Raw genomic sequence first — 112,665 nt, 5'->3', positions numbered from 1 at the left:
TGCTGCTGCAACTGGTCAGCACGCAGAACGCTGCGCTGCTGCAAAGCCTCGGCCATTTCATCCTGGTCGTGACCGGCAGCACGCTTCTGCACGGCATTGTCGTGCTGCCGCTGATACTCTGGCTGGTCACCGGCAAGTCGCCGCTGTTCTTTTTCAAGGGCGCCCGCGAAGCCCTGATCACGGCCTTTGCCACCAGCTCCAGCTCGGCGACGCTGCCGGTCACGCTGCGCTGTACCGAGCAGCATCTGCACGTCAAAAAGGACATCGCCAATTTCGTCGTGCCGCTCGGCGCCACCGTGAACATGGACGGCACCGCCCTCTACGAAGCGGCGGCGGCGCTGTTCGTCGCCCGTCTGGCCGGCATCGAACTGGATATCGCCAGCCAGCTGATCATCTTCTTCGTCGCCATGCTCGGCGCCATCGGCGCGCCGGGGATACCTAGCGTCGGCATGCTGAGCATGGTGCTGGTCCTGCAATCAGTCGGTTTGCCGACCGAGGCCATCGCCATCCTGCTGCCCATCGACCGTATCCTCGATACCGTGCGCACGGCGGTCAATGTCGAAGGCGACATGATCGGCAGCCTGATCGTGCAAAAACTCAGCAGTAAGCGGGCGTAGAATCGATTTCCGGCAACGCCAAACAATCAACGTCCAGATTGCCAAAAGGAGACAACATGCCCCTCTTTCGTCTCGGTGAAAAATACCCCCGGCTGGGCGACAACGCCTGGGTCGCGCCCAATGCCACGCTGATCGGCGACGTCCGGCTCGGCGCCAATGCCTCGATCTGGTGGAATGCGACGCTGCGCGGCGACAACGACCCGATCCACATCGGCGAGAACACCAATATCCAGGATGGCTCGGTGCTGCACACCGACGCAGGCGTTCCGATGCACATCGGCAACAACGTCACTGTCGGCCATTTGGTCATGCTGCACGGCTGCACCGTCGGCGACGGCAGCCTGATCGGCATCGGCTCGGTCATTCTGAATCGGGCGGTGATCGGCAAGGGCTGCATTGTCGGGGCCAACACGCTGATTCCCGAAGGCAAGGTTTTTCCCGACCGCGTGCTGATCGTCGGCTCGCCGGGCAAGGTGGTGCGGGAACTGAGCGATGAAGACGCGGCCAATTTGCTGAAATCGGCGGCCCATTACGTCGACAACGCCGAGCGTTATCGCGACACGCTGTCGCCGCTGTAAACGACAAAGCGGGGCCGCAGCCCCGCATTCGTGACATTCGGAAGCGTTTAGACCGCGCTCGACAGGTTCGACAGGGTGATGTTCGTCTGCATGTTTTCCATCACTTTTTGCAGACCGACCCGCGCTTTGACGTTGATCACCAGCGGGGCGCGCAGATTCGGACTGATCGCCGCCTTGCCTTCGCCTTCGCTCTTGAACAGCACCTGCATCACGGCGACGTCTTCGGGGGCCGGCGATTGCAGCAGCGCATTTTCGGCATCGCTGAGCAGCAGATCGTAGTTGAAGCCGAGCGTCGTCGGATCGACGATCTGGAAAGCCAGGAACGGATCATCCAGCGACTGCAGCGTGAAACTCGACGGTTGTGTCTTGCCTTCTTCATGAACCAACGTAAAGCGCTTGTTTTTCTCGAAGGCGACCAGGCCATTCGGGAAGGTGATAACTTTTTCCGGGTCAATTTCGACGCCACCAAACAGATAAGTTTCAACTTTCATGGGATTCTCCTCTTCGTTGGATTAGTTGCCAGAACATGCTACACCACATGAACGCAGTTGTATTTTTCCAATGAATTAAGCATCATTCACCCCCCCTTGTTGCACTGCCGCATCCATGCTCGCTCCCATCGAACACCGTATCGCCCTTGAACTCGGCGTCCGCCCGGCTCAGGTCATCGCCGCCATCACCCTGCTCGACGAAGGCGCCACCGTGCCCTTCATCGCCCGTTACCGCAAGGAGGTGACCGGCGAACTGGACGACACCCAGCTGCGCAATCTGGAAGAACGCCTGACCTACCTGCGCGACCTCGAAGAACGGCGCAGCGCGGTGCTCGCCAGCATCGAGGAACAAGGCAAGCTGACGCCGGAACTGAAGGCCGAGATCGACGATGCCGAAACGAAGCAGCGTTTAGAGGATCTCTACCTGCCGTACAAGCAGAAGCGCCGGACCAAGGCGCAGATCGCCCGCGAAGCCGGCATCGAGCCGCTCGCCCTGAGCCTGCTCGAAGACCCGAACTTGACGCCGGATGACGAGGCGGAAAAATTCCTCAATGCCGAAGCCGGCTTTGCCGATGCCAAAGCGGTACTCGACGGCGCCCGCCAGATTCTGATGGAAAAGTTCGCCGAAGACGCCGAACTGCTGCGCCAGCTGCGCGAATACCTGAATGAACACGGCCACGTCCGGTCTACCGTCGTCGAAGGCAAGGAAACCGAAGGCGCCAAGTTCCGCGACTGGTTCGACTTTGCCGAAGCCATCGCCACCATGCCTTCACACCGTGCGCTCGCCCTGCTGCGCGGCCGCAACGAAGGGATGCTGAACGTCTCGCTGGTCCTCGATTCCGAACTCGACGAAGAGAACATCAAACCCGGCCCCGGCCCTTGCGAGCAGCGCATCGCCGTCCGCTTCGGCATCAAGGACCAGAAACGTCCGGCCGACAAGTGGCTGGCCGACACCGTGCGGTGGACCTGGAAGGTCAAGGTCTATACCCACCTCGAACTCGAACTGATGAACGAGCTGCGCGAACGCGCCGAGGAAGAGGCGATCCGCGTCTTCGGCCGCAACCTGAAGGACCTGCTGCTCGCCGCCCCGGCCGGCCAGCACGTCACGATGGGCATCGACCCGGGCATTCGCACCGGTTGCAAGCTGGCCATCGTCGACGCCACCGGCAAGTTTCTCGATAGCGCCACCATCTACCCGCACGAACCGCGTTGCGACTGGGATGGCTCGCTGGCCACCATCGCCCGCCTGGCTGCGAAGTACCAAGTGACGCTGGTCGCCATCGGCAACGGCACGGCCAGCCGGGAAACCGACAAGCTGGTGCAGGACGTGATGAAGCGTTACCCGGAAGCCCGGCTGACCAAGATCGTCGTCTCGGAAGCCGGCGCCTCGGTCTATTCCGCTTCCGAATTCGCCGCCAAGGAATTCCCCGACCTCGACGTCTCAATCCGTGGCGCCGTCTCGATTGCCCGCCGGCTGCAGGACCCGCTGGCCGAACTGGTGAAGATCGATCCCAAGTCGATCGGCGTCGGCCAGTACCAGCACGACGTCTCGCAAACCAAGCTGGCGCGCAACCTCGATGCGGTGGTCGAAGACTGCGTCAATGCCGTCGGGGTCGATGTCAATACTGCCTCGATTCCGCTGCTCACCCGCATTTCCGGCCTCAACGCCGGGCTGGCCACGAATATCGTCAGCTACCGCGATGCCAATGGCGCTTTCCGCTCACGTGATGCCCTCAAGAAAGTTCCGCGCCTCGGCGACAAGACGTTCGAGCAGGCCGCCGGTTTCCTGCGCGTACCGAACGGCGACAACCCGCTCGACAGCTCCTCGGTACACCCCGAGGCCTATCCGGTGATCGAGAAGATCATTGTCGACCTGAACAAGCCGATCAAGGAAATCCTCGGCGACAGCCGCGCGCTGAAGGGCTTGAACCCGAGCAAATACACCGACGAGCGCTTCGGCCTGCCGACCGTCCAGGACATTTTCAAGGAACTGGAAAAACCCGGCCGCGACCCGCGCCCCGAGTTCAAGACGGCGACCTTCGCCGATGGCGTCGAAAAGGTCGGCGACCTGCGCCCGGGCATGATCCTCGAAGGCGTCGTCACCAACGTCGCCGCCTTTGGCGCCTTTGTCGATATCGGCGTCCATCAGGACGGTCTGGTGCACGTCTCGGCTCTGTCCAACACCTTCGTCAAGGACCCGCATACCATCGTCAAGGCCGGCCAGATCGTCAAGGTCAAGGTCCTGGAAGTCGATCTGCAACGCCAGCGCATTGCGCTGACCATGCGCATGGGCGACGAACCGGGCAAAGGCAGCAGCCGCCACGACAGCCCACCGGCGGCGCGCGGCAACCACAACCCGGGCCGCGCCGCGCCGCGCAGCAGCGGCGCACCGGCGCCAGCCGGCAACGCAATGGCCTCGGCCTTCGCCAAGCTGAAACGCTGACCCCCAGATAACCGCCTGCCCGTCAGGCGGTTATCGTTTGCCGATACGCTAAAACCACCGGCGGCGAACCGGCGACGTGGCCGGCGAACGGGGCAAGATGCCGGGACAGACTTCCCCCTGAGTTGATCCTCCGGCCCGGTCCGCCGAAGCCCCGGGCGCTGTTATCATTCATTTTTCCCAATAAGCACCCGCGGCAATGATCAAAATATTTGGCATCAAGAATTGCGACACCATGAAGAAAGCCTTCGCCTGGCTGGAAGCGAACGACGTCGCCTACGAATTCATCGATTACAAGAAGGCCGGCATTGCCGAAGCCAGGCTACCCGACTGGAATCAGCGGGCCGGCTGGCAGAAACTGCTGAACACTCGCGGCCTGATGTGGAAGAAACTCAGCGAGGCCGAGCGCGCCGACGTCAACGAAGCCAAGGCGCTGCAGTTGATGGCGCAATACCCGAGCCTGATCAAGCGCCCGGTGCTCGATACCGGCAAGACGCTGCTGGTTGGCTTCAGCCCGGAAACCTACACGGAACAATTGAAATGAGCGACAGCTTCGTCCGCCGCTTCCTGTTCGACGGCCTGGACATCCGCGGCGCGATCGTGCACCTCGGCGATGCCTGGCAACAAATGCAATTCGACCGCAACTATCAGCCGACCGTCGCCCAATTGCTCGGCGAGACGGCCGCCATCACCGCCTTGATCGCCGGCCAGCTCAAGCAGCCCGGGCGCCTGACGCTGCAGTTGCGCGGCAACGGGCCGATTCAGCTGCTGGTGATGGATTGCAACGAACAACTGCAAATGCGCGGCATGGCACGCAGCAACCCGGTGGTGCTACCGGCGCCGGTGCCGACACTGCTTGGCGCCGATCAGGGTGGGCAGTTGATGATGAGCCTCGACATGCCCGATGCCCGCCAGCCCTATCAGAGCTTTGTCCCGATGGTCGGCGACAGCATTGCCGCCATTTTCGAGCACTACCTCGAGCAGTCGGAGCAGCAGCCGTCGCGCCTGTTTGCCACGGCCGGCCGACAAGCCGCGGCCTGCCTGTTCCTGCAGAAAATGCCGCAAGCCGACCAGCACGACGCCGACGGCTGGGCGCGCATCAGCCAGCTGGCGAGCACGGTCAAACCGGCCGAACTGCTCGAACTCGATGTCGAAACCCTGCTCACCCGGCTGTTCCATGAGGACATGGCGACGCACGGCCTGCGCCTCTACGACGCCCTGCCGGTCACTTACCACTGCCCGGAAGACCGGGAGAAGGTGGGCGACATGATTCGCGCCATTGGCCGGCAGGATGCCGAAACGATTCTCGCCGAGCACGGCGAAATCCTGATTCGCGACGACATCTGCAACCGCGATTACCACTTTTCGGCCGCCGATGTCGCCGCGTTGTTCGAGGCCACGGCGAGCAAGGCGCTGCATTGAGCGCAACGACCGATCCGTCGATCCTCGGCCGCCAGGTCGAGCTGCTTTACCGCAACCTGCGCCCCGGGCAGGTCGTCGCGCTGCTCAATGCCAGCCTGCTGAGCTGGGTGGCCGCCTCGCAGCTGCCCCGGATGGTGCTCGGCACCTGGTGGCTGCTGGCCATGCTGGCGGCGGCCTGGCGGATCAGCCTGGCCATCCGCTTTTCCCGGCGGACGACCGATCAACAACACGCGCAGTCCACCTTCTGGCGTCGCCAAGCCCTGGTCGGCGCGGCAGCGAGCGGCCTGGTCTGGGCAGCAGGGGCGATCCTGCTGATGCGATTTGGCGATACCACGCTGCAGCTATTCACCGCGTTGGTGATGGCCGGCATGGTGGCTGGCGCGGTGCCGATACTCGCCGCCGACCAGCGGATCTTCCGCGCCTATGCCTGGCCGGTCGGCCTCGCCGTGCTGATCGGCACCATCGATTCCGATCCGTTGCACATCGCTTTCAGCTCCATGGCGGTGATCTACATGGTGATGCTGACGCGCAGCGCCGACTATTTCCACGACACGCTCCAGGACAGCCTGCGCCTTGAACATGAAAAGGACGGCCTGGTCGCCAATCTCGAACATGCGCGGGAAATTGCCGAGCAATCGAACCGCGCCAAGACCGAGTTCCTGGCCAATATCAGTCACGAACTGCGCACCCCGCTGAACGGCGTGGTCGGCCTCGGCGAATTGCTCAGTCATGAAAACCTGACTCCCGAGCAACACGAATTGCTCGTCCCGCTGCGCCATTCGGCCGATGACCTGATGCGCATAATCAGCCACCTGATCGAACTGTCGGCGCTCGAGGCGGGCCATGCCAGACCGATGCCGTCGCCTTTTCCAGCCGGTCAAACGCTGATTGATACGCTGCTGGTCAGCCATCGCGCCGCGGCAGAAGCCCGGGGGCTGGCCCTGATTAAAGAAATCGATCCGGCCCTACCCGGTGTTTTGGTCGGCGACGTCGAACGGCTGCGCCAGATTTTCACCCACCTGATCGGCAACGCCATCAAGTTTACCGAGCGCGGCCGGGTCAGCGTTTCGGCCCGCATTCATGAGCATGCGGCGACAGCCATCAAGGTGGAATTCTGCATCGACGATACCGGCCCCGGCATCACGCCGGAAAAGCTCAAACTGCTCAGCGGCCTGCTGGTCCAGGCCGACGGCTCAAGCGTCCGGCGCCATGGCGGCATTGGTGTCGGCCTGCCGATCGCCCGCAAGCTGATCGAACTGCTCGGCGGCGAACTGCAAATCACCAGTACGGTCGGCGTCGGCAGCCGCTTCAGCTTCACCCTGCCCTTCGCGCTGGTCGCAGTCGAGCAGCACTGAGCGGTTAATCCTGATAGATCAGCTCGACCCGGCGCATGCTGTCGCGACACGCGGCATCGCTACACCCCGGGATGCTCATTTCCCGCCCGACCGGATAGCGACGCAGTTGCCGTCCCGGCACGCCCATCCCGCGCAATAGTTTGAACACCGCCTCCAGCCGCTGCTCGGCCACCGCCAGCTGGTAGGAGCGGCTGCCCTGGTCGTCGGTATAACCGACCAGCATCAGTTCCAGCTTCGGATCGGCCTTCAGGCGTTGCGCATGGCGTTGCAGTTTCCGCCGGCCATCCGCATCGACCTGTACCGCGCTGGCTGGGAAAAATATATTGTTTTCCGCCTCGAGCGGCGTTTCTGGCTTCGGCACGGCACGCCGCGTCGCCGTGGCTTTGGCGCGCGGCGGCGCCAAGGACGGCGATGGCTGCAGCTCGAGCGGTGCCTCGCTGGCGCAACCGGCCAGCAAAGCGGCGAGAAATATCATACGTAGCAAACCGGCCATCAGCTGTTCTCTCCATCGACGCTGCCGACCTGGTCGGCGAGCGGCGTCCCGGCATAAGACGCATCCTTGCCGGGTAGTTGTTGTATCAAGGCATCAAGATTGATATGCAATGTTTTCAGGGCCACCTCCGGCAGCTCGGCAAGCGCCTGCGGCAGGATGCCTTCGGCCGGCCCCGGCAAGGCGGCCAGTGCCGTCAGGCCGTTCGGCGCCAGACAAAGCCCGACCCGGCGCTGATCGGCACTGTGCCGTTTCTTGGTCAGACAGCCCTGGGCCACCAGTTTGTCCACCAACAGGCTGCAGGTCGATTGATGCACGCCGATCCGCACCGCCAGATCGCCGATGCCGATCTCCGGCCGGCGCCGAACCTCCTGCAAGACCCACATCTGCGAGCCGGGCAGACCGCAACGTTCCTCGACCAGACGGAAATACTGGCGCAGCGAACCGTAGATCAGCCGGAACTGTTGCAACACCTCCATCGCTAACAGCGACGACGAATCGGGATGAGCTGGCATGACGGGGCCTGGCAATTGGCTTGCGTGGACGAAAGGCATCAATTATATTTGCCAGCAATGTAGTTGTACGGTTTTTTTTGGCGTACTTTCTTTTTTGACGGGGATTTCCGGGGGCTGCGCCCCCTTTTTTATGATCAACTCGATCCAGCTTTTCGGTCTCGTTCTACTGGGCGGCTTGGCGGCTGGCGAGGCATCGAGACGCCTGTTTTCGCTCCCCCGGACCACCGGCTTTGTCGTGTTCGGTCTGCTCGCCGGCTCAAGCGGCCTGAACTGGATCACCGCTTTTCATATCGAATCGATCCAGCTGATTATCGACCTCGCCCTCGGCCTGATTCTTTTCGAGCTGGGCTATCTGGTCCCGCGCAGCACCGCCGGCGCCGGCCGGCAGCGTCTGTTGGCCGGCCTGGGCATTGCGTTGACCTGCGGCCTGCTGACCTTCGCGCTGTTCGCTTACTGGGGTTTTTCGACTGGTAGCGCGCTGTTTGCCGCCGCCCTTTGTCTCGCCACCTCGCCGGCCATCACCATTGCCACCTGTAGCGACGTCGGCGCCCGGGGCGAGCGTACCGACCTGCTGTACACGATGGTTGCAATCAACGGCTGCGTCGCCTTTTCCGGCGTCGCACTGCTCACGCCCTTCCTCAACGACAGCGAAGCGGCCGGCACGCTGGCGCGCCTGGGCGAAGGACTGGGCAGCATCATCGGCTCGCTGATATTGGGCGGCGCTTGTGCCGGACTGGTCCTGCTCGGCGCCGAAAAGCTGGAAAAGCAAACCGAGCACCAGCACTTGCTGATCCTCGGCTGCATCGTTCTCGGTGTCGGGACGGCTATCCATCTTGAAGTCTCGGTCTTTCTGCCGATGCTGATTTTCGGTTTTCTGGTGCGCAGCATCGACCGCGAACGCAAGGTCATCGCCCTGCGTATCGCCAGCGACGCCCGCGTTTTTCTCGTCATCACCTTTGTCCTTGCCGGCGCGGCGCTCGATATCGCCTACCTCGGCGACTATTGGCCGGAAGTGCTGCTGATCGCCCTCACCCGCCTGGCCGGCCAGTTGCTGGCCAGCGCCCTGGCCGGCAAACGCCTCGGTCTTTCGCTCAGGGAAAGGGGGCTGCTGACCGTCGGTCTGCAACCCATGTCGAGCGTTGCGCTGGTTCTGCTCGCCAACACACAAATGCTCTATTCAGGTCTCGACCCGAAGCTTGTTGGCATGCTGCTGGCGACTATACTGCTGATGCAGTTATGCGGCCCGCTGGCGACGCAGACCGCGATCAAGGGGTTTGGCGAAGCCAGCAAACTCATCCTCGGACGACCGCCGGCCAAAGTGCCCGAGGCGGCCAAATCGCACGGAGGAACAGCACCATGAGCAGACGTCCCTTACGCATCGGCCTTTCCGCCCGGATTTACCATCCCCTGCCCGGGGCCAGCGGGCTGCAGTCGAAGTCGCTGCAGTATCTCGAACAATCGGTGGCCCATTGGGTCATGTCGCGCGAGGTGATGGTCTTCATGATCCCCTCGGTAAGCGGCGACGCTATCGTCCATCGGCGCAGCATCCGGCTTTCCGACTACCCGCAATATCTCGATGGCCTGGTCCTGCAGGGCGGCGCCGACATCTGTCCGCAAAGCTATGGCGAGGAACCGCAACAGCCCGAGTGGGCCGGCGACCGCCTGCGCGACGCCTATGAAATGGAGCTGCTGCACGAGTTCATGGAGGCCGGCAAGCCGGTGCTCGGCATCTGCCGGGGCGCCCAGCTGATCAACGTGGCGCTCGGCGGCACGCTGTACCAGGACATCGCCACGCAATACGACAAGCCGGCCATCCACCTGCACGACGACTACGACAAACATGCCCACGAAATCGAATGGGATGCCGACTCCAGCCTGAGCAAGCTCTACCCCGAGACCACCCACGGCGCCGTGGTATCCATCCACCACCAGGCGATCAAGAGCCTCGGCAAGGGCCTGCACGTCGAGGCGCGAAGCGTCGGCGACGGCCTGATCGAGGCGGTCAGACTGGAAGGCCGGCCCTACGTCCTCGGTCTGCAATGGCATCCGGAGTTTCACCCGCCGGGTAGCCCGCAGCTGCTCGATTGCACCCCGATTCTCGACGGCTTCCTGAACGCCGCGCGCGGCCGACGCTGGTGATCTCGCCCGGCACCGACGATCGGACACCGCATGCTCGATAGCCTCCTCGCGCTGCCGCGTTCGCTTTGGGAAAGCCTGCTCGAACGGCTGTTCTTCCTGCCGCCGTTTCCGGAAAGCATCGATTCGCTGGCCCTGTTCAGCCTGCTGCTGGTCATCGGACTGCTGATCGGCGAATGGCTGCACGCCCGGGTCGGCTGGCCGAAAGTCATCGGCTACGTACTGGCCGGAACCGTTTTCGGCCCCTCGCTGCTCGGCTGGATCAGCATCGAGGCACTGGCCCAGGCGCGGCCGATTGCCGATGCAGCCCTCGGCCTGCTGATGATGGAGGTCGGCCGCCGGCTGGATATTTCCTGGCTTGGCCGCAACCCCGAACTGTTGCGCAGTACGCTGGGCGACATCGTTCTGTCGTTCGCCCTGATCTTCCTCTTCGCTCTCTGGGTGGTCGGCCTGACGCCCGCCTGGGCAGCCGCCACCGCGGCGGTCACCATGGCCTCGGCGCCGGCGGTCGTACTGCTCACCATCGACGAATACAAGGCCCAGGGCCAGGTCACCGAACGCGTAATCCTGCATACGGCGATCAGTTCGGCCGCCTCCTTCGTCGCTTTCGCCATTGTCCTCGGCATCGTGCATGCCGAACAAAACGAGGGCTGGCTGAACGCGCTAGCCCATCCGCTCTGGGTGGCGGCGGGAGCCCTGCTGATTGCCGGCCTGACCAGCCGAATGGCCCTGGCCATCGCCCGACTGCTCCCCAAACGGTCGCTCGCCCAGGTTTTTGTGCTGATCGCCTGCGCCCTGCTCGCCGTCGGCATCGGCCGGATGCTGGCGGTACCGGTCTTCCTCACGCTGTTCCTGATGGGCGTGCTACTGGCCACCCACGACCCGCAGCAAACGCTGCGCTACACGCAGTTGCCGGAGGGCCACTGGCTGCTCGCCATCGTCCTCTTCGTGGTGGTCGGTGCCTCCCTGCCCTGGCAGAACTTCACCTGGCTGACCGGTCTTCAGGCGCTCGGCCTGCTCGCCGTCCGCGCCATCGCCAAAACGGCCGCCCTCGCGCTGGCCGGCGGCAGCCTGCCGATGCCCAAGCGTTTGCTGGTCGGCATGGGCATTCAGCCACTGTCGGCCACCGCCGTCTTCATGGCTTACGAGATTGCCAGCCTTTACCCGGAAATCGGCAGCTCGACCCTGGCCTTGCCGCTGTTCGCCGCCGCCATCATGGAACTGGCCGGCCCTGCCCTGTGCCGCCAGGCCTTGAAGAAATCGGGCGAATGCGAAAGCGGGACGCCTGAGACGGGAGGTATCGCATGAGCAGCACGCCACTCGGCGAATTCACCGACAGCGCCGCCTTGACCCTCGGGGTCGAGCTTGAACTGCAGTTGGTATCGCGGCGCGATTTCGACCTGACGCGCGGCGCCACCGACCTGATCGGCAGCCTCGACTACGACGGCCGCTACGGCGAGATCAAGCTGGAAATAACCGAGAGCATGATCGAGATCAGCACCCAGCCGCAGGCCACCGTCGACGGCATCGCCGCCGACCTCGGCGGCCTGCGCGAGACGCTGCGCCATCACAGCCAACGCAACAATATCGGCATCTGCGGCGGCGGCACCCATCCCTTCCACCGCTGGCCGGAGCGCCGCATCTGCCCGGGCGAGCGCTTCGACGACCTTTACCAGCGCTACGGTTACCTGGCCAAGCAATTCACGGTATTCGGCCAGCACATCCACGTCGGCTGCACCTCGGCCGATGACGCCATCTGGCTGACCCAGGCGCTCGGTGTTTACGTGCCGGCCTTCATCGCGCTGTCCGCCTCGTCGCCCTTCGTCGATGGCGTCGACAGTTTCTTCCAGTCGGCGCGGCTCAATGCCGTTTCGGCCTTTCCGCTGAGCGGCCAGTGCCCGCCCCTGGCCGGCTGGGCCGACTTCGTCGAGCACTTCAGTTTCCTGCAGGCCTGTGGCATTGCCCAGAGCATCAAGGATCTGTATTGGGATGTCCGGCCAAAACCGGAATTCGGCACCGTCGAGATCCGCGTCTGCGACACCCCGCTGACCATCGAACAGGCCGTCGCCCTGGCCGCCCTGGCCCAATCGCTGGCCCGCTGGCTGCTCCGCACCCGCCCCGAACTGCAGACCGCCAAACAACTTCATGTTGCCCGCTACAACAAGTTCCAGGCCTGCCGCTATGGCATGGCGGCGATGATTTCCGACCCGATCGCGCTCGCTCAGCAACCGATGCAGGAAATTCTCAAAGCCTTGTTCGAAACCCTGGCCGATGATGCCCGGGAACTCGGCTGCGAACACTGGCTCAAGGCCCTCCGCCACGGCATCGCCGACGAGGCCGGCGATGCCGCCTGGCTGCGCGCAAAACAGCAAGAGCATGGCAACCTGAACGATGTCGTGCGCGAGGCCACCGAGCGCCTGATGCCGCCCCCCAGCAAACCCTCCGCGGAGAATTCCTGATGAAGCGCCGGCTGTCGATCTTTTCGCTCCTCATTGCGGCCAGCACGCCGACGATTGCCGCGCCCCCGGCTTGCCAGTTCGAAAGCGTGGCGAGCGGGCCGCAGAAAATCGGCCGCTGGATCGACAAGAACAACTGGCTGACCACCGAAAACCTGCGCCGTACGCTGCCGGCTGCCAACATCTTCATGCCGGCCCTGCGCCTCGAGCCCGACCAAGCCGGCGAAGTGCTGCGTCCGGCCTCGCGCCAGCTCGATCTCGCGGCTGCCAAGGCGACCGACCCGATCGACGGGCGCGAACGCGACCTCGAGTTCCTGCTCGACAGCCGCCTGGCCGCCGACGGCATCCTGATCCTGCAAAACGGACGCATTCTGGCCGAAAGCTATCGCCACGGCCTGCGCCCCGAAGATCCTCGCCTGCTGCTCCAGGCCACCCGCCCGTTGCTCAACCTGCTCGGGGCGATCAGCATCGGGGCGGGCAAGCTGGCCGCCGACCGCCCGGTCAATCGTTATCTTCCGACCCTGGGCAAACAGCCCGGCATCCGCAAACTATCGGTGCAACGCCTGCTCGAGAACGAGGAAAGTCGCAGTTGGAACGACCAGGATCTTGCCGGCTGGCGACAGGCCGGCGGCTGGACGGCCGAAGAAACCGGCCAAGGCATGCGCCCCTGGCTCAGCCTGGCGGGACGCTGGGAAAAGCCGCCGACCGAGCTAAGCGCCCCGGCCGTCGCCGGCAATCCGGATGACGACCTGCTCGCCTGGCTGCTCGCCGAGAGCAACGCCATGCCGCTCTCCCGCCTGTTCTGCGAACAACTGCAGACTCGCCTGCGCCCGGAACATCCGGTGCTCTGGCTGACCGACAGCCAGGGTACCGAACTGGCCGACGGGCTGGCCCTGTCGCTGCGCGATTTCGCCCGGCTCGGCAACCTGCTGCTCGAAACCCGCAGCAACCGCAATCGCAGCCGCATCCCGAGCTGGTTCATCGAAACCCTGACCGCCTCGGCCGGCCTGCGCACCCCGGAAATCCGCGGCCTGACGAAAGGCAGCGAGGCGCGCTATGGCTTCGTGCACCTCGGCGGCGACAGCAACCGGGCCGCCCTGATCGGCCCGCACGGCAACAGCCTGTACATCGACTTCGACCGCCGCCTGGTCGTCGCCCTCTACGCCAGCTACCCGGCTGTCACTTCCCCGGCACTGCTGGCAACCCTCGACCAGTTCTGGAAAACCATAGGGACCTCGGGCTTGGCCCTGCGCAAGCCGTGATAAGCCATGCGACCCGGCGACTGCGGTCTGCGGCAATTTGCCGCATACCCGCCAGTCGCCGAACTGGTTAGCATGGCCGCTCCAGCCTGACCATCGCGCTGCGCGGTGCGCTGATGGGGGCAGCCAACCGTTTTTGACCTGGGCACCACTCATTCCAAAGGCAGACTTCGAGTCTGCCTTTTCAGCATCTGTCAGCATATGAAAAAATACGCCCTGATCGGGATTGCCGTTGGCCTGGCGCTGCTGCTCGGCGCGGCGTGGTTGCTCCGTAGCGAAGCGAACGCATCGGACAAAAAGTTGCCGGCCGGCACCGATTTCGTTTTGCAGTCGGCGGACGGCCCGGTCGACTCGAAAGCCTTGCGCGGCAAGGTTCTGTTGGTTTATTTCGGGTACACCAATTGCCCCGACGTCTGCCCGGCCTCGCTGGCCGCCGGTGGTCAGGTACTGAAGGCGCTGGCGCCGGAAGAACGCAGCCGCGTCAAGATGCTGATGATTTCGGTCGACCCGGAGCGCGACACCTTGCAGCACCTGAAGGAATACACCGCCTTCTTCCACCCCGCGATGACCGGCATCACCGGCTCGCCGGCCGAGATCGCGACAGTCGCCAAGGCTTTCGGGGCCGGCTACGGCAAACAGCCGGCCAAGGCCGACGGCAGCTACGCGGTCGATCATACGGTAGCGACCTATGTCGTCGATCCGGCCGGCCACCTGGCCGCCGTACTCGATCTCGGCACGCCAACCGACAAGGTCATCGCAACGGTTAAAAAGCTGCTTTGATGGGACGCCCATCGAATCTGGCTTTTCTGTTACTGGCAATTCTCGGCGCGGCCGCCGGCGGGATTTTCGTCCACTCCGGGCAAGCCGCCACAAGCCACAAGCCACGCCTGCAAGCGACCCGGGATCTGGTCGCCCGCCTTGGCCTGACCGATCTCGCGCTGTTCACCGAGGCCCGCTACACTCGCCACCCCTCGCAGGCCGATCTGCACTCCGCCCTGCAGGACCATCCGGGCGCTTTCGAGCATTTTCCGACCGGCTCGCTGCTGCCGCCCCCCGCTCACCTGACTGAATCCCATGCGACTCTGGCTGGAAAAACAAAGACACCTGATTGATTTCACGCTGGCTTCGCTGGCCCGCCGCAAAACCAAGAATATCGGCCTGCTGCTCGCCTACACGCTGCTGGTTTTCGTGCTGGCTTCGCTGGCGCTGTTCACCAACGCGCTGCGCACCGAGGCGGCTTTTGTGCTGGCCGGCTCGCCGGAAGTCATCGTGCAACGCATGGTGGCCGGCCGGCATGACCTGATTCCGCCCGGCTATCTGGACAAGATCGGCCGCATCCGGGGCGTCCAGAAGAAGGAGGGGCGGCTCTGGGGTTATTACTACGACCCGGTACTCAAGGCCAACTACACCTTCATGGCCCGCCCCGCCGCCGAAGTCGCCGACGGTTACATCATGGTCGGTGCGGCGCTGGCGCGCGAGCGCGGCCTGGAGGCGCACAACACCATTTCCTTTCGTTCCTACTCGGGCAAGCTGTTTGCCTTCGAGGTCGCCAGCGTGCTGTCACCCGACTCCGAACTGCTGTCGGCCGATCTGATCCTGCTGTCGGAAAACGACTTCCGTTCCTTCTTCGAGTATCCGGCCGGGCATTACACCGATATCGCGCTGTCGGTCGCCAATCCGCAGGAAGTCCGCAACATCGCCGGCAAACTCTCGGAAGCCTTGCCGGATTCACGGCCGATTTTGCGCGAAGAGGTATTGCGCACCTACCAGAGCATTTTCGGCTGGCGCGAAGGCATCGTCCTCACCGTACTGTCCGGTGCCATCCTGGCTTTCGTCATCCTCGCCTGGGAAAAGGCATCCGGCCTTTCCGCCGAGGAAAAACGCGAAATCGGTATCCTCAAAGCCATCGGCTGGGAGACCGGCGACGTCATCCGGATGAAGCTGTGGGAAGGCCTGCTCATTTCGCTGACCGCCTTCCTGCTCGGTTTCATCGGTGCCTACGTGCATGTCTTCCACTTCGGCGCGCCGATCTTCGAGCCGGTGCTCAAGGGCTGGTCGGTGCTCTACCCGCGCTTTACGCTGCTGCCGGCGGTTGACGGCCTGCAGATCGCCACGCTGTTTTTCTTCACGGTCTTTCCCTACACGGCAGCAGTACTGGTGCCGATCTGGCGGGCGGCAATTACCGACCCCGACGCGGTGATGCGATGATCGAACTGTCCGACATCAAGAAGGCCTTCAACCAGGGCCGGCCCAACGAATACTGGGCCCTCAACGGCATCGACCTGACGGTGGAAGCCGGCAAGGTGACCGCCTTTCGCGGCCCCAGCGGTTCCGGCAAGACAACGCTGCTGACGCTGGTCGGCTGCCTGGCACGGCCGACCAGCGGCCGGGTGCGTTTCAAGGGCGAGGATATTTCCGGGCTGCCCGAGCGCTTCCTGACCGACATCCGGCGCCGGAGCTTCGGTTTCATCTTCCAGCAATTCAACCTGATCAAGGGCCTGTCGGCGCTGGAAAACGTCATCCTGCCCGGCTTTCCGACCGGCCGCCGGCGCGCCGAACTGGTCGCTGCCGCCACCGCCTTGTTCGAGCAATTGAAACTCGGCCACCGCCTGCATGCCAAGGTCGAATGGCTGTCCGGCGGCGAACAGCAGCGCGTGGCGATCGCCCGGGCGCTGATCAACGATCCGGAAGTGATCATCGCCGACGAGCCGACGGCCAATCTCGACACCACGCTTTCCCGCGAATTCATGGCCATCCTCGAAGGCTTCACGGCCGCCGGCAAAACCGTGCTGCTGACCAGCCACGATCCGCTGGTCGTCGAATCGTCGGCGGTGCATCGCGTCGTCGGCATGCGCGACGGCATGCTGGTCGACCACTAGCCCGGCATGCTTTTCCAGCCCGCCATCATTGCCCTGCTCATGGCCGCCGGCGTTGCGGTAGTCATGCTGGCGGCCGCCGCGCCGTTTGCCGTCCGGGTGATCCGTCACTGGGACATCCGCAGCGGCGCCGAGCGGCAACTCGGGCTGGAGCGCCAGACCTACCTGTTCTCGACCCTGCTCAGTTTTGTCTTTGTTGCCCAGCTCGGCGCCCTGCTGCTCTTTGTCTTCAACGCCGACCGGCTATCGGCGATGTTCGTCGGCGCCATGTGCGCGGTCGGCACGCTGAACGTCAATGGCTATGGCTTTCCCTCGCTGATCACCCAGATGCTGGTTTTTTTCTTCGCCGCCATGTGGCTGGCGATCAACCACGTCGACACCCGCGCTCCTGATTACCCGCTGGTGCGGATCAAATATGCCCTGCTGCTGGTCCTGCTCCCGCTGCTGATCGTCAGTTTCTGGCTGGAGTTGAAGTACTTTCTCGGCCTCAAGGCCAACGTCATCACCTCCTGCTGCGGCAGCCTGTTTTCCGAAAAAGCGACGACGATTGCCAGCGAAGCCTCGGCGATGGCTGCGCAACCAGCGCTCTTCCTCTTTTACGGCACGATGACGCTGACCATTGCCAATGCGCTGTGGCACTGGCGGCGCCCCAGCTGGACCGGCGGCTACCTGCTGGCGGCGAGCAGCGCGATGGGCTTCATCGTTGCCATCATCGGGGTGCTGTCCTTCGTTTCGCTTTACATCTACGAGCACCCGCACCACCACTGCCCGTTCTGCATTCTCAAGCCTGAATACAGCTACCAGGGCTACTGGCTGTACGTGCCGCTCTTTACCGGCACGGCGGCCGGCCTGGGCGCCGGCGCGCTGCAGGCCTTTGCCCGGGTGCGCAGCCTGCAGGCCATCGTTCCGGCCGTATCCGGCCGTCTCGCCGGATTGGCTGCCGCCGGCTATATCCTCTTCACGGCACTGGTGACCTGGTTTGTGCTGGCTTCCAATCTGATCCTGATCGAACACTGAAATGCGCCTTCTTGCCTTGCTGGCCGGGTTGTTCGTGCTGACCGCCTGCGGTAGCGACCACCCGGACATGAAACTGAATAACGGCGATCCGGCCCCCCAATTTTCCACCGTCGCCGTCGACGGCACTTCGGTCGCCTACCCCGCCACCTATGCCGGCAAGCCGCTGGTCATTCGTTTCTGGGCCGACTGGTGCAAATACTGCGCCGGCGAAATGCAGGCCATCGAGCAGGTTTATCGACGCCACCAGGATAAAGGCCTGGCAGTCGTGGCGATCAATACCGGCCAGGACCGGGCGACCATCGCCGCCTTCGCCCATAAGGTCGGCTTCAGCTACCCCACTCTGCTCGATGAAACCTCGGCCATTACCAAACGCTACGGCGTGGTCGGCCTGCCGACGACCTATTTTGTCGACGCGCAGGGCATCGTCCGCGGCAAGATCGTCGGCGAGGCCGACGAGGTCACCTTCGAACGCCAGGCCTTCGCCCTGTTCAAATGAAAGAGCCGGCCCCATTTGTTGCACAGATATTCCACAGCGACGACTGGAGCCACTCGCGGCGCCTGCAGAAAAACTGAGCCGGCTCAGCCCGCCGCTTCAGCTTTCTTTCGCCGCTGCCGCTCCAGATCGTTGCCGTAACGCTTAAGCAGACTGTTGGCCGTTTCTTCCAGCGATGCGCTGATCGCCGTGGCAAAGCTGCCGATTTCGCCGCCGTAAGTCAGTTTGGCCTGCAGCGCTGCATCGCGGCTGGCAAACGGAACCTTGCTGACCGGCGTCATCACGCCGCGCAGATCGCTGCCGATCAGGTAAGTAGCCGATGCAGCTTCGACCAGCGGCCGGGGATTGGCGGTCACGCCGTTGTCCGGGGCATAAATCGCCGTGAAGCCGCGCCGCCGCTCGCGCAGCATGCATTCGGCGACGCAATGCACCGAGCAGGTGCCTTGCACGAAGCCGTCGCCATAAACCAACAGATGCCGGGCGTAATGGAAACGGCGACGATCCATGTTGCAGATCACGCAGCGCGGGTATTTTTCCAGTTCGTTGTCGAGCGGCGCAGCATCGACGCGCACCTCATCGGCATCCTTCTTTTCCTGCGCCGCACCACAGCCGGCCATCGCCAGCAGCAGGGCACCGCCGAGCAGTGTTCTTCTTTTCATCGAAATCTCCTGTCACCGCCCGGCAGGCATGACTCCCGGGCGAAATTGTCGGACCATCAGTAACTGGCGCGAAGGGTCAGCATCACATTGCGCGGATCACCGTAGGTGTTGTAGGTATTCGTTCCCCCAAGCCGGGTGTAGTACTTGGTGTCGAAGAGATTGTTGATATCCAGGGTCACGGCGTAGTTCTTGTCGATCGCGTAACCGACTTGCGCCTTGACCACCGAATAGCCGTTTTGCAGGCGCGGCGCAACCGTCGGATTGGCGGCACCACTGGCCGACTGGGTCGCGCCATTGACCCCCAGGCCGACACTGAAGCCGCTCAACAAGCCTTCGCCAAAACGATACTTGCTCCACAACTTGAATATTTCCTTGGGGTACCAGAAACTGACCGGCTGACCCGTACTCGAGCCGTTATTCAACCACTTGGTGGTCAAGTTCGTGTAGCCGGCCGAAATATCCCAGCGGGCCAGCGGACGACCGACCATTTCCAGCTCCCAGCCCTTGCTTTCGAGCTCGCCGGCCGAGACGTAATAGCCTGGATTGTCCGCGTCGGCCAGCGCCCGGTTGGTATCGCGAATATTGAAAAGAGCCGCCGTAACGGCCAGCTTTCCCGCAAAAAAGTCGACCTTGCTGCCGATTTCGACCTGTTTTCCGACGCGCGGATCGAGGACGCTGTTATCGACCCGCTGCTGGGTTTGCGGCACGAAAATATCGGCGTAACTGCCATATAACGTGACGTCCCGAGTGACGTCCCAGACCACGCCGGCATACGGGGTGAATTCGCCTTTCGCGTTGCCACCCCGCGTCCAGTCGGTCGGCGTCGGGTGCGGCGAGATGTTGCGCGACTGATAGTCGTAGTTCGAGAAGCGCCCACCCAGAATCACTTTCAGCGGGTCGGCCAGACTCAGGGTTAGCTTGCTGTAAATCCCCGATTGCTTGGTGACGCTTTGACTGCCGGCCCTGTAGATGACATTCGGTTCCGGCACGGCGGGAGGGTCCGAGAGCCTGATGTTGGCTACATTGAGGTAGGCACTGCCCGACGAGTTCGGATTGGCACCCCGTCCGGTACTTTCATAGCGGCTGTAATTGGCGCCGAGTAGCAACTCATGCTTGCGACCGAGCAATTTGAACGGACCGCTGGCGAACAGGTCGATCCCATCGTGCTGATAGTCGTACTTGAACTCCCGGCGCGCGTAATTGGCAATCATCATGGTCGCCGGATTGACCCCCGTCGTCGGGTAGCCATCCTTGAAGAAGAAGCCCTGATCGCGGCGCTGGAGCTTCAGTGAAGCGACCCAGTCGCTATCGAAGCTGTGGTTCAATTCCCCGCCGACGTCGAGCGTGTCCCACTCCGACCGATTCCAGTCCGGGTAAGGGTTGAATGATCGGGGCACGGACAGGAAAGCGCCGTTGGTATAGGCGGGCAGCCCAGAGAAGCCGGTCGAATCGTTGTTCTGGTAAGCGAAGAAAACGTTGCCCGTGGTCGTCGGCGTGAAATCCAGATCCAGCGTTCCATAGGCCAGCCACTTTCGATCATGGACCCGGTTATAGACATAGTCGCGGTCGATGTAGGAGAAGACCGCCCTGCCGCGCAGGCTGGCGCTTTCGTTGAGCGGCCCGGTCACGTCAGCTTCCATCCGGTAGTTTTCCCACGTCCCGGCGGAACCGGCAAAGGTGGCAGCAAAGGCATCCTTGGGGCGTTTCCTGACAAAATTGACGGTTCCCGAGAAGGAACCGGACCCTTGCAGCACGCCGGATGGACCGCGCAGCACTTCGACACGTTCGTAGATCGGCAGATCAAATTGTTGGTACCCGGAAAGCGGCATCGAGGACGGGATACCGTCATGCTGGACTTCCAGCGCGGCACCGCGCGAATGGTATTGGCCTTGGGTAATGTCGTTCGACACCGCCTGGACTCCAGTGACCTGGGATAGCGCATCCCAGGTGGTCATCATGTTCTGGTCGTCCATCTGCTCGCGAGTCAGGACCGACACCGAATTGGGGATTTCGCGCAGCGTCTGGGGGGTCTTGCCGGCGACCGTAATTTTCTCGGCCTTGTAGCCGTGCTCGGCGCTCGCCCGGACCAGGACCTCAGGCATCACGGTCGAATCGGGAGGCGAACGCTTGACGACATAGGTGCCCTTGCCGGTGTTGCCGAAGACCAGGCCGCTGCCAGCGAGCAGCTTGCGCAGCGCTTCATCCGGAGCGAGCTGACCATGCAGCGAAGCGGACTGAGCGCCCTTGACTTCGTCGGCGGAGAACAATATCTGGATGCCACTCTGGGTAGCCAGCGCCGTGAGCGCGCTGCCCAGGTTCTGGGCGGCGATGTCAATCGGCTTGATCTGGGCGATGGCGCCACCGGAATGAATGGCGGCGACCAGCAGCGCGAGGCGCAGTGGTTGGTGCATGAAGTTTCCCCCTGTTACATGTTTTTGTGACGGGACAAATACGTCCGACATTGCTTAAGACGTAAAAAGGGGCGCTACCCTGACATCGATTCCGAAATATTTTTGCTGCGCTTAGCGCTGGCGTAGCCGGGTACCGTCCGGCGTCTCTTGGACCCTGACCGGCAGGATCGCGGCGAGCGCCTTGAGCAGACCGGCGCGGTCCGTCCGGTCGAAAACGCCGCTGACCCGATAGCGGTCGAGCGCACTGTCGGCAAGGCTGACTGGACGCTCATGCTGGCGGTTGATCTGGCGTACCACTTCGCCGAGCGATGCCTCGGCAAACAGCCAGCGATTGTCCAGCCAGGCGCAGGCGGCCTGCGGCGTGATGGCCTGACTGGCGGAAATCCGGCCGGCCTGGTAGCTGGCCTGCTGACCGCCGTTCAGCAGGCGTTTGGTCGGTTGCGCGTCGAGGCTGATCTCGACGGCGCCCTCGGTAACCGAGACGGTCACCTTGCCTCGGTCTTCCAGGACATTGAAGGTCGTGCCGATATCGCGCAAGCTCCCCTCGCCGGCCCGCACCTCGAAGGGACGCAGACCAGGTGCCACCTTGAACAGGGCCTGCCCGCGCTCGAGCGTGATCCGCCGTCGCCACAGCGAATACTCGACGTGCAGCACGCTATCCGCATCGATTGCGATGTGCGAGCCATCGGCCAACTGCAGTTCGGCGGTTTCGCCGATCCCGGTGCTTTTCTGCAGGTCGACGCCAGTCGCCGTATAAGTCAGGGCCAGAACGGCAGCCACCGCAAGGGCAAACGCTCCGCCGGCCAAACGCTGTTTGCGCCGCCGCGGCCGCGCCAGACCATCGATAGCCCCCCACAGTTTCTCGAAGCTGGCGTATTCCCGCTGATGCCGCTCGGACGAGGCCAGCCAGCGCTGGAAACGCTGGCGCTCGTGATCGGCGAGCCGTGGCTGGCGCAAGCGAATGAACCAGGTGGCCGCTTCATCAGCCAATCGGTCGGGCTCGCCAGCACCGGCCGGGGAGCCGAAGTTGGTGGCATCACGCCTCATGCCGGCATGACCCGCAGGCGAAGCAGGACCAAGGCGCGCACCAGATGTTTTTCGATAGCATTGACGGTGACCCGGTATTCCCGCGCCAGGGTCGCCTGCGGAATGCCGTCGAACTTGTGGCGGATGAAGACCTCCCGGCATTTGGGCGGCAGTTCCTCGATGGCCCGGCGCAGCCGATCGAGCTCCTGGCGGGCCATGGCAAAGCGTTCGGGCGCCGGATATTCGGAGGCCAGTTCGGTGCATTCGGCAATATCGACCCACTGCCCCGCCTTGACCGGATTGGCCCGAAAATGGTCGGTCGCCAGATGACCGGCGATCCGGAACAGAAAGGCACGCGGGTTCTCGATCGGCGAGGCTGGCGCGGCAACCATGTAGCGGATGAAGACCTCGTGCGCCAGTTCGGCAGCGGCCTCGACACAGCAAATCCGGCGCGCCAGAAAACGCCGGATTTCACCGATGTGTTCGATATAAAGACAGGTAATTGCGCTGGCCATGAAATGCTGACGGCAACCTGGACAGGGTTGTTTTTAAGGCGGCGATTCTAGAAGCAATTACCACCTTGGTCGTGCGGCTAATTGACGCACAGCCGGTCGGTCAGGCAATTGTCATCGGGCGATTTCGCCGAATTTGCCTAGTCCGCGTGATCAAGCAGCCGCTTGTCTGGCAGTCTCGTCGTTATTGACCACAGTCACCACCAAGCCATCGCCGAGTTTCCTATTGGCTCGCCTTCATGACCGAACCGCTCGGCAGCGGCCATTGCCTCGGTATGTGCGGCGGGCTGTTTTCCGCCTTCTTCGTACGGTTTGGCGATGACCATGGCGCAGGCCGTCAAAGCGACCAAGGAGCCCTCGTTCTTGGAGGGCGGCCTACTGATGCTGGCCTTCGGTGCCGGCATGCTGCCCTCGATGCTGTCGGCCTTCGTGCGGTTCGGCAAGATCGCGCCGAGGCTGCGGGGCTGACTGCGACACTTTGCCGCAGCGCCGACACATCATCGAGCGCTAATATTTGGAAGCTACCAAACAGCCACAGGAAGAGAAAAATGAAACGCCGCGATCTTCTCAAAATCTCCGCACTCGCCGGCTTCGCCGCCACCTCGACACAGGTCAGCGCCAATGCCTGCACCACCGATGGCACGCCGAACCAGTTCATTCCGAAAACAGCCGCCGATAGCAAGCCGCTGGACAACGAACTCGCCAAATATCCGAAATGCCCCTACTGCGGCATGGACCGCAAGGAACATCACCGTACCCGCATGCTGGTCCAGTATTCCGACGATCTGGTCGACGGCACCTGCTCGATTCACTGCCTGTCGCTCAGCCTCAGCCTGAACATCGACCGCGAACCGAAGACCATCTGGGGACCGGATTACGGCTCAAACATCGAGCCGCGCCCGCTGCTGCCGGTCGATCAACTGCTCTACCTGATCGGTGCCGATCTCAAGCACGCAATGACCAAGCGCAGCAAGCACTCCTTTGCCTCGGCTGACATCGCCAAGGAATTCCAGGCGAAACATGGCGGCACGCTGGCCAAATTCGACGACGCGCTGCGCGAGTCCTATCTCGACATGGCCAGCGATGCCAGCATGATCCGCAAGAATCGCGAAGAGCGCCGCAAGCGCGCCATGCAGCAGAAGCAGGGCTGATGCAGCGGCGTCATTTCGTCATCGCCGGCCTCGCCTTCTGCGTCGCGCCGGCCTTTGCCCAGACCGCACCCAAACCGGGTCCGAAAGACCTCTGCCCGGTTTGCGGCATGATCGTTTCGAAGTATCCGAACTGGATTGCCATCGTCGTATGGAAGGATGGGCACGCCCACTTCTTCGACGGTTCCAAAGACATGTTCAAATTCCTGCACGATCTGCCCAAGTACGCGCCGAATCATCGCAAGGAAGACATAGCCGGCATCCACGTCACCGATTTCTACAATCTGGAACGGATGGATGCGCGCAAGGCGCTGTATGTCATCGGTTCCGATGTGCTCGGACCGATGGGCCATGAACTCGTGCCGCTCGCCAGCCAGGCGGATGCCGACGACTTCCTGAAGGATCACAAGGGCAAGCGGATCCTGGCTTTCGACCGGGTCACGCCGGAGATCACCGCCACCCTGGATAGCGGCAAGTTCTGAAGCGCCTCAGGGTATCTTGCCGGGATTTATCACGACAACAACCCAAGCAGCATCAAGGAGCCACTAAGGTTTCTTGCGGAGTGTCCGGAGTCCACTCCAGGATGGAGATCAACGGCGCCAGGAATGCCTGTTCATCCAATGCCAGGGCATCCGCCCGCAACTGCAGCGTACGGGAGATATTGCGCAGGCGCCAGCCGGTCTCATGGACGATGTGATAGACCTCGCCGCAAAATGCACCCTCGCCGCCAGGGGTATAGCTTTGCAGCAGGAAATCCACCCCGGTGGCTCGCAGCGCCTTGCGCACGTTGTGGCAGACATTGCCGGCCATCTTCAGAAGATCATGCACCTTGCCCGCAGCGCTCTGCAGGAGTTCTCCCACTTTCGCCTCAACCTGATCGAGTTTGCACACGACGTCACGGGTCTGCTCATAGCAAGGTTGGTCGCCGTGGCCGAACGGTGCAGCCAAGTCCCGCAGCGACGTGCAGATGTATGTCTTGAGTACCGGGTCGAATTCTTCCGGAATGAGCCGGATCGCCAGCGTCGCCTTATTGGCCGCCCCTTCCCCGCCGCGCTCTATGATTGCAGCCATGGCATCGGCGGCCGCCAGGATCGAACCGATCGGAGAAATCCTCTCCTTGGTCAGCATGAAGGGATAACCACTGCCATCGAGCCGCTCGTGATGCTGGCCAATCGCCTGGCCCACCTCATCGCGCAGTTTGCCGATTTCCAGCGCAACCATGTGACTGACCTTCGGATGAACCGCCACCGAGGCCCACTCCTTGGCCGTCAACTGCCGGGATGAGTGGAGCAAATCAGGGTTGACGTAGAGGACTCCCAGGTCATGCAGCAATGCCGCACTCAGCAACAGTTCGGTATCCAGGGACGAGAGCTGGGCATACGCCGCAAAACCGGCGCACAGCGCGATGGTGTGCAACTCATGTTTGTACTCATGGGTGCCACGGTTGTCGTAGGCCGCGGCCAGCAGCAGCTTCAGGGCGCTTGGCAAACGAACCAGGCGCAGATGTGAGAGGGCCGCCAGGGCCGCCTTGTTACTGGAGAGATGGCACAGGATCGGGTTGGCCAGAATGAGCTTCTGGCAATCGTCAGCCACGTCACCGGTGGTAATGCCGTTCTCAACCTCCAGGGTGAGTTCGAGCGGCGTCCGCAACTTGCGACTGGCTAGTCGCTCCTGCAGGCAGGCGGAAATCTTCCCACCTTTGGCCCACAACTTCACCCCCTGGCTGTCGTAGATATCGTCCGATGCAACCACATCGGTCGTCTCGGTCAACGCCATGATCTTGCCGAGGCAGTGGTTGTTTACGCTATTGAATGCACTCATGGGACATCTGCTCAGTTGGTGTTGCTCGTAAGAGGCAGGTTCGCAACTGACGGATGGAGAACGTTCAAGCACAAGAGGTACTTGGCAGCCCCGCTGTCTTTGACCTGATGCCGTCAGAGGACCGGTAGCTTTGCGTCCCCGCTTTTCAGTCGAGTTTGCCAGTGGGAACACTACTGGAATGTCAAATCGCAGGCTTGATGTCGGTCAACGTCGTTCATGATCGCGGTCGTATTTATGCATTTATTGATCGCTTGCGCGAACCGGTGCTCCCGGCCAGGAGCTGTCCTTCAAGAAACTGGTCAATAGCTGCCATTCGCCAGAACCTTCTTGTCGTCGGCATACCGACTTTTCGCCGCTCCGTACTATCATTGCATATGCGGACAGTTTGCCGGAGTCGCCCCAAAATGAATCAATCAGTTACTTGGAATTTCGATGTTTTGTGATTATCAATATGCGGACCGGTGGGTCCGTTGAATAACTGTTGGGCGTCAATCGTGGAACGTGCCGCTGGTTGAGCAGATTCATCTTTACAACGGGGCGGAACGACAGATGAAATCTGGAATCGCAATTGCTCTGCAATATCAGCATGACCATATCGAAGACGCTGTTCTTATCTACTCAAGCCAGGAATGTTCAGTTTTTCTGCTTGCCGAAGGTGAGCAAACGACGCCTTCATTCGTCAAGCTAAAGTTTGAAGGCGCAAGAAGTGTTCGCAGCGCCAGTACTGATTGCAGTCCTGCGATAGGGATATACCCAAGCAACCCGGGAGATAGCTTTCTCGTCGAACTGACCGATTCAAAATGGCCCATTGAAGCTCACAACGCCTACACATATGCCAACTCACCGCTTAAGCCTAGAGGTCGGCATTTTGTTGTTTCCAACCATGATGTCTTCCACGAGATACTCGCAGAATCATTCGAGGAATCCCTAATCGTTTCAGGCAACGCAGAGTATGAGTGCATCAAGAAGTACTTTGCGTAACACAACCGTGGTTACGCCCAACCCGGCAGTCGAGCGGACCTGCGCTAAAAGGCGCGCAGGCCGCTCACTTCTACGTTGGGCGTCATGAGATTCGAGGTCATTAAACACAATCGGCGAGGAAGCCAGAAAAACTGGTGGCATCGCTATTTTTGGTCACAGCACGAGTACTGGGCGAAATTCGCTGTCAGCAAGGCGGCTCACAAAGCCAAAGCCGCAAAGTTATCTGGTAGCGGCAGCTACTTCTTTTGGAGCCAGGTGTCATTGCGCGCAGCAGCCTTTTGCGAGCGCACTTTTGGGCCGGTTCCACAGTTGCTGACCCAGCGCCCAATAAAGCGCAGCCCTTTTGCTCTTTCGTCGCCCGAGGTAAACCGCTGGCTTCATGTCCAGCCCCCATTTCACTCGCGAAAAAGAGGCCATTTGTGCCAATAGCACCAGCTTTTACGCCCAACAATCCGCTCCACCGGACCGTCGGCCAGCTTCGCTGTCCGCCGTCCGGTGAGCTTCAACGGTTAACCCTATTCATCCTCTCGCCCAGCCATGAATCCAATCCTCACGAAAGCAGTTGAAACTCTCTCGGTGGTAGTAAATACATCAACCGGGCTCGCTCACCCATTAGACGAGTCGCGTGCGAAAGAGCTATTCAAGGCATTGCATGGTCATAGCGTGCCATTGTCCTACGAAGATGTCTATTCCTTGGCAATTGCCAACTCTTGGTCAGAACGTCACGCAAAGAGCCTTGCCGAGTTGGCAGAAAAAATTGGCAATGGTGGTCGGGTACAAATCAAGCACCCAAAACAATGGGGGGAGCCAACAGTGAAAAAGATCATCGCCAACCTCTAGAATTGAGGGCTTCCGCTTATGCACAATAGGTCTAACCCTGCGTTCGAGGCGACCTGCGCAAAAAGCTGCGCAGGCCGGTGATTTACAACGTTGGGCATCATGAAAACCCCCGCGAAACTTATTGCGTTATCGCTATTGGCAATATCTATTGCGGGAGTGGCGGCTTGCTCATACATCGTGTCTCGGTACGAGCAAGCCTTCGAGGCTACCGCCAATGGAGACCCGTACTCTCTTGTAGTCGAGCGCTTCGGCAAGCCAAGTGTCATTGAGCGTCCTACTCAACCATTTCTACGCTATGCCATGCCATCCCAAGCCTGTAATACACCATGTGTATTCAGAGCGTGGTGGGAGCATCCTGTGCTCAAGGGCATTCAGGCATGGTCGGTTGAGTTCAACGACAAAAACCAAGTCATTCATACTGCCCATTGGCTATCTCCATGACATCTACGCCCAACACCACAATCCACCTGTTCGTCAAAAACCTGCGCTTTTTGCCGTCCGGTGATTTTCAACGTTATGGCTCAGGAATGACACGCGCCTTTCTCTTCGCTCTCTTGCTACTTGTAACCCGCTGCTCCTATGCCACAGCCCAAATACCGGAATTGATCGAATTGGATGGCGTGGAGCAAAGTCTCTTTTCCGAGCCGTTCACAATTTATTTGGTTAACAACCAGAGTGAAATTTCCAAACTGGAGAAATTTGCACAAGACGTATGTACTGGGTCATGGCGAAGGTATCAAGGTCGATGGTTTATTCTAGATAAGAAACTCTATCTAAGGTCTCTCGCAGCGAACCCATGCAGAGAATCGCCGGAGCAGATTCCACTCTCTATCTTCTTTCCCGGTGCCACCGGGCCTGTCCACGCGGAGTGGTACACGGGAAAACTTGTTGTTCCTCGTGGCAAGCGTCTGCGATATGTGCACATGGGCTATGAGTCGGAGTTTGAGCAATACTTGGTCTTTACTGTTCAGGATGGGCTAATCACCGCTCAAGAAGAAAGCAGTACGAAACCAAAATGAGCCATAACATGGCGCTCAACCGTGCTCCCCTTCGGTTGCTGGACGCTGCGCGATAAAGCCGCGCAGCGCCGGTTAGCTCTACGTTCCTGAATGACTGCTTTTCAAATTTAGCTACGTCCGCAAAGGGCACCAACCCGCCATAGAAGTTGACGCCCAACCTGCGGTCAATTCTGCGTGTCAATACGAAACACCGCCTTGGGGATAACTTCGCCATGGTTTCATGGTGTCGCGACGAACTCAGCCAGTTGCCCTCCGGACTCCGTTTTCCTTGAATTGCCCGATATTCAGAGAATCTTGCCGGGATTCATCAGGCCCTGCGGATCGAGCGCCTGCTTGACGGTACGCATCATGGCCATTTCGACCGGGCTTTTGTAACGCAGCAGTTCCTCGCGCTTCAGTTGGCCGATGCCGTGTTCGGCCGAAATCGAGCCGTTCAGCGCATGCACGGTGTCATGCACCAGGCGATTGACGGCGGGCTGGCAGGCGATGAAGGCGGTGTTGTCGAGCGCATCTGGCTTCGACAGGTTGTAGTGCAGGTTGCCGTCGCCGACGTGCCCGAAGGCAACGACGCGGATGCCCGGGAAGGCCGCGTTGAGCGCCGCATCAGCCCAGGCCAGGAACTCGGGAATGCGCGATACCGGCACCGCAACGTCGTGCTTGATGCTGATGCCCTCGATCTTCTGCGCTTCCGAAATGTTCTCGCGCAGGGCCCACAGCTTTTTCGCCTGGCTGTCGGACTGGGCGAGCACGGCGTCGCCGACCTCATTCCGCTCCAGTCGCGCCGCCAGCCAGTTTTCGACGGCGGCCGGATCGGCCTCGGAAAACTCGGCCAGGATGTACCACGGGCTTTTTTCCGTCGGCCGGGTGGATTCGGGAATGTTCTTCAACACCAGCCCGAGCGAGACGTCGGAAATCAGCTCGAAAGCGGTCAGCTGGGCATCGAAAACCGCCTTCGCCGAATTGAGCAGATCGACCGCCGCGCTGGGCGACGGCACGTTAAGCCAGCAAGTCGTCTGCCGCTTGGGCAGCGGAAACAACTTCAGGACCGCGGCGGTGATGATGCCGAGCGTGCCTTCGGCGCCGATGAACAGCTGCTTCAGGTCGTAGCCGGTGTTGTCCTTGCGCAGGCCGCGTAGGCCGTTCCAGAGTTCACCGCTGGCCAACACCACTTCGATGCCGAGCGTCAGTTCGCGGGTGTTGCCGTAGCGCAGCACCTGAACGCCGCCGGCATTGGTCGACAGGTTGCCGCCGATCTGGCAACTGCCTTCGGAAGCCAGAGCCAGCGGAAACAGCCGGTCGACGGCGCGCGCCGCCTCGTGCACGGCGGCCAGCGTGCAGCCGGCTTCGACCGAAATCGTGTTGTTTTGCGGGTCGACCGCGGTAATGCGGTTCAGCCGGGACAGACTGAGCAGCACCGCCTGCCCCGCCTCGTCCGGCGTTGCCGCGCCGCAATGGCTGGTATTGCCGCCCTGCGCGACGATCGGCGCGCCGGCCGCGGCACAGGCCTTGACCACGGCGGCGACTTCGCCGGCATCGGCCGGGCGGACCACGCATTGGGCGCGACCGTGATAGCGGCCGCGCCAGTCGGTCAGGAAAGGCGCGAGCTCGGCCGGATCGGTCAGGACGTAAGCCGCCCCGACGATCCCAACCAATTGTTCAGACAGGCTCGGCGTAGAGGTCATGGTGATCGGCATCGGTGACGCGCACCTGCAGGAAGTCGCCCGGTTCGGCGTCGAAGAAGCCGTCGATATAGACCAGACCGTCGATTTCCGGGGCATCGGCCTTGGAACGGGCGACGACGCCTTCTTCATCGACCGCATCGACCAGCACTTCGATGACCGTATCGATCTTGGCTTCCAGCTTGGCCGCGCTGATATCTTCCTGGACCTGCATCAGCCAGCGCCGGCGGTCTTCGCGCACCTCTTCCGGCGGCAGGCCTTCGAGCTCATTGGCCTTGGCACCGTCGACCGGCGAGTAGGCGAAGGCGCCGACGCGATCGAGCTTGGCGTCTTCGAGGAACTGGATCAATTGGTCGAAATCCTCTTCGGTTTCGCCGGGGAAGCCGGTAATGAAGGTCGAACGGATGACGATTTCCGGGCAGATCGAGCGCCACTTGGCGATGCGTTCCAGCGTGTTCTCGGCCGAGGCCGGACGCTTCATCGCCTTGAGAATCTTCGGGCTGGCGTGCTGGAACGGCACGTCGAGGTAAGGCAGGATCTTGCCTTCGGCCATCAGCGGAATCACGTCGTCGACCGACGGATACGGATAGACGTAGTGCAAACGGACCCAGATGCCGAAGCTGGCCAGCGCCTCGCACAGTTCCTTCAGGCGCGATTTGACCGGCTTGCCGCCCCAGAAGGCGGTGCGGTATTTCAGATCGACGCCGTAGGCCGAGGTGTCCTGCGAAATGACCAGGATTTCCTTGACCCCGGCGCGCGCCAGGTTTTCCGCTTCGGCCAGCACGTCGCCGACCGGCCGCGAGACCAGCGGGCCGCGCAGCGACGGGATGATGCAGAAGGTGCAGCTGTGGTTGCAGCCTTCGGAAATCTTCAGGTAGGCAAAGTGGTCCGGCGTCAGGCGGACGCCCTGCGGCGGCACCAGATCGCTGTACGGATCGTGCAGCTTGGGCAGGTGCTGATGGACATAGCCCATCACCTCGTCGGCGGCATGCGGGCCGGTGACGGCGAGCACCGACGGGTGCGTCGTCTTGACGATATCGCCCTTGGCGCCCAGGCAGCCGGTGACGATGACCTTGCCGTTTTCGTTGAGCGCCTCGCCGATGGCGTCGAGCGATTCCTCGACGGCGGCATCGATGAAGCCGCAGGTATTGACGATGACGAGGTCGGAATTCTCGTAGCTCGGGGAGATTTCGTAGCCTTCGGCGCGCAGCTTGGTCAGGATACGCTCGGCGTCGCTGCCGGCTTTCGGGCAACCCAGGCTGACGAAGCCGACAGTCGGCACTTTTTCAATGGTATTCATGCAGTAGAGACCTTGTCCGGACGGGCCGGAATTCAGAAAAACCGTATTTTACGGGGGAATCAGCCCGGCTGGCGGTCGAGCGCCTGCTTGAGAGCTGCGAAACAACGTTCGTCGATAGCCGTACCGACGTTCTCGGCCATCATCTCGAGCGTCTTCGGGATCGGTACGGCTCCGCGATAGGGACGCTCGGCGGTGATCGCGTCGAAGATATCGGCGGTCGTGATGATGCGGGTTTCCAGGCAGATCTCGGCGGCCGGCAAACCGCGCGGATAGCCCTTGCCGTCGAGCCTCTCGTGATGCGCCGCCGAGACCCTGGCCAACTCGGCGAAACATTCGATGCGCGCCAGGATGGTCTCGGTGTACATGGCGTGCGCCTGCACCGCCGCCCACTCGTCGGCGTCGAGCTTGCCCGGCTTGTCGAGCACGCTGTTGCTGACACCGAGCTTGCCGACGTCGTGCAACAAGGCGCCGCGTTGCAGCCAGCGCCGGCGTTCGGGCGCCAGACCAAGCGTCTCGGCGATCATGTCGGCGTAGAGGGCGACGCGCGCACTGTGGCCGCTGGTGTAGGGACTTTTCGAGTCGACCACCTGGCCGAAGGCAGCGGCGATGTCGTCGAGATAGTCGTCGTCCAGTTCGGCGACGTGGGAAGCCGGCTCCAGTTCGAGGATGGCGGCGGTGACTTCCGGCGACGCCAGCGTCGCCCAGAAGGCGTCGCTTTCCGCAACCGTGCCGAATGCCGCAACCAGATGGGGATCGAACCAGCGGCCGGAACGCCGGCCGATTTCATCGAGCGCCGCCTGCGGCCCGCCGGCCGTGTGGAAAACATCGATGACCTGAGCGAGCAGCGCGATCCGCGAAAACAATGGAATCGCCTCGCCGGAAAGCCCTGCCGGTTTGCCTTGGCCGTTGAAATGCTCATCCAGGCTGTAGATGCCGGCCGCCACCGTTTCCGGAAAGCGCAGCAGGCGGGCGATTTCGGCCCCGCGCTGGCAGCGCGTGGCGATCAGTTCCCGGGCGATCTCGCTGCCGTCGCGCATGATCGTCATGACACTACGAAAGCGCTCGGCCAGGCCGGCTTTCAGGCCGGTGTGCTTGAGCACGAAATTGAGCACCTGCGGCAGGCTGTCGCCGACCGTCTTGAAATCGCGCTTGAAGGCAAGGTCGTCGGTCAGATACAACTCGCAGATACGCGCGGCATTGCTGCTGCAGCCGAGATCCTTGAGCAGCAGCGTGTAATAGAGACCCCACAGGGCATCTTCATCAAGCCCGATGGTCCGGCCGATATGCATGCCGATCCAGCAGCAGCGCACGCAATGCCCTTCCGGCTGGCCTTCGGTGATATCCAGCGCATGACTGAGAGCCGAAATCAGTTCGGACAGCTTGAGGCCCGACATGACCGGCGAAAGCGCGGCGGGGGAAGAGAGCTTGCTCATTGAGCGAGAGATTAGCGCCAAATCACCTGGCCGGTTGCCCGGCAAAGGTGATTTGGCGCCGGGCGGAGGCGATCAGGCCAGGGCAGCAAGGGCCGGGGCGTAGTCCGGTTCGTTCTTGATCTCGGACACCAGCTCGCTATGCAACACCTTGTTGTTTTCGTCGAGCACCACCACGGCACGCGCCGCAACACCGGCCAGCGGCCCGCTCTTGATGGCGACACCGTAGGCGTCGAGGAATTCACGGCCGCGCATGGTGGATAGCGTCTGCACATTGGCCAGGCCTTCGGCGCCGCAGAAACGGTTCTGGGCGAACGGCAAGTCGGCCGAAATGCACAGCACGACGGTATTGGTCAGTTCGTTGGCCGACTGGTTGAACTTGCGGACCGAGGTGGCGCAGGTCGGCGTATCGATGCTCGGAAAAATGTTCAGAACCTTGCGCTTGCCGGCCAGGCTGGCCAGCGTGACATCGGCCAGATCCTTGCCGACCAGCGAAAAATCGGGCGCCGTGGCGCCCTTCGCCGGCAAGACTCCGGCCACTTCGATCGGATTGCCGCCCAGCGTTACGGATTGGGACATCGAGAACTCCTTGGATGGTTGATGGTGAAAGCAGAGCGCGTCTGACCGCGCAATCATGAATCAATTCCCGACGAACCGATAAAAAGAACTTTTCGCAATCTGGCCGGCCCTAGCCTTATCCCGGAAAGCTTATCCGCCGAGCAATCCGGGCTCGCCGCCCGGGAAAGCGGGCCGTTGGCATCTTGCCGATCCGCGGTGCATACTGGCCCATCTAGCGCCAGAACGCTCCATTGGCTGTGCCCGTTGAGGAATTGAGCTGCATATGACCAAAACAATCGACATCACCGAGCTGTGCCTGCGCGACGCGCACCAGAGTCTGCTGGCGACCCGGATGGCGCTGGCCGACATGGTGCCGGCCTGCGCCGACATCGACCAGGCCGGCTACTGGTCGGTCGAATGCTGGGGCGGCGCGACCTTCGACGCCTGCATCCGCTTCCTCAACGAAGACCCGTGGGAACGGCTGCGCGTCTTTCGCAAGTTGCTGCCCAATTCGCGGCTGCAGATGCTGCTGCGCGGCCAGAACCTGCTCGGCTACCGGCATTACGAGGACGGCGTGGTCGACCGCTTCGTCGACAAGGCAGCCGAGAATGGCATGGATGTCTTCCGCGTCTTCGATGCCCTCAACGACATCCGCAACATCCGCCATTCGGTCCAGGCGGTACGCCGCAACGGCAAACATGCCCAGGGGACGATCTGCTACACGGTCAGTCCGCTACACACCACCGAAACCTTCGTCGCAATGGCCGAACAGCTGGTCGACCTCGGCTGCGATTCGATCTGCCTGAAGGACATGGCCGCCTTGCTCAAGCCGCAGCCGGCCTACGACATCGTCAAGGGCATCAAGACGCGCTGCGGTGAGGGCGTGCGCATTCATGTCCATACCCATGCGACGACCGGCGTCACGCTGGTTTCCCTGATGAAAGCCATCGAAGCCGGCGCCGACTGCGTCGATACGGCGATCAGCTCGCTCAGCCTCGGCCCCGGCCACAACCCGACCGAGAGCCTGGTCGCCATGCTCGACGGCACCGGCTACGAAGCCCGCCTGAACAAGGCCTGCCTGCATCGCATCAAGGATCACTTCGCCGCCCTGCGGCCGCGCTACCAGGCCTTCATGTCGAACATCCACGGCGTCGAGACCGACATCTTCGACAGCCAGATCCCGGGCGGCATGATTTCCAACATGGAAAGCCAGCTCAAGCAGCAGAAGGCGGAAGACCGCCTCGATGAGGTTCTGGTCGAAGTGCCACGGGTCCGCGAGGATGCCGGCTTTCCGCCGCTGGTCACGCCATCCAGCCAGATCGTCGGGACGCAGGCCGTGTTCAATGTGCTGATGGGCCGCTACAAAGTGATGTCCAGCGAATTCGCCGACCTGATGCTCGGCTATTACGGCCAGGCACCGGGCGAGCGCGACCCGGCGGTCCTCGCCCTGGCCGAACAGCACGCCCACAAGCCGCCCATCGAACAGCGCCCGGCCGATCTGCTGCAACCCGAGTGGGGCGCCCTGCAGGCTGCGGCGACAGCGTTGCCGGGTTGCGACGGCAGCGAAGAAGACGTCCTGACCTACGCGATGTTCCCGCAGGTCGCCCCCGGTTTCTTCGCCAGCCGCGCCCTTGGCCCGAAGAACCTCGGCGTCGACCCGGCGCCGCCCGCCGCTCCGGCCGGCAGCCCGGCCGGCGAGGCGGCCCCGCTGCGCAGCCCGATCACCTACGACGTCAAACTGAACGGCCGCTCGCACCGGGTCTCGGTGACGCCGGTCAGCGAATAGACAGGACGAACCATGAGCACCATGCAAGAGAAGATTGCCGAACTGCGCCGCCGCCGCGCGGTGAATGCCCTCGGCGGCGGCGCCGAGAAGCAGGAGAAGCATCGCCAGTCCGGCCGGCTGACCGCCCGCGAACGGGTCGCCGCGCTGGTCGATGCCGACAGCTTCGAGGAAGTCGGCCAGTTCGCCACGCATCGCGCGACGCTGTTCGGCATGGCCGACAAGGTCTTTGCCGCCGATGGCGTGATCACCGGCGCGGCCTCGGTCGGCGGCCGGCTGGTCCATCTGGCCAGCCAGGATTTCACGGTGGCCGGCGGTTCGGCCGGCGAGACGCATTCGATCAAGGTCGCCGAGATCATGCAATCGTCGCTGAAGACCGGCTCGCCCTTCGTCTTCATCAACGATTCCGGCGGCGCCCGGGTACAGGAAGGGATCGCTTCGCTGTCCGGTTACGGCAAGGTGTTTCACGCCAACGTGCTGCTCTCCGGCGCGGTGCCGCAGATCTCGCTGATCTGCGGGCCGTGCGCCGGCGGCGCGGCCTATAGCCCGGCACTGACCGACTTCATCATCCAGACCCGCCAGGCGCAGATGTTCATCACCGGGCCGCAGGTCATCAAGCAGGTCACCGGCGAGAGCGTCACCGCCGAGGAACTCGGCGGGCCGGATGCGCACATGGTGCACTCCGGGGTCATCCACTTCATCGCCGACGACGATCAGCACGCCATCGCGCTCTGTCGCAAACTGCTCGCCTTCCTGCCGGCCAATAATCTCGAAGATCCGCCGCTGGTCGAGGGCGATTACCTGATCGAAGCCAATCCGCTGCTCGAAACGCTGTTGCCCGAGGAAAGCAAGCAGGGTTACGACGTCCGGACGGTGATCGCGGCGATCGTCGATGAGGCCGATTTCCTCGAAGTCCAGGCCGGCCATGCGATGAACATCGTCGTCGGCTTTGCCCGGGTGTGCGGCGCCTCGGTCGGCATCGTCGCCAACCAGCCGTCGGTCAAGGCCGGCGTGCTCGACATCGATGCGTCGACCAAGGCGGCGCGCTTCATCCGTTTCTGCAACGCGTTCAACATTCCGCTCGTCACCTTCGTCGATGTGCCGGGCTTCATGCCGGGCGTCGAGCAGGAGTACGGCGGCATCATCCGCCATGGCGCCAAGCTGCTCTTCGCCTATTCGTCGGCGACCGTGCCGAAGATCACGATCATCCTGCGCAAGAGCTACGGCGGTGCCTACCTCGCGATGTGCGGCAAGGATCTCGATGCCGACCGGGTGTTCGCCTGGCCGACCGCCGAAATCGCCGTGATGGGTGCCGAAGGCGCAGCCGAGATCGTCTTCCGCAAGGAGATCGGCGAGGCGGCCAATCCGGAGGAACGGCGGGCCGAGCTGATCGCCAGTTATCGCGACACTTTCTCCAACCCCTATGTCGCCGCCGAACAGCGGCTGGTCGATGCCGTCATCGAACCCGCCCTGACCCGCCAGCATATCGCCCAGGCGCTTGAGTACCTGCGCATCAAGCGCGTGCCCCGGCCGCATAAGAAGCACGGTTTGATACCGCTCTAGGATTGCCACCATGACCAGCAAGCAAACGGAAGACGAACTGTTGTCCCTGATCGCGCAGATGCGCGCCGAGATCGGCGCCCTCAATCGCCGGGTCAACGAACTCGAACAGCGGATGAGCGAAGGCGTGGCGGCAGCCGATTCGGCCCCCAGCGAAGAAACCTTGCTGGCCATTTCGGCGGCGGTCGCCGCCTTTCTCGGCGTGCACGCCCATATTCGCCAGGTCCGGTTGGTGCACTCCAGCGCCTGGGGCCAGGTCGGCCGCATCGGGGTGCATGCCTCGCACCGCCTTCATTGATTGGAAGCAACCGTGAAACTACGAATCACCATCGATGAAAAGACCTACGAGGTCGATGTCGAAGTCGCCGAAGCCGACCACGCCAGCCTGCCGCCGGCCTATCCGGTCGGCTCGGCCAGACTGGCCGGCAGCGCCCCGCCCGAACTGGCGGTCCATGGCTCGCCGGCGCCGCTGGCCAATGAGAACAAGGTCTGCCGCAGCCCGGTTTCCGGCACCGTAGTCAAGATTTTCGCCGACGCCGGCAGCCGCATCCAGGCTGGCGACCCACTGCTGCTGCTCGAAGCGATGAAGATGGAAACCAACATCACCGCCCCGCTGGCCGGCGTGATCGCGGCGGTCAACGTCAAGGCCGGCCAGCATGTCCAGACCGGCGACGTGCTGGTCGAATTCGAGTGAAATTGCCGGCGGCGACCAGCGCCCGAGCGCGCTGACGCTCGCCCTACGCCGCGGCTTTCGGGCTGCGCGGCCAGAGAATCATCTGCGTGCAGCGGAACAGCGCCAGTTTCCGGCCGCTCGCCTCGTCGGTCACCACGGCATCCCAGACCTGGGTATTGCGCCCGAGGTGCTGGGCGGTGGCGACGCAGGCGATGCTGCCCTCGGTGACCGTGCCCAGGTGGTTGCTCTTCAGCTCGATGGTGGTGAAGGACTCGGCCCCTTCCGGCAGATGGACAATCGTCGCGTAGCCGCAGGTGGTGTCGGCTAGCGCGACGATGCTGGCGGCGTGCAGGAAATTGTTCGGCGCGAAATGCAGCTTCTTGACCGGCATCCGGCTACGCAATGAATTGGGCTGCAATTCGACCAACTCGATGCCGAGGTAACCGGGCAGGTATTCGCCGCCCCGCTCGTTCAATGCATCCACCGAAATGTCCAGACGAAAATCGCTCATGTCGCATGCTCCTCAGTTCAGGCCGGGGCCAGCGCAGGCTGCACCGGTGCCTCGCGGATGGGTAGATTGGCGATGGCCGCCAGCCCGGCGAGCACCATGTCGGCGTACCACATCCAGCCGAAGTCGCCGAACTGGACGATGGCCAGGCCGCCGAGATAGGCGCCGAGGAAGCCACCGATCTGGTGCGACAGCAAGGTCAGGCCGAACAGGGTGCCGAGATAGCGGACGCCGAACAGCTTGCCGACGATGTTGGCGGTCGGCGGCACGGTGGCCAGCCAGGTGAAGCCGAGGCCGGCGGCGAACAGGTAGAAGGTCAGTTCGGTGCGCGGCATCAGCAGATACAGGCCGACCAGCAGGACGCGCGAGGCGTACATCGCGGCCAGCACGTACTTGCTGCGATATTTCGAAATGCAGTGACCGGCATAGAGACTGCCGAAGATATTGGCCAGCCCGATGATCGCCAGCGACCAGCTGGCTACCGCCGGCGGCAGCCCGCACAGATTGACCTCGCCCGGCAGGTGCGTGACGAGGAAGGCGATATGGAAGCCGCAGGTGAAGAAGCCGGCATGCAGCAGCAGGTAGCTGCGGTCCTGCATCGCCGTGACGATGGCATGGCGCAGGCCGTTATCTTCATGCGTGTGCTTGGCCGGCGCCACCGCCGTCGGCCCGGTCAGCTTGCCGACCAGCGGCAGCGCGGCCAGCACCATCATCGCCATCGCCCACAGCGCACCCATCCAGCCGATCGACTGGATCAGCTTCTGCATGATCGGGGCAAAAACGAACTGGCCGAACGAGCCGCCGGCATTGATCACGCCGGAGGCCGCTCCGCGCGCCTCGATCGGCAGACGCTGCGCCGCCGCGCCGATCAGCACGGAAAAACTGCCGGCCCCCGAGCCCATCGCCGAGAGCAGGCCGAGCGAGATGATCAGGCCGAAACCGGTGCTCATGAACGGTGTGATCGCGCTGCCCACGGCCAGCACCAGCAGGCCGCCGATCAGCACGGCACGCGCCCCGAAACGGTCGGCCACGGCCCCGGCCACCGGCTGGATGGCGCCCCAGGCGAATTGCCCGACAGCCAGCGCCAAGCTGATCGTCGCAATACCCAGGCCGGTCGTCGCATCGAGCGGGCTGATGAACAGGCCAAGCGACTGGCGCGCGCCCATGGTGACCATCAGAATGCCGGCCGCGGCCAGGGTGGTGAGCATCACATCGGGGCGGCTTAATGTACGCAGCATGGCTTGTTTTCCAGAGATGAAAGGTATCGACGATTTCGACGAACTATAGTTGTTAAATCCATTGTCAAATAGCCCATAATTCTTGTCATACCGTCAACGGATTATTGACAAAATGGCCTGGTTAAGTAGTTGGGAAAGTTTTGTGAAGGTCGTCGAGGCCGGCAGCATGGCCGCCGCGGCGCGGCGTCTCGACTGCACCCGGGCGCAGATCAGCAAGCAGATCGGCGAACTCGAACGCGCCTTCGGCGTCCGCCTGTTCGAGCGCTCGACCCGCCGGCTCAGCCTGACGCCCTCGGGCGAAATCTTCCATCAACACGCGCTACGAGCGCTGGAGGCCATCCAGAGCACCGAAATTGCCGTCAAGAACCAGGGCGACGCGCCGCGCGGCCTGCTGCGCATCAGCGCCTCGATCACCTTCGGCCGGATGTACATCGCCCCGCTCTTTCCGCGCATCGTCGCCCGCTATCCGGAACTCAGTTGCGAACTGGTCCTCACCGACCAACTGGTCGATCTGGTGGACGACAACATCGATCTGGCGCTGCGCATGACCAAGGCGCCGCCGGAAGACGCGGTCGCGCGCAAGCTGGTCAGCCTGCAACGGGTGATCGTCGGCACGCCGGCCTATCTGGCCAGCCACGGCGAACCGGCAACGCCGCAGCAGCTGGCCGAACACCAGTGCTTCAGCTACCTGCCGACCGCCGACGGCCGGATCTGGCGCCTGCAGGATCGCAACGGCGAGGAAATCAGCGTCCCGGTCAGCAGCAAGTTCCACTTCAACAGTGTCGATTGCGTGCACGACGCGGTGCTCGGCGGCCATGGCCTGGCCATCCTGCCGACCTACGTCTGCCGGCCGGAACTGGCCCAAGGCCGGCTGCAAACCATTCTCGACGATTACCAGCCGATCACCCGCCTCGGCCAGTTTCTCTACGCCTGCTACACGCCCAGCCGGAGCCGGGTGCCCAAGGTCAGGGCCTTTCTCGCCGAACTGGCAAGCGAGTTCGATCCCGTGCCCCCCTGGGAAAGGCCCGAACCGGCAGGTGACCGGATTGATGAGGCGGCCAGGTGAGCAGCAAAACTTCTTCGCCAGCATGGTGCTTTCGCTGACTGAGCTCATCGCGCCGAAGGCTTTCGGCCACGCTAAATACTGACTCGATTTTTCTAGCTGGCATCACTTCGTCCTACAATCCAAAAGCAAGCAGCCGTTGGCAACCGGACCATTGCCGGTCGATGCGCGGCTGTTTTGGTTGCCGTGAGCGGTCAGGACGGTCGCCCGGGAATAAGACCGTGTAAGCACTTCGCCCGCCGCCAGTCGGCGCGACGGGCAAGAGGAGAATCTCGATGCACGCTTTCACCCCTGCCAGCATGCGCGCCATGCGTCTTCACCGTCCCGGCCAAGGGCTGCGCCTTGAACAGCTGCCGGTTCCGGTCGCCGGGCCGGGCCAGCTCCAGCTGCGGGTCGAAGCCTGCGGCGTGTGCCGTACCGACCTGCACCTGATCGACGGCGAACTGCCGAACCCGGCGCTGCCCATCATTCCCGGCCACGAGATCGTTGGCCGCATCACCGCCCTTGGCGAAGGCGTCAGTGGATTCCGCATCGGCCAGCGAGTCGGCGTTCCCTGGCTGGGCTGGACCTGCGGCAATTGCCGTTTCTGCCTGAGCGGGCGGGAGAATCTGTGCGACTCGGCGCGCTTCACCGGTTACCAGATCGATGGTGGCTTCGCCGAATACACCGTGGCTGACGAACGCTATTGTTTCGCGCTGCCGGACACCCCGGACAGCGCGCCGGCGATTGAACTGGCACCGCTGCTGTGCGCCGGCCTGATCGGTTACCGGGCGCTGCGCCTGGCCGGCGAGGCGCAAACAGTCGGCATCTACGGCTTCGGCGCGGCGGCACACATCATCGCCCAGGTGCTCCAACATCAGGGGCGCAGCTTCTATGCATTCACCCGTCCCGGCGACACCGAAAGCCAGGATTTCGCGCGCAGCCTGGGTGCAGCCTGGGCCGGCAGCGCCGAGCAGAGGCCACCGCAGGCGCTCGACGCAGCCCTGATCTTCGCCCCCGCCGGCCCGCTGGTACCCGAGGCCCTGCGCCATACGGAAAAAGGCGGTTGCGTGGTGTGCGCCGGCATTCACATGAGCGACATTCCCGGGTTCAGCTACGCCGACCTGTGGGGTGAGCGGATGATTCGCTCGGTAGCCAACCTTACCCGCGAAGATGGCCTCGGATTCCTCGACCTGGCACCGAAAATCCCGATCCGGACCACCGTCACGCCCTTCCCTCTGGAACAGGCGAACGAAGCCCTCAGCCGCTTGCGCAGCGGCGCATTGCAAGGGGCGGCCGTGCTGACCATGGATTGAAGCGCCGCACCAGCCCCGCTAGGCCAGCGCCCGCTGCAACAGTACGGCGACATGGATGGCCTGCCGGCCGCTGCCATCGGCGATCTGGTGCCGGCAGGAAAAGCCGTCGGCGACGATCAACGCATCATCGGCGGCGGCCCGCACGGCGGGCAGCAGGGCCAGTTCGCCCATCTTGACCGAGGCGGCGTAATGCTCGGCTTCCAGGCCGAAGCTGCCGGACATGCCGCAGCAACTGGCGTCGACGATGTCGAATTCGAATTCCGGTATCCAGCCGAGGACTTTCCTGACCGACTTCATCGCCCCGAAGGCCTTCTGGTGGCAATGGCCATGGACCACGGCCTTGCCGCCGGGGAGCGGCTTCAACTTCAGCTTCAGCCCTTTGTTGCCCTCTCGCATCAGGAATTCCTCGAACAGGAAGGCCTGCTTGCCGAGTTGCGCCACGTCCGGGCCGAGCGACAGGCTGTAGAACTCGTCGCGCAGGGCGAGCAGGCAGGACGGTTCGAGGCCGACGATCGGCGTGCCTTCAGCCAGCGCCGGGGCGAGCGCGGCCATCATGCGTTGCCCTTCGCGCTTGGCCGCGTCGACCATGCCTTGCGACAGATAGGTCCGGCCGCAGCACAACGGACGCTCGACTTCGCCATCGTCGGCAGCCGGCCGCAGGATTTCCACCGTGTAGCCGCCGGCCGCCAGCACCGCGCTGGCCGCCACGGCTACTTCCGGCGCGTAGTAGTGGGTGAAGGTGTCGACGAACAGGATCACCTTTCCCCGCTCGCCGCTGCTCGCCACAACCGGGGCGGCGAGCGGCCGCGCGGCCGGCAGCGGAATCGGCCGGGCGGCGGCGATGCCGAGCCAGCCTTCGGCCAGCCGCGCCAGCCCGGGCCAAGCATTGCGCCAGCCGACCAGCACCGCCAGCGGCCGGCGATAGCGATGCAGCCAGTCCGGCAGGCCGCCGAACAGCCGGGCGCGGCGCGACAGACCCAGCTGCTCGTTGCGCTGGGCGAGGTATTCGGTCTTGATCAGTGTCATGTCGACGGCACTCGGGCATTCCTTCTTGCAGCCCTTGCACGACACGCAGAGATCCATCGCCGCCGCCAGATCGGGATGCACGAATGGCTGCTCGCCCAGTTCGCCATTCAGCGCCGCCTTGAAGGCCTTGACCCGGGCCCCGGTGGAATGGGCCGGATCGCCGGTGATGCGGTAGCTCGGGCACATCACGCCCTTGCCGTCGCGCTGGCACTGGTGGTTGTTCATGCACACGGCGACCGCCTTGGCGTAATTGCCGCCGGTCGCCGGAATGCCGGCATAAGCGTCGCCAACGCCGTAGGTGTCGTAAGCCGACCAGTCGAGATGAGTTTTCATGCCATTTGCCAAGCAAGACCGGCACCAGGATTTTTTGCCTATCGATCAAACAGATAGAAATCCTGGCGCTGTCGCAATCACGACATTGCCGGCTTGCTCGGCGCTTTTGCTGCATAAGCGCCGGTCAGCGCATCACGAAAGCCTCTTGATGGAAGGCCAGGCGGCCCGACCACAAGCGACGCAGCGCCGCCTTCAAGCCATCGGCCAGCCCGGCCGGGCCACAGAACCAGACTTCGCTGCGCTGCGCCGGGTCCTTGCCCTGCATCAGGCCGGTAGCGTCGAGCCGCTGGCCCTGATCGGCCGCATGGACATGCAGCCTGACGCCCGGCAAGCCGGCGCAGAGCGCTTCGAGACGTTCGACGAAAGGATCGTCGGCACGCTGCCGGATGCAATAGTGCAGGTCGGCCGAAACGGCATCCGGCACCCCGCCCTGCAGCGCCTCCAGCCAGGCCAGGAAAGGCGTTACGCCGATGCCGCCGGCGATCCAGATCTGCTGGGCCTGGCGATTCAGGCGGTCGAGCGCGAAACGGCCGTACGGCCCTTCGACCCGCACCGGCTGCCCGACGCGCAGCGCCGTCGCCAGCCGCCCGGTATAGTCGCCGAGCGCCTTGATCTGGAAGGTGATGCTGCCATCGCCGCGATCGGCACTGGCGATGGTGAAGGGATGGGCGCCCTCGCCCGCCTCGAAGGTGACCAGCGCGAACTGGCCGGGCCGGTGACCGCGCCAGCCGTCGCCAAGCTGGCAGCGGACGCTGGTGATGCCGGATACCGGTTGCTCGACGGCGATGATTTGGCCGCGCGCCTGGCGGGCTTGGCCGATGGTGCCGAACAGCGAACGCAGCGCGCCATAGCTGCCGGCCAGCAGCAGCGCGCCGAGCAGCCAGCCGGTCGGGCGCAGCCAATAGGCCTGCGGTGCGAGCAGTGCGGCGTGGAAGACCAGCATCAGGTAGAGCACCGGCATGGCGCGATGCAGGAAACGCCAGGGGCGATAGGGGAATTTTTTCCACAGCGTGATGGCCAGCATGGCGAGCACGGCGTAGATCGCCCACTCGCCCATGTCTTCGGCGAGGTCGCGCATGACGTCGAGCAGGCCGGCGAATTTCTCCTTCGGCAAACGGCCTTCGCGGCCGATCATCCCTTTCAGGATGTCGTCCGACATCTCGATCAGCCAGTGCACGGCGGCAAAGACAACGGCCAGGATGCCGGCCCATTTGTGCGTGCGATAGACCCGATCCATACCGCCGAGCGGCGTTTCCAGCCAGGCCGGGCGGGTCGCCAGCAGCATGGTCAGCGACATCAAGCCGATCGATAGCAGGCCGCTCAGGTAGAGCCCTTCCTGCCGGGCCAGCCACAGCGGATGCGTGCCGGCCGGGCTGACGGCATCGAGGGCTTCGCTGGCCCAGGCCAGCGAAATGACGGCAATCAGTGCTGCAAGAAGCGTTTTCATCACAGTCAATCCAGAATAAAACGGTTAACCCGACTCATCGGGTGGCAGCCGGCGTGCCGGCCGGACGCACCGGCAGATCATCGCGGCAACGCCGCTTGTTGCAGTCGGCCGACGCGCCATCCTTGCCGCCGCGTGCTTCGTCATCGCCTCTGGCGTGCCGGCGGCCGTCCTGGCGCTGCTCGATCACTTCGCCGGTACGCGGATTGATGTCGAGCTTGACGCGCGCCCCGCTGCGGTCGGTTGCCCGGGCTTCATAACCGCCATGCTCGCGCTCGATTTTCTCGACATTGCGGTAGCCGGCGGCTTCCAGCTTGCCGACGACCTGGCCGATCGACAGCCAGGCCGCCGGACCGTCGCCGCTCGCTGCACCGCGCTCAGTGGCCAGCGAGGGAACCAGCGCCACGCCGCCGGCCGTCAGCGCGGCGACGAGGGCGAGAGACAGGACAATCTTTGATTTACGCATGATGCAATCCTCCAGAGTTTGATGATGGCCGGCGGCCGGTGTCTTGCCGACAACGGGCGGCACTCAGTCTTCGTAGTAACCGTGCTCGGCCTCGCCATGGCAGGCCACGCAGTTGGCACGGGTACGCACATCCTTGTGGCGCCATTCCCAGTCCGGCACCTTGCGGTGTTCGCGCAGCCATTTCGGCAATTCGGTAATGCGCAGCGGTGCGTTGCTCGGCGAGACGCCGCGCAGCAGCTTGTCGCCGTAGCGCTGGCCGCCGGTGTCGGCGGCGTTCTTGACCAGGTAGTCGGTGATCTTCGCCTTCAGGGCGTCGTCCACCGTCGCGTCGTCGCCGAAATGGTCTTTCAGGTTGGCCATCATCCGTTGCCATGAACTGGCCGGCAGCATCGACGGGGCAAAGGCCAGGTGGCAGCTGCCGCACTCTTCCTTGACCACGGGGTCGGCAACCGGCGGAAAATAATGGCTGCCGCCGGCTTGCACCCGGTTGAGCAGCAAGACGGAAAAAGCCACGACGGTCAGGGTCAGAAACAGCTGGCGGGTCGGGAATTTCATCGGAATCTCCTTGTCGGTAGCGGGCTTACTGAGCCTGCACGTAGGTCAGCCAGTCGCCCTTTTCCTGCGGGGTACATTCGCGGCCGAGCACTTCGTTGCAATTGCGCTTGAACCATTTCTCGACCTTGGCCGGATCGGCATAGCGGGATGGCGTCGCCGACAGGGCCACCGGCTTGATTGCCTTGCCGGTCAGCGTCTGGCCGGCGGCCTGCGGATCCTTGCCATGACAACTGGTGCAGGACGGCGTATCGGCCTTGCCGCCGGTAAAGGACTGCGTGTGCAGCGTCTTGCCGCGGGCCGCCGAAAAGCCGGTAAAGCTCGGGTTCGCCGCCTTGGCGGCCCTGGCATAGGCGCTCAGCTGAGCCTCGAGCGGGCCGGCCGCGGCGCTCAGCGGCAACAGCAAGGCGAGGAACAGGAAGCGGGCAACAGGCAGTTTTTTCATCACGGAATCCTCTGTGGGTGGTCGATGTGGCCACTATGCCCGGCCGTGCCTGAACGGAAACTGAACCGGCCGTTCACATTCCGTTCATCTGGACTACGCTACAAATGAGCGGCAGGAAAAGGGGTGGCTCCCTCGATGTCGTGACATCATTTCAACCATGAAGGAGAGAATCATGTCGAACCGCATTCTTTTACGTTCGCTCGTCGCCGCCGGCTTCATGCTCGGTAGCGGCAGCCTGCTGGCCGCCAGCAATGCCAGCGAACCGATCTTCGGCAGTCAGCTGATGACCCAGCAGGAGCGGGTCGAACAGCGCACCCGCATGCAATCGGCAAAAACCGCCGCGGAGCGCGAGCAGATTCGCGCCGAGCATCACGAAAAAATGCAGAAGCGGGCTGCCGAGCAGGGGGTGACGCTGCCGGCCGAGCCGCCGCAACGGGGTCCGGGCGCCGGTCGCGGCATGGGTCCGGGTGGTGGCGGTATGGGGCCAGGCCAGGGCGGATGCATGGGCGGCGGTCAGGGCATGGGCCCCGGTTGTGGCTCGGGCATGAATCGCCAGTAAGCACGGAAGGCCCCGGCAATGCCCTCTCGATTTTCCCGGCTCGCCCCGGTGGCCTTGCTTCTGGGGCTGTTGGCCGGCCCGCTGGCGGCCGACCCGCCCCGCGATCACGACCTCGCCCGCCAGGCGCTGGAAGCCGGTGAGATACTGCCGCTCAGCACGGTGATGGCGCGCGTCGAACGCGATTATCCCGGCCAGATTCTCGAGGTCGAGCTGGAACGCAAGGATGGACAATGGATTTACGAGATCAAGATGATTCGCAAAGGCGGCGGCATGGCAAAACTTAAACTCGACGCGCGGGATGCCTCGCTGCTCGAAATTCGCGACCGGGGATTCAAGCCAGGCCGGCCGCACGGGGAGCTGCGCTGATGCGGATACTGGTCGTCGAAGATGAACTGACGCTGGCCAGCCAGTTGCGCACCGCCCTGGCCGAAGCCGGCTATGTCGTCGATGTGGCGGTCGATGGTCAGGATGGGCACTTCCTGGGCGCCGAGGAAAATTTCGACGCCGTGGTGCTCGACCTCGGCCTGCCGCTACTCGATGGCATCAGCGTGTTGAGGCGCTGGCGTTCGGCCGGCCGCGATATGCCGGTACTGATTCTGACGGCGCGCGGCGACTGGCACGAGCGGGTCGCCGGCATTGACGCCGGGGCCGACGATTACCTGACCAAACCTTTCCACATGGAAGAACTGCTCGCCCGGGTGCGCGCCCTGATCCGCCGGGCCCATGGCAAGAGCAGCAACGAAATCGTCTGCGGCCCGCTGGTCCTCGATACGCGCAGCGCGCGCGTGCATCTCGACGGCCAGCCGGTCACCCTGACCAGCCACGAGTTCAAGCTGCTGGCCTACCTGATGCACCGGCCCGGGCAGGTCGTGTCGCGCAGCGAGCTGGTCGATCAACTGTATGCCCTCGACAGCGACCGCGATTCGAACACCATCGAAGTCTTCATCGGCCGTCTGCGCAAGAAGCTGCCGGCCGATCTGATCGAAACCGTCCGCGGCCTCGGCTACCGCCTGAACGGGCCGACATCTTGAAGGGCTGGCGGGGTTCGCTGCGCCTGCGCCTGCTGCTCGGCACGCTGGCCTGGATCGTGGTCACCGTTGGAGTGGCCGGCTGGGGCCTGAGCACGCTGTTCCGCGATCATTTGTCCCGCCAGTTCCATGCCGAACTGCGCATGCACCTGAATCAGCTGGCCGCCCATCTGAGCTTCGACGAAGCCGGCCGGCCGGGGCTCGACGCGGCGCTTAGCGACCCGCGTCTGGCCCGCCCCTATTCCGGTCTCTACTGGCAGGTCGACCCGCTGCCGGTCAGCGGCCAGACCGCGCCCCTCGGCCTGCTCCGCTCGCGCTCGCTGTGGGATTTCGTGCTGCACGTGCCGCCCGACACCCCGCTCGACGGCGAAATTCACGAACACCGGCTGAGCGGCCCGAACGGCACCGAGCTGCGCATGATCGAACAGGTGCTGCGGCCGGACGATCAGCCGGAACAGGCGGTCCGCCTGATCGTCGCGGCCGACGACAAGCTGCTGAGCGAGCCGATCGCCCGCTTCACCGGCCCGCTGCTGCTGGCGCTCGGCCTGCTTGCCGCCGGCCTGGCGATGGCCGCGATCGTCCAGGTGGTGGTCGGCCTGCGCCCGCTGAATCGCCTGCGCGACCAACTGGCCGACCTGCGCGACGGCCGGCAAGCGACCTTGCCGGGCGACTTCCCGTCGGAAGTGCAACCACTGGTCGATGAACTGAATACCGTGCTGGCCCGCAACCTCGCCTTCGTCGAGCGGGCCCGCAGCCAGGCCGGCAACCTCGCCCATGCGATCAAGACGCCGCTGGCGGTGATGGCCAACGCGGCCGACGCCGAACCCGGCCCGCTGGCCGAGGTGGTCGCCGCCCAGATCGCGCTGGCCCGGCAGCAGGTCGATTACCACCTGGCCAGCGCCCGCGCTGCCGCGGCCGCCCAGCTGCCGGGACAAAGCTGCCTGCTGCGGCCGGCCATCGAAAGCCTGTTGCGGGTGATGAACCGGCTGCACGTCGAGCGTGGCCTGCAGATCGAACTGGCCAACTGTCCCGAGCAGCTGGTGTTCCGCGGCGAAGCGCAGGATGCCCAGGAAATGCTCGGCAACTTGCTCGACAATGCCTGCAAATGGGCGCGGGCACAGGTCGCGGTCGGTGTCGGCCAGGTCGGCAACGAACTGCGCATCGACATCGACGACGACGGCCCCGGCATCGCCGCCGATCAGCAGCAACGGGTCTTGCAGCGCGGCGTGCGCGGCGACGAACAGGTCCCCGGCTCGGGCCTCGGGCTGGCCATCGTCGATGATCTGGCCCGCCTCTACGGCGGCCGGCTGGAATTGCTCGACTCGCCGCTCGGCGGCCTGCGGGCCCGCCTCTGGCTGCCGGCCGGCAGCGCTTGATTGCCCCGTCGACGGAGAAGACGCCGAGCGATCTGCTTTCGCCGGCTTGCCACATAAGGCCCTGCCTGGCCGCCGCCGACTGAGCCGCCGGCCTTCATTCTGCCCCTGTCGCGTTTGCAACAACGGACCCGACAAGGACCGGCGCACGAACCCGCATCCACCTGATTTTAAAGACTTATCGTTTCTGGCACAGCGATTGCTGAAAAGGCTGCGCACAGCTAACGAGGAGCCTTCATCGTGGAACTTCCAGTCATCAGCAACACCCCGCCGGAATCGGAAGGCGGCGGCTGTTCATCCAGCGGCTGCGGCACGGCCCCGGATGCCCTGGGCCACCTGCCCGACCATATCCGCGCCAAGGTGCAGGACCACCCCTGCTATTCGGAAGAAGCGCACCATTACTTCGCCCGCATGCACGTGGCCGTCGCCCCGGCCTGCAACATCCAGTGCAACTACTGCAACCGCAAGTACGACTGCTCCAACGAATCCCGTCCGGGCGTCGTCTCCGAAGTCCTGACGCCGAAACAGGCGATTAACAAGGTCCTTGCCGTCGCCGCCGAAATCCCGCAGATGACGGTACTCGGCATCGCCGGACCTGGCGACCCTCTGGCCAACCCGGCCCGCACCTTCGAGACCTTCGAAGAGCTCTCGGCGCGCGCCCCGGACATCAAACTCTGCGTGTCGACCAACGGCCTCAACCTGCCGATGTATGTCGACCGGATCGCCCAGCACAACATCGACCACGTGACGATCACCATCAATTGTGTCGATCCGGAAGTCGGCGCCAAGATCTACCCATGGATTTTCTGGGAGAACAAGCGCATTTTCGGCGTCGAAGGCGCGCGCATCCTGATCGAACAGCAGCAGAAGGGTCTGCAGATGCTGACCGAGCGCGGCATCCTGGTGAAGGTCAACTCGGTGCTGATCCCCGGCGTCAACGACGAGCATCTCAAGGAAGTCTCGAAGATCGTCAAGGCCAAGGGCGCTTTCCTGCACAACGTCATGCCGCTGATCGCCGAGCCCGAACACGGCACCTACTACGGCATCATGGAACAGCCGGAACCGACACCGGAAATGCTCCAGGACCTGCAGGACGCCTGTGCCGGCGACATGGCGATGATGCGCCATTGCCGCCAGTGCCGTGCCGATGCGGTCGGCCTGCTCGGCGAAGACCGGGGCGACGAATTCACCATGGACAAGATCGACGTGATGGAGGTCGATTACGAAGCCGCCATGGTCCGCCGCAAGGTCGTCCACGACGAGATCATCGAAAAGCTCGACGCCAAGCGCGGCATCGTCAAGCCGAAGGCCGAAGAACTCGGCATCCCGGCCGATGCCCGCGCCGTGCTGATGGCGGTGGCCGGCAAGAACGGCGTCGTCGCCGAACACTTCGGCCATGCCAAGGAATTCCTGATCTACGAAGCTTCGCCGGCTGGCGTGCGCTTCATCAGCCACCGCAAGACCGAACTGTACTGCGGCGGCATGGACTCCTGCGGCGACGGCGATGTGGTCGATGCCGGCGCCACGGAATCGCTGCTCGACCGCAACATCCGGATTCTCGAAGGTTGTGAAGTGGTGCTCTGCTCCAAGGTCGGCTACGAACCCTGGGCCAAGCTGGAAGCCGCCGGCATCGCGCCGAACGGCGAACATGCGATGGAGCCGATCGAGGAAGCGGTGATGGCGGTGTACAAGGAAATCGCGGCGACCGGCAAGTTGAGCCCGTCGGCCGCAGACAAGAAGGCGGCGTAATCATGGCCCTGCAAATAACCCAATCCTGTGTGAACTGCTGGGCCTGCGTCGATGTTTGCCCGAACGAGGCGATCTACCAGGACACGCCGCACTTCCTGATCGACGACGGCAAATGCACCGAGTGTCTGGGCGATCACGGCGTGCCACAATGCGCCGCGATCTGTCCGATCGAAATGGCCATCGTCGATGAGCTGGGCGAGTTCCTGAACCCGCCGGGGTCGCTGACCGGAATTCCGATCGAGAAGTTGAAGGAGTTCGGGTTGTGGCGGGAGGCGGCGTGAGGCTGTTTTCCGTGCCTGAACCGGGGGTTGCCTTTTCTCAGCCTTGGGGTTCCGCCTTGATGGCGGGTGTACTTTCTTCTTGCTTCGCCAAGAAGAAAGTAGCCAAAGAAGAAGGCGCCCCCCGGGTCGGCGCCCCCTTCGGGGGGCCCTTGCGCTACTCGGCAAGCCGGGCGGCTGCGGAACTCGGCCCTGCGGGCCTCAAACAGTCCTCGCCGACTGCCCCCGGCCAACCTGCGTTGCTCAGCGCCTTTCAGGGGGACCCGAAAGGCGTCGCGGCTCAACCAGCAAATGCTGAAATTATTGGGGATTTACCGGGCCCCTTGAGAGGTGCCGAGCAACGCAGAAATGCCGGGGGCTTTCGGCTGGCGTTGTCTGAGCCGCAGGCGAGTTTAGCCAGCCGCGCCCTGAGTGATGCGAAGCAGCACGAAGAAGTACTCTTGGGGTGCCCGGCGTTTCGAGTAGCGCAGGGAACCCGGCAACGCCGGGCACCGACCCAGGGGTGGCCTTTTCTTTGGCTACTTTCTTTTGGCCACACAAAAGAAAGTACGCCCGCCAGCAAGGCGGACCCCCAAGTCAATCGAAGCCGCAAACGCGGAACCCACCGCAAATCAAACCCCGTGCTCCAGAACAACTCTCCAGAAAAACCGTAAGCCCATGGCCACCATCACCTTCTACGAAAAACCCGGCTGCAAAGGCAATCTTCGCCAGAAGACCCTGCTCGCCGCCGCTGGCCACACCGTCCAGGCAAAAAGCCTCAAGGCCGAAGCCTGGACGGCCGACCGGCTGCTCGCTTTCCTGGGCAAGCTGCCGGTCAGCGCCTGGTTCAACCCGGCGGCACCGGCCATCAAGTCCGGCGAAATCGTGCCGGAGAACGTCAGTTTCGAGCATGCCCTGCACCTGCTGCTGGAAAACCCGCTGCTCATTCGCCGCCCGTTGATGGAAATCGGCGAGGAACGGCTGGTCGGTTTCGACATTGCCGCGGTGGACGCGTGGATCGGTCTAAACAACGTCGTGCTGCCGGAAGGCAACATCGAAGCCTGCGTGCATGGACCGGAAGGCCACGGCAGTTGTGGCAGCCACGCCCATGATCACGAGGCCGAGGAAAGCAGCCATGGTCGCTGCGGCAATCACTGACCACGCCGTAGAAATCGCGCCGGGCGTCCACTGGGTGGGCGCCCTCGACCCGCATCTGCGGAGCTTCGACATCATCCTGAAAACCGCCAACGGCACGAGCTACAACTCGTATGTCGTGCGCGGCAAGAATGGCGTGGCGGTGATCGACACGGTGAAGGAGAACTTTTCCGATGATTTCTTCCGCCGGCTGGAATCGGTCGCGGCATACGACGAAATCACCACCATCGTCCTCAACCATCTCGAACCGGACCACAGCGGCGCCCTGCCCGAGTTGCTCCGACGCGCCCCGCAAGCCCGCGTTTACCTGTCGAGCCGGGCCCAGATGATGCTCAAGGCGCTGCTGAAGCCGTCCGGCGGCAAACCACCCGAGTACATCCCGGTGACCACCGACGATACCGTCGATCTCGGCGGCCGGACGCTGCGCTTCCTGCACACGCCCTACCTGCATTGGCCTGATACCCAATGCACCTATCTCGAAGAGGACGGTCTGCTGTTTACCGGCGACATCTTCGGCTGCCACTTCTGCGACAACCGGCTGTTCAATGACACGGTCGGCGATTTCCGCTTCTCGTTCGAGTATTACTACGCCCACATCATGCGGCCTTTCCGCGAGTACGTGCTCGACGCGGTGGCGCTGATCGAGCCGCTAGCCATCAAGTTGATTGCCCCGGCGCACGGCCCGATCCTGCGCCACCAGCCGCGCGATTATGTACATCGCTACCGCGAACTGGCGACGCCCCGGCTATTCAACGAAGCACGTAGCGAGAAGACGCTGGTCGTCTTCTACCTTTCGGCCTACGGCAATACCCGGCGGATGGCCGAAGCGCTCGCCACCGGGGCGGAAAGTGTCGGTGGCGTGCGCGTTTCGCTGTACGACCTCGAAGGCGGCGAAGCCGACATCTTCACCGATCTGGTCGAAGAGGCCGACGGCCTAGCCTTCGGCAGCCCGACGATCAACGCCGACGCGGTCAAGCCGATCTGGGACCTGCTCTCCTCGCTGACCACCGTCAACATCAAGGGCAAGCTCGGCGCCGCCTTCGGCTCCTACGGCTGGAGCGGCGAAGCGGTACGGCTGATCGAAGACCGCCTGCGCGGCCTGAAGCTGCGCGTCCCGGTCGACGGCCTGCGCATCAAGCTGGTGCCGGATGCCAGCGAACTCGACGAATGCCGCGCGCTCGGCGAAAACCTGGCCCGTCACCTGACCGGCCGGGTCGAACACCGCGAGATCGACATGGCCACACTCGCATAACCCAGGGAGAAAAAAATGCCTAAAGCCAAAGTCACCTTTCAGGATATCGGCGTCACCGTCACCGTGCCGGCCGGCACCCGCCTCATCGAAGTTTCCGAGAAAGTCGGCGCCGGCATCACCTACGGCTGTCGCGAAGGCGAATGCTGCACCTGCCTGACCAAGGTCGTCTCCGGCGGCGAAAACCTCGCCGCGCCGAGCATCCTGGAAGACCAGGTGCTCAAGGACAACATGGCGCCGCGCGGCCACCGGCTGGCCTGCCAGGCCCAGATCATCGGCGGCGAAATCGTCGTCAAGCCCGCATAAGACTAAAAGCACGCCCAACCCCAATAGAGAAATCCAAATCAACCCGCTCATCAGGAGAACGTAACAAATGGCTCTCATCACTTTCAGCAGTCCGCTGCACAAGGACAAGACGGTCTATGCCGTCGCCGGCAGTCACACCCAGACCATCCTCGACCTGGCCAAGGAACATCACATCCCGATCGACTTCGGCTGCCAGGAAGGCAACTGCGGCACCTGTCTGGTCAAGGTCTCCTCGGTCGACGGCAAGCGCCGGCCGATGGGCGGCCCGCTCAATGTCCGCGAAGTCGCCGCGCTGACCGAACTCGGCCACATCACCAAGGCGGAAGTCGAGCAGATGTACGTTGACGACATCCCGCCGACCCAATGGCGCCTGGCTTGCCAGATGGTCGTCCGCGACGAAGACATCCTGGTCGAATACCCGAGCAAATGACGCCACGACGGAGGCCATGATGAACGGTCCGGATCGCATCCCTTATCGACAAGTGCTGCAGCTTGAGCTGCTCGCCAGTCCGGCGAAAAACGGGCTGGCCAGCGATCCGAACCGTATCATCTTCGCCGCCATGATCGCCGGACAGGCTGCCGGTTTCGGCTGCCTGCCGGCGCATCTCGGCCTCGGCGCCGAGGCCTTCGGCCACCTGGCCGCCCGCTATTTCCCGAATGAAACAATCGCCGCCCGCCAGCGTTGCCTCGCCGGCATTCCCGAACATGAAGACCTGGTCAAGCTGCTGACCGCCGAACGCGCCGGGCAGCACGATTCCGAACTGTGGATCGCCAGCATCGTCGCCACCGCCTGCGCCGGCAGCGATCATCTCTGGCAGGATCTCGGGCTGGCCAACCGCGACGAGTTGAGCAAGCTGATGTGGATCAACTTCCCCAGCCTGGCCCGCGCCAATAGCAACGACATGAAGTGGAAGAAATTCCTTTACCGCCAGGTTTGTTCGCGGGAAGGCATCTATGTTTGTCCCGCGCCGTCCTGCGGCGTCTGTACGGATTTCAGCAAATGTTTTGGTCCGGAGAACTGATCGCCCGCAACGCGCCGATCCGCCGTCGGGCCTCGCCCCCGCCGTGGGAAGCGCCGCATCTCGGGCGTGGCATCGCAGCCTATCTCGGCCTCGCCATCGGTGACGCGCTGGGGGCCACCGTCGAATTCCTGACGCCCAACGAAATCCGCCACCAGCATGGCGAGCACCGCGAGATTACCGGCGGCGGCTGGCTCCACCTGAAGGCCGGGCGGGTCACCGACGACACGACGATGGCGCTGGCCCTCGGCGAATCGATCCTGTCCACCGGGGCAGTTGACGCCAGGGCCGCGGCCGACGCCTTCAATGCCTGGATGCGCGCCAAGCCGGTCGATATCGGCAACACCGTACGCCGCAACCTGATCGCCTTCCGCAAGACCGGCAACCCGGAAGCGCCGCCCTCCGAACACGATGCCGGCAACGGCGCAGCGATGCGCGTTCTGCCCGTCGCGCTGGCCTGTTACGGTCAGCCGCCGGAACACAGCGTCCTGGCCAGCCGGGCGCAGGCCCATGTCACGCACCACAACGCGTTGTCCGATGCTGCCTGCGAAACACTGATCTTCATGGTCCAGGATTTTCTTGCCGGCCGCGACCCCGCTGCCGTGCAGCATGAACGGACCGATGAGCTGGTCCGCCGCCATCCCGTTTTCGCCTACCACAAAAAACGCTGCGAAAACCCCAGCGGCTATGTCGTCGACACCATCCAGGCGGTCTTTCAGGCGCTGTTTTCAACGACTTCGTTCGAGGCCTGCCTGGTCGACGTCGTCAATCGCGGCGGCGATGCCGACACCACCGGCGCCATCGCCGGCATGCTGGCCGGCGCCCGCTACGGCCGGGAAGCGATCCCCCGGCGCTGGCTGAAAGCGCTCGACGAGACGACGCAACGCGATTGCGAACGGCAGGCCGTCGCCCTGCTCAAACTGGCCGACCAGCAATCAGCCGAGCTTTCGCCGCCGGGCGGGTGAATCAGGCCCGATGCCGGGCGACCAGGGCCGGGATGGCATCGGCCGAAACCGGCCGGCTGCAGTAGTAACCCTGATATTCGTCGCAATTGTGGCGCCGCAGGAACTCCAGCTGCTCGATCGTTTCGACGCCTTCGGCGATCACCTTGCGCTCCAGCTCGGCGGCGATCCCGATGACCATGCGGATGATCGCCGCATCGTTGGCATTGCGTTCGAGGTCGCGGACAAAGGAACGGTCGATCTTGATCTTGTCGATCGGAAAGCGTTTCAGGTAGGCTAGGCTGGAATAACCGGTACCGAAATCGTCGATCGATAGCCCGACGCCCAGCGCCTTGAGTTCGTCCATGATGCGGACAACGCGCTCCGGATCTTCGACGATGACGCTTTCGGTAATTTCCAGCTCGAGGAAGCGGGCTTCCAGGCCCGTCACGGCAAGCACCTTGGAGACCGCCGAGACGACATCCAGGCTGTGGAACTGGACGGCCGACAGATTGACGGCGACCACCCTGGGGACCATGCCGGCATCCTGCCAGGCCTTATTCTGGCGGCAGGCTTCTTCCAGCACCCAGGCGCCGATCGGCAGGATCAGCCGGCTTTCTTCCGCCACCGGAATGAATTCGACCGGCGAAACCATGCCCAATTCCGGATGCTGCCAGCGCAACAGGCTTTCGAAACCGACAATTTCGCCCGATTTCAGATCGACCTGCGGCTGATAATGCAGCGCCAGCTCACCGCGGCCCAATGCGCCGCGCAGATCGCTTTCGAGGCGCAGGCGCTCGGCCATCCGGACGTTCATGTCGGCCGAAAAGAACCGGAATATATTCTGGCCGGAAGTCTTGGCATGGTGCAGCGCGGCATCGGCATTGCGCAACAGCGTCGCGACCTCGTTGCCATCGGCGCCGAGCAGGCAGATGCCGGCACAGACCGTGGAGACGACTTCGCTCCCCTCGATCGTCACCGGGCGCGCCATGTTGTCGAGGACATTGCGGGCGACCACCTCGGCAGTCTGCGAACGCCCGGCCAGACTGATCAACAAGCCGAACTGGTCGCCGCCCAGGCGGCCCAGCACGTCGCCATCGCGCAGCATCTTGCGCAACCGCGAGCTGACCCGGCGCAGCATCGTGTCGCCGGCCGAATGGCCGAAGGCATCATTGATGCGGCTCAGCTGATCGAGGTCGATGACGATCAGCACCCCCGGCTTGCCGGCCGCCAGCCACTCTTCCAGCATCCGGGAAAATCCCTGGCGATTCGGCAGTTCGGTCAGCTGGTCGACATGCGTCAAGGACTCGATGCGCGCCTCGGCCGCCTTGCGCTCACTGAGATCGGTCACGAATACCGACCAGTTGACGATCTTGCCGTCGTCATCGCGAATGGCGCTGATATTGCAGTAGATCGGCAACGGGCTGCCATCCTTGCGGGTCGTATCCAGTTCGCCACGCCACACGCCATGTTCTTCCAGGCCGAGGGAAATGGCATCGAGCAGCTCCGGCTCGACGCTTGCTCCGATAATCGAACGCGGCGGCTTGCCTTTGAGATCGGCCAGATCGTAGCCACTGATCGCCGTGACCGCCGGATTCAACGTCAGCACCCGGCGCTCGGCATCGAGAATCAACACCGCATCGCTGACATGATCGAAAAAGTGCGTGATCAGGCGCTGCCGCTCTTCGGCCTGATAACGCTCGGTGACGTCCCAGGCGACGCCAGCCAGCCCGGTCACCTCGCCCTGATCGCCATAGACAGGAACGCGCAGGAATTCGAAGGGACGGCTCTGCCCGCCCAGTTGCAGCCAGACCAATTGGCGAACCGGTTCGCCCTTGCGATAGACCTCCAGTTGCCCCTCGCGCAAACGCTTTGCTTCCTCGGCCGGGAAAATCTGTTCGACCGTTCGCCCGAGGATGTCGTCCATCGGCATTCCCTTGGAACGACAGTAGGCTTCGTTGACCGCCAGAAAACGACCGTCGTTGTCGAGCAACCAGGCCGGATCGGGAATCGAGTCGAGCAAGGCCCGGCCCTCGCGGGCTTTTTCGGCATAGGCCCGGGTCATTTTTTCCGCCAGCTCCTCGGCCTGCCGGTACCCCCGCCCCCAGGCCCGGATCAGGGCGATCAAGGCGATCAGCAGGACCACTCCGAGCACGCCGTAGGTCAGCGCCCGGCGTTGCCACTCGGCCAGCACGTCGCGTTCGGCCAGACCAACCGAGAAGATGAAGGGAAAGCCGTCGACGGCGCGGTAGGAGAAAACGCGCTTTTCGCCATCCAGCCCGGCGGCCCGCCGGAAGGTGCCAGCCGTTTGACCGGCCTGCAGACGCGCCGGGATCGGGCTGTCGTCGACGGTCTTGCCTTGCCCGGCCGGCAATTGCGGCCACCGGGCAAACAGCTCGAAATCGCGGCTCCACAAGGCAATGACACCGTGCGGACCAACATCCAGCGCACGGTAATAGCGTTCGAAATAGTCCGCCCGCAAGGTCCCCAGCACGATCCCGATGAAATTGCCGGCCCGGTCCTGCAGGCGACGGGCAAAAACGATCACCATGGTGTTGGTGACGCGGGAAACGATGGGCGGGGAAATCACCAGTTCAGCACCGGGGTTGTCGCGCAACTCGATGAAATACTGCCGATCGGCAATATTCACGTCGGCCAGCACGCCGCTGGCATCGTAGAGATAGCGCCCTTCGGCATCGGCAACGCGAAAACTGTGCACCTCGGAAAAACGGCTCAGGTAACGCTGCAATTCAGGTTCGAGGACAGCCCGCGGGGTCCGGTCGGCGACGGCAAACTGAAAGCGCAGGACGAAATCGGAGAGGTGTTGATCGATCTGGCGCGCCGCACCCTGTAAATGACCTTCCAGCAATTTGGCCAGGGTGCCGCCAGCATGCTCGGCGGCCTGCAATTCCCTTTCGCGCGATTGATGCAGATCGAGCCCGACCCAGCCAAACAGGCCGAGGCACAGCACGACGACCGCCAACGCACCGAAACGCAAAGACCATTTCGCCGCCAAGTACCCCCCCGCAATCCATTTGATTATTTATGCAAGAAGTTTAGCACAGCAGAATTTCGGCTTTCCGATCGAAAGGCGCGGCAACAAGCCATTCTTCGCCATTTCAACTGGATATGTTTTTACTCTGGCCAATAGCGACAGCCTTGCCGTTGGTGTTTGAGCAGGATGCTGGCATGATCTTTCATTTGCTCCGGATCAACCGAGGAAATGGCGAACCACGCGAACTCCCCCGCCCGGCAGGTTCTTACCCACCCGCTCGGCTTCGCCTTGACGGTCCTGAAGAACTTCCGCGCCAACCAGGGCCTGCTGATGGCCGGCGCCATCGCCTATTACGCGCTGCTCTCGCTGGTTCCGCTATTCGTCCTGTGCGCCATCGTCCTCGCCCATCTGATGCCGCCGGCCGAATTGCTGAGCAATCTCGGGCGCTACCTCGAATGGCTGGTGCCCAGCCAGTCCTCCGCCGTACTCGAGGAATTGTCGCGCTTTCTCGAGCAACGGGTGGCCATCGGCAGCGTGCTGCTCGCCACGATGATTTTCTTCAGCTCGCTGACCTTTTCCGGTCTCAATCAGGCGATGGCCGTCATCTTCGCCCGGCGCTGCATGGCCGAACAGCGCTCATCGCTGCTCTCGCTGTTGCTGCCCTACGCCTTTGTCGGGCTGCTCGGCGTCGGTCTGGTTGCCGTCACGCTGATTTCAGTCGGGGTTCAGACGATGATGCCCGAAAGCATTTTCCTGTTCGGCCGCCCGTGGTACCTGCACGGAATTTCCGGCAGCCTACTCTACCTGCTCGGGCTGGCCGCCGAAACCCTGATCCTCGCCGCCATCTACCATTTCCTGCCGGTCGGCCGGATTGCCGTGCGTTATGCGCTGATCGGCGGCTTTACCGCCGCCTTGCTGTGGGAAATCATTCGCCATCTGCTGGTCTGGTATTTCACCAGCCTGTCACAGGCCAGCGTGGTCTATGGCTCGCTGACCAGCACGGTGGTCATCCTGTTCAGCCTTGAAATATCGGCGACACTGCTCCTGCTTGGCGCCGAAGTGATTGCCGAGTACGAACGGCTCGACCGGCCGGAGGCCGGCTGAAGTGAAGCCCGGCCAGGCAAGGAACGTCAGTTCGTTCGTTTCAGGCAGGCCGACAGCGCCGAATCCATCGTCGCCAGATGGGTGGCGAACCACTCCGGCAGGCCCTTAACGTAGTTGCGCGCCATGCCGAGGCGACCCGCGGCGACGCCACGGGAAAAATGCGCCAGTTCGCCGAGTACCCGCAGATGTTCGCTGTGGTGTTCGCCAATGGCCGGGAAGCGACAGGACTTCATCAGCTTGCCCTCGTTGTCGAAATGCCGCCGGGTATGTTCGTGCAATTCGGCGAAGAGGGCCGGGAATTCGTCGTCGCCGGCCACCAGCAAGGCATCGGCCAGCTCGACGAAATCCCGGTGGGTGGCATCCATCTCCGCCACCCCGAGCGTATAGCGCTCATCCCACGGCATCAGATCGCGCCGTGCGTGATGCGTTTGGCATCGTTGGTCGTCGCCAACGCCTGTTCAAGACTCATTTCCGGATACTTGAACTTGCTGCCTTTGAGCGCGTTATAGACCGTCAACACCTTGTCGGCGGCACCCTGCCCCTTGAAATCGCCCTTGTCGAGGGCGACCAGGTCGCTCAGTTCGGTCCACACCATGCCCTGGACCAGCGGAATGAAGATGACCAGCGCACCGTTGACCGCGGCAACGAAAGGTTTCGGGATGTTGACCGTAAACAGCACCGCAATCGTCCCGCTTTTCAGATCGTCGCCGATAACTTCCAGCAAAAACGCGAACTGTTGCAGTTCGTCGAGCGAGCCGGCAATCAGTTTCAGTTCATCGCCTTCCGCCAGCAGCACGGCCTGCTTGAGAACTTCCGTCGGCGGCTTGCGGCGCCCCTGGGCATCGGCGACTTCGCCTTCCTTCAGGATGAACTCGCCGCGGTAGGCGACAAAACCCGGCGCGCCGGCCGCTTCCTTGAAATTGGCGTTGAAAAAGAGCGGTTCGTAGCGATCAAGCAGCATGTTTCTTCCTTTGAGAGTAGTGATATTTCAAGCGGGAACGGCGGCACCGATGAACTCGAAAACGTCGGCATTGACGATTTGCAGGCCCATCTTCTTGCAGAAGCGCTTTTCCTTGTCGGTCGGCTCGGCGATCAACACCCAGCCGGCCGGCTCGGCGGCGCTGTAGATGAAGTCGGACATCACCATGCGCTCGGTATCGCGGTTCAGGCGCAGGCCCATCAGCAGGTATTGCTTGCCCTTGCGCAGTTCCTTGACTTCCGGCGGGATCGAAAAGCCGCCCATCAGTTCGGTAATGAAGTCGACGTAATCGGCATCGGAGGCGATGTAGGTCGGCTCCGGCTTCGGCGTGCCCATCGGCTTGAACAGGATGGGAATGGCCGGATTGACGGCGGTACTTTTCTGATAGACGTTGCCGTCCCAGAAATACAATTTGTAGCGAAAATCGGTGCCGCCTAGGCGGGCGATGCCGACAATCAGGTTATGCGGCACCGCGGCGTAGGAATCCTGCAACTGCGTATCGCGGTTGATGTCGATCACGTAATGCGGCGCAATGCCCTTCAGCCAGTCGTGCACCGCGCCTCGCGTCCACGCGGTTTCGCCGTAGGTACGGGTGAGGAATTTGGTCACCGCGCTGCGCCCACGCTTCAGCTCGACGTTCATCGCGGCGCGCGGGAACTCGTACATCAGTTTGGGGGCCATCGGCTTGCCGTCGTTCATCGCGTAGATCAGGGAATTGCTGTCGGCCGGAATCGGCGCACCGCTGGCGACGTTCTTGACGTCGGCCAGGACACCGGGACCAAGATAAGGAACTATGCTGCCATCCTTGAGGCCGGCCAGCAGTTTTTCGCGCAGTTCAGGAGTCATGTTTTGTTCTCTGGAGGTGGGGTGTATCCAGCTAGACGCAAATTCCACGCCCGCACTCCAGGTCCCTGACAGCAAGGATTTACGGCCGTAGCCCTAGCCGATTGTCGGGTTTGCGACGGAACAACGGACGACCGCTTGTGCGGTACACGATCATCGCAAGAAGCCGCCCGGATTACCCAATCGGGATCAAATCGCCAGCCACCGACAGCAATTAAAATGCTATGGTTGATGCAGTATCCAAAAAAAACGGAGCGGTCTTGGAAGACAAAAAACCTGATCCGCCACACCTCGATTCGCTGGATATTCGACCAAGGGGATTGCTCACCCCCGAATTGCTGGCCTGGCTGGCACTGGCACTGACACTCCTGCTCACGCTGAGTGCTTGGTATGTCACCCGGGAAATGGTCACCAATCGGGTCAACGACCGCTTTATCTACCGCGCCGAACGAGAGCGCGACAACATTGTCGCCCGCCTGCAGGCCTACGAACAGGTGCTGCGCGGGGTAGCAGCTTTTGTCGAATCGAGCCAGTACATCTCCCGAGACGAATGGCAAGGCTATGTCGAACGCCTTGAACTGGGTAAAACGCTGCCCGGCGTTCAAGCGCTTGGCCTGGGCCTGATGATCGCCTCACGCGACAAGGCTGCCCATGAACGCGCCATGCGGGCCGAAGGTTTCCCTGCTTACAAGATACGCCCGCCCGGCGAACGGGAACAATACGGCGCCATCGCCTACGTCGAACCACTCGACGATATCAACCGGCCGGTCATTGGCTACGACATGTACTCGGAACCGGTTCGCCGCGAAGCGATGGAGCGGGCACGGGATACCGGGCGGCCGGCACTGAGCGGCAAGATCATTCTCGTCCAGGACGAAGGGAAGAGAGTACAGCCGGGCTTTCTCATTTACTTCCCGGTCTATCGCCCGACCATGTCGCGCGACGGTATCGCGGCTCGCCGCAGTGCCCTGATCGGCTATGTTTATAGCGCCTTCCGCGCCGGCGATCTGTTTCACAGCATTGTCGGCAAGAATATCAGGGACGTCGAGACTGAGTTGTTCGACGAAGAAGCCATACCCGGCAACCTGCTCTTCGATTCGCGGCAGGGCCGGACCGCAACAGCCGGCGGCCGTTATTCGGTAAGCCTGCCAATCGATCTCGACAGCCATCGCTGGATCGCCCGCTTTCAGAGCCGCCCCGAATTCGATGCCATCACCAACAGCCACCTGCCCGGCAGCGTGGCGCTTAGCATACTGCTGCTGGGCGGGATGATCTTCATCGTGCTGTTCAACAATGCCCGGCACCAGCGCCGCATCGAAGCGAGCGCCGCCCGCTTGGCGGAGAGTGAAAACTCGTTGCGCAGCATCCTCGACAACACGCCGGATGCAGTCTTCATTGCCCGTAGCGACAGCCACTACGAATACGTCAATCCGAAAGCCTCGAAGCTGCTTGGCTACAGTACCGAGGAGTTGCTGGCGATGACGCTCGGCGCGCTGACGCCAGAAGGACAGGACCAAGAACATCAGCGGATTTTTGCCCAGGTGCTCAGCGAAGGATACATTTTTACCGAGCTCCAGCTGCGCCGGAAAGATGGCACCACCGCCCTCGTTGAACTGAGTTCCGTTCGCCTGCCGAACGGCAATATCCTGGGCTCCTGCCGCGACCTTGCCGAACGCAAGCAGGCCGAACAGGACTTGCTCAATGCCGAGCGCAAATTCCGCGGCCTGATCGAGCAATCGCTGGTCGGCGTCTATATCGTTCAGGACGGCTATTTTGCCTATGCCAATCCGCGCTGCGCCGAAATGTTCGGCTATGCCGGGCCGGATGAAATCATCAACCGGCTCCCGGTCAGCAGCCTGGTCGCCCCCGAGGATCAGGAGCTGGTCGCCGGCAATTTGCAGCGCCGCATGCGCGGCGAAGCGCAGTCCCTCAACTATGCGTTCGTCGGCCTGCGCAAGGATGGCAGCCGGTTGAATGTCGAAGTCTATGGCCGCACCATGGACTACGAAGGCAAGCCGGCGGTGATCGGCGTCATCGTCGATGTCACCGAGCGCCGGCAGGCCGAAGCGGAACTCGAGCAGCACCGCCACCATCTGGAAGAACTGGTCAGGGTGCGCACCGCCGACCTGTCGATCGCCAAGGAAGCGGCGGAAGCGGCCAACCGGGCAAAAAGCAGCTTCCTGGCCAATATGAGCCACGAGCTGCGGACGCCGATGAACGCCATCATCGGCCTGGCCGGAATACTCTGGCGCCACAGCGAGGACCCGGTGCAACGCGACAAGCTCGGCAAGATCACCAATGCCGCCAACCATCTGCTGCGTCTGCTCAACGACATTCTCGACCTGGCCAAGATCGATGCCGAACGACTGACCCTGGAAAAAATACCGTTCCGGATCGGCAGCATCATTGCCAATGTCGAGAGCCTGGTCAGCGACAAGCTGGATGCCAAACACCTGCGCCTGCAGAATGACATTGCGAAGCGTCTGCTGGAAATGGACGTGATCGGCGACCCGCTCCGCCTGCAACAGATCCTGCTCAATCTGGTGAGCAATTCGATCAAATTCACCGAGCAGGGCGGGATCAACATCGGGGCCTCGATCGAGCACGAAACCCCGACCGATATCCGGCTGCAAATAGCCATCACCGATACCGGCATCGGGATTCCCGAAGATGCACTGCAGCGCATCTTCGCCCCCTTCGAGCAGGCCGACAGCTCGACCACCCGCCAGCATGGCGGAACCGGCCTGGGGCTGGCGATCAGCCAGCGCATCGTTCGCCTGATGGGCGGCAACATCGAAGCCAGCAGTACCGTCGGCCAGGGCAGCACCTTCAAGTTCTCGCTCCAGCTCGACAAGGCCGAGCGGATGGCGAATCAGACGCCGACCACGACCACCTCTGGGGCGGAGGCCGAAGCGCTGCTGCGCAGTCAATATCGGGAAAAACGAATCCTGCTCGCCGAAGACGACCAGGTGAATCAGGATGTCGGCAAGGAATTGCTGCACGACATGCTCGGTCTCCAGATCGATGTCGCCAACGATGGCGCCGAAGCTCTCGAAAAATCCATGCAGACGCACTACGACCTGATCCTGATGGATATCCAGATGCCGATAATGGATGGTCTGGAAGCCACCAGCGCCCTGCGCGCCCTGCCCGCCTACCGGACCACGCCGATCCTGGCGATGACCGCCAATGCCTTTGCCGAAGACCGCCGCCGTTGCCTCGAAGCGGGGATGAACGACTTCATCGCCAAACCGGTCGATCCCGATACGCTCTTCCGGGCGCTGGTCAAGTGGCTGGCCGATAAACCGTCCTGATCGACGGCGGCGCGCCCCGCGCCCCTTCAGGTTGTCGACAAAGTTACATCGACCACACCGCCGACCACCAGAAACTCGTCCTCGCCCTGCAGCACGCCGGGTAGCAGGCCGCAGTAGAAGAAAATCTTGCTCAGCGGAATATCCACCGCAAGAATGTAGTCGCCGAATTCGCAGGCCCGCTCGCGACTGCAGGTGAATGAGTTGAGGTTGTTGAGCAGGATGGTGTAGTGCCCCCCCTCGCCGCGCCGCAGGATCTCATGATCGGCGACACGGTTGACCCCGCGATAGAGCGTGACATGGCTGGCCCCCGAGTGACGCTCGGCCAGCTCGTACTGACAATAGGTGTACACCAGATCGAACTGGGCCTCCAGCGCACTGGTGCCGTACAGGCCCTGGCAGCGCATCTCCATGTAGCGGCTGTAGGCCTCGCCGGCCGGATCGAGCAAGGGCTGGCCATGCCAGCGCGGCATCAGGCCGAAGCGCGATTCGACCCAGCCCTTGAGCACCGCTCCCTCGCGGCTGTCGGAATCGAAACTCCAGCCGCGGATCATCCGCACGTAATTGGCCTTGGCCCGCCCCTTCTGCTTGCCGGTCAGGCCCATTTCTTCCGGCCATTCGAGCTGAAAAAGGACCGTCACGTAATCGCGAAAGACATTGCCCCGCTCGCCCGGGGCAGCATCGGCCAGCCGCCGGAACAGGTCGCGATGCAGTTCGGCGACACCGTCGAGCAACAACGGGGTCGGATAGCGCTGAAAAGTCAGGCTGCCCAGCACGACGGCCGGCAGGTTGCAGCGATTGATCGGCAGCCGGGCATCGCGGGGCAGTGATGCTTTGTGAGTTGCCACAGCCTGAAGCTCGTGGCTGCTCGGCAACGAATCAACGAGGAGACTGGCGTCGCCTGGGTGCGGTTTTGTCTCGCTGGTGCTCGACGCGTTGTGAGTTGCTCCGGGCAGAAGCCCGTCGCTGCCTCGCAACGAATCAGAGTGGAGGCTGGCGCCTCCTGAGTCCGGTTTTGTCTCGCTGGTGCTCGACGCGTTGTCGTCACCCCTACAAAGCGTGGGGGAATTGTCGCATCCATCCGCCCTGCCCGGTGTCGGGCATTTTTCTATTTTCATTTTGGATTCAATCACTTGCCGTCTGTCAATCGACCTGGCACGCAACGTGCAGAAGGTGAGGTGCGACTCTCAATGATTCCTTCGCAAATCGACTGACAGATTAAGGAGATTACACCATGGCAAAACTGCGTCAATGCGCCATCTACGGCAAAGGCGGGATCGGCAAGTCAACCACCACCCAGAATCTGGTGGCGGCACTGGCCGAATCCGGCAAAAAAGTAATGATCGTGGGCTGCGACCCGAAGGCTGACTCGACCCGCCTCATTCTGCACTCCAAGGCTCAAACCACCGTCATGCACCTGGCTGCTGAAGCCGGCTCCGTGGAAGACCTCGAACTCGAGGACGTCCTCTCCGTTGGTTTCGGCGGCATCAAGTGCGTCGAATCCGGTGGCCCGGAACCCGGTGTCGGCTGTGCCGGCCGCGGCGTCATCACCGCCATCAACTTCCTTGAAGAAGAAGGCGCCTACGACGAAGACCTCGACTTCGTGTTCTACGACGTGCTGGGTGACGTGGTTTGCGGTGGCTTTGCCATGCCGATTCGCGAAAACAAGGCACAGGAAATCTACATCGTTTGCTCCGGCGAAATGATGGCCATGTACGCTGCCAACAACATTGCCAAGGGTATCGTGAAGTACGCGAACTCCGGCTCCGTTCGTCTGGCCGGCCTGATTTGCAACAGCCGCAACACCGACCGCGAAGACGAACTGATCATGGCCCTGGCTGCCCGCCTCGGCACCACGATGATCCACTTCGTACCGCGTGACAACGCCGTGCAGCACGCTGAAATCCGCCGCATGACGATGGTCGAATACGATCCGAAGCACAAGCAGGCCGACGAATATCGCCAGCTCGCCAACAAGATCGTCAACAACACCAACTTCGTCATCCCGACCCCGATCGAGATGGAAGAGCTGGAAGAGCTGCTGATGGAATTCGGCATCATGGAAGCGGAAGACGAGTCCATCGTCGGCCAAACCGCCGCCGAACTGGCCGCTGCTGCTGCCTAAGCAAGACCCCGCCCTCTCCCCGGACGGGAGGGGGTACTTTCAACCAGCACGTCGGCCACAGATTGGTGGCGACGTCAGGAGGAAAACATGACGACTCTGTCTCGCGAAGAAACCGAAGCCCTCATCGCCGAGGTGCTCGAGGTTTATCCGGAAAAGGCCAAGAAGGACCGCCAAAAGCACCTTACGGCCAACGATCAAACTGTTGAACAATCCAAGAAGTGCATCACTTCCAACCGCAAGTCGCTGCCCGGCGTGATGACCATCCGTGGTTGTGCCTACGCCGGTTCCAAGGGCGTGGTCTGGGGTCCGATCAAGGACATGATCCACATCTCGCACGGCCCGGTCGGCTGCGGTCAGTATTCCCGCGCCGGTCGCCGTAACTACTACGTCGGCACGACCGGCGTCGATTCCTTCGGCACGATGAACTTCACTTCCGATTTCCAGGAAAAGGACATCGTCTTCGGCGGCGACAAGAAGCTCGCCAAGCTGATCGAAGAAGTCGAACAACTGTTCCCGCTGCACCGCGGCATCTCCGTTCAGTCGGAATGCCCGATCGGCCTGATCGGCGACGACATCGAGTCGGTCTCCAAGAAGGGTTCCGCTGCCATCGGCAAGCCCATCGTTCCGGTCCGCTGCGAAGGCTTCCGCGGTGTTTCCCAGTCCCTGGGTCACCACATCGCCAACGACGCGATCCGCGACTGGGTCATCGACAAGCGCGACGGCCAGCCTTATGAAGGCACGCCGTACGACGTGGCCATCATCGGCGACTACAACATCGGCGGCGACGCCTGGGCAACCCGCATCCTGCTCGAGGAAATGGGTCTGCGCGTGGTCGCTCAATGGTCCGGCGACGGCACCCTGGCGGAAATGATGAACACGCCGAAGGTCAAGCTGAACCTGCTGCACTGCTACCGTTCGATGAACTACATCAGCCGCCACATGGAAGAGAAGTACGGTATTCCATGGCTTGAGTACAACTTCTTCGGTCCGACCAAGATCATCGAATCGCTGCGCAAGATCGCCGCCTTCTTCGACGACTCGATCAAGGAAAAGACCGAACTGGTCATCGCCCGTTATCAGCCGATGATGGACGAGATCATCAACAAGTTCAAACCGCGTCTGCAGGGCAAGAAAGTCATGCTGTACGTCGGCGGCCTCCGCCCGCGTCACGTGATCGGCGCCTACGAAGATCTCGGCATGGAAGTGATCGGCACCGGCTACGAATTCGGCCACAACGACGACTACGACCGGACGATCAAGGAAATGGGCGATGCCACCCTGCTTTACGACGACGTCACCGGTTTCGAGCTGGAAGAGTTCGTCAAGAAGCTGAAGCCCGACCTCGTCGGCTCCGGCATCAAGGAAAAGTACATCTTCCAGAAGATGGGCATTCCGCTGCGCCAGATGCACTCCTGGGATTACTCCGGCCCCTACCACGGCTACGACGGCTTCGCCATCTTCGCCCGCGACATGGACATCGCTCTGTCCAGTCCGGTCTGGGGCAACCTCGTGCCGCCCTGGAAGAAGGCTGTTGCCGAAGAAGTGAAGAAGGCCGCCTGAGTTAGCTCAACGGCAAATCTTTTACCTTGCGCCCGTAGTCGCAGATGAGCGGCTCGGGCAAGGAGATAGCAATGCAAACCGCAGACAAGATCAAGCCCTGTTACCCGCTGTTCCGTGACGACGACTACAAGAAGAATCTCGCCGAAAAACGCGAGAAATTCGAAGAGGGTCACGCCCCCGAGAAGGTCTATGAGACCTTCATGTGGACGACGACACAGGAATATCAGGATCTCAATTTCAAGCGCGAAGCCCTGACCGTCGATCCGGCCAAGGCCTGCCAGCCGCTCGGCGCCGTTCTGTGTGCCACCGGCTTTCACAAGACCCTGCCCTACGTGCATGGCTCGCAAGGCTGTGTCGCCTACTTCCGCACCTACTTCAACCGTCACTTCAAGGAACCGTGCTCCTGCGTTTCCGACTCGATGACGGAAGATGCAGCCGTGTTCGGCGGTCAGAAGAACATGCACGACGGTCTGGCCAACGCCAAGGCGATCTACAAGCCGGACATGATCGCGGTGTCGACGACCTGCATGGCGGAAGTTATTGGTGACGACTTGAATGCGTTCATCAACAACTCCAAGAAGGACGGCCACATCCCCCAGGATTACCCGGTCCCCTACGCCCACACCCCGTCTTTCGTCGGTTCGCACACGACCGGCTGGGACAACATGGAAGAAGGCATCCTCCGTTACTTCACGCTGAACTACATGGACGGCAAGAAGGTCGGTTCGAACGGCCGGATCAACATCATTCCGGGCTTCGAGACCTACCTTGGCAACTACCGTGTCATCAAGCGCATGCTCGGTGAGATGGCTGTCGATTACACCTTCCTGTCCGATCCGAGCGAAGTCTTCGACACCCCGGCCGACGGCGAATTCCGCATGTACTCCGGCGGCACGACGATGGACGAAGTGAAGGATGCGCCGAACGCCATCACGACCGTTCTGCTGCAACCGACCCAGCTGGAAAAGACGAAGAAATTCGTCGAAAGCACCTGGAACCAGGAGATCCCCAAGCTGAGCGTCCCGATGGGCGTCGAGTGGACCGACGAGTTCCTGATGAAGGTCTCCGAGCTCACCGGCAAGGCGATTCCCGAATCGCTGGCCAAGGAACGCGGCCGCTGTATGGACCTGATTGCCGACAGCCATGCCTGGCTGCACGGCAAGAAGTTCGCCCTCTACGGCGACCCGGACTTCGTCCTCGGCATGGTCAAGATCCTGCTCGAGTGCGGTGCCGAACCGACGCACATCCTGGCCCACAACGGCAACAAGCGTTGGGCCAAGGCGGTCGAGAAGCTCCTCGCTTCCAGCCCGTTCGGCGTCAATGGCAAGGTCTATGCCGGCAACGACTTGTGGCACATGCGCAGCCTGTGCTTCACGGACAAGCCGGACTTCCTGATCGGCAACTCCTACGGCAAGTACATCCAGCGCGACACCAAGTACAAGGGTGAAGAGTTCGAAGTACCGCTGATCCGCCTCGGCTTCCCGCTGTTCGACCGTCATCACCTGCATCGTCAGACCACCATGGGCTACGAAGGCATGATGTCGGTAGTCACCCAACTGACCAACGCCGTCCTTGAGCAACTCGACAAGGAAACGATCGGCATGGGTACGACCGACTTCAACTTCGACCTGGTTCGCTAAACGGACCGCCGGCGGAGCTTCGGCTCCGCCGGTCCTGCAGGAGAGTTACATGGCCAACATCATGATCAGTAAAGCGGATAGCGGCGGGTTGACGTTCTATCTCCCGAAGCGCGATCTGGAAGCCTCGATCGAGTCCATCGAATTCGACACCACGGAAAAATGGGGTGGCGAACTGAAGCTGGACAACGGCGGGCTTTATTACATTGATCCGATCGCCAAACCGTCCCGCCTGCCTATTTCCCTGCGTGCCAAGCGCCTCGGCGCGGCCGAAGACTGAGTGAAGCAGGATCGAGGATTCAGCTATTAGGATCGAGTAACCGCAAAAATCGACCCCTAAGCGCTAGGCAACTCAATCCTAACAACTAGGAGCTAACCATCATGGCAATGAAAATCGACCCCGACATGTGCACCGCCTGTGGCGATTGCAAACCGGTTTGTCCGACCAAGTCGATCTCGTCCGGCAAGATCTTTTTCAAGATCGATGCTGCCACCTGTACGGAATGCGACGGCCACAACGACTCCCCGTTGTGTGTCGATGTCTGCCCGTCGGGCTGCATCAGCCCGGCCTGAGTAAAGCCTTGAGCCGAGCGCCGGAGCGGTATTAGAACTGCGCCGGCGTTCCACTGAAGTCTTTCCCTGGAGCCCATCATGTCCGACACCCCTATTGCTTCCCGCGAAGCTGCCCTGCGCATCGCCCTTGCCGCCCGCGCCCTGAATGGTCTGGATGTCCGCGCCCTGGTCGGCGCGCTGATCGCGAAACTGGAATCGCCGCTCACCGAGGCCAAGCTGGCCGCGCTGACGGTTGAAGACCTGCGCCTGATCCTGGCCGGCGACTTCGCCGAACAGGGTTGCCATGTCGGCGTCGACGGCGAAGTCCTCAAGGAGGCGGTCCGCCTGCTCTGGGGTCAGGGCGTTGCCAACAGCGATTTTCCGGCGGTCGATGCCTACCAGGAAGGCGAAATGCCCGGTTCGCTGCGCGTCGCCGTGGCGGCCAATCGCGGCGAAAATCTCGACGGCCACTTCGGTTCCTGCGAGCGCTTCTTGATTTACCAGGTCGGCCGCGACCTCATCAAGCTGATTGCCGTGCGCAGCACCGTCGAAGCGGACACCGCCGAAGACAAGAATGCCGCCCGCTCGGCGCTGATCAACGATTGCCAGATCGTCTATATCCAGTCGATCGGCGGCCCGGCCGCCGCCAAGGCGGTGCGTGCTGGTGTCCATCCGGTCAAGAAGCCGGGCGGCGGCAAGGCCCGCGAAGTGCTGGTCGAACTGCAGGGCCGGCTCGCCTCGCCGCCGCCCTGGTTGGCCCAGATCATGGGCGTCCCGTCGGCCTCGCTGGCCCGCTTCGAAGAGGACATGGCCAGCGAGGAGTCGGCATGATCACCCCCGCCCAACTGGTCCAGGTCGCTGAAGCCACCCTGCTCGACGCCCGCGCCGCCTCATTACGCCAGCGCTTTCCCGACCTGCATTTCACCGAATGCGGCGAAGACGACGTCTCGCCGCGCTACAAACCGGCACTCAGCATCGAAGGCTACGACCTCTTCCTGATCAGCGGCGCCTCCGGTCACTGCCTGGAACTGGTCAACGAAGCCACCACCGCGACCGGCATTCTCGTTGCCGCCAAGGTCGATGACGAGTGAACAGGCTGGCGTTGGCCGGCTTGGGCTCTGTTCCGGCTGTTCCTACTATCCGGACTACCTGAACAGTCGGCGGTGCACGCCGGGCGACGCCTGCATCCGGGCCCACAGCGGCCGGCAGATCGACCGTTTCCTGCGCACCAACCCGGAACTGGCGCAGAACTATCTGACCGACATCTTCTGGGAGCGGCGGGCGATCGCCGCCCGCTATGCGCCGGTAGACAGCATCTTCGGGCTGAAATCGGATCACGACGAAGTGGTCCGCCGCGTCGTCGCCACCCGCCTGCCGGTCGACCAGCTGATCACGATGGCCCGCGATCCGGACCGCGAAGTCCGGCTGTCGGTGGCCGCCCGCCTGCCCGAGCCGCTGCTCATCGAACTGATCCACGACCCCGATTACCTGATTCGCGCCACCGTCGCCCGGCGCCTGCCGCATGGTCAGCTGGCCAAGTTGAGCAAGGATCCGGAGCGCGAAGTCCGCAAGGTGGTCGCCACCCGCCTGCCGCCCTTCGCCCTGCACATGCTGGCGGCCGACCCCGAGCCGGAGGTTCGCGCCATCGTCGCCGAGCGCGCCCTGCCCGGCCTGGCCGCCACGCTGCTCAACGATGCCGAATGGTGGGTCCGCCTGGCCGCCGTCGGCAACGCACCGCTCGAATTTCTGCCACCGCTGGCCGACGATCCCGAAACCGAAGTTCGCGAAGCCGTCCGGACCCGGCTAGCCGAAGAAACCGCCGCCTGATAACGAGGAAAATCCGATGAAACAAAACCTGGCCTGGCTGGAATACTGCAAATCGCTCGCCCCTGCCGTCGTCGAAACCTGCGCCAAGGTTCCGGTCAGCAGCGGTCCGGGCGCCCTGGTCAAGGCCTTGAGCCTTGCCCTGCCGGAATGGAAGTTTCGCCATGCGCTGAGTCGGGGCGGCTGGTATCGCCTCGGCGGCATTCTCGACCTCCAGGGCCAACGTGTTTCCGACAGCCTGGAAACCTGGGTCGAGAACGCCCTGGACGAACGCGACGGCGATTTCGCCCGACTGATCGACGACTTTGCCGATCAGCGCCTCTTCGCCACCCGGCTGGTCGGCCAGACGCATTACCTGGTCGCCTCGGCCGATGACAGCAGCGATGGCTTTCTGCAACTGGAAATCGAAGACCTGCAGGAAATGCGCGTCCATCAACTATTCGTCAACGACCCGACATCGCAGGAAGAACTCGTCGATCCGCGCGGCGGTGCCGATATGCCGATCCCGGTCGGCCTGCCCTTCTACACTTTTCGCCGCATCCAGCACATCGGCGCCTTCCTGCAGCGCATGCTGGCCCAGAAACCCGAGCCGGCGGCCATCCATCGCATGCTCGACGACTGGCAGAAGAGCAGCGCCTCCGGCACCAGTGCCTATTACAACCACTGGGTCATCGCCACCCGCGAGCATCTCGACCGCTACCAGCAGCCGGTCTTCCGTGCCCAGCCGATCGCCACGCTGGCCGGCGAACCGCCGGAATTCGAGGCAACGACGGGGAGCAGCGGCCTCAAGCTGAACGAAGCGCTGTCCCGCTTCGATCGCCAAAGCGGTTACCCGATGGCCTGGTACTTCCACATGCTGACCAGTAAGGCCGTGCCGCACTGGGTCGCCCAAAGCGTCGTCGAAGACTCGCTGGCCGGCTTCGCCTACCTGCCGCAACGCGACGTCAACGTCGTGCGCAGCTGGCTGCACCGGCCGTACGCCGTGTGAAGACCACAGCCCGCTGCAATGCGGGCTGTTCCGGCACCTCGTAGCCCCCGGGAAAACAGAAGCCTTCCGGGCTTGCCGACGCCCGCCCGGCAAGCCCGGAAGGACGGCAGGTCCCGCCCCCAAGCCACCACATAGAACGAAACACGCCGATCAACCCGGCTTTTCGCGGCGACTTCACGTCCACCGAAGAATAAAGACCGAATTTGACGTCAGTTAGGCCAAATGAGACAATGATAATCATTCGCAATTGAAAACATTTTCGATGATTGTCTCAGGAAGCCCACGTGAACCTTTCAGCCACTCCCTCCGCTGCTGTCGGTGAGCTTTACGCCAACCATCACGCCTGGCTGTACGCCTGGTTGCGCCGAAAGATCGGCTGTAGCCACGGCGCCGCCGATCTGGCCCAGGATGTTTTCATGCGCATTCTGGTCTCGCGCAACGCGCTGTGCGGGATGCGCGAGCCACGGGCCTATCTGACGACGACGGCGCAGCGTCTGATGGTCGACCGCATGCGCCGGGAAGTGCTGGAGAAGACCTATCTCGCCGAACTGGCGATCACCCTCGAAAACCTGCCGGTCCACCCGTCACCCGAGCAAACCCTGCTGACGCTGGAGGCGCTCGAGCAGATCGCGACGGTCCTCGCCGGCGTTCCTGCCAAGGCCCGCCAGGCTTTCCTGTTGCACTACCTGGAAGGCTTGGGGCATGCCGAAATCGCCGCCCAACTCGGCGTTTCCACCCGCATGGTTCGTAAACACCTGGTGCACTGCCTGTTGCAGTGCGACCGGATTCGCGCCGACTGATCTGCGCCATGCCGACACGTTCCCCTGCCCGCGCTGATCCGCTCGCCCGTCAAGCGGCCGAATGGATCATCCGTCTGAGTGCCGACGAAGCGGCGGAACGCGCTGCCGCACAGGCTGGATTCACCGCCTGGAAAAATGCCGACTCGCGCCACGCCGAGGCGGCGGCGCGCATGGAACGACTGGTCGGCAACCTGAACCAGGTCCGCGGCGACGGCGTTGCCCAGCCGGCCCGGCGCGCCCTGAATGCCGCGCTGGCCGGAAACCGCCGAACAGGACGGGCGACGCGGCTGGCCTCGGCGCTGCTGCTCGCCGCCCTGTGCATTCTCCCCGCCTGGGTCGGCATGCAGGCGCGCACGCCAAGCTACTGGCTGACCGACCTGCGGTCCGGCGAGGGCGAATGGCCGGAAACCACATTGGCCGACGGCAGCACTATCGCACTGGGCAGCCTGAGCGCAGTCAACATCGATTTCGGCCGCGCAGCGCGTACGGTCGAACTGGTGCAAGGCGAAATCCTGGTCGATGTTGCCAAGGACGCCGCCCGTCCGTTCATCGTCGAAACCGCGCACGGCCGCATCAAGGCGCTCGGCACCCGCTTTACCGTGCGGCGCGAAGCCGAATGGACCATCGTCACGATGCTGGAGTCGCGCGTCGAGGTCAGCCCGGCCAGCCGGTCCGGTGCGACGAGCGATGCGCCGCTGCTGGTCAGCGCCGGGCAGCAGGTGCGGATTGGCGCCGATGGTTTGTTCCCGGCCGAACCGATCGACGCGCCGAGCGTCAGCCAGGCCTGGTACAAACGCCAGTTCGTGGCGCAGGAAATGCCGTTGCCCGATGTCCTCGACGAACTCGACCGCCAGCGTCCGGGGCGCATTTTCTATGACCGGAAAGCGCTCGCCCGGATCAAGGTTTCGGCCGTACTGCCGCTGAACGACAGCGACCGTGCCGTGCAATTGCTGGTCAACAATTTCCCCGAGCTGCGGGTCCGCACGGTCACTCCTTATCTGCTCGCCGTCGACCTCGCGCCGCAGGCACACAGCGGCTTCCCGGAAAAATAATCGGGCGTTCCGGTTCCGCTTTCCGTTTTTCGTTCGTCAATGGAAGTGAAGGGCATGATCGGCCGCCAGGCATTTCCTGTTGGACAGGTGCGTTAGCCAGTTTCGCTTTGCGTCCTTCGCCCCACCCGGGGAGAGTCCACCGCCAACAGGAACCTGCCGATCATGCACAACACCTACCCAGCAGCCGCTGCCGACCCTGGCATCCGCGGCGCCATAAAACCCGTCGTCTTCGCCATCCATCTGGCCCTTGCCGTCATCGGCAGCACCCCGGCCCTGGCCCAATCGAGCGGCGTCGCCGCGACTTACAACATCCCGGCCGGCCCGCTGGGCGAGGCGCTCAACCGATTTGCCTTGCAGGCCGGGGTGGCCATCGCGGTCGATGCCGAAAAACTGCGCGACCTGCGGACGGACGGGCTGCACGGGCGCTACGAGGTCGAGGCCGGTTTCAGTGCCTTGCTGCGCAATACCGGCTACGGCATCAGCAAGACGGCCGCTGGCTACATGCTGGTGGCGCACCCCAAGGCCGCCCCGACGAGCCGCAAGGAAGAGGCCGGCGATCCGATACTGGGTGAAACGCTGGTCGTCGATCAGCGGGAATCGGCGGGAACCACGGTGGTCGATCGCCATGTGATCGATTCCCTGTCCGCCGGCAATGGCGACATCACCAGCATTCTGCGCGTCATGCCCAATGTGCAGTTCGATAACAACCAGTTGCATACCGGGCGGCAGGGCGAGATTTCGCCGGCCGACATCAGCATCAACGGTGCCAAGTTCTACCAGAACCTCTACCAGCTGGACGGCATGTCCTTCAACAACGACATCGATCCGGCGAGCGGCGACAAGTCCTCGTCGATCACCGAAGTCAGCTCGGCCAGCCAGGGCTTTGCCATCGACAGCAGCCTGTTGTGCAAGATCACCGTCCGGGATTCCAACGTGCCGGTCGAGTACGGGGCCTTTACCGGCGGCGTCGTTTCGGCCGATACCTGTGCGCCGACCAGGACCTTTGCCGGCCAGGCCTCGATCGGCACCACCCGGTCGACGTGGATGGAATACAAGATCGCCCCGGAACAGCAGTCGGACTACGACAACACGACCAGTTCGGATTACGCCCGCAAGTTTGAAAAATGGACCTACAAGCTCTCCCTGCAGGGCAAACCGACCGAGAACCTCGGGCTGATCGGCAGTTTCATCCGGCACACCTCGACCATCCCGCTGAACGGCGATTCGGGCTACAAGAACGGGGGCGGCTCGACCCCGGAAGAAACCCGGCAAACCGACAATTTCTTCATCAAGGCCTTCTGGAAACCGACGGTCGACCATGACGTCGACTTCTCGATCCAGTACGCGCCGACTGCCGATAAACGCTTCCTTGCCAGCATCAAGGACAGCCAATTCAACTACACCGCCGGTGGCCTGGGGATCAACACCGGCATAGTCAGTCGCTTCGACAGCTTCGTGTTGAGCCAACGGCTGACTTCCACGGAAATGGAAAGCTCGCGCGATGGCGATTCGAGCATTTACAAGACCTGGCGCTATTCGGCCGCCGACAAGAACTGGGGTACCACGACCCTGAGTCTTGAGGGTGGCTATGGCGACGTCGAACAAAAGCAGAGTGTCCAGGCGTATCTGGCGAAAGTCGATTGGGAGCCGGTTTCGCTGCTCTCGATGGCGCACCGTTTCCAGGCCGGCTTTGAATTGAGCCAGAAGGAATCCTCATATCACCGCAAGACCCAATACGAGTCCTACTACACCCCGGCGACCTACAGCGGCAACTGCATCCGGGCCGACGGAACAGTCGATCCCTATTGCTCGACGGCCGATACCTCGAACGGCTGGGCAGGACAATATCTGAAAAGCCGCGTCGTCTATCTGGCCGGCAAGTTCACCGTCAAGGACGATACGCGAAGCATTTTTCTGCAGGATGAGATCAAAAAGGGCAACTTTACGGCCCGCGTCGGGGCGCGCTACGAGGACAGCGCCTTGACCCCGGAGTCCACGCTGGCGCCGCGCAGCGCCTTCTTCTACGACCTGTTCGGCGACGGCAGCACCAGGCTGGAAGCCGGCGCCAACCGTTACTACGGGCGCAATTTCATGGCCTATTACATGCAGGCCAACCGCCTGTCGCTGCAGTCGGCAACGACAGGTTCCGGATTTACGCGCAGCAGCCTGACCGACTGGGGGCCGTTGGTAATGAGCACAACCGCCGCCGGCTATCATTTCGAAGATCTCAAGGTGCCTTACGACGACGAAGGCATGCTGGCCATCAAGCAACGCTGGGGCGGCGCCACCTGGGGGCTGAAGTACGTAGACCGGACAAGCCGCGACCAGGTGGTCCAGGTGTTGCGCAGCATCAACAACCGCTGGTTCGAGAACACCGGCACCGGCGAGGCGCAGACGCTGTCGATGACAATCGAGACGCAGCGCCCGATCAAGCTGTGGGGGACCATGACGTCGATCATGGCCGGGGCGGAAAAAATCAAGTCGCGGACTTCGCATGCCGACTATTACACCAGCGACCAGGATTACAACGACAACCGGGGCCTCGATTACGTCGTCTACAACGGCAGTCTGATCAGTGCCGGCGCCAAGCCGGCCGACAATTACAACCGGCCATGGACCGGACGGGTCCTGTTGATGACCGAGATTCCCCGGGTCAATCTCAGTATCGGCAATTTCTTCCGCTATCGCGCCGGTTATCAGAAGACCGTACAGAACGGGACCCAGGATGTCGGTGGCGTGTCGTACACCAATTACGACCGCCGTTCGTTCAAGCCGGCATTCACCTGGGACATGCGCATCAACTGGGATGTGCCGACGCCGACCGAGCAGAAGCCCTATGTCTCGCTGACCATCGACAACATCCTGAATGCGACCAATGCCATCGAAAACTCCGGGACCTATCTGGTTTATGAAAAGGGCCGTCAGTTCTGGCTCGAACTTGGGATCAAATTTTGAGGTGATGATGCGTCTATCGATCAAGTTGTTGTCCATGCTCGCCGCCGGCCTGGGCTCGGCGGCGGCCTTTTCCGCCGAACCCTGCCGCCAAGAGGCGACTTGGGACGTCGCCTGCCTGCGCCAGCACTACGCCGTGCCGCTCAAGGCCTGGCCGGCGCCGCGCATCGAGGGGGGCGGCGAGTGGCAGGAAATGGCCCCGGTCGCCCCGCCCGATTTGCCAAAGACCGTGCCCTACGCGCTGCTTCGCCTGGGCATCCGGCTGTTCTACGACAAGGCGCTCTCCGACTCAGGGGAAATCGCCTGCGCTTCCTGTCACCGGCCCGACCATGCTTTCGCCGACACGTTGCCGGTGACGCCCGGCCATGCCGGGCGCAAGGGCATGCGCAATGCGCCGGCGCTGGTTGGCGTCAGCCACGCGAGCAGCCTGTTCTGGGACGGCCGCTCGCCGACGCTGGAACACCAGGCACTCGGCCCGGTCGCCGATCCGGCCGAAATGGCGATGGCGCTCGACAAGCTGCCCGGCAAGCTCGCTGCCATTGCCGGCTACCGCGAGGATTTCCGCCGCGCCTACGGCGACGACGCGGTGACGCTGCCGCGCATCCAGTCGGCGCTCGCCGCCTACGAGCGGACGCTGGTACCGACAGCGACCCGCTTCGACGACTTTCTCAAGGGCCAGGCACAAGCTCTGAACGACCAGGAGTTGCTCGGTCTGCACCTGTTCCGGACCAAGGCCGGCTGCATGACTTGTCACAACGGGCCGGCGCTCAGCGACAACAAGTTCCACAACCTCGGCCTGACCTATTTCGGGCGCAAGTACGAGGATCTCGGCCGCCACAAGGTGACCGGCGAGCCGCAGGATGTCGGCAAGTTCAAGACCCCGACGCTGCGCAATGTGGCGCAGAGCGGGCCGTGGATGCACAACGGGCTGTTCCCGTCGCTGCGCGGCATCCTCAACATGTACAACGCCGGCATGCCCAGGCCCAAGCCGGCCAACGCGGTTCAGGCGGCCGACCCGCGTTTTCCGGTCAATTCCGAATTGCTCAAGCCGCTCGAGATGAGCGAAGCCGAAGTGCAGGCCCTCGCAGCATTCCTCAACGTACTTTGACCCGGCGCTCCGATTGATGACGATGCCCCTTATGTCCCGGCTGTTCCGTGCCGCTCCGCTCGCTCTCGCCATGCTGCTGCCTTGCCCGGGGTCGGCCGCGCCACCGCCCGCATGGCAGCTTGAGGCACAGGCCGGCGGCTTTTCGTCGTATCGGCTGGCCAACGGTTTCAAGATCATCCTCGCCCCCTTTCCGGCCGCCGCCACCGCCCGGATCGAACTACTGGTCAAGGTCGGCAGCAAGCAGGAGGGCTATGGCGAAAGCGGCATGGCCCACCTGCTCGAACACATGCTGTTCAAGAGCGCCGGCCGGCGCGCCGACCTGAAGAGCGAGCTGACCGCGCTGGGCGCCACCTGGAATGGCACGACGACGGCCGAGCGGACCAACTATTTCGAAACCGTCGTCGGCGATCCCGACAAGATCGACGAGGCGATCCGTATCGAGGCCGACCGCTTCATCCGGCCGACCTTCACCCGGGCGCATCTGGTCAGCGAAATGACGGTGGTGCGCAATGAACTGGAGCGTAAGGACAACGATCCGAACAGCCTGGTAACCCGCGCCCTGCAACGCCAGAGCTATTTCTGGCACGGCTACGGCCGGTCGACCATCGGTGCCCGCAGCGATATCGAGGAAGCGCCGTTTGCCGCACTGCAAGCCTTTCACCAGCGGCACTATCGACCCGACAACGCGGTGCTGATCGTCTCCGGCAAATTCGTCAGCCAGCGCGTACTGAAGCTGGCCGGGCGCCTGTTCGCCGCGGCCCGCTTGCCGGCCACCCCACGCCCCGCCACCTGGACACGGGAAGAAGCCCGGGCGGTGACCAATCGCAGCGAACTGTTCCTGGCGGCCGGCAAGGTGATCGGCGCCGCCGCCTGGAAGTTGCCGGGCATGAACGAACGGGAGACCCTGGCGGTCGATCTGGCGAGCGCTGCCCTATGCGCCGAAAGCTGGGGCAGCCTGCGCCGCGCACTGGTTCTCGAACAGCGCCTGGCGATCGGCGTCTCCTGCGGCGTGCAGGCCCAGCCCGACTACAGCCTGTTGCTGGCTTCGGCCTCGGCCGGCCAGGCGGCCGAGGCCGAGGCGCTGTCGCGCGCCTTGTTGGAACATGTCGAGCGCTTCGCCCAAAGCGGCATTTCGGCCGAGCAACTGGAGCGCGCCCGGCGCAATGAACTGAACGCCTTCGAACGCCTGGGCAGCGCCCACGAATCGTTCGCCGCCCGCCTGTCGCAGGCGGAAGTGGCCGGCGACTGGCGCCTCTTCTTCCGGCAGCGCGACATCGTCGCCGATCTGACGCTGGAAGAAGCCAATCAGGCCCTGAAGAAATGGCTGATCGGCATCAATCGCAGCGATGTCCTGTTGCGTCACGCCGAAGGTGCTACCCCGCCGACCATGCCCAAGGCCGAGCCGCTTGCCGCCCTGCTGGCCGGACGGGACTGGCCGGCCATCGCCGCCTCGGCCGATCCGCTGCCGACATCGCTCGACCAACTGGCGGCGCAGGTTGTGGCCATCCCGCTCGACAGCCAGCGCGCCCGGGCCGAACTGATCGCCCGCCGGACCCAGGGCAATCTGGCCTGGGTTAGCATCGCCAACGACTACGGCAACGCCGCGGCGCTGAGCACTCGCCAAACGTCCTGCGCGCTGGCCAGCAGCCTGATGGCTTACGGCGGTGGCGGGCTGGATCGCGAGGCACTGGCCAGTCGCCTGGAGGCCTTGCAGGCGCGCTGGTCGATCGGCCTCGGCGGCATCTCGTTGGAGGCCCCGCGCGCCAATATCGAGGCGGCACTGGACCTGCTGCTGGCGACCTGGAAAACACCGCTGCTCCCGGTCGGCGAATTCGAACGGCTGAAGGCGGCGCGGCTCGCCGGACTGGAAGCGGCCCTGAAAGATCCGGTGCAACTGGCTAGCAATGCCGTCGCCCGCCGATTCAACAATTACCCGGCCGACCATCCATTCCGGCCGCGTTCGCTGGCCCAGGCCCGGGCCGATGTCGAGGCCGTCGACATGGCCGAGTTGCGGCGCTGCATCGCCGATTTTTCCGGCATCTCGCAGATCCGGCTGGCGGTCGTCGGCGATTTTTCGCGGACGGATGTCGAGGCGATGTGGGCCAGGCTGGCCGAGCTGCCGCCGGCCCGGCTGCCCTACGAGCGGATCCGCGACATCGCCGCACCGACAGGCGTCGACGACCGCCCGGTCAGCGTCGCCATGCCTGATCGGCCGAACGCCGATGTCCAGGGCGTCGCCCTGCTGCGCATCGCCGAAGACGACCCCGACTTTCCGGCCCTGCGCATCGCCGTCAGGCTGCTCGGCGGCGATACCGACAGCCGGATCAGGACACGTTTGCGCGAACGCGAGGGCCTCGCCTACAGCGCCGGCGCAGCGCTGGCCGGAAGCAATTTCGAGCCGCGCAGCCGGCTCGGCATCAGCACCAGCGTGGCCAGCAGCAATGCCGAAAACGCATTGGCAATGCTCAAGGAAGAATTGGCGCGCGCCTTGGCCGAAGGTTTCAGCGAAGCCGAGGTGGCCCGGGCGAAATCACTGTGGAAGCAGGAGCGCAGCAAATCGCTGACGGCGGAAAATGGCTTGGTCCGGCAACTGTCCCAGGGCATGTACAGCGGTCGCGACTACGCATGGCAGGCGCGCTTCGACCGGCAGATCGACCAGCTTGGCGCGGCCGCGGTGACCGAAGCTTTCCGCAAATACCTGGCCGATGCTTCAATTGTCTGGAGCATGGGCAAGGGGCTGTAGATCGAATACTCACTGGCCGGCTTGCCCACATCGGAAATTACAGCAGCGTCTTCATCACGAACCCGATCACTGCGCACAGGCCTATGACCTGGATGACATTCATCTTGAAGCGGAACAAGGCAATGGCAGCGCCCAGCGCGATGACTGCCGCCCCCCATTCGAACGCCCCGGCAAAGCCCTTCGGCCACAGGACGTGATAGCTGAAGAACAACGCCAGGTTGAGGATGACGCCGACCACCGCAGCCGTAATGGCGGTCAGCGGAGCGGTGAATTTCAGGTGGTTGTGGGTTGTCTCGATGAACGGCCCGCCGGTCAGAATAAAGATGAAGGACGGCAGGAAGGTAAACCAGGTAACCAGCATGGCGGCGACTGCGCCGGCCAGAAACAGACTGTCCGGACCAAACACGGCCTTGACGTAACCCCCGATGAAGCCGACGAAGGTGACCACCATGATGAGTGGCCCCGGCGTGGTTTCGCCGAGAGCCAGGCCGTCAATCATCTGGGTTGGCGTCAGCCAGTTGTAGTGCCCGACGGCACCCTGATAGACGTAGGGCAGGACGGCATAAGCACCGCCGAAGGTCAGCAAAGCCGCTTTGGTAAAGAACCAGCCCATCTGCGTCAGGGTGTGGTCCCAGCCATAACTGGCAGCAAGCATCCCCATCGGCACCAGCCAGAGCAAGCCGCCCACGCCGGCGACTTGCAGCAGGTGAGCCCAGCTGAATAGTGCATGTGCCGGGGTTGGGGTGTCGTCATCAATCAATGCGCGGCCAAACGACTGGTCCGCCTGGTCGTGTCCGCCCCCGGTTTTGAACTTGGCCGGGGCTATCCGCCCGCCGAAGTAACCGATCGTCGCAGCGGCCGCGACGATGGCGGGGAATGGCAGGTTTAGCGCGAAGATGGCGACGAAAGAGGCGGCGGCAATGGCCCAGAGCACGTTGTTCTTCAGGGCCCGCGAGCCGATGCGGTGGGCAGCCTGCACAACGATGGCGGTTACCGCCGGCTTGATGCCGTAGAACAGGCCGGCCACCAACGGCATCTCGCCAAAGGCAATATAGATCCACGACAGGCCAATCAGGATGAAGAGCGATGGCAGCACGAACAGGCCACCGGCCACGATGCCGCCCCAGGTCTGGTGCATCAGCCAGCCGATGTAGGTAGCCAGTTGCTGGGCTTCCGGTCCGGGCAGCACCATGCAGTAGTTGAGGGCGTGGAGAAAGCGCCGTTCGGAAATCCAGCGGCGGCGCTCGACCAACTCCTGATGCATGATGGAAATCTGCCCCGCCGGGCCGCCAAAACTGATGAAACCGAGCTTCAACCAGAACCGGAAGGCCTGCCAGAAGCTGACTTCGGCCGGTGCGGCGACGAGCGTTTCGGATGTTGCTGTCGAGGCTTGATTGATCATTTCGGGCCTTTCTCAATGGAGGCCAGCAGTCCGTCAAAGATGATGCTGGCCAGCGCCTGCAACTGGTCATCGTCGGCGATGGTGTCGCGCAGGCCAGCCAGGGCGCTCTTGATACCGCTTGCTTCCGACGGCAGAGGGCTGGAAAAACTGCAACGCTTATCCGTAGCGATCGCAGGTTTGCCAGTTATTCCAACTTATCATGCCGGACGGCTCTATCCGCCAAATTAAGGCGGGCAGTATAGCGGCTGAATCAATGGAGAAATTATCGAATGGACATCGGTACCTGGCACGCCTGGTTCGACGGGGCGACGAAAGACACCAACCCAGGAATACGCGGCATCGGGGCAGTCCTTAAAGGACCTGCCGGCCAGATCGTGGAGATTGCCCAGGCGATTGGCGAAGGCACCAACAACGAGGCCGAATACTGTGCGCTGATGGCGGTACTCGATGCGGCCGTCGAGGCCGGGGTGCAAAACCTCGTCGTCTATGGCGATAGCCAGCTGGTGATCAAGCAGGTCAGCGGCGAGTGGTTGATCAATGCCCGGGGGCTGGTCCCGCTCTGCAAGACCGTGGTCGAACTGAAGGCGCTGATTCCGAACGTCAGTCTCTGCTGGATTCCGCGCGAAGAGAACACCGAAGCCGACGCCCTCTCGAAACGCGCCATCGGGGTTGCCGCGGCGACGCCCATCGACCGATCGGTGTGGATGAAAATCACGGAGATTGGCAAGCCGTTTGGCCTGTCCGGCGTGGCGCTGGGAAAACGGATGGACGCGGCAAAATTACGCGAAGGCGGCAAACCCACCCAACTGGCCCTGGATAAGGGATGCGCGCTGCAGGTCGAGAACAATTTCGGCCATGAGTATTTTTGGCACCGGAAGCTGCTCCCGGTTGCGCTGAAAGAAGCGCTGCTGCTCGATTGAGACCTTCGAGATGTCGGCCGGTAAAAACCAAGCAAGAACACCGAGCGCAGACTATCATATGAGCTACATTTAATATTTTTACAATATCGGAGACAGTCATGGCTTGGCTCGATAACCTGTCGCTACGCTACAAATTGCTGATCAACTTTCTCGCCAGCGGCGGTGTGCTGATCGTTGCCGTGCTCTTCTGCGTTCTGCAAATCCAGGCAGTCGGCAAGGACACCGAGCAGATCGCCAAAAACTGGCTGCCGTCGGTCCAGGCCGTGGGCGAAATCAGCCAGCTTCGCCTGCGCTACCGCGTGCGTAGCTTGGAATACATGCTGCCGGGGAGCGCCGAGGAAAAAGCCAAGATCGAAGGCAGTCTCGGCAAACTCAACGAATCACTCCAGGCCGCCTTGAAAACCTACGAAAAGCTGATCAGCTCCGATCAGGAACGGGCCATCTACCAGGACACCGTGAAGGCGGTGGAAGGCTACCAGGCCGCCGTCGACAAGGCGATCGCCCTGGCCCGCAGCGGCAAGGAAGACGAGGCCCAGCAATTGCGCCGGAGCGAATGGGTCAAGACCGCCAATGCCTTGCGCGACAAGACCGACGAACTGGCCAAGCTGAACCGGGACGGTGCGGACCAAGCCTCGGCGAGCGCCGAGAAGCGTGTCGGGACGGCCTTGGTTGGCGGCATCTCGGCCCTGCTGGCCGGCATTGCGCTGGCCCTGCTGGTTTCCTATCTGATCGCCCAGCGCATGGGTCACCAGTTGGATACCGCGGTGGTCGCGGCGCGCCGCATCGCGGGTGGCGACCTGCGCGGCGAGATGGGGCCGACCAGTCGCGACGAGGTGGGCAAGCTGGTGGGCGCCGTCGGCGACATGCAGCAATCCTTGCGCTCGGCGATGGGTGAGACGCTGAGCAGCGCCGGCCAGATTCTCGAAGCCTCGAAGTCGCTCAACCATGCGGTGCAGTTGATCGACCAGTCATCCTCGGTCCAGAGCAGCGCCGCTTCGGCGATTGCCGCCAATGTCGAGGAACTGACCGTCTCGATCAATCATGTGTCGGACAACACCAACGAAGCCTCGCGCCTGGCCAATGCGTCCGACGAACAGGCGGCCCAGGGCAACCAGGCCATCGTCGCGCTGGTCGGCCAGATCAACCAGTTGGCCAATGTCGTCCGCAACGCAGCGGAACAGATCCACGGACTCAAGCTGGAGTCGGAAAAGATATCGAGCATCGTCGCGGTGATCCGCGACATTGCCGACCAGACCAACCTGCTCGCCCTGAATGCCGCGATCGAAGCGGCGCGGGCCGGCGAAACCGGGCGCGGTTTTGCCGTGGTGGCCGACGAGGTGCGCAAGCTGGCGGAACGGACGGCGGTATCGACCGGCGAGATCAGCGGCATGGTCAATGCCATCCAGCAATCGACCGGGCACGTCGTCAGCGGCGTCGCGCAAGGCGTCGAGCTGGCCGACAGCAGCGTCGAACTGGCGCAGCAGGCCGGCGCGTCGATTGCGCAATTGCGCCAGATGGCTCAACAGGTCGCCGATGTCGTGCGTGAGGTCGACAACGGCCTGCGCGAACAATCGACGGCATCGACCGATGTCGCGGTCCGGATCGAACAGATCGCGACCCAGTCGGAAGAGGCCAGCGCCATTGCCCACGAAACCTCGCAGGCCGCCGAGAGCATGGACCGGACCGCGCAGCGCATGCAGGAAATCGTCGGCCGATTCAGGATCTAGCCGGCGGCAGGCAGGGCGGCACCGGCCGGCGCGGCCCGGCTCAGACTAATCCTTCTCCTGAAGCAGGTAGATGTAGTCGATCAGCGCATGGATGCGCGACCGGACCTTGGCTTCGGCCGGGTAAGGATTATTCGTAGCCGGCCCCGCCTGACTGGTGTAAACCTGCCCCCACAGCGGCATGTCGCGCGGGCCATGGGCTGCCACCGCCAGCCGGCCGTCGATGGTTTCGTAGACGCGGGCGGTCGGAAAATACCCGCCGTTCTTCTTGGACAATTGCGTCAAATCGGCGGGGGCCGGCTTGGCGGCCCCGGCAGCGGGAGTCCGCGCCTTGCCGTCGGAACCATGACAGGTCGCGCAGCTCTTCAGGAATTCGCGTTGGCCGAGCGCGCCGCTGTCGTCGCCGGCGCTGGCCGCGCCAGCCAGGGAACAGAGCAGCAGCGCGGCGATGGTGGAGATCTTTTGCATGATGATTATCTTTGGTGATGTCCGGCTGGCCATCCTCATTCGGTAGCCGGCCTGGGCGAAATTGCGGCGACTGGCCTCGCCTACTTCATTTTCGATGGCAGCTTGATCGTCTCGCCGGCCACCATGAATACGCCATTGCCCCGATGATGGAGCGTGTGCGGCTCGGGGCCGGCCGGGTTACGCCAGGCCTTGACCACCTCGAGGACGAAAAAGTTGTAGCGATTGACCAGCCGCGTATCGACGACGCGACACTCGAGGTTGACGAAGCACTCGGCGATCAGCGGTGCGTCGACCAGATCGGCCGCCAGTGGGGTCAGCTTGAACTCGGCGAATTTGTCGGTATCAAGACCTGAGGTATTGCCGCAGCCGACGACCTGGGTCGCCAGTTCGACCGACGGAATGTTGAGGACGCACTGCTTGGTCGCCTTCAGCGCCTGAAAGCTGAAATCGTTGCCGCTGACGACACAGCCGACCAGCGGCGGCTCGAATTCCATCATCGTATGCCACGACATGGTCATCACGTTGGCCTTGCCCTTGTGGCGGGTGGACAGCAGCAATACCGGCCCCGTTTCGAGGTGGCCGTAGACTTCACCGAGAGGAAACTCGCTTTTGGTCATTTCGTTCTCCTTGCCAGCAATAAACTTCTTGAGCCGAGGCTCGAGTCATTATTCCCTATAACCCGCCTGCTCCGCCACATTCGCCCGGTCGAGCTCGGTTCTCAGCGTGTTGTAGCCGGACTTGACGCTGAATTTGCATTCCCCCTCGCCCGCCTCGATCCCGCCGAGCAGCGGACAGGCGCCGAACAGTTCGGCCACCCAGTCCACGAAGGCACGGACTTTCGGCGACAGGTGGCGGTTCTGCATGTAGGCCACCGAGATCGGCATCGGCGACGGCGAGATGTGCGGCAAAACCTCCTGCAGCGCGCCCGATTCCAGATGCGGCAGGACCATGTAGCGCGGCGGCTGGATCAGCCCGAAGCCTTGCAGGCCGCAGGCGACATAGGCTTCGCCATCGTTGACCGAGACGCTGCCGCGCATCTTGACCGGCGTCGACTGGCCATCGACGATGAAATCCCAGTCGATGGTGCGGCCGGTCTGGCTGGAGAAATAATGCACCGCCAGGTGCTGCTGCAGATCGTCGATGCTGTTCGGCACGCCGTAACGTTCGAGGTATTCCGGAGCGGCGCAGGTAAGCGCCTTGAAAGTGCCGATGCGCCGGGCGACCAGCGTCGAATCCTGCAGCTCGCCGACGCGGATGACGCAGTCCACCGCCTCGCGGACCAGATCGACCTGGCGGTCGCCCATGCCGATCACCAGGTCGACATCCGGATAGCGGCAATGGAAGTCGCACAGCCGGGGAATCAGGATCAGCCGGCCGATGGTCGACGGCACGTCGAGGCGCAGCCGTCCCTTTGGGCCGCGCGCCACGTCGCGAAACGACGACTCGGTTTCCTCGACTTCACCGAGGATGCGGGCGCAGTGCTCGTAATAGGCGGCACCGTCCGGCGTCAGGCTGATCCGCCGGGTCGTCCGGTTGAGCAGGCGGACCTGAAGCAGGGCTTCCAGATTCTGGATGGTGGTCGTCACGGTCGCCCGGGGCATGCCCAGATTGTCGGCGGCACGGGAAAAACTGTTGGCATCCACCACCCCCGTGAACACCTGCATGGCTTGAAAACGGTCCATCGTCGCCCATCTTTGGTCGTTGATATTGTTTAATCTTACCGAATAATGTTGTCAGAATACATATCTTTATCCATTGGAGAATAATGCCCAAAATCGTCCCACTGGCACTTCTGCTCCAGCCCAAGCGGAGCACGCCACTCATCAACCGATCGGATGCTTCCCCCTGAATTGCTCGCCTATGTTGAGCTTGAGCATCCGCACTGAAAGGACAGAGTAATGGCGTCAAACACAATGAAAGCGATTCGGCAGCACGAATTCGGTGGCCCTGAGGTGCTGCATTACGAGGATGCGCCGATGCCCGAGTTGCAGCCGGGCGAAGTACTCGTTCGCGTACACGCGATTGGCCTGAACCCACCCGACTGGTACCTGCGCAACGGGTACAAGATGCTGCCCCCTGAGTGGCAGCCGCAGGTATCCTTTCCTGTCATTCTGGGGACGGACGTGGCGGGCGTTGTCGCGGCGGTCGCCGATGATGTCAGGGAATTCTCCGTCGGCGACGAGGTGTATGCGATGGTTCGCTTTCCCAGTGGCCTTGCCGGAGATAGCAGGGGCTATGCGGAATACGTCAGCGTGCCAGCGTCGGAAGTTGCGTTCAAGCCGGCTGGCATCGATTACGTGCATGCCGCCGGAGCGCCGATGTCGCTGCTCACCGCCTGGCAGTTCATGATCAAACTGGGGCACGATGAAGCGAACCCGCTGCAGCCGAACCGGCATGAGCCAGTACCGCTCGCCGGCAAGACCGTGCTCGTCAATGGTGCCGCAGGCGGCGTCGGGCACTTCGCGGTGCAGATCGCAAAATTGAAAGGGGCGCACGTCATCGCGGTGGCATCGGGGGAACATGAAGCGTTCCTGCACGATCTCGGTGCCGACGAATTCATTGACTACACCAAAGTTGCTCCCGAGGCGGTCGCCCGCAACGTCGATCTCGTCATCGACGCAGTTGGCGGCCCGACCAGCGGTCGTTTCCTGCCCACGCTGAAGACTGGTGGCGCCTTGTTCCCAATCTTTCCCCTCGGCTTTTCCGCTGCCGCAGAGGCCGAGAAGCAGGGCATCACGGTCTCGGCCACCCAGGTGCGCTCGAATGGCCCACAGCTTGCAGAACTCGGACGCTTGCTCGATAGCGGTGCAATTCGCGTCGCCATCGACAGCACGTTTCCGCTTGCCGATGCGCGCCAGGCCCACGAACGCGCTGCCCGCGGGCATATCCAGGGCAAGATCGTGCTCACCGTCCGGTGAGGCAGAGCCGTTCGCAACCCGATCTCGAACCCATCAACTACCCGCCGGAAATGACCTCAATGAGCACCATCAAAGAAGCCATCGAAGACCTGTTCAACAACCCGCAGCTTTCTGCAGACGAAGCCATCGACCGGCACTTCGGCCCGGATTTTCGCCAACGCACAAACGGAAGCTGGGACGACCGCCCCGCATTTTTCGCGCGCATCGTCCGTCTCCGCGAGATCGTCAAGCACGCCACGATCACTGTTCTCGATGAACTCGTTGATGGCGAACGCTACGCGGAACGCCATATCGTCGATCTGGTCAGGCACGACGGAGAGCGGATTCGCCAGGAAGTGTATGTTTTTGCACAGCGAGACCCCGATGGGCGCTTTGCCCGAATCGAGGAGACGACCCTGATTCTCGACAACCAACAGGAAACCCCATGACCCAGACTATCACTCGCATGAACCCGCCCTCCTTGCCGAACTCGGCAGCCATGGGCTACTCGCAGATATCCATCGTTGAACCGGGCCGCATGGCTTACATTTCCGGGCAAGTGGCCTGGCGTCCCAATGGCGAACCGGCGCCTGCCGATCTGGTTGAGCAAATGAAGATCGTGGCGGATAACGCCAAAGCCGCTCTGCTCGCTCTTGGCGCGACACCCAAGGACATCGTGATCGCGCGCTGCTTCATGACCGATCTGACGCCTGAAAGACTGAATCAGATATTCCCCCCGCTGCTGGCAATGTTTGGCGGTGCGCAGCCCTGCATTACCGGCGTCGGCGTCGCGGCCTTGGCCGCGCCCGATCTGCAAGTCGAGCTGGAGTTAACCGTTCGTCTGCCGGATTGACCCCTTGAGTCCCGCCCGGTCTGGTGGATTCCCGCGATCAGCAGCCGGGCCCCCAGGCCGGGCCCTGGTTTTCATTAATCACGTTGAGGAAGAACAGAATGGACTTGATCGAGAAATTGAACTGGCGTTATGCAACGAAGAAAATGTTGCCGCAAAAAATCGTACCGCAGGAAAAGGTCGAGCGCATTCTTGAGGCCATACGGCTGGCCCCGACCTCCAGCGGCTTGCAGCCCTACGAGGTCATCGTCGTAACCAATCCCGGGATCAGGGAAAAGATCCAGGCCATCGCGAAGAATCAGGCGCAGGTCACTGACTGCTCGCACCTGCTGGTATTCGCCGCCTGGGACAACTACACGGCGGAGCGGATCAACATGATGTTCGATCTGACCAACGAAGAACGCGGCGGCGGGAACGAAGGCTGGGAAAACTACCGCGCCATGCTTCTGGGGATGTACCCGCCACGTAACGCCGAGGAAAACTACCAGCATGCGGCCCGACAGGCCTACATCGGCCTGGGGGTGGCGCTGGTCGCGGCGGCGTTCGAAGAAGCGGATAGCACGCCGATGGAAGGCTTCGATCCCAAGGCACTGGATGACATCCTTGGGCTGCCAGCCAAGGGGCTCAGGAGCGTGACCATCCTGCCGCTGGGTTATCGGGATGCCGATCAGGATTGGCTGGTCAATCTCAAAAAGATCAGAAGACCCCGCGACCGGTTCGTCAGCGAGGTGAAGTAAACCTCGGCGGGTGCCGCGCCCTGCCTCTTGCTGGTGTTGGCGCTCGATCTGACGATCAGCGTGGACTTGACTATGCAATAAGGGGCGAGGCCGGACTGGATCACTCGCCCGTACGGGGCGAGCCGATTCCGCGACCAGACGGCGCAACGCCCCGGCCTGAATGGCGCGCAGTGCCAATGGCACCAGAACGACCGCGAACTTGGCCGTTCCATGTCGCGCCATGAATAGTGTTCTCTCCTTTCTGGAAATGGCCAATCGTCCATAGCTTGTTGCTGCCCTGCTTGCGGCAGACGGACCGTCTGCCTAAATATTGTGGGTAGCGGGAAAATGTGCGACATGATTGTTTGTTGACATTGAATAGTATTGTCGAAATACACCGGTTTATCCCGTTACAAATAATTCCGACAATAGCTCCATCCCAATTTCCGGCAGTTTTCGCTGCCCCGACCACGATGGAAGCAAGCCCCGCCACGACGACCAGCCAGCCGGTGAATTTCACTATCGCCGGCCCGACCGCGCCGATTGCCCTGCGTCTGTACCGGCCGGCAGCCAGCACGACCAGCCTGCCCGTCGTCATCTATTTCCACGGCGGCGGCTTCATCGGCGGCTGCCTCGACGATGCCGACCGGCCGGCCCGTTTCATCGCCGAGCATTGCCCGGCGCTGGTGCTGGCCGTCGGCTACGCGCTGGCCCCGGCCCGACCTTTCCCGGCGGCGCCGGAAGATGCCCACGCCGCGGCCTTGTGGCTGGCCGCGCATGCCGCCGGCCTGGGTGGCGATGCCCGCCGGCTGGCGGTGGCCGGCGACGATGCCGGCGGCAACCTGGCCGCCGCATTGACGTTGATCGCCCGCGACCGCAACGGCCCGGCTATCGTCGCCCAGGTGCTGGTCGGGCCGATGCTCGACCCGAGCATGACCCGGCTCGGCGACGGTGCCAAGCTCAATTCCGATCTCAGCGCCGCGACCTGTGCCACCTGCTACAGCCAATATCTGCCGCAGTCGCGCCAGCGCCTGCATCCCTACGCCTCGCCGCTGGCCTCGGTGCGCCAGGCCGGCTTGCCGCCGGCGCTGATCGTCACCGCCGAATGCGACGTGCTGCACAACGAAGCCGAGAAATACGCCGCGGCACTGATCGCCGCCGGCGTGCCGACCCAGGTCGTGCGCTTTGCCAAGGTTACCCATGCGGCGCTCGCCGTGCACCAGCCGGCGCTCGATGAAATCGCCCATTTCCTTCGCCGCCGGCTGTGGGAAGCCCCGCCGCCCAGGCACCCACTGAATTTGTAGGATCAGGCAAGCAATGGCGAGGAACGGGTATCCCCTGAAATGCCTTCCCCGCCTACGCTGAGCCACACCCCCAGCGAACGCTGAAATCGAAAACAGTCATTCAAAACTAAAGAGGAACCACCATGCCCCAACGTCAAAAACGCCTTATCCTGGCCGCCGCGCTAGCCGGCCTGTTCTCGGTCGGCGGCGGTCTCGCCGTCTATCACCAGGCCGCCGCCACCCCGGCCGTCGCCGCGCCGGCCGCCACGACGGTCGATGTCGCCGCCGTCGCCAGCCGCGCCGTCACCGAATGGCAGCAGTACTCCGGCCGCCTCGAAGCCGTCGAGCGGGTCGAGATCCACCCGCAGGTCTCCGGCATACTGACTGCCGTGCATTTCAAGGATGGCAGCCTGGTCAAGAAGGGCGACCTGCTGTTCACCATCGACCCGCGCCCCTTCGCCGCCGAAGTGGCGCGCGCCGAAGCCCAGCTCGCCGCCATGGAAGCCCGCACCGCCTACACCGCCAGCGACCTGGCGCGCGGCGAGCGCCTGCTGGCCGAAAACGCCATCGCCCGCCGCGACTTCGACGAGAAGCAGAATGCCGCCCGCGAAGCCAAGGCCAACCTGCAGGCAGCCAAGGCGGCACTCAACGTCGCCCAGCTCAATCTCGAATACACCCGCATCACGGCACCGATCGCCGGCCGCGTCTCGCGCGCCGAAGTCACCGTCGGCAACCTGGTCGCGCCCGGCAACGGCCCGGCCCTGACCTCGCTGGTCTCGGCCGACCGCATCTACGCCGCCTTCGATGTCGACGAGCAAAGCTATCTCAAGGTGGTCAACGGCAGCCAGGGCAAGGCCCTGCCCATCCACCTCGGGCTGGCCGACGATGAGGGTTACTCGCGGGAAGGCAAGCTGAGTTCGGTGGACAACCGCCTCGACAGCACCTCCGGCACCATCCGCCTGCGCGCCCTGGTCGACAACCCGGACGGCAAGCTGGTCCCCGGCCTCTACGCTCGCATCCGGCTCGGCGCCGCCAGCCAGCGCGATGCGCTGCTGATCGACGAGAAGGCGGTCGGCACCGACCAGGCCAAGCGTTTCGTACTGGTCGTCGGCGAAAGCAACCAGACGGCCTACCGCGAAATCCAGCTGGGCAGCATCCAGGACGGGCTGCGCGTTGTCGAAAGCGGCCTCAAGGCCGGCGAACGCATCGTCGTCAACGGCCTGCAGCGCGTGCGGCCCGGCGACCCGGTGACCCCCAATCTCGTCCCGATGGGCGGCGCCGCACCGGCCGCCAGCAAGGGCTAAGGACACACGGCCATGAACATTTCAAAATTTTTCATCGACCGGCCGATCTTCGCCGGCGTGCTCTCCATCCTGCTGCTGCTCGCCGGCGTGCTGGCGCTGTTCCAGCTGCCGATCTCGGAGTACCCGGAAGTCGTGCCACCCTCGGTGGTGGTGCGCGCCCAGTACCCGGGCGCCAACCCCAAGGTGATCGCCGAAACCGTCGCCTCGCCGCTCGAGGAGTCGATCAACGGCGTCGAGAACATGCTCTACATGCAGTCGCAGGCCAACAGCGACGGCAACCTGACGGTGACGGTCAATTTCAAGCTCGGCGTCGATCCCGACAAGGCGCAGCAGCTGGTCCAGAACCGCGTCGCGCAGGCCCTGCCGCGGCTGCCCGAGGATGTCCAGCGACTCGGCGTGACAACCATCAAGAGCTCGCCGACGCTGACCATGGTGGTGCACCTGATCTCGCCCGACGACCGCTACGACATGACCTACCTGCGCAACTACGCGGTGCTCAACGTCAAGGATCGGCTGGCCCGCATCCAGGGCGTCGGCGAAGTCGGCCTGTTCGGTTCCGGCAACTACGCCATGCGTGTCTGGCTCGATCCGCAGAAGGTCGCCCAGCGCGGCCTGACCGCCGCCGAGGTGGTGCGCGCCATCCGCGAGCAGAACGTCCAGGTCGCGGCCGGCGTCATCGGCGCCTCGCCGAGTGGCCCGGACGTGCCGCTGCAGCTCAACGTCAATGCCCAAGGCCGTCTGCAAAGCGAAGGTGAATTCGGCGAGATCGTCCTGAAGACCTCGCCGGACGGCGCCGTGACGCGCCTCGCCGACGTCGCCCGCATCGAGCTGGCAGCTTCCGAATACGGCCTGCGCTCGCTGCTCGACAACAAGCCGGCGGTCGCTATTCCCATCTTCCAGGCGCCCGGCGCCAACGCGCTCGACGTTTCGTCGAAGGTCCGCGAGGCGATGGCCGAGCTGTCGAAGGAATTCCCGGCCTCGGTCGAGTACCGCATCGTCTATGACCCGACGCAGTTCGTCCGGGCCAGCATCAAGGCCGTCGTCCATACCCTGCTCGAAGCCATCGCCCTGGTCGTGCTGGTCGTCATCGTCTTCCTGCAGACCTGGCGCGCCTCGATCATCCCGCTGCTCGCCGTGCCGGTTTCCATCGTCGGCACCTTCTCGCTGATGCTCGGCTTCGGCTACTCGATCAACGCCCTGTCGCTGTTCGGCATGGTGCTGGCGATCGGCATCGTCGTCGATGACGCCATCGTCGTCGTCGAGAACGTCGAGCGCAACATCGAGGCCGGGCTGACACCGCGCGAAGCCACCTACCGGGCGATGCGCGAAGTCAGCGGGCCGATCATCGCCATCGCGCTGACCCTGGTCGCCGTCTTCGTACCGCTTGCCTTCATGACCGGCCTGACCGGCCAGTTCTACAAGCAGTTCGCGATGACCATCGCCATCTCGACGGTGATCTCGGCCTTCAACTCGCTGACCCTGTCGCCGGCGCTCGCCGCCATGCTGCTCAAGGGCCACGGCGAAAAGCCGGACTGGCTGACACGGCAGATGAACCGCTTCTTCGGTCGTTTCTTCGCCGCCTTCAACCGCTTCTTCGGTCGCGCTTCCGAGAACTATGGCCGCGGCGTCACCGGCGTCATCGGTCGCAAAGCTTCGGCGATGGGCGTCTATGCCGTGTTGCTCGGGCTGACCGTCGGCATCTCCTACCTGGTACCCGGCGGCTTCGTACCGGCCCAGGACAAGCAGTACCTGATCAGCTTCACGCAACTGCCGAACGGCGCCTCGCTCGACCGTACCGAGGCGGTGATCCGCAAGATGGGCGAGATCGCCCTGGCCCAGCCCGGCGTCGAAAGCGCCGTCGCCTTCCCCGGCCTGTCGATCAACGGCTTCACCAACAGCTCGAGCGCCGGCATCGTCTTCGTCACGCTGAAGCCTTTCGACGAGCGGCACGGTCAGGAACTCTCGGCCGGCGCCATCGCCGGGGCGCTGAACCAGAAGTATTCGGCGATCCAGGAAGCCTTCATCGCCGTCTTCCCGCCACCGCCGGTGATGGGCCTCGGCACCGTGGGCGGCTTCAAGATGCAGATCGAGGACCGCGGCGCGGTCGGCTATGCCGAACTCAACGCCGCCGCCAATGCCTTCATGGCAGCGGCCGCCAAGGCGCCTGAGCTGGGACCGATGTTCTCCAGCTACCAGATCAACGTGCCGCAGCTCGACGTCGATCTCGACCGCGTCAAGGCCAAGCAGCAAGGCGTTTCGGTGACCGACGTGTTCGACACCATGCAGATCTACCTCGGCTCGCTGTACGTCAACGACTTCAACCGCTTCGGCCGCACCTACCAGGTCCGCGCCCAGGCCGACGCGCCGTTCCGCGCTCACCCGGAGGACATCCTGCAACTGAAGACGCGCAACAACCTCGGCGAGATGGTGCCGCTCTCCTCGCTGGTCAAGGTGCACACCACTTTCGGCCCGGAAATGGTCGTCCGCTACAACGGCTACACCGCCGCCGACATCAACGGCGGCCCGGCCCCCGGCTTTTCGTCGGCGCAGGCCGAGGCGGCGGCCGAACGAATCGCGGCGGAAACCCTGCCGCGCGGCGTCAAGTTCGAGTGGACCGACCTGACCTACCAGAAGATCCTGGCCGGCAACGCCGGCATCTGGGTTTTCCCGATCAGCCTGCTGCTCGTCTTCCTGGTTCTCGCCGCGCAGTACGAAAGCCTGACCCTGCCGCTGGCCGTGATCATGATCGTGCCGATGAGCATCCTCGCCGCGCTGACCGGCGTCTGGCTGACCGGCGGCGACAACAACATCTTCACCCAGATCGGGCTGATGGTGCTGGTCGGCCTGGCTTGCAAGAACGCCATCCTGATCGTCGAGTTCGCCCGCGAGCTGGAACTGCAGGGGGCGACGCCGCTGCAGGCGGCAATCGACGCCAGCCGGCTGCGGCTGCGCCCGATCCTGATGACCTCGATCGCCTTCATCATGGGCGTCATCCCGCTCGTCACCTCGACCGGCGCCGGTTCGGAAATGCGCCACGCGATGGGCATCGCCGTCTTCTTCGGCATGCTCGGTGTGACCACTTTCGGCCTGTTCCTGACGCCGACCTTCTATGTCCTGCTCCGCACGCTGGACAAGCGCCACAAGCTGCACTCGGCCACCCACCACGAAGCGCCGATTGCTCCGGCCCACACCCCGGCTTAAGCCGCAGGAGAAATTGCCATGAACTATTTGCTCCCCTACCCGCCCCACCCGGCCGCTTCGGCCGCGCCGCCTGCCCGGCCCGCCGGGCTAACCCGCCCGGCCCGGCTGTTCCCGTTGCTCGCCGCCCTGCTCACCCTGGCCGGCTGCTCGCTGGCCCCGACCTACCAGCCGCCGGTGGTCGATAGCCCAGCTGCCTTCAAAGAGGCCACGGCCAGCGGCCAATGGAAGACCGCCGAACCGGCCGAGAACATCCCGCGCGGCGAATGGTGGAAGGCCTTTGCCGACCCGACGCTGGACCGCCTGGAAACCCAGGCTGCCGCGGCCAACCAGGACCTCAAGGCCGGCGCCGCCCGGCTGGCCCAGGCCCGGGCCTTGCAGCAGAACGCCCGCTCGGCGCTCTTCCCGCAGATCGGCATCGGCGCCGGGCCGACCCGCCAACGTCCGTCGCCGGCCTCGCAAGGCCTGGCGGCCGACGCCGAGACCAGCATCGCGACGCTGTGGCGGGCCCAAGGCACCGTCGCCTACGAGGCCGACCTGTTCGGCCGGGTGAGCAGCGGCGTCGATGCCGCCAAGGCGACGACGGACCAGCGTGAAGCCCTGTTCCGCTCGCTGCAACTGGCCATCCAGGCCGATGTCGCGCAAGCCTATTTTTCGCTGCGCGAGCTCGACGCCCTCGCCGCCTTGTACGCCGACACCGTCAAACTGCGCGAACAGGGCACCCAGCTCTTCCAGCGCCGCTTCGACGAAGGCGACATCAGCGAGCTGGAGCTGGCCACCGCGCGCACCGAGCTGGCCTCGGCCCGTTCCGAGGCCGTCGGCATCGCCCGCCAGCGCGCCGTCGCCGAACACAGTCTGGCCATCCTGCTCGGTCAGGCGCCGGCCGCCTTCGACCTGCCGGCGCAGCCGCTCAACCGGGTCAGCCTGCAAGTGCCGGCCGGCCTGCCCTCGGCCCTGCTCGAACGGCGTCCCGACATCGCCGCCGCCGAACGGGCGATGGCCGCCGCCAATGCCCGGATCGGCACGGCGCGCGCCGCCTTCTTTCCGCGCCTGTCGCTAACCGGGGCGCTCGGTTACGAGTCGAATGAACTGGGCGACCTGTTCAAGTGGAGCAGTCGCGCCTTCGTCATGGGGCCGCTGGTCGGCACCCTGCTCTCGCTGCCGATCTTCGACGGCGGCGCCCGCCAGGCCGGCGTCGACCAGGCCCACGCGGCCTACGCCGAAGAGGCAGCCAACTACCAGCAGACGGTGCTGCGGGCTTTCAAAGAAGTCGAGGACAACCTCGCCCATCTGCGCCTGCTCGGCGACCAGACGCAAGCCCAGGACGAGGCGGTAAGCTCGTCGCGCCGCGCCGCCCGGCTGTCGCAGATCCAGTACCGTGAAGGTTCGGTCGGCCATCTCAACGTCATCGATGCCGACCGCAGCGTGCTGTTGCAGCAACGCGTCGCCGTCCAGCTCGATGCCGAGCGGGCGCGGGCGACGGTCAATCTGATCCGCGCCATCGGCGGCGGCTGGGGTAGCGAATCAGGTAGCTGAAGCGCAACCAGCCCGGCGGACACCATCGCGTGTCCGTCGGGCTGGCCAGACTATCGGCTTGTTTAACCAGGCGGCCCGAACGGTCTCGCCCAGGCGAGACCGTTCGGGCCCAGGCGCCAGCGAGCGCTAGCGCATTTCAAACAATTCCTGATGGAACCGTTCGCCCGGGAAGCCCAGCGAGCCCAGACCATCCCGGATGGCCTGACCGAACCTGGCCGGGCCGCAGAACCACACGTCGGCTTCACGCCAATTCGGAACGTTCTCGATCAGGCGCTGAAGATCGAGTCGCCCGTCGCGCTGATCCCACAGAACGTGCAGGCTGACTTTCGCGGCGGCGGCATCTCGCGTCAGTTTGTCGACCGCGGCCTGATCATAGTCCGCCGTGCAGTGGAACAGATCGACGGCTTTCCCGTCAGGCTGGCCGGCCAGGGCTTTCATCCGGGCGATGAAGGGCGTGATGCCAATACCGCCGCCAATCCAGATCTGGCGCGGCGCGTTGCCCTCGAAAGTGAATTGGCCGTAGGGTCCTTCCAGCTTGACGCTATCGCCGACTTTCAGCCGCTTCGGCAAGGACCGCGTGTAATCACCCAGGGCCTTGACCAGGAAGCGGATGCGCCCGTCTTCCTGCCACGCCGAAGCGATCGTGAAGGGGTGCGGACCTTCGTCTTCATGGAAAGTGACAAAGGCAAACTGTCCGGGCTTATGGCCGGGCCAGCCGCTGTCCAGTTGCACCTCGATCGCCGCGACGCCCAGCGCCGCCAACTGCTCGATGGCGAGAACCTTGCCCAGCGCCCGCTTGCCCCCGGCCCGCCGGTTAGTCAGCGACATCACCGCAGCGATGCTGCCGAGGGTCATCAGGACGATCAGGAGCGGCCCGACCAGGCCGCTCCAGTAGTCGAACTTGACCAGCACCACGGCGTGGAAGACCAGGGCCAGATAGGCAACGGCGAGAATCTTGTGGGTCTGGAAAAACCGCTTGTAGGGAAAGCGTTTGACCAGCGCTAGCACCATCAACAGCACCGCACCGTAGAACGCCCACTCGCCGATGCCTTCGGCCAGACCGCGCTGCTCCAGAAAAATTTGTTGCAAGGAACCTTCCGGGAGTACCGGACGAGGCCCCCGGCCGCCGGGACGCGTCAGCCAGCCAAGCTGAACCAGCCACTTGGGGCCGTCGGCGATCAGCCAGTGGCTGATTGAAATGACCAGGGCGGAAATGCCCAGCCACTTGTGCAGACGGTACATTTTGTCGAGGCCGCCGAAGTAGCGTTCCAAAAATACCGGCCTGGCCGAAAGAATCATCGCCAGGCTCATCACGCCAATGGCGATAACGCCGGTGTATTGGCTCAGGACATTTCGCCAGGGAAAAAACCCGGCCAGGTTGAACAAATCGGCTTGGTCGGTCAGCCACCAGGCGGCGCTGAGCAGCGCCAGGTAACCGACCAGCGTGTACTTGATGATTTTCATGATGCTCCCCACTTGCGTATCTACGTGTATGCAGACTAGCCGCCACTTATCTTTCTCGCAAGATAACTTACGAGACTTACAATCTGTAACGTAACGGACGCATCAGATGACCCGAAGGAGAATTTCGATCACATGGACAAGAACACCAGGATGGATAGTCATCAATGGGACAGCTCGCTCGATCCACAGATTTCTCCGCTCTTTCTGGCGCTGCAATGGGCGCATCGCCGATCGATTGAGGTGATACAACCGCTGCTGGTCGAAAACGGCCTATCGACCGCCGAATTCGATGTCCTCGCGACATTGCGCAATGCCCCCGCACCGCACGACATGACTCCGTCGCAGATCCAGCAGGAAGTGGTGATCACCTCTGGCGGTTTGACCAAGGTGATGCTTCAGCTGGAGGCTCGCGGCCTGGTCAAGCGCCTTCAGCTGCCGCATGACCTGCGCGTCAAGCCCGTTCAGCTGACCGACGAAGGAAGGCAAAAAGTCGAAACGGCGATGACCGCGATGCTTGGCGCGACAAGAGCCTGGCTCAAGAACGGGCTGGATGCCGGGGAGATCGGGCAACTGACGACACTGCTCAGCAAGGTCGTGGCGGCGCCGGGGCAGGCAGGTCGGCAAACAGGATGAAACCCCTGGCCGCGTAATGCCCGGAAGCCAAATTCAATGACTTGACTTCACTTTTGGCGCGCCCCCTGGCGCCCCTGCTTCGCCCAATACGTGAAGGCCTCTTCGTACACCTCGACATCGAGTTCCATCACCCGCTCTTGCATTCGTGTCTGCGCATCGGCAACGCCCTTGTTGTAAACAACCGGGCCAATTTCCTTCAGAAAAAAGGAAAGGAGCGCGCCGGCCCCAAGGCCACCGATTTCTTCATTCAAGTTTGTCGCGAAATAGCGCTGAATGGAGGCGATTGCGGCGTTGGTAGCGTCTGTCGATATTTCAATTGCCATTTGTAGTGCCCAGTTTTTCCAATTTTTGACGGACGAATTGTCCATCGATAAGCGGCGAACGACCAGTCTAGGCAAAGGGCAAAAAGTTTGCACAAATGAGGCATTCGGGGGAGAAGGGAGACCGGAGCATGGAAGCCGTCCGCGGCCACCCAGACAGCCGATGCTCAATGAATCGGTGGCCGAGCCCCCAACCTGGACTGTTCGGCCAATGCCAAACGATATGGCGATATTGCCGTCGTCATAATACAATGGGCACCCTTTTGGCATATCCGGTGCGCCGATGTCCCTCTCTTCCCTCTCTGACATCTTCCTCTCGCAGCACGCCCGCCTGCTGGAAATCACCACCGCGTTGCCCGAGGCTTCACTGCTCGTCGAACGCTTCTCCGGCCGGGAAGCCGTCTCGGAAACCTTCCGTTTCGAAATCGACTGTCTGTCCACCAACGCCTATCTCGATCTCAAGGCGCTGATCGGCGAGGAAATCACCCTGCGGCTGTTGCAGGCCGACGGCAGCAAACGGTCCTGGCATGGCTACGTCACCGAAGCCCTGCAGTTGGGGGCCGATGGCGGGCTGGCCCGCTACCGGGTGATCATGGAACCCTGGCTCGCCTTCCTCGGCCAACGCCGCGACAACTACCTGTTCCAGGACAAGACGGTCATCAACATCCTGACCCAGATCTTCGCCGACTACCCGTCAGCCAACTGGACCAGCCAGGTCACCCAGAAACTGCGCCAGTACAGCACGGCGACGCAATACCGCGAGACTGATCTGGCCTTCATCCAGCGTCTGCTCGCCGAAGAAGGCTTGTCCTACCGCTTTAGCCACGACCAGTCAGCCAGTGCCGGGGATGACGCCAGCCACGCCCGCCATCAACTTGTCATCTTCGACCGCGACAGCGAGCTGCCGGTCGCCGCCCAGCCGGAGATCCGCTTTCATCGCAGCGCCGCCAGCGAAGCGACCGACACGCTCCAGGTCTGGCAGGAAAGCCGCTCGGTCCAGCCCAATGCCGTATCGCTCGCCGGCTGGGACTACAAGACCCTGGTCGCCACCGGCGCCGAAGCCACCAGTGCGCTCGACAACGGCGAACTGCCGCGCCTCGAAATCCACGATGCTTCGCAAGCCTACCGCTTCGAAGACAGCACCGCCGCGCAGTTGCGCACCGACCTGTTGCTCGCCGCCCACGAAGCGAAATACCGTTCGTTCACCGGTGAAGGCAGCGTCCGCCAACTGGCTGAAGGCACCGTCTTCACGCTGACCCAGCACGCTTCCCATAGCGGTGACGATGCCCGCTTCACCGTGCTCGGCATCGACCACCACGGCGCCAACAACCTCGGCGCCCAGGCCGCCGCATTGCTCGGCAGTACCGACATCGAAAGCGGCAGCTACCGCAACCGCTGCACCGCCCAGCCGGCGGCGGTGCCCGTCGTGCCGCTGCCCATCGCCAAGCCGCAGGCCCGTTCGCAAACCGCCCATGTCGTCGGCCTGCCCGATGCCGTGCTGACCACCGAGCGCGATCACCGGATCAAGATCCAGTTTCCCTGGCAACGCGGCGCCACCCCCAATGCCGGCGGCCTGACCGAAACCGCCGGGGCCGGCAAGACCGGCAATGCGCCGGGCAACGATCAGTCCGGCACCTGGGTGCGGGTCGCCGAATGGCTGTCCGGCGCCAACTGGGGCAGCCATTTCCTGCCGCGCATCGGCAGCGAAGTGCTGGTCGACTTCCTCGGTGCCGACATCGACCGCCCGATCATTGTCGGCCAAGCCTACAACGGCGCCGATCTGCCCCCCTTCAGTGCCGGCCATGAAGCCGGGGCCAACCACCCCGGCGTGCTCTCCGGCTGGATGAGCCACAACTTCGAGGAAGGCCACAACCAGTGGGTGCTCGACGACTCGCCCGGTCAGTCGCGCACCCGCCTCGCGACCAGCGAGAACGCCGGCCAACTCAGTCTCGGCCACCTCATTCACCAGGCCCCGGAAAGCGCCAGCCGGGGCGCCTGGCGCGGCAGCGGCTTCGAACTCCGGAGCGATGCCTGGCTCGCCGTGCGGGCCGGCGAGGGCATCCTGATCTCGGCCACCGCCCGCCCGAACGGGCAAAGCACACAGATGGACGTCGCCGAAACCGTCGCCCAACTGAAAGCCGCCGAAGAAACCGCCAAAGCCCTGTCCGATGCCGCCAGCGGCCAAACCGCCCTGCCGCTCAAAGCCAATGCCGAGCAGACCAAGTTCATCAAGACGATCGACCCCAAGCAGGACGGCAAATTCACCGGCAGCGTCGGCGGTCAGCCCGCGCAGAAAGCCCAGCCGGGCAGCCGCGAACTCGGCGAGCCGACCGAATGCTTCGCCGAACCGATCATCCTCAACGAAGCACCCAGCGACATCGGCCTGGCCAGCCCGGCCAGCACCCTGCTCTATGCCGGCGGCCACCTGCACGCCACCGTTCAGCAGGACTTGCACATCGCCAGCGCCCACACCGTCGCCACCACCGTCGGCGCCGGGGCCAGCTGGTTCAGCCACGCCGGCGGCATCAAGAGCATCGCCGCCGCCGGCAGCCACACCATCCAGGCCAACACCGACCAGATGGAAATCCTCGCCGACCAGTCGGTGACGATCACCAGCAGCAACGACGAAATTCATATCCTGGCCAAGGAGAAGATCGTGCTGCAGGCCGGGCAATCCTCGGTGACGCTGGAGGGGCAGAACATCACCTTTGCTTGTCCGGGGACGTTCTCGGTGAAGGGCAGCGGGAATGCGTTTGTCGGGCCGGGGAATGGGGCGGCGGGGTTGGAGAGTTTGCCGACAGGGACAACAACACAGCAGACGGCTCCAGCCTTCACGGAAGCCTTGTGTACCGGACAATATGAGCTCTTCAAAACCGATAACCGGCCTTTTGAAAACTATGACTACGAAATCCGCAGCGGGCGAACCGGCAAAGTCCTTGCCAGTGGCAGGAGTAATGCCTCGGGCCAGACGAGCATGGTGACGACGCAGCAATCCGAATCGATCAGCGTGTACAAATCAGTCATGCGCGAAAGCGAACGCATTACCGAAAACTGGCAGGCCAAGCTGGCCTCGGTTGCATCTCGCCAATCCTGACCCGGGAACTCGACACATGCCCTTACCGCTTATTGCCGTAGCCATCATCGAGATCATCGAGCTCGTCGGCGTCGCACTGACTGCTTACGAGGCTTACGACGTCATCAAGGACATCTACGAAGGTCTCGACAAATATTACAAGAGCGTCGACGAAGCAAAAAAACAGCTGGAACATCTCATCCAGAACCTGAAAGACGAGATCGACAAGAAAATCAGCGAAAAGGAACAGGTCGCTATCCTGCTGGCCGCCGCTGGCGCCGACCCTCAAAGCCAGAACACCAAAAACGCCAAAGGGCGAGGCGCCGACGGTGGCGGGGGCGTTATCAGCACCGCAATCCAGCAGAAAATCCCCTTCCGCCGCGTCATCAGCGAGGTCTGCGACAAGGCAAACGCCATGCCCGTGCTGCAACTGCGCAAGAAGAAAGACGTTTCCATCAAGGATTTGCCCAAGGTCAAGCGTAAGGCGCTCGAAGAAATCCTCAAGAAATCGGTGGAAGAAATCGCCGATATTGAGCTTGAGCAATTCATCCTCGTCCGTCTCAAGCAGTTCGCCGCGAGCCTGATGTTTGAGTTCGTCGACTACTGCCTTGATTGGGCTAGCCCCTTGAAGTGCGAGGTCAGTTTCGGACCTCCCAAGACATTCACTGACCACCCGACCGAGGGTGCCACCCGCCTCAAGCGCGTCGGCAGGGTCAGCCCCTTCTACCCTGTCCCACCACCCAACAATCGCGCGGGAAGCATCAGTGCCGATCTGGTCATCAACGAGTACCGCAAGAAACCCACCGGAAAAGCCAATATCTTCGCTATCGTCGAGATCAAGTTCGCGGGGGATAAGATTGATGGCAAGCAGTTCGAACAATATCAAGCAGTGCTTGATGCCGCCGCCGACGTCAAGACAGGAAAAAGCCCTGCTCGCTTCGACAAACGTAACGTCAATTCGGGTGGGCGATTGTCGTTATTCCGCTATCCGGAAGATCGCGCAATAGAGGACAGCGACAACAAACACGAAAACGAAAATAAAAACAAAGACAAGCACACCAAGCCGCCACGTCGCAAAGGATAAAATTTATGAGTACTGCCGAACTTTTTTTGGCCCCAGACGAAATCGAGGAATTCATCGCGGAGACGCTCGCGGATGACCTGTTGCTATGGATCGGTGACGAAGGCCGCGAAATCGGCCTTTGCCCCTATATCACCTTCTATGTCTATCACCAGAAGAGCGACTACCTTCCCGTGGCCGACAAGATCATCGCCATCAGTAAGGAATTCGAGGCGTTGATTGACGAGCCGTTTCAGATCGTCTGGAAAGATGATACTCAGGACTGGTTGCCAGCGAACGACCCGCGCTTGCCAACAGACTTGCTCAAGGAGGCCAAGGATCGACAGGACAACCTGCACTCATTCTGGCTCATGGCCACCGATCAGGATAGCGATGCAACCACGGCGCGCTGGGCCATTTGTGCAAAGGTTGATGACGGTGGAATGCGTTACACCAGGCTCAAGCTGACTTTCCGGCACAAGTGGTACAACCAGAACAGGGCACGCTGGCAGGCGTTCGTTAAGGACTGTATCGCCCGCTTGCAACCCGAGCACTGCTACAGCGGCTTCGAAGTCGGCAACGGCGGTTTCAACATCCTCGGCGCTTATGAGTGCGACGTATTGGAACGCATCTGCGCCGACTATTTCTACGGTATGGATATCGACCATACGTCCACGATGGCCTTCCACAGCTACCGTTTCCATCGAGACGATGCGCAGTTCGAACCGGAACTCGTCGAGGGTCGTGATCCCTCGGTAAAGTACGTTAATCCGTCGAACCTTGGCGCCGGCCTGCGCACCCCCACCTGGTGTTTCCTGCTCGCGCCTTACTGGCGCGCCAAACTCGGCAAGTCCGAGGCCGAAGTGCGCGCCGAACTCGACGATCCACGAATTGAAATCACGGCCATTCCATTTGCCGTCGGCCCACACAATCCTAACGGCGAAGCGGCCCTGTGGATTCGCCTGGGTGAGCTTGACCTCCATCCTGTCAAGAACGGCGTGCCAGACCTGCTGATCAAGGCCAACCGCCTCATTCGGCCGGTGCGCTGCGACGACCTTATGCTGCTGACGCTGGACCCTTGGGACGATGACCCGAACCCACGTTTCGACTACGAGTCGTCGTTGCGCTGGATGCGGCGCTTTGATGAGGATAGCGATTGGCCTAATGCCGAAATACGTGCCAAGTATGCGCTCGGCTATGTAAAGCGCCCTAACATCCTCGCCGGAAATCCCTGCCCCGAAGCCGGCTGGTGGTTCACCCCGGCTCAAGCCAACTCCCGCCGCTACTTCAAGCAGGGCGAGGTCATGCCTTCAGTGGGTGGTGATTACGGCCTGACCTTCTGGCAATGGTCGCCGGACCAGTCGACGCCGAAGCTGTAGGACGGTCTGCCACGAAGCCGGGGCCAACCACCCCGGCGTGCTCTCCGGCTGGATGAGCCACAACTTCGACGAAGGCCACAACCAGTGGGTGCTCGACGACTCGCCCGGTCAGTCGCGCACCCGCCTCGCGACCAGCGAGAACGCCGGCCAGCTCAGTCTCGGCCACCTCATCCACCAGGCCCCGGAAAGCGCCAGCCGGGGTGCCTGGCGCGGTAGCGGCTTCGAACTCCGAAGCGACGCCTGGCTCGCCGTACGGGCCGGCGAGGGCATCCTGCTCTCGGCTACCGCCCGCCCGAATGGGCAAAGCACACAGATGGATGTCGCCGAAACCGTCGCCCAACTGAAAGCCGCCGAAGAAACCGCCCAAGCCCTGTCCGATGCCGCCAGCGGCCAAACCGCCCTGGCACTCAAAGGCAATGCCGAGCAGACCAAGTTCATCAAATCGATCGACCCGAAGCAGGACGGCAAATTCACCGCCAGCGTCGGCGGTCAGGCCGCCCAGAAAGCCCAGCCCGGCAATCGCGAACTCGGCGAGCCGACCGAACGCTTCGCCGAACCGATCATCCTCAACGAAGCGCCCAGCGACATCGGTCTGTCCACTCCGGCCAGCACCCTGCTCTATGCCGGCGGCCACCTGCACGCCACCGTCCAGCAGGACTTGCACATCGCCAGCGCCCACACCTTCGCCACCACCGTCGGCGCCGGCGCCAGCTGGTTCAGCCACTCCGGCGGCATCAAGAGCATCGCCGCCGCCGGCAGCCACACCATCCAGGCCAATACCGACCAGATGGAAATCCTCGCCGACCAGTCGGTGACGATCACCAGCAGCAACGACGAGATTCACATCCTGGCCAAGGAGAAGATCGTGCTGCAGGCCGGGCAGAGTTCGGTGACGCTGGAGGGGCAGAACATCACCTTTGCTTGTCCGGGGACGTTCTCGGTGAAGGGGAGTGGGAATGTGTTTGTTGGGCCGGGGAATGGAGCGGCGGAGATGGGGAAATTGCCGGATTCGCGAGCGAAGCTTTTCGATGAGCAAATTCGAGCGCTTAATTCGGAAACCGGACAACCTATTGCGGAAATGCCATACAAAATCGTTACTGGAGATGGCGATGTCTTTTATGGATTTACCGATCAGGAAGGAAAAACAATGCGCGTCGGATCTGCCGAGCCAAGCACAGTAAAAGTCTATTGGGGTGAAACGCCACCGACTGAGGCATGATATGGCTGGCGGACAGAAACCATTTCAAGCGAAGACTAACGATACGCCCAAGAGTATTGCCGACGACAAACTAAAGCCAACTGCCGAAATGCATATCTTAGTGGGCGGGCCGTATACCGACGCAGCTGGCGAGGAGCACAGATACGGCCATACAGCTTTACGTATTAAAACAAAAAATCTGGACTTAACATACGACTTCGGCCGCTATGGAAAAGTCTCTGGAACTTTCGGTGAAAGTGGAGAAGGAATACTTAGAGTATGGAGCTCATTCCAACCATATATAACCGGGGAAATAGCTCTCCAGCGGAAAACAACTGATTTTGTATATTCACTTTTTGATCATCAAGCAAATTTATCGAATTCATATTTTGATGGTCTGATAAAGTCCGGAACTTCAATTGAAGGCAAGAGAACTGCTACAAAACAAGTTTACAAGCTAACTGCCGATTATCATGCGCTTGGTCCAAACTGCACCACATTAAGTATTGATGGTGCAAAAAAAGCCATTCCAAATATCGATCAAGGATCGGACAAATACAATAAGCCCGAGGATGTACTGACTTTTGCTGAGAGAATGGCGCTCAGGGCAAAGGGAGGATCATCAAGATTGTTTTTGCCGGAAAATTTGCTAACATTTTTAAATACAGGACAACCAGTCAAACCCATACGGATAGATATTTATGGCAACGGGAAATGAATAAAATTGGAATTGCTATTGGTGCAAGCGCCCTAACCTTCGTGCTATGCCTATCTTTTAACCACTTCGTTCTGGAGCATAAAGCAGTGACAAAAGTACACAAACTAGAATACCCATTAATATTATCAAGCGATTTGTCATCCAAAAACACGCACATGCTTCCAAAAGGCACAGTTTTATACTTTGATAAATCTTATCCAGAGGGTTTTACTCGGTACAAGATATATGTAAACATTGATCGCATGCCATTAAAACTTGATGACTTGAGTGACCCCACTGAAATCGCTCCTATTGATGCCGCGGCGCCAAGCAAAGACGATTTAATAAAACTTCTACGTGACTATCCTTTAACCAAAAGTGACCTTGAGTCAATTCTTGATTCAAAGCGAATTTCAAAAGAAGAAATAAGAGATATTTTGAGTAATTTCATTCGATAATATATAAAATATCTGTCGTCCTAATTATTCTACCGAAGGCTCTTATTGCAATTTGCCATTGATCCAGCTCCATTGGACGCGATGTCACTGGCCTAACGGAGACTGCTGGCGCAGGCAAGACCGGCTGCGCACCGGGCAATGACCAGTCCGGAGTACTCTCCGGCTAGCGATCGGGGAGTATGCAGGCCAGTTCGCCTGCAAGCATCAACCCAAGGACAAGAACGAACCCGCGAAGGTCTGAATCGCCGACTCGCTATCGATGCGCGAACGGATTGACCAACCGATCACCTGGCGGGAGAACAGATCCAGCACCACGGCCAGATACAGCCAGCCCTCGCGGGTCCGGATATAGGTGATATCCGTCACTCAAACCTGATTGGGTGCTCCAACATCGAAATTCTGCGCCAACCGATTCTCGACCACGACCGCCAGCTTACCCTAGTGGCCTGCTCGATGATGATAGCCTACCTGTGCCCGTAGTCCCTCCTGTTTCATCAGGCGCTAGACCCGATGCTTGCCGCACTGCTCGCCCAGGCCATGGGTAATCTTGCGATAGCCATAGACTCCACCGCTTGCCAACCAGGATTGCTTGATCAGGCCGCGCAGCCGCTGATTTTCCTTCTGACGAGACGATGCGGGTTCAGCTTTCCAGACGTAATAGCCGCTCGGATGAACCGTCATCATGTGGCAGAGCCCGAACCGGACTACAAGCCAGGTGGTTGGATTACTCACTCACGCTGTATCGCCGTATCGAAGGACTTCCTCGACGCGGACCTTTACGGGTACCTGAACCAGACACACCCGCTTTTTCCTGACTCGCCGAAAAATCCTTGTCGCATTCACGACATCGAGCCGACAGCCCTCTGCTCATAAAACAAATAACACAAACCATTCAATAGGTTACGAACTGGCACCCGCCTTGCTAGATACAAGCCAAGGAGAGTCCCATGACCCATCGGCAATTCGTCACCATCAACGACACCACCCTGCGCGACGGCGAGCAGTCGGCTGGCGTGGCGTTTTCGCTGGACGAAAAGCTGGGCATCGCCAGCCAGCTTGCCGCCATCGGCGTGCCCGAGCTGGAAGTCGGCATCCCGGCGATGGGCGAAGAGGAATGTGACTCGATCCGCGCCGTCGCCGCCCTCAAGCTGCCGGCCCGGCTGATGGTATGGAGCCGCATGCACCCGGCCGACATCGCCGCCTGCGCGGATCTCGGCGCGCACCTGATCGACATTTCGGTGCCGGCCTCGGACCAGCATCTGGCCTACAAGCTGAAACAGGATCGCGCCTGGCTGCTGCGCGAACTGCCCAAATTCATCGGCGCGGCGCTCAGCCTCGGGCTGGAAGTCGGCCTCGGCTGCGAGGATGCCTCGCGCGCCGATCTCAACTTTCTCTGTGCCCTGGCCGAAACCGCCGAACGGGCCGGCGCCCGCCGCCTGCGTTTTGCCGACACGCTGGGCGTCCTCGAACCGTTCGGCACCTTCGACAAGATCAGCACGTTGCGCCGCAACACCGGGCTGGAAATCGAAATGCACGCCCACGACGACATGGGCCTGGCCACCGCCAATACGCTGGCTGCCTGCAAGGCCGGGGCGACGCATGTCAACACCACGGTCAACGGCCTCGGTGAACGGGCCGGCAATGCGCCGCTCGAAGAAGTCGTACTCGGCCTGAACAAGCTCTACGACATCGAAACCGGGGTCAGCCTGAAAGGCTTCCCCGCCCTCTCCAGCCAGGTCGCCACCGCCTCCGGCCGCGCCGTGCCGTGGCAGAAGAGCGTCGTCGGCGCCGGCGCCTTCACTCACGAAGCGGGCATCCACGTCGATGGACTGCTCAAGCATCCGGACAATTACCAGGGTTTCGACCCGCAGGAAGTCGGCCAGGCGCACCGCATCGTGCTCGGCAAGCACTCCGGCTCGCGGGCTGTCCAGCTCGTCTATGGCGGCCTCGGCCTGACCGTCGATGAGCGCGAGGCACACGCCCTGCTGCCGCGCGTTCGCAACTTTGTCGCCGCCCACAAGCATCCACCGGAAATCAGCGATCTGCGCGAACTTCTGGCCGTGCTCCGGAGCCAACCCCATGTCTGAAGCGATGACCATGACCGCGATTGCGCCTGCCGTACCCGGCCTCTGGGCAACCCTCAAGGAAGACCTGGCCTGCGTCTTCCAGCGCGACCCGGCGGCCCGCTCGACGCTCGAGGTGCTGACCACCTACCCCGGCGTCCATGCCGTGCTCACCCATCGCCTGGCGCACCGGCTATGGCTGTCCGGCTGGCGCTTCCCGGCCCGCTTCCTGTCCTTCCTCGGGCGGACGCTGACCAATGTGGACATCCATCCCGGCGCCAGCATCGGCCGCCGCTTCTTCATCGACCATGGCGCCTGCGTGGTGATCGGCGAAACGGCGGAAATCGGCAACGACGTCACGCTCTACCACGGCGTCACGCTCGGCGGCACCTCCTGGAACAAGGGCAAGCGCCACCCGACCCTGGCCGACGGCGTCGTCGTCGGGGCCGGCGCCAAGATTCTCGGGCCGATCGTCATTGGCGAACGGGTCCGTGTTGGTGCCAATTCGGTGGTCGTCAAGAACGTTCCGGCCGACTGCACGGTGATCGGCGTGCCGGGTCGCATCGTCGATAACCGGATCAGCGGCCTGCGCCCGGAGAACGGCATCAATCTCGATCACAACGTGATGCCGGACCCGGTCGCCAAATCGATCGCCTGCCTGATCGAGCGCATCGAAACGATGGAAAAAGAACTCGCCGAACTGCGCCACGAACCGCCGCCGCCCGACCATAGCGGGCAATGTCAAACCTGTTCTGCCGGCGACTTGTGCTGCGAGCACGAGGCCATGCACTGAGACCATCATGGACCTGCTCGACTTTTCCGATTGCAAGCTCTACTTCGAGGACGCCCTGCCCGCCGAAGCCGAACGGCTGATCGCCCAGGCGGCCAGCGAATACGGCGAGCCGGCGGCCGAACTGTCGCTGCTGCGGGCCCACATGCACGCGCCGGAGAACCTCAGCGTGCTGGTCGGCATCTACCGCTACTATTTTTACCAGCACCGGCTGGAGGATGCGCTGATCGTCGCCGAGCGCGCGATGCAGCTTTCCGGCCGCCATCTCGGCCTGCCGACCGACTGGAACCAGCTCGACGAAACCCGGCTCGGCTCGGCCGCCGCCAATTCTTTCGGGCTGCTGCGCTTCTACCTGCTCGCCCTGAAGGCGGCCAGCGTCGTGCTGCTCCGCCTCGGCCGGATTGCCGCCTCGCGAGCCCGGCTGATCAAGCTGGCCAGCCTCGACAGCCGCGACCAACTGGGCGCCGCGAAATTGCTTGAAGTGGTAGACGAATTCCAGCAGCAAACCGATGAACCCGAACTGACACTTGCAGTCGCCTGAGGAGAAAACGATGGACGATACCCTGACCCTAGCCGAAGCCATGGAAGACCTGGTTTCCGCCGAAGATTTTCTCGACTATTTCGAGGTTCCCTACGAAGCCAGCGTGGTGCATGTCAACCGCCTGCACATCCTGCAGCGCTTCCATGACTACCTGGCCAAGCAGGCGCCCAACCTGCCACCCGAAGAGTCCGCCCAGCGCGGCATCTACCGGCTGTGGCTGGAGCGCGCCTATCTCGATTTCGTCACTTCGGACTCGCTGACCGAAAAGGTCTTCGCGGTGTTCCAGAACGTTGCCAAGCCGGATGGCGGCATGAGTTCCTTCGTGTCGCTCGACAAGGTCTTCCGGCAATGATGAACGCCCGCTGGGAGTACGGCGAGTCGGTGCGCCTGACGCGCAACGTCCGCAACGACGGGACCTATCCCGGCCTCGATCCGGGCGACCCGCTGGTCCGCCGCGGCAGCATCGGCTACGTGGTCGATGTCGGGACCTTCCTGCAGGACCAGATCATCTACTCGGTGAACTTTCTCGACGAAGGCAAGATCGTCGGTTGCCGCGAGGAAGAACTG

General features: G+C 62.8%; 109 protein-coding genes, 1 pseudogene and 1 riboswitch (2 of these 111 only partly in view). Of the genes and pseudogenes, 79 read left to right on the top strand and 31 right to left on the bottom strand.

Going from position 1 to position 112,665, the window contains the following annotated elements:
* Positions 1 to 617, top strand: partial view of a dicarboxylate/amino acid:cation symporter gene (locus KI611_RS08520; protein ID WP_226419394.1) — the 3' portion only. 619 nt of this gene lie to the left of the window's left edge; 617 of the gene's 1,236 nt are visible here — the last part of the coding sequence; the start codon falls outside the window, past its left edge; the stop codon is at positions 615 to 617.
* 56 nt (positions 618 to 673) lie between these two features.
* Positions 674 to 1,195, top strand: a complete 522-nt coding sequence (locus tag KI611_RS08515; RefSeq protein ID WP_226419393.1) for a gamma carbonic anhydrase family protein — start codon at positions 674 to 676, stop codon at positions 1,193 to 1,195.
* A 47-nt stretch (positions 1,196 to 1,242) separates the two neighbouring features.
* Here the strand turns inward: KI611_RS08515 and fliW are convergent, their stop codons facing one another.
* Positions 1,243 to 1,686 carry a flagellar assembly protein FliW gene (gene fliW / locus KI611_RS08510; protein ID WP_226419392.1) on the bottom strand — a complete coding sequence of 148 codons (444 nt, stop codon included), beginning with the start codon at positions 1,684 to 1,686 and terminating at the stop codon, positions 1,243 to 1,245.
* A 115-nt stretch (positions 1,687 to 1,801) separates the two neighbouring features.
* Here fliW and KI611_RS08505 point away from each other — a divergent pair, with 115 nt between their 5' ends.
* From KI611_RS08505 to KI611_RS08490, 4 genes are all read left to right on the top strand, one after another.
* Positions 1,802 to 4,129: a Tex family protein gene (locus KI611_RS08505; protein ID WP_226419391.1), complete on the top strand. Its 2,328-nt coding sequence runs from the start codon at positions 1,802 to 1,804 to the stop codon at positions 4,127 to 4,129.
* A gap of 196 nt (positions 4,130 to 4,325) precedes the next feature.
* Positions 4,326 to 4,670, top strand: a complete 345-nt coding sequence (locus tag KI611_RS08500; RefSeq protein ID WP_226419390.1) for an ArsC family reductase — start codon at positions 4,326 to 4,328, stop codon at positions 4,668 to 4,670.
* Positions 4,667 to 5,548, top strand: coding sequence for an Hsp33 family molecular chaperone HslO (locus tag KI611_RS08495; protein WP_226419389.1), 882 nt, complete (start codon positions 4,667 to 4,669; stop codon positions 5,546 to 5,548). The genes KI611_RS08500 and KI611_RS08495 overlap by 4 nt, the downstream gene beginning before the upstream one ends.
* A complete protein-coding gene (locus KI611_RS08490; RefSeq protein ID WP_226419388.1) occupies positions 5,545 to 6,903 on the top strand; it encodes a sensor histidine kinase in 1,359 nt (452 codons plus the stop codon). Before KI611_RS08495 ends, KI611_RS08490 begins: the two co-directional genes overlap by 4 nt.
* 4 nt (positions 6,904 to 6,907) lie before the next feature.
* Here KI611_RS08490 and KI611_RS08485 read toward each other — a convergent pair whose 3' ends face one another.
* Together KI611_RS08485 and KI611_RS08480 are read right to left on the bottom strand one after the other, a co-directional pair.
* Positions 6,908 to 7,396 carry an OmpA family protein gene (locus KI611_RS08485; RefSeq protein WP_226419387.1) on the bottom strand — a complete coding sequence of 163 codons (489 nt, stop codon included), beginning with the start codon at positions 7,394 to 7,396 and terminating at the stop codon, positions 6,908 to 6,910.
* Positions 7,396 to 7,908, bottom strand: a complete 513-nt coding sequence (locus tag KI611_RS08480) for a MarR family winged helix-turn-helix transcriptional regulator (RefSeq protein WP_226419386.1) — start codon at positions 7,906 to 7,908, stop codon at positions 7,396 to 7,398. Before KI611_RS08480 ends, KI611_RS08485 begins: the two co-directional genes overlap by 1 nt.
* Positions 7,909 to 8,038: 130 nt before the next feature.
* On the opposite strand from KI611_RS08480, the gene KI611_RS08475 reads away from it, so the two are divergent.
* The 11 genes from KI611_RS08475 to KI611_RS08425 all read left to right on the top strand — a co-directional run bounded on the left by KI611_RS08475 (position 8,039) and on the right by KI611_RS08425 (position 18,148).
* Entirely contained in the window at positions 8,039 to 9,268 is a 1,230-nt protein-coding gene (locus KI611_RS08475; RefSeq protein WP_226419385.1) for a cation:proton antiporter, read from the top strand.
* Complete coding sequence (locus KI611_RS08470) at positions 9,265 to 10,047, top strand: gamma-glutamyl-gamma-aminobutyrate hydrolase family protein (protein WP_226419384.1); 783 nt, start codon at positions 9,265 to 9,267, stop codon at positions 10,045 to 10,047. The genes KI611_RS08475 and KI611_RS08470 overlap by 4 nt, the downstream gene beginning before the upstream one ends.
* Before the next feature lie 30 nt (positions 10,048 to 10,077).
* A complete protein-coding gene (locus KI611_RS08465) occupies positions 10,078 to 11,352 on the top strand; it encodes a cation:proton antiporter (RefSeq protein ID WP_226419383.1) in 1,275 nt (424 codons plus the stop codon).
* Positions 11,349 to 12,503: a YbdK family carboxylate-amine ligase gene (locus tag KI611_RS08460; protein ID WP_226419382.1), complete on the top strand. Its 1,155-nt coding sequence runs from the start codon at positions 11,349 to 11,351 to the stop codon at positions 12,501 to 12,503. Before KI611_RS08465 ends, KI611_RS08460 begins: the two co-directional genes overlap by 4 nt.
* Entirely contained in the window at positions 12,503 to 13,762 is a 1,260-nt protein-coding gene (locus KI611_RS08455; RefSeq protein ID WP_226419381.1) for a hypothetical protein, read from the top strand. The genes KI611_RS08460 and KI611_RS08455 overlap by 1 nt, the downstream gene beginning before the upstream one ends.
* A gap of 198 nt (positions 13,763 to 13,960) precedes the next feature.
* On the top strand, positions 13,961 to 14,539 hold the full coding sequence (locus tag KI611_RS08450) for an SCO family protein (RefSeq protein ID WP_226419380.1): 579 nt from the start codon (positions 13,961 to 13,963) through the stop codon (positions 14,537 to 14,539).
* Complete coding sequence (locus tag KI611_RS08445) at positions 14,539 to 14,871, top strand: hypothetical protein (RefSeq protein WP_226419379.1); 333 nt, start codon at positions 14,539 to 14,541, stop codon at positions 14,869 to 14,871. The genes KI611_RS08450 and KI611_RS08445 overlap by 1 nt, the downstream gene beginning before the upstream one ends.
* Complete coding sequence (locus KI611_RS08440) at positions 14,834 to 15,967, top strand: ABC transporter permease (protein ID WP_226419378.1); 1,134 nt, start codon at positions 14,834 to 14,836, stop codon at positions 15,965 to 15,967. Before KI611_RS08445 ends, KI611_RS08440 begins: the two co-directional genes overlap by 38 nt.
* On the top strand, positions 15,964 to 16,638 hold the full coding sequence (locus tag KI611_RS08435) for an ABC transporter ATP-binding protein (RefSeq protein ID WP_226419377.1): 675 nt from the start codon (positions 15,964 to 15,966) through the stop codon (positions 16,636 to 16,638). Before KI611_RS08440 ends, KI611_RS08435 begins: the two co-directional genes overlap by 4 nt.
* A 6-nt stretch (positions 16,639 to 16,644) precedes the next feature.
* A complete protein-coding gene (locus tag KI611_RS08430; protein ID WP_226419376.1) occupies positions 16,645 to 17,652 on the top strand; it encodes a hypothetical protein in 1,008 nt (335 codons plus the stop codon).
* Position 17,653: 1 nt separating this feature from the next.
* The gene (locus KI611_RS08425) at positions 17,654 to 18,148 is read left to right on the top strand and encodes a TlpA family protein disulfide reductase (protein WP_226419375.1); all 495 of its coding nucleotides are present in this window, start codon (positions 17,654 to 17,656) and stop codon (positions 18,146 to 18,148) included.
* Between the two features lie 83 nt (positions 18,149 to 18,231).
* On the opposite strand, the gene KI611_RS08420 is transcribed toward KI611_RS08425, so the two are convergent.
* The 4 genes from KI611_RS08420 to KI611_RS08405 all read right to left on the bottom strand — a co-directional run bounded on the left by KI611_RS08420 (position 18,232) and on the right by KI611_RS08405 (position 22,756).
* Positions 18,232 to 18,804 (bottom strand): nitrous oxide reductase accessory protein NosL, encoded by a 573-nt coding sequence (locus KI611_RS08420; protein ID WP_226419374.1) that lies wholly within the window; start codon positions 18,802 to 18,804, stop codon positions 18,232 to 18,234.
* A gap of 56 nt (positions 18,805 to 18,860) precedes the next feature.
* Complete coding sequence (locus KI611_RS08415) at positions 18,861 to 21,215, bottom strand: TonB-dependent siderophore receptor (RefSeq protein ID WP_226419373.1); 2,355 nt, start codon at positions 21,213 to 21,215, stop codon at positions 18,861 to 18,863.
* A 111-nt stretch (positions 21,216 to 21,326) separates the two neighbouring features.
* Positions 21,327 to 22,262 carry a FecR family protein gene (locus KI611_RS08410; RefSeq protein WP_226419372.1) on the bottom strand — a complete coding sequence of 312 codons (936 nt, stop codon included), beginning with the start codon at positions 22,260 to 22,262 and terminating at the stop codon, positions 21,327 to 21,329.
* A complete protein-coding gene (locus KI611_RS08405) occupies positions 22,259 to 22,756 on the bottom strand; it encodes an RNA polymerase sigma factor (RefSeq protein WP_226419371.1) in 498 nt (165 codons plus the stop codon). The genes KI611_RS08410 and KI611_RS08405 overlap by 4 nt, the downstream gene beginning before the upstream one ends.
* Positions 22,757 to 23,077: 321 nt before the next feature.
* Between KI611_RS08405 and KI611_RS08400 the strand changes: the two genes are divergently transcribed.
* From KI611_RS08400 to KI611_RS08390, 3 genes are all read left to right on the top strand, one after another.
* Positions 23,078 to 23,221: a hypothetical protein gene (locus tag KI611_RS08400; RefSeq protein WP_226419370.1), complete on the top strand. Its 144-nt coding sequence runs from the start codon at positions 23,078 to 23,080 to the stop codon at positions 23,219 to 23,221.
* Between the two features lie 80 nt (positions 23,222 to 23,301).
* Positions 23,302 to 23,904 (top strand): nitrous oxide reductase accessory protein NosL, encoded by a 603-nt coding sequence (locus KI611_RS08395; protein WP_226419369.1) that lies wholly within the window; start codon positions 23,302 to 23,304, stop codon positions 23,902 to 23,904.
* Positions 23,904 to 24,383 carry a nitrous oxide reductase accessory protein NosL gene (locus KI611_RS08390; protein WP_226419368.1) on the top strand — a complete coding sequence of 160 codons (480 nt, stop codon included), beginning with the start codon at positions 23,904 to 23,906 and terminating at the stop codon, positions 24,381 to 24,383. Before KI611_RS08395 ends, KI611_RS08390 begins: the two co-directional genes overlap by 1 nt.
* Before the next feature lie 52 nt (positions 24,384 to 24,435).
* Here KI611_RS08390 and KI611_RS08385 read toward each other — a convergent pair whose 3' ends face one another.
* Entirely contained in the window at positions 24,436 to 25,722 is a 1,287-nt protein-coding gene (locus tag KI611_RS08385; protein ID WP_226419367.1) for an HD-GYP domain-containing protein, read from the bottom strand.
* A gap of 80 nt (positions 25,723 to 25,802) precedes the next feature.
* Positions 25,803 to 25,892, bottom strand: a riboswitch (cyclic di-GMP riboswitch).
* Between the two features lie 379 nt (positions 25,893 to 26,271).
* Between KI611_RS08385 and KI611_RS08380 the strand changes: the two genes are divergently transcribed.
* The 3 genes from KI611_RS08380 (at position 26,272) to KI611_RS08370 (ending at position 28,562) form a co-directional block, all read left to right on the top strand.
* Complete coding sequence (locus KI611_RS08380; protein ID WP_084513568.1) at positions 26,272 to 26,703, top strand: hypothetical protein; 432 nt, start codon at positions 26,272 to 26,274, stop codon at positions 26,701 to 26,703.
* 537 nt (positions 26,704 to 27,240) lie between these two features.
* The gene (locus KI611_RS08375; protein WP_226419366.1) at positions 27,241 to 27,543 is read left to right on the top strand and encodes a DUF1889 family protein; all 303 of its coding nucleotides are present in this window, start codon (positions 27,241 to 27,243) and stop codon (positions 27,541 to 27,543) included.
* 437 nt (positions 27,544 to 27,980) lie between these two features.
* Positions 27,981 to 28,562 carry a hypothetical protein gene (locus KI611_RS08370; RefSeq protein ID WP_226419365.1) on the top strand — a complete coding sequence of 194 codons (582 nt, stop codon included), beginning with the start codon at positions 27,981 to 27,983 and terminating at the stop codon, positions 28,560 to 28,562.
* Between the two features lie 284 nt (positions 28,563 to 28,846).
* Here KI611_RS08370 and KI611_RS08365 read toward each other — a convergent pair whose 3' ends face one another.
* From KI611_RS08365 to tpx, 4 genes are all read right to left on the bottom strand, one after another.
* Positions 28,847 to 30,244, bottom strand: a complete 1,398-nt coding sequence (locus tag KI611_RS08365; RefSeq protein WP_226419364.1) for an FAD-binding oxidoreductase — start codon at positions 30,242 to 30,244, stop codon at positions 28,847 to 28,849.
* Entirely contained in the window at positions 30,219 to 31,541 is a 1,323-nt protein-coding gene (gene rimO, locus KI611_RS08360; RefSeq protein WP_226419363.1) for a 30S ribosomal protein S12 methylthiotransferase RimO, read from the bottom strand. Before rimO ends, KI611_RS08365 begins: the two co-directional genes overlap by 26 nt.
* Positions 31,542 to 31,600: 59 nt before the next feature.
* Positions 31,601 to 32,974: an HD-GYP domain-containing protein gene (locus KI611_RS08355; RefSeq protein ID WP_226419362.1), complete on the bottom strand. Its 1,374-nt coding sequence runs from the start codon at positions 32,972 to 32,974 to the stop codon at positions 31,601 to 31,603.
* Positions 32,975 to 33,046: 72 nt separating this feature from the next.
* The gene (gene tpx, locus KI611_RS08350; protein ID WP_226419361.1) at positions 33,047 to 33,550 is read right to left on the bottom strand and encodes a thiol peroxidase; all 504 of its coding nucleotides are present in this window, start codon (positions 33,548 to 33,550) and stop codon (positions 33,047 to 33,049) included.
* A 262-nt stretch (positions 33,551 to 33,812) separates the two neighbouring features.
* On the opposite strand from tpx, the gene KI611_RS08345 reads away from it, so the two are divergent.
* From KI611_RS08345 to KI611_RS08330, 4 genes are read left to right on the top strand one after another with little or no spacing between them, the layout of a single operon-like run.
* Positions 33,813 to 35,315 (top strand): methylmalonyl-CoA carboxytransferase subunit 5S, encoded by a 1,503-nt coding sequence (locus KI611_RS08345; RefSeq protein ID WP_226418198.1) that lies wholly within the window; start codon positions 33,813 to 33,815, stop codon positions 35,313 to 35,315.
* A gap of 21 nt (positions 35,316 to 35,336) precedes the next feature.
* Positions 35,337 to 36,875, top strand: a complete 1,539-nt coding sequence (locus tag KI611_RS08340; protein ID WP_319002339.1) for an acyl-CoA carboxylase subunit beta — start codon at positions 35,337 to 35,339, stop codon at positions 36,873 to 36,875.
* Positions 36,876 to 36,885: 10 nt separating this feature from the next.
* On the top strand, positions 36,886 to 37,170 hold the full coding sequence (locus KI611_RS08335) for a hypothetical protein (protein ID WP_226419359.1): 285 nt from the start codon (positions 36,886 to 36,888) through the stop codon (positions 37,168 to 37,170).
* Positions 37,171 to 37,182: 12 nt separating this feature from the next.
* Positions 37,183 to 37,566 carry a biotin/lipoyl-containing protein gene (locus tag KI611_RS08330; protein WP_226419358.1) on the top strand — a complete coding sequence of 128 codons (384 nt, stop codon included), beginning with the start codon at positions 37,183 to 37,185 and terminating at the stop codon, positions 37,564 to 37,566.
* A gap of 43 nt (positions 37,567 to 37,609) precedes the next feature.
* Here the strand turns inward: KI611_RS08330 and KI611_RS08325 are convergent, their stop codons facing one another.
* Together KI611_RS08325 and KI611_RS08320 are read right to left on the bottom strand one after the other, a co-directional pair.
* Positions 37,610 to 38,056 carry a PaaI family thioesterase gene (locus tag KI611_RS08325; protein WP_226419357.1) on the bottom strand — a complete coding sequence of 149 codons (447 nt, stop codon included), beginning with the start codon at positions 38,054 to 38,056 and terminating at the stop codon, positions 37,610 to 37,612.
* A 17-nt stretch (positions 38,057 to 38,073) separates the two neighbouring features.
* On the bottom strand, positions 38,074 to 39,291 hold the full coding sequence (locus KI611_RS08320) for an MFS transporter (RefSeq protein ID WP_226419356.1): 1,218 nt from the start codon (positions 39,289 to 39,291) through the stop codon (positions 38,074 to 38,076).
* 112 nt (positions 39,292 to 39,403) lie between these two features.
* Between KI611_RS08320 and KI611_RS08315 the strand changes: the two genes are divergently transcribed.
* Together KI611_RS08315 and KI611_RS08310 are read left to right on the top strand one after the other, a co-directional pair.
* Positions 39,404 to 40,357, top strand: coding sequence for a LysR family transcriptional regulator (locus KI611_RS08315; RefSeq protein WP_226419355.1), 954 nt, complete (start codon positions 39,404 to 39,406; stop codon positions 40,355 to 40,357).
* A gap of 272 nt (positions 40,358 to 40,629) precedes the next feature.
* A complete protein-coding gene (locus KI611_RS08310; protein ID WP_226419354.1) occupies positions 40,630 to 41,649 on the top strand; it encodes a zinc-dependent alcohol dehydrogenase family protein in 1,020 nt (339 codons plus the stop codon).
* A gap of 18 nt (positions 41,650 to 41,667) precedes the next feature.
* On the opposite strand, the gene KI611_RS08305 is transcribed toward KI611_RS08310, so the two are convergent.
* The 5 genes from KI611_RS08305 to KI611_RS08285 form a co-directional block, all read right to left on the bottom strand.
* A complete protein-coding gene (locus KI611_RS08305; protein ID WP_226419353.1) occupies positions 41,668 to 43,008 on the bottom strand; it encodes a (Fe-S)-binding protein in 1,341 nt (446 codons plus the stop codon).
* Between the two features lie 124 nt (positions 43,009 to 43,132).
* Positions 43,133 to 44,455: a ferric reductase-like transmembrane domain-containing protein gene (locus KI611_RS08300; RefSeq protein ID WP_226419352.1), complete on the bottom strand. Its 1,323-nt coding sequence runs from the start codon at positions 44,453 to 44,455 to the stop codon at positions 43,133 to 43,135.
* A gap of 34 nt (positions 44,456 to 44,489) precedes the next feature.
* Positions 44,490 to 44,918, bottom strand: coding sequence for a PepSY domain-containing protein (locus tag KI611_RS08295; protein ID WP_226419351.1), 429 nt, complete (start codon positions 44,916 to 44,918; stop codon positions 44,490 to 44,492).
* Positions 44,919 to 44,981: 63 nt separating this feature from the next.
* A complete protein-coding gene (locus tag KI611_RS08290; RefSeq protein ID WP_226419350.1) occupies positions 44,982 to 45,473 on the bottom strand; it encodes a diheme cytochrome c in 492 nt (163 codons plus the stop codon).
* Between the two features lie 25 nt (positions 45,474 to 45,498).
* On the bottom strand, positions 45,499 to 45,915 hold the full coding sequence (locus KI611_RS08285; protein ID WP_226419349.1) for a DUF1924 domain-containing protein: 417 nt from the start codon (positions 45,913 to 45,915) through the stop codon (positions 45,499 to 45,501).
* A gap of 172 nt (positions 45,916 to 46,087) precedes the next feature.
* On the opposite strand from KI611_RS08285, the gene KI611_RS08280 reads away from it, so the two are divergent.
* The 12 genes from KI611_RS08280 (at position 46,088) to draG (ending at position 55,575) form a co-directional block, all read left to right on the top strand.
* The gene (locus tag KI611_RS08280; RefSeq protein WP_226419348.1) at positions 46,088 to 46,474 is read left to right on the top strand and encodes a hypothetical protein; all 387 of its coding nucleotides are present in this window, start codon (positions 46,088 to 46,090) and stop codon (positions 46,472 to 46,474) included.
* A gap of 18 nt (positions 46,475 to 46,492) precedes the next feature.
* Positions 46,493 to 46,840 carry a PepSY domain-containing protein gene (locus KI611_RS08275; RefSeq protein WP_226419347.1) on the top strand — a complete coding sequence of 116 codons (348 nt, stop codon included), beginning with the start codon at positions 46,493 to 46,495 and terminating at the stop codon, positions 46,838 to 46,840.
* Positions 46,840 to 47,505 (top strand): response regulator transcription factor, encoded by a 666-nt coding sequence (locus KI611_RS08270; protein WP_226419346.1) that lies wholly within the window; start codon positions 46,840 to 46,842, stop codon positions 47,503 to 47,505. Before KI611_RS08275 ends, KI611_RS08270 begins: the two co-directional genes overlap by 1 nt.
* Positions 47,502 to 48,878: a sensor histidine kinase gene (locus KI611_RS08265; protein WP_226419345.1), complete on the top strand. Its 1,377-nt coding sequence runs from the start codon at positions 47,502 to 47,504 to the stop codon at positions 48,876 to 48,878. The genes KI611_RS08270 and KI611_RS08265 overlap by 4 nt, the downstream gene beginning before the upstream one ends.
* Before the next feature lie 237 nt (positions 48,879 to 49,115).
* Entirely contained in the window at positions 49,116 to 50,624 is a 1,509-nt protein-coding gene (gene nifB / locus KI611_RS08260; RefSeq protein ID WP_226419344.1) for a nitrogenase cofactor biosynthesis protein NifB, read from the top strand.
* A 2-nt stretch (positions 50,625 to 50,626) separates the two neighbouring features.
* The gene (locus KI611_RS08255; protein ID WP_226419343.1) at positions 50,627 to 50,905 is read left to right on the top strand and encodes a 4Fe-4S binding protein; all 279 of its coding nucleotides are present in this window, start codon (positions 50,627 to 50,629) and stop codon (positions 50,903 to 50,905) included.
* 654 nt (positions 50,906 to 51,559) lie between these two features.
* Positions 51,560 to 52,039: an ArsC/Spx/MgsR family protein gene (locus tag KI611_RS08250; RefSeq protein ID WP_226419342.1), complete on the top strand. Its 480-nt coding sequence runs from the start codon at positions 51,560 to 51,562 to the stop codon at positions 52,037 to 52,039.
* On the top strand, positions 52,017 to 53,288 hold the full coding sequence (locus KI611_RS08245; RefSeq protein WP_226419341.1) for an FprA family A-type flavoprotein: 1,272 nt from the start codon (positions 52,017 to 52,019) through the stop codon (positions 53,286 to 53,288). Before KI611_RS08250 ends, KI611_RS08245 begins: the two co-directional genes overlap by 23 nt.
* Positions 53,289 to 53,303: 15 nt before the next feature.
* On the top strand, positions 53,304 to 53,591 hold the full coding sequence (locus tag KI611_RS08240) for a 2Fe-2S iron-sulfur cluster-binding protein (RefSeq protein WP_226419340.1): 288 nt from the start codon (positions 53,304 to 53,306) through the stop codon (positions 53,589 to 53,591).
* Positions 53,592 to 53,658: 67 nt separating this feature from the next.
* A complete protein-coding gene (locus tag KI611_RS08235; protein WP_226419339.1) occupies positions 53,659 to 54,021 on the top strand; it encodes a 2Fe-2S iron-sulfur cluster-binding protein in 363 nt (120 codons plus the stop codon).
* A 19-nt stretch (positions 54,022 to 54,040) separates the two neighbouring features.
* The gene (locus KI611_RS08230) at positions 54,041 to 54,613 is read left to right on the top strand and encodes a nitrogen fixation protein NifQ (protein ID WP_226419338.1); all 573 of its coding nucleotides are present in this window, start codon (positions 54,041 to 54,043) and stop codon (positions 54,611 to 54,613) included.
* Positions 54,592 to 55,575: an ADP-ribosyl-[dinitrogen reductase] hydrolase gene (gene draG, locus KI611_RS08225; protein WP_226419337.1), complete on the top strand. Its 984-nt coding sequence runs from the start codon at positions 54,592 to 54,594 to the stop codon at positions 55,573 to 55,575. Before KI611_RS08230 ends, draG begins: the two co-directional genes overlap by 22 nt.
* 1 nt (position 55,576) lies before the next feature.
* On the opposite strand, the gene KI611_RS08220 is transcribed toward draG, so the two are convergent.
* The gene (locus KI611_RS08220; protein ID WP_226419336.1) at positions 55,577 to 58,567 is read right to left on the bottom strand and encodes an EAL domain-containing protein; all 2,991 of its coding nucleotides are present in this window, start codon (positions 58,565 to 58,567) and stop codon (positions 55,577 to 55,579) included.
* Between the two features lie 207 nt (positions 58,568 to 58,774).
* On the opposite strand from KI611_RS08220, the gene KI611_RS08215 reads away from it, so the two are divergent.
* On the top strand, positions 58,775 to 59,650 hold the full coding sequence (locus KI611_RS08215) for a YihY/virulence factor BrkB family protein (RefSeq protein ID WP_226419335.1): 876 nt from the start codon (positions 58,775 to 58,777) through the stop codon (positions 59,648 to 59,650).
* Positions 59,651 to 59,676: 26 nt separating this feature from the next.
* Here the strand turns inward: KI611_RS08215 and KI611_RS08210 are convergent, their stop codons facing one another.
* Genes KI611_RS08210 through KI611_RS08200 form a run of 3 tightly spaced genes read right to left on the bottom strand, consistent with a single transcriptional unit; the run spans position 59,677 to position 61,475 of the window.
* Positions 59,677 to 60,054 (bottom strand): bacteriohemerythrin, encoded by a 378-nt coding sequence (locus KI611_RS08210; protein ID WP_226419334.1) that lies wholly within the window; start codon positions 60,052 to 60,054, stop codon positions 59,677 to 59,679.
* Entirely contained in the window at positions 60,054 to 60,611 is a 558-nt protein-coding gene (locus KI611_RS08205; RefSeq protein ID WP_226419333.1) for a hypothetical protein, read from the bottom strand. Before KI611_RS08205 ends, KI611_RS08210 begins: the two co-directional genes overlap by 1 nt.
* A 27-nt stretch (positions 60,612 to 60,638) precedes the next feature.
* Positions 60,639 to 61,475, bottom strand: coding sequence for an SIR2 family protein (locus KI611_RS08200; RefSeq protein ID WP_226419332.1), 837 nt, complete (start codon positions 61,473 to 61,475; stop codon positions 60,639 to 60,641).
* A gap of 257 nt (positions 61,476 to 61,732) precedes the next feature.
* On the opposite strand from KI611_RS08200, the gene KI611_RS08195 reads away from it, so the two are divergent.
* Entirely contained in the window at positions 61,733 to 64,786 is a 3,054-nt protein-coding gene (locus KI611_RS08195) for a CHASE domain-containing protein (RefSeq protein ID WP_226419331.1), read from the top strand.
* Between the two features lie 26 nt (positions 64,787 to 64,812).
* Here KI611_RS08195 and KI611_RS08190 read toward each other — a convergent pair whose 3' ends face one another.
* Positions 64,813 to 65,631, bottom strand: coding sequence for an NAD(+)--dinitrogen-reductase ADP-D-ribosyltransferase (locus KI611_RS08190; RefSeq protein WP_226419330.1), 819 nt, complete (start codon positions 65,629 to 65,631; stop codon positions 64,813 to 64,815).
* A 386-nt stretch (positions 65,632 to 66,017) separates the two neighbouring features.
* Between KI611_RS08190 and nifH the strand changes: the two genes are divergently transcribed.
* The 14 genes from nifH (at position 66,018) to KI611_RS08120 (ending at position 82,124) form a co-directional block, all read left to right on the top strand.
* Complete coding sequence (gene nifH / locus KI611_RS08185; protein ID WP_226419329.1) at positions 66,018 to 66,908, top strand: nitrogenase iron protein; 891 nt, start codon at positions 66,018 to 66,020, stop codon at positions 66,906 to 66,908.
* Positions 66,909 to 66,995: 87 nt separating this feature from the next.
* A complete protein-coding gene (gene nifD, locus KI611_RS08180; RefSeq protein WP_226419328.1) occupies positions 66,996 to 68,468 on the top strand; it encodes a nitrogenase molybdenum-iron protein alpha chain in 1,473 nt (490 codons plus the stop codon).
* Between the two features lie 71 nt (positions 68,469 to 68,539).
* Positions 68,540 to 70,108: a nitrogenase molybdenum-iron protein subunit beta gene (gene nifK, locus KI611_RS08175; RefSeq protein ID WP_226419327.1), complete on the top strand. Its 1,569-nt coding sequence runs from the start codon at positions 68,540 to 68,542 to the stop codon at positions 70,106 to 70,108.
* Between the two features lie 49 nt (positions 70,109 to 70,157).
* Positions 70,158 to 70,385 carry a putative nitrogen fixation protein NifT gene (gene nifT, locus KI611_RS08170; protein WP_226419326.1) on the top strand — a complete coding sequence of 76 codons (228 nt, stop codon included), beginning with the start codon at positions 70,158 to 70,160 and terminating at the stop codon, positions 70,383 to 70,385.
* A 101-nt stretch (positions 70,386 to 70,486) separates the two neighbouring features.
* Positions 70,487 to 70,678: a 4Fe-4S binding protein gene (locus tag KI611_RS08165; protein WP_226404672.1), complete on the top strand. Its 192-nt coding sequence runs from the start codon at positions 70,487 to 70,489 to the stop codon at positions 70,676 to 70,678.
* Between the two features lie 78 nt (positions 70,679 to 70,756).
* Positions 70,757 to 71,488: a dinitrogenase iron-molybdenum cofactor biosynthesis protein gene (locus tag KI611_RS08160; RefSeq protein WP_226419325.1), complete on the top strand. Its 732-nt coding sequence runs from the start codon at positions 70,757 to 70,759 to the stop codon at positions 71,486 to 71,488.
* The gene (locus KI611_RS08155; RefSeq protein WP_226419324.1) at positions 71,485 to 71,748 is read left to right on the top strand and encodes a DUF6129 family protein; all 264 of its coding nucleotides are present in this window, start codon (positions 71,485 to 71,487) and stop codon (positions 71,746 to 71,748) included. The genes KI611_RS08160 and KI611_RS08155 overlap by 4 nt, the downstream gene beginning before the upstream one ends.
* The gene (locus KI611_RS08150) at positions 71,738 to 72,484 is read left to right on the top strand and encodes a 4Fe4S-binding leucine-rich repeat protein (RefSeq protein WP_226419323.1); all 747 of its coding nucleotides are present in this window, start codon (positions 71,738 to 71,740) and stop codon (positions 72,482 to 72,484) included. Before KI611_RS08155 ends, KI611_RS08150 begins: the two co-directional genes overlap by 11 nt.
* A 16-nt stretch (positions 72,485 to 72,500) precedes the next feature.
* Positions 72,501 to 73,469 (top strand): hypothetical protein, encoded by a 969-nt coding sequence (locus KI611_RS08145; protein WP_226419322.1) that lies wholly within the window; start codon positions 72,501 to 72,503, stop codon positions 73,467 to 73,469.
* A gap of 284 nt (positions 73,470 to 73,753) precedes the next feature.
* Entirely contained in the window at positions 73,754 to 74,269 is a 516-nt protein-coding gene (locus KI611_RS08140; RefSeq protein WP_226419321.1) for a sigma-70 family RNA polymerase sigma factor, read from the top strand.
* A gap of 8 nt (positions 74,270 to 74,277) precedes the next feature.
* The gene (locus tag KI611_RS08135) at positions 74,278 to 75,321 is read left to right on the top strand and encodes a FecR family protein (protein WP_226419320.1); all 1,044 of its coding nucleotides are present in this window, start codon (positions 74,278 to 74,280) and stop codon (positions 75,319 to 75,321) included.
* Positions 75,322 to 75,483: 162 nt separating this feature from the next.
* Positions 75,484 to 78,276: a TonB-dependent receptor gene (locus KI611_RS08130; protein ID WP_226419319.1), complete on the top strand. Its 2,793-nt coding sequence runs from the start codon at positions 75,484 to 75,486 to the stop codon at positions 78,274 to 78,276.
* Between the two features lie 4 nt (positions 78,277 to 78,280).
* Positions 78,281 to 79,381: a cytochrome-c peroxidase gene (locus KI611_RS08125; RefSeq protein WP_226419886.1), complete on the top strand. Its 1,101-nt coding sequence runs from the start codon at positions 78,281 to 78,283 to the stop codon at positions 79,379 to 79,381.
* A gap of 16 nt (positions 79,382 to 79,397) precedes the next feature.
* Positions 79,398 to 82,124 carry a M16 family metallopeptidase gene (locus KI611_RS08120; protein WP_226419318.1) on the top strand — a complete coding sequence of 909 codons (2,727 nt, stop codon included), beginning with the start codon at positions 79,398 to 79,400 and terminating at the stop codon, positions 82,122 to 82,124.
* 37 nt (positions 82,125 to 82,161) lie between these two features.
* Here KI611_RS08120 and chrA read toward each other — a convergent pair whose 3' ends face one another.
* On the bottom strand, positions 82,162 to 83,526 hold the full coding sequence (gene chrA, locus KI611_RS08115; RefSeq protein WP_226419317.1) for a chromate efflux transporter: 1,365 nt from the start codon (positions 83,524 to 83,526) through the stop codon (positions 82,162 to 82,164).
* Between the two features lie 269 nt (positions 83,527 to 83,795).
* On the opposite strand from chrA, the gene KI611_RS08110 reads away from it, so the two are divergent.
* The gene (locus KI611_RS08110) at positions 83,796 to 84,446 is read left to right on the top strand and encodes a ribonuclease HI family protein (protein ID WP_226419316.1); all 651 of its coding nucleotides are present in this window, start codon (positions 83,796 to 83,798) and stop codon (positions 84,444 to 84,446) included.
* A 98-nt stretch (positions 84,447 to 84,544) separates the two neighbouring features.
* Positions 84,545 to 86,173 (top strand): methyl-accepting chemotaxis protein, encoded by a 1,629-nt coding sequence (locus tag KI611_RS08105; protein WP_226419315.1) that lies wholly within the window; start codon positions 84,545 to 84,547, stop codon positions 86,171 to 86,173.
* 45 nt (positions 86,174 to 86,218) lie between these two features.
* Here KI611_RS08105 and KI611_RS08100 read toward each other — a convergent pair whose 3' ends face one another.
* From KI611_RS08100 to KI611_RS08090, 3 genes are all read right to left on the bottom strand, one after another.
* Entirely contained in the window at positions 86,219 to 86,638 is a 420-nt protein-coding gene (locus KI611_RS08100) for a c-type cytochrome (protein WP_226419314.1), read from the bottom strand.
* An 80-nt stretch (positions 86,639 to 86,718) separates the two neighbouring features.
* Positions 86,719 to 87,255: a flavin reductase family protein gene (locus KI611_RS08095; RefSeq protein ID WP_226419313.1), complete on the bottom strand. Its 537-nt coding sequence runs from the start codon at positions 87,253 to 87,255 to the stop codon at positions 86,719 to 86,721.
* Between the two features lie 48 nt (positions 87,256 to 87,303).
* Entirely contained in the window at positions 87,304 to 88,320 is a 1,017-nt protein-coding gene (locus KI611_RS08090) for a LysR family transcriptional regulator (protein WP_226419312.1), read from the bottom strand.
* A gap of 216 nt (positions 88,321 to 88,536) precedes the next feature.
* Between KI611_RS08090 and KI611_RS08085 the strand changes: the two genes are divergently transcribed.
* The 8 genes from KI611_RS08085 (at position 88,537) to KI611_RS08050 (ending at position 98,422) form a co-directional block, all read left to right on the top strand.
* A complete protein-coding gene (locus KI611_RS08085; protein ID WP_226419311.1) occupies positions 88,537 to 89,556 on the top strand; it encodes an NADP-dependent oxidoreductase in 1,020 nt (339 codons plus the stop codon).
* Between the two features lie 59 nt (positions 89,557 to 89,615).
* Positions 89,616 to 89,984 (top strand): hypothetical protein, encoded by a 369-nt coding sequence (locus KI611_RS08080; RefSeq protein ID WP_226419310.1) that lies wholly within the window; start codon positions 89,616 to 89,618, stop codon positions 89,982 to 89,984.
* Positions 89,981 to 90,388, top strand: a complete 408-nt coding sequence (locus KI611_RS08075) for a RidA family protein (protein ID WP_226419309.1) — start codon at positions 89,981 to 89,983, stop codon at positions 90,386 to 90,388. Before KI611_RS08080 ends, KI611_RS08075 begins: the two co-directional genes overlap by 4 nt.
* A 98-nt stretch (positions 90,389 to 90,486) precedes the next feature.
* Positions 90,487 to 91,122, top strand: coding sequence for an NAD(P)H-dependent oxidoreductase (locus tag KI611_RS08070; protein WP_226419308.1), 636 nt, complete (start codon positions 90,487 to 90,489; stop codon positions 91,120 to 91,122).
* A gap of 452 nt (positions 91,123 to 91,574) precedes the next feature.
* Positions 91,575 to 92,405 carry an alpha/beta hydrolase gene (locus tag KI611_RS08065; protein ID WP_226419307.1) on the top strand — a complete coding sequence of 277 codons (831 nt, stop codon included), beginning with the start codon at positions 91,575 to 91,577 and terminating at the stop codon, positions 92,403 to 92,405.
* A gap of 122 nt (positions 92,406 to 92,527) precedes the next feature.
* Positions 92,528 to 93,688, top strand: a complete 1,161-nt coding sequence (locus KI611_RS08060) for an efflux RND transporter periplasmic adaptor subunit (RefSeq protein WP_226419306.1) — start codon at positions 92,528 to 92,530, stop codon at positions 93,686 to 93,688.
* Between the two features lie 12 nt (positions 93,689 to 93,700).
* Positions 93,701 to 96,889 (top strand): efflux RND transporter permease subunit, encoded by a 3,189-nt coding sequence (locus tag KI611_RS08055; RefSeq protein WP_226419305.1) that lies wholly within the window; start codon positions 93,701 to 93,703, stop codon positions 96,887 to 96,889.
* Between the two features lie 18 nt (positions 96,890 to 96,907).
* On the top strand, positions 96,908 to 98,422 hold the full coding sequence (locus KI611_RS08050) for an efflux transporter outer membrane subunit (RefSeq protein ID WP_226419304.1): 1,515 nt from the start codon (positions 96,908 to 96,910) through the stop codon (positions 98,420 to 98,422).
* A gap of 126 nt (positions 98,423 to 98,548) precedes the next feature.
* On the opposite strand, the gene KI611_RS08045 is transcribed toward KI611_RS08050, so the two are convergent.
* The gene (locus tag KI611_RS08045; RefSeq protein WP_226419303.1) at positions 98,549 to 99,886 is read right to left on the bottom strand and encodes a ferric reductase-like transmembrane domain-containing protein; all 1,338 of its coding nucleotides are present in this window, start codon (positions 99,884 to 99,886) and stop codon (positions 98,549 to 98,551) included.
* Between the two features lie 132 nt (positions 99,887 to 100,018).
* On the opposite strand from KI611_RS08045, the gene KI611_RS08040 reads away from it, so the two are divergent.
* Entirely contained in the window at positions 100,019 to 100,519 is a 501-nt protein-coding gene (locus tag KI611_RS08040; protein ID WP_226419302.1) for a MarR family winged helix-turn-helix transcriptional regulator, read from the top strand.
* Between the two features lie 47 nt (positions 100,520 to 100,566).
* Here KI611_RS08040 and KI611_RS08035 read toward each other — a convergent pair whose 3' ends face one another.
* Positions 100,567 to 100,887: a DUF2164 domain-containing protein gene (locus KI611_RS08035; protein WP_226419301.1), complete on the bottom strand. Its 321-nt coding sequence runs from the start codon at positions 100,885 to 100,887 to the stop codon at positions 100,567 to 100,569.
* Between the two features lie 235 nt (positions 100,888 to 101,122).
* Between KI611_RS08035 and KI611_RS08030 the strand changes: the two genes are divergently transcribed.
* The 6 genes from KI611_RS08030 to KI611_RS08005 are packed head-to-tail and all read left to right on the top strand — an operon-like array spanning position 101,123 to position 108,704.
* Positions 101,123 to 103,933, top strand: coding sequence for a type VI secretion system Vgr family protein (locus tag KI611_RS08030; RefSeq protein WP_226419300.1), 2,811 nt, complete (start codon positions 101,123 to 101,125; stop codon positions 103,931 to 103,933).
* 16 nt (positions 103,934 to 103,949) lie between these two features.
* Positions 103,950 to 104,996 carry a hypothetical protein gene (locus KI611_RS08025; RefSeq protein WP_226419299.1) on the top strand — a complete coding sequence of 349 codons (1,047 nt, stop codon included), beginning with the start codon at positions 103,950 to 103,952 and terminating at the stop codon, positions 104,994 to 104,996.
* 5 nt (positions 104,997 to 105,001) lie between these two features.
* Complete coding sequence (locus KI611_RS08020; protein WP_226419298.1) at positions 105,002 to 106,351, top strand: DUF3396 domain-containing protein; 1,350 nt, start codon at positions 105,002 to 105,004, stop codon at positions 106,349 to 106,351.
* Between the two features lie 52 nt (positions 106,352 to 106,403).
* A complete protein-coding gene (locus KI611_RS08015) occupies positions 106,404 to 107,570 on the top strand; it encodes a DUF2345 domain-containing protein (protein ID WP_226419297.1) in 1,167 nt (388 codons plus the stop codon).
* 1 nt (position 107,571) lies between these two features.
* On the top strand, positions 107,572 to 108,267 hold the full coding sequence (locus tag KI611_RS08010; RefSeq protein ID WP_226419296.1) for a hypothetical protein: 696 nt from the start codon (positions 107,572 to 107,574) through the stop codon (positions 108,265 to 108,267).
* Positions 108,264 to 108,704, top strand: coding sequence for a hypothetical protein (locus KI611_RS08005; RefSeq protein ID WP_226419295.1), 441 nt, complete (start codon positions 108,264 to 108,266; stop codon positions 108,702 to 108,704). The genes KI611_RS08010 and KI611_RS08005 overlap by 4 nt, the downstream gene beginning before the upstream one ends.
* A gap of 240 nt (positions 108,705 to 108,944) precedes the next feature.
* Here the strand turns inward: KI611_RS08005 and KI611_RS08000 are convergent.
* Positions 108,945 to 109,397, bottom strand: a pseudogene (locus KI611_RS08000) (IS3 family transposase); the annotation flags it as partial.
* 254 nt (positions 109,398 to 109,651) lie between these two features.
* Between KI611_RS08000 and nifV the strand changes: the two are divergent.
* The 5 genes in view from nifV to KI611_RS07975 are tightly spaced (at most 10 nt apart) and all read left to right on the top strand, a layout consistent with a single transcriptional unit that may run on beyond the window.
* The gene (nifV, locus tag KI611_RS07995; protein WP_226419294.1) at positions 109,652 to 110,791 is read left to right on the top strand and encodes a homocitrate synthase; all 1,140 of its coding nucleotides are present in this window, start codon (positions 109,652 to 109,654) and stop codon (positions 110,789 to 110,791) included.
* Entirely contained in the window at positions 110,784 to 111,560 is a 777-nt protein-coding gene (gene cysE / locus KI611_RS07990) for a serine O-acetyltransferase (RefSeq protein ID WP_226419293.1), read from the top strand. Before nifV ends, cysE begins: the two co-directional genes overlap by 8 nt.
* 7 nt (positions 111,561 to 111,567) lie before the next feature.
* On the top strand, positions 111,568 to 112,098 hold the full coding sequence (locus KI611_RS07985; protein ID WP_226419292.1) for a hypothetical protein: 531 nt from the start codon (positions 111,568 to 111,570) through the stop codon (positions 112,096 to 112,098).
* A 10-nt stretch (positions 112,099 to 112,108) separates the two neighbouring features.
* On the top strand, positions 112,109 to 112,450 hold the full coding sequence (gene nifW, locus KI611_RS07980; protein WP_226419291.1) for a nitrogenase-stabilizing/protective protein NifW: 342 nt from the start codon (positions 112,109 to 112,111) through the stop codon (positions 112,448 to 112,450).
* Positions 112,447 to 112,665, top strand: the beginning of a protein-coding gene (locus KI611_RS07975; protein WP_226419290.1) for a nitrogen fixation protein NifZ. It continues 240 nt past the right edge of the window; only the first 219 of its 459 coding nucleotides appear in the window; its start codon is at positions 112,447 to 112,449; its stop codon lies beyond the right edge, outside the window. The genes nifW and KI611_RS07975 overlap by 4 nt, the downstream gene beginning before the upstream one ends.

This window comes from Dechloromonas denitrificans, assembly GCF_020510685.1.
GTDB classification, from domain to species: domain Bacteria; phylum Pseudomonadota; class Gammaproteobacteria; order Burkholderiales; family Rhodocyclaceae; genus Azonexus; species Azonexus denitrificans_A.
The sequence above is the reverse complement of the archived record's forward strand: the minus strand, read 5'-3'. Positions and strand labels throughout refer to the sequence as shown.

Coding starts and splice junctions, on each gene's coding strand:
- KI611_RS08160 (WP_226419325.1), top strand. CDS start 70,757: ATGTCCGACACCCCTATTGCTTCCCGCGAAGCTGCCCTGCGCATCGCC.
- KI611_RS08470 (WP_226419384.1), top strand. CDS start 9,265: ATGAGCAGACGTCCCTTACGCATCGGCCTTTCCGCCCGGATTTACCAT.
- KI611_RS08500 (WP_226419390.1), top strand. CDS start 4,326: ATGATCAAAATATTTGGCATCAAGAATTGCGACACCATGAAGAAAGCC.
- KI611_RS08400 (WP_226419370.1), top strand. CDS start 23,078: ATGGCGCAGGCCGTCAAAGCGACCAAGGAGCCCTCGTTCTTGGAGGGC.
- KI611_RS08230 (WP_226419338.1), top strand. CDS start 54,041: ATGAACGGTCCGGATCGCATCCCTTATCGACAAGTGCTGCAGCTTGAG.
- KI611_RS08075 (WP_226419309.1), top strand. CDS start 89,981: ATGACCCAGACTATCACTCGCATGAACCCGCCCTCCTTGCCGAACTCG.
- rimO (WP_226419363.1), bottom strand. CDS start 31,541: ATGAATACCATTGAAAAAGTGCCGACTGTCGGCTTCGTCAGCCTGGGT.
- KI611_RS08405 (WP_226419371.1), bottom strand. CDS start 22,756: ATGGCCAGCGCAATTACCTGTCTTTATATCGAACACATCGGTGAAATC.
- KI611_RS08215 (WP_226419335.1), top strand. CDS start 58,775: ATGGCGAACCACGCGAACTCCCCCGCCCGGCAGGTTCTTACCCACCCG.
- KI611_RS08380 (WP_084513568.1), top strand. CDS start 26,272: ATGAAATCTGGAATCGCAATTGCTCTGCAATATCAGCATGACCATATC.
- KI611_RS08035 (WP_226419301.1), bottom strand. CDS start 100,887: ATGGACAATTCGTCCGTCAAAAATTGGAAAAACTGGGCACTACAAATG.
- KI611_RS08005 (WP_226419295.1), top strand. CDS start 108,264: ATGAATAAAATTGGAATTGCTATTGGTGCAAGCGCCCTAACCTTCGTG.
- KI611_RS08010 (WP_226419296.1), top strand. CDS start 107,572: ATGGCTGGCGGACAGAAACCATTTCAAGCGAAGACTAACGATACGCCC.
- nifH (WP_226419329.1), top strand. CDS start 66,018: ATGGCAAAACTGCGTCAATGCGCCATCTACGGCAAAGGCGGGATCGGC.
- KI611_RS08285 (WP_226419349.1), bottom strand. CDS start 45,915: ATGAAAAAACTGCCTGTTGCCCGCTTCCTGTTCCTCGCCTTGCTGTTG.
- KI611_RS08355 (WP_226419362.1), bottom strand. CDS start 32,974: ATGAGCAAGCTCTCTTCCCCCGCCGCGCTTTCGCCGGTCATGTCGGGC.
- nifV (WP_226419294.1), top strand. CDS start 109,652: ATGACCCATCGGCAATTCGTCACCATCAACGACACCACCCTGCGCGAC.
- KI611_RS08315 (WP_226419355.1), top strand. CDS start 39,404: ATGGCCTGGTTAAGTAGTTGGGAAAGTTTTGTGAAGGTCGTCGAGGCC.
- KI611_RS08415 (WP_226419373.1), bottom strand. CDS start 21,215: ATGCACCAACCACTGCGCCTCGCGCTGCTGGTCGCCGCCATTCATTCC.
- nifT (WP_226419326.1), top strand. CDS start 70,158: ATGGCCAACATCATGATCAGTAAAGCGGATAGCGGCGGGTTGACGTTC.
- KI611_RS08210 (WP_226419334.1), bottom strand. CDS start 60,054: ATGCCGTGGGATGAGCGCTATACGCTCGGGGTGGCGGAGATGGATGCC.
- KI611_RS08325 (WP_226419357.1), bottom strand. CDS start 38,056: ATGAGCGATTTTCGTCTGGACATTTCGGTGGATGCATTGAACGAGCGG.
- KI611_RS08310 (WP_226419354.1), top strand. CDS start 40,630: ATGCACGCTTTCACCCCTGCCAGCATGCGCGCCATGCGTCTTCACCGT.
- KI611_RS08295 (WP_226419351.1), bottom strand. CDS start 44,918: ATGCGTAAATCAAAGATTGTCCTGTCTCTCGCCCTCGTCGCCGCGCTG.
- KI611_RS08425 (WP_226419375.1), top strand. CDS start 17,654: ATGCGCCTTCTTGCCTTGCTGGCCGGGTTGTTCGTGCTGACCGCCTGC.
- KI611_RS08375 (WP_226419366.1), top strand. CDS start 27,241: ATGAATCCAATCCTCACGAAAGCAGTTGAAACTCTCTCGGTGGTAGTA.
- KI611_RS08280 (WP_226419348.1), top strand. CDS start 46,088: ATGTCGAACCGCATTCTTTTACGTTCGCTCGTCGCCGCCGGCTTCATG.
- KI611_RS08235 (WP_226419339.1), top strand. CDS start 53,659: ATGGCTCTCATCACTTTCAGCAGTCCGCTGCACAAGGACAAGACGGTC.
- KI611_RS08505 (WP_226419391.1), top strand. CDS start 1,802: ATGCTCGCTCCCATCGAACACCGTATCGCCCTTGAACTCGGCGTCCGC.
- KI611_RS08020 (WP_226419298.1), top strand. CDS start 105,002: ATGAGTACTGCCGAACTTTTTTTGGCCCCAGACGAAATCGAGGAATTC.
- KI611_RS08485 (WP_226419387.1), bottom strand. CDS start 7,396: ATGGCCGGTTTGCTACGTATGATATTTCTCGCCGCTTTGCTGGCCGGT.
- KI611_RS08475 (WP_226419385.1), top strand. CDS start 8,039: ATGATCAACTCGATCCAGCTTTTCGGTCTCGTTCTACTGGGCGGCTTG.
- KI611_RS08125 (WP_226419886.1), top strand. CDS start 78,281: ATGATGCGTCTATCGATCAAGTTGTTGTCCATGCTCGCCGCCGGCCTG.
- KI611_RS08120 (WP_226419318.1), top strand. CDS start 79,398: ATGACGATGCCCCTTATGTCCCGGCTGTTCCGTGCCGCTCCGCTCGCT.
- KI611_RS08040 (WP_226419302.1), top strand. CDS start 100,019: ATGGACAAGAACACCAGGATGGATAGTCATCAATGGGACAGCTCGCTC.
- KI611_RS08495 (WP_226419389.1), top strand. CDS start 4,667: ATGAGCGACAGCTTCGTCCGCCGCTTCCTGTTCGACGGCCTGGACATC.
- KI611_RS08095 (WP_226419313.1), bottom strand. CDS start 87,255: ATGACCAAAAGCGAGTTTCCTCTCGGTGAAGTCTACGGCCACCTCGAA.
- KI611_RS08135 (WP_226419320.1), top strand. CDS start 74,278: ATGCCGACACGTTCCCCTGCCCGCGCTGATCCGCTCGCCCGTCAAGCG.
- chrA (WP_226419317.1), bottom strand. CDS start 83,526: ATGATCAATCAAGCCTCGACAGCAACATCCGAAACGCTCGTCGCCGCA.
- KI611_RS08385 (WP_226419367.1), bottom strand. CDS start 25,722: ATGAGTGCATTCAATAGCGTAAACAACCACTGCCTCGGCAAGATCATG.
- KI611_RS08420 (WP_226419374.1), bottom strand. CDS start 18,804: ATGAAAAGAAGAACACTGCTCGGCGGTGCCCTGCTGCTGGCGATGGCC.
- KI611_RS08430 (WP_226419376.1), top strand. CDS start 16,645: ATGCTTTTCCAGCCCGCCATCATTGCCCTGCTCATGGCCGCCGGCGTT.
- KI611_RS08045 (WP_226419303.1), bottom strand. CDS start 99,886: ATGAAAATCATCAAGTACACGCTGGTCGGTTACCTGGCGCTGCTCAGC.
- nifD (WP_226419328.1), top strand. CDS start 66,996: ATGACGACTCTGTCTCGCGAAGAAACCGAAGCCCTCATCGCCGAGGTG.
- KI611_RS08445 (WP_226419379.1), top strand. CDS start 14,539: ATGGGACGCCCATCGAATCTGGCTTTTCTGTTACTGGCAATTCTCGGC.
- KI611_RS08080 (WP_226419310.1), top strand. CDS start 89,616: ATGAGCACCATCAAAGAAGCCATCGAAGACCTGTTCAACAACCCGCAG.
- KI611_RS08275 (WP_226419347.1), top strand. CDS start 46,493: ATGCCCTCTCGATTTTCCCGGCTCGCCCCGGTGGCCTTGCTTCTGGGG.
- KI611_RS08395 (WP_226419369.1), top strand. CDS start 23,302: ATGAAACGCCGCGATCTTCTCAAAATCTCCGCACTCGCCGGCTTCGCC.
- KI611_RS08065 (WP_226419307.1), top strand. CDS start 91,575: ATGGAAGCAAGCCCCGCCACGACGACCAGCCAGCCGGTGAATTTCACT.
- KI611_RS08050 (WP_226419304.1), top strand. CDS start 96,908: ATGAACTATTTGCTCCCCTACCCGCCCCACCCGGCCGCTTCGGCCGCG.
- KI611_RS08110 (WP_226419316.1), top strand. CDS start 83,796: ATGGACATCGGTACCTGGCACGCCTGGTTCGACGGGGCGACGAAAGAC.
- KI611_RS08150 (WP_226419323.1), top strand. CDS start 71,738: ATGACGAGTGAACAGGCTGGCGTTGGCCGGCTTGGGCTCTGTTCCGGC.
- KI611_RS08250 (WP_226419342.1), top strand. CDS start 51,560: ATGGCCACCATCACCTTCTACGAAAAACCCGGCTGCAAAGGCAATCTT.
- KI611_RS07985 (WP_226419292.1), top strand. CDS start 111,568: ATGGACCTGCTCGACTTTTCCGATTGCAAGCTCTACTTCGAGGACGCC.
- KI611_RS08435 (WP_226419377.1), top strand. CDS start 15,964: ATGATCGAACTGTCCGACATCAAGAAGGCCTTCAACCAGGGCCGGCCC.
- KI611_RS08345 (WP_226418198.1), top strand. CDS start 33,813: ATGACCAAAACAATCGACATCACCGAGCTGTGCCTGCGCGACGCGCAC.
- KI611_RS08070 (WP_226419308.1), top strand. CDS start 90,487: ATGGACTTGATCGAGAAATTGAACTGGCGTTATGCAACGAAGAAAATG.
- KI611_RS08015 (WP_226419297.1), top strand. CDS start 106,404: ATGAGCCACAACTTCGACGAAGGCCACAACCAGTGGGTGCTCGACGAC.
- KI611_RS08340 (WP_319002339.1), top strand. CDS start 35,337: ATGCAAGAGAAGATTGCCGAACTGCGCCGCCGCCGCGCGGTGAATGCC.
- KI611_RS08100 (WP_226419314.1), bottom strand. CDS start 86,638: ATGCAAAAGATCTCCACCATCGCCGCGCTGCTGCTCTGTTCCCTGGCT.
- KI611_RS08085 (WP_226419311.1), top strand. CDS start 88,537: ATGGCGTCAAACACAATGAAAGCGATTCGGCAGCACGAATTCGGTGGC.
- KI611_RS08365 (WP_226419364.1), bottom strand. CDS start 30,244: ATGACCTCTACGCCGAGCCTGTCTGAACAATTGGTTGGGATCGTCGGG.
- KI611_RS08145 (WP_226419322.1), top strand. CDS start 72,501: ATGAAACAAAACCTGGCCTGGCTGGAATACTGCAAATCGCTCGCCCCT.
- KI611_RS08060 (WP_226419306.1), top strand. CDS start 92,528: ATGCCCCAACGTCAAAAACGCCTTATCCTGGCCGCCGCGCTAGCCGGC.
- cysE (WP_226419293.1), top strand. CDS start 110,784: ATGTCTGAAGCGATGACCATGACCGCGATTGCGCCTGCCGTACCCGGC.
- tpx (WP_226419361.1), bottom strand. CDS start 33,550: ATGTCCCAATCCGTAACGCTGGGCGGCAATCCGATCGAAGTGGCCGGA.
- KI611_RS08460 (WP_226419382.1), top strand. CDS start 11,349: ATGAGCAGCACGCCACTCGGCGAATTCACCGACAGCGCCGCCTTGACC.
- KI611_RS08305 (WP_226419353.1), bottom strand. CDS start 43,008: ATGAAAACTCATCTCGACTGGTCGGCTTACGACACCTACGGCGTTGGC.
- KI611_RS08255 (WP_226419343.1), top strand. CDS start 50,627: ATGGCCCTGCAAATAACCCAATCCTGTGTGAACTGCTGGGCCTGCGTC.
- KI611_RS08440 (WP_226419378.1), top strand. CDS start 14,834: ATGCGACTCTGGCTGGAAAAACAAAGACACCTGATTGATTTCACGCTG.
- KI611_RS08240 (WP_226419340.1), top strand. CDS start 53,304: ATGCCTAAAGCCAAAGTCACCTTTCAGGATATCGGCGTCACCGTCACC.
- KI611_RS08105 (WP_226419315.1), top strand. CDS start 84,545: ATGGCTTGGCTCGATAACCTGTCGCTACGCTACAAATTGCTGATCAAC.
- KI611_RS08410 (WP_226419372.1), bottom strand. CDS start 22,262: ATGAGGCGTGATGCCACCAACTTCGGCTCCCCGGCCGGTGCTGGCGAG.
- KI611_RS08455 (WP_226419381.1), top strand. CDS start 12,503: ATGAAGCGCCGGCTGTCGATCTTTTCGCTCCTCATTGCGGCCAGCACG.
- KI611_RS08300 (WP_226419352.1), bottom strand. CDS start 44,455: ATGAAAACGCTTCTTGCAGCACTGATTGCCGTCATTTCGCTGGCCTGG.
- KI611_RS08390 (WP_226419368.1), top strand. CDS start 23,904: ATGCAGCGGCGTCATTTCGTCATCGCCGGCCTCGCCTTCTGCGTCGCG.
- KI611_RS08090 (WP_226419312.1), bottom strand. CDS start 88,320: ATGGACCGTTTTCAAGCCATGCAGGTGTTCACGGGGGTGGTGGATGCC.
- KI611_RS08320 (WP_226419356.1), bottom strand. CDS start 39,291: ATGCTGCGTACATTAAGCCGCCCCGATGTGATGCTCACCACCCTGGCC.
- KI611_RS08130 (WP_226419319.1), top strand. CDS start 75,484: ATGCACAACACCTACCCAGCAGCCGCTGCCGACCCTGGCATCCGCGGC.
- KI611_RS08025 (WP_226419299.1), top strand. CDS start 103,950: ATGCCCTTACCGCTTATTGCCGTAGCCATCATCGAGATCATCGAGCTC.
- nifK (WP_226419327.1), top strand. CDS start 68,540: ATGCAAACCGCAGACAAGATCAAGCCCTGTTACCCGCTGTTCCGTGAC.
- KI611_RS08055 (WP_226419305.1), top strand. CDS start 93,701: ATGAACATTTCAAAATTTTTCATCGACCGGCCGATCTTCGCCGGCGTG.
- KI611_RS08480 (WP_226419386.1), bottom strand. CDS start 7,908: ATGCCAGCTCATCCCGATTCGTCGTCGCTGTTAGCGATGGAGGTGTTG.
- KI611_RS08200 (WP_226419332.1), bottom strand. CDS start 61,475: ATGACTCCTGAACTGCGCGAAAAACTGCTGGCCGGCCTCAAGGATGGC.
- KI611_RS08450 (WP_226419380.1), top strand. CDS start 13,961: ATGAAAAAATACGCCCTGATCGGGATTGCCGTTGGCCTGGCGCTGCTG.
- KI611_RS08165 (WP_226404672.1), top strand. CDS start 70,487: ATGGCAATGAAAATCGACCCCGACATGTGCACCGCCTGTGGCGATTGC.
- KI611_RS08245 (WP_226419341.1), top strand. CDS start 52,017: ATGGTCGCTGCGGCAATCACTGACCACGCCGTAGAAATCGCGCCGGGC.
- KI611_RS08335 (WP_226419359.1), top strand. CDS start 36,886: ATGACCAGCAAGCAAACGGAAGACGAACTGTTGTCCCTGATCGCGCAG.
- KI611_RS08030 (WP_226419300.1), top strand. CDS start 101,123: ATGTCCCTCTCTTCCCTCTCTGACATCTTCCTCTCGCAGCACGCCCGC.
- draG (WP_226419337.1), top strand. CDS start 54,592: ATGTTTTGGTCCGGAGAACTGATCGCCCGCAACGCGCCGATCCGCCGT.
- KI611_RS08155 (WP_226419324.1), top strand. CDS start 71,485: ATGATCACCCCCGCCCAACTGGTCCAGGTCGCTGAAGCCACCCTGCTC.
- nifW (WP_226419291.1), top strand. CDS start 112,109: ATGGACGATACCCTGACCCTAGCCGAAGCCATGGAAGACCTGGTTTCC.
- KI611_RS08515 (WP_226419393.1), top strand. CDS start 674: ATGCCCCTCTTTCGTCTCGGTGAAAAATACCCCCGGCTGGGCGACAAC.
- KI611_RS08205 (WP_226419333.1), bottom strand. CDS start 60,611: ATGCTGCTTGATCGCTACGAACCGCTCTTTTTCAACGCCAATTTCAAG.
- KI611_RS08370 (WP_226419365.1), top strand. CDS start 27,981: ATGACATCTACGCCCAACACCACAATCCACCTGTTCGTCAAAAACCTG.
- fliW (WP_226419392.1), bottom strand. CDS start 1,686: ATGAAAGTTGAAACTTATCTGTTTGGTGGCGTCGAAATTGACCCGGAA.
- KI611_RS08465 (WP_226419383.1), top strand. CDS start 10,078: ATGCTCGATAGCCTCCTCGCGCTGCCGCGTTCGCTTTGGGAAAGCCTG.
- KI611_RS08270 (WP_226419346.1), top strand. CDS start 46,840: ATGCGGATACTGGTCGTCGAAGATGAACTGACGCTGGCCAGCCAGTTG.
- KI611_RS08290 (WP_226419350.1), bottom strand. CDS start 45,473: ATGAAATTCCCGACCCGCCAGCTGTTTCTGACCCTGACCGTCGTGGCT.